This window comes from Kitasatospora sp. NPDC056651, assembly GCF_042792155.1.
Classification (GTDB): Bacteria; Actinomycetota; Actinomycetes; order Streptomycetales; family Streptomycetaceae; genus Kitasatospora.
In genome coordinates, this window is the sequence record NZ_JBHTWX010000001.1 from 131,988 (window position 1) to 245,099 (window position 113,112).

At 73.2% G+C, this 113,112-nt stretch carries 97 protein-coding genes and 1 riboswitch (1 of these 98 cut by a window edge); of the genes, 34 read left to right on the forward strand and 63 right to left on the reverse strand.

The window, feature by feature from the left end:
* Positions 1 to 155 precede the first annotated feature (155 nt).
* The 7 genes from ACFRAR_RS00505 to ACFRAR_RS00535 all read right to left on the reverse strand — a co-directional run bounded on the left by ACFRAR_RS00505 (position 156) and on the right by ACFRAR_RS00535 (position 8,055).
* A complete protein-coding gene (locus ACFRAR_RS00505) occupies positions 156 to 755 on the reverse strand; it encodes a hypothetical protein (RefSeq protein ID WP_380693013.1) in 600 nt (199 codons plus the stop codon).
* Between the two features lie 191 nt (positions 756 to 946).
* Positions 947 to 1,801, reverse strand: coding sequence for an exodeoxyribonuclease III (locus ACFRAR_RS00510; RefSeq protein ID WP_380693015.1), 855 nt, complete (start codon positions 1,799 to 1,801; stop codon positions 947 to 949).
* Positions 1,802 to 1,900: 99 nt separating this feature from the next.
* A complete protein-coding gene (ggt, locus tag ACFRAR_RS00515) occupies positions 1,901 to 3,700 on the reverse strand; it encodes a gamma-glutamyltransferase (protein WP_380693018.1) in 1,800 nt (599 codons plus the stop codon).
* Positions 3,701 to 3,984: 284 nt separating this feature from the next.
* Entirely contained in the window at positions 3,985 to 5,091 is a 1,107-nt protein-coding gene (locus ACFRAR_RS00520; protein WP_380693020.1) for an ROK family glucokinase, read from the reverse strand.
* A complete protein-coding gene (locus ACFRAR_RS00525; RefSeq protein ID WP_380693023.1) occupies positions 5,088 to 5,996 on the reverse strand; it encodes an ATP-binding cassette domain-containing protein in 909 nt (302 codons plus the stop codon). The genes ACFRAR_RS00520 and ACFRAR_RS00525 overlap by 4 nt, the downstream gene beginning before the upstream one ends.
* The gene (locus ACFRAR_RS00530; protein ID WP_380693025.1) at positions 5,993 to 7,039 is read right to left on the reverse strand and encodes an ABC transporter permease; all 1,047 of its coding nucleotides are present in this window, start codon (positions 7,037 to 7,039) and stop codon (positions 5,993 to 5,995) included. Before ACFRAR_RS00530 ends, ACFRAR_RS00525 begins: the two co-directional genes overlap by 4 nt.
* Entirely contained in the window at positions 7,036 to 8,055 is a 1,020-nt protein-coding gene (locus tag ACFRAR_RS00535; protein ID WP_380693028.1) for a substrate-binding domain-containing protein, read from the reverse strand. The genes ACFRAR_RS00530 and ACFRAR_RS00535 overlap by 4 nt, the downstream gene beginning before the upstream one ends.
* Positions 8,056 to 8,363: 308 nt before the next feature.
* Here ACFRAR_RS00535 and ACFRAR_RS00540 point away from each other — a divergent pair, with 308 nt between their 5' ends.
* Positions 8,364 to 9,488: an alpha/beta hydrolase gene (locus tag ACFRAR_RS00540; RefSeq protein WP_380693030.1), complete on the forward strand. Its 1,125-nt coding sequence runs from the start codon at positions 8,364 to 8,366 to the stop codon at positions 9,486 to 9,488.
* Positions 9,489 to 9,646: 158 nt separating this feature from the next.
* Here the strand turns inward: ACFRAR_RS00540 and ACFRAR_RS00545 are convergent, their stop codons facing one another.
* Positions 9,647 to 11,266 carry a helix-turn-helix domain-containing protein gene (locus ACFRAR_RS00545; protein WP_380693032.1) on the reverse strand — a complete coding sequence of 540 codons (1,620 nt, stop codon included), beginning with the start codon at positions 11,264 to 11,266 and terminating at the stop codon, positions 9,647 to 9,649.
* A 296-nt stretch (positions 11,267 to 11,562) separates the two neighbouring features.
* Here ACFRAR_RS00545 and ACFRAR_RS00550 point away from each other — a divergent pair, with 296 nt between their 5' ends.
* From ACFRAR_RS00550 to ACFRAR_RS00565, 4 genes are all read left to right on the forward strand, one after another.
* Positions 11,563 to 12,450 carry an FAD binding domain-containing protein gene (locus ACFRAR_RS00550; protein ID WP_380693034.1) on the forward strand — a complete coding sequence of 296 codons (888 nt, stop codon included), beginning with the start codon at positions 11,563 to 11,565 and terminating at the stop codon, positions 12,448 to 12,450.
* Complete coding sequence (locus tag ACFRAR_RS00555; RefSeq protein WP_380693036.1) at positions 12,447 to 12,983, forward strand: (2Fe-2S)-binding protein; 537 nt, start codon at positions 12,447 to 12,449, stop codon at positions 12,981 to 12,983. Before ACFRAR_RS00550 ends, ACFRAR_RS00555 begins: the two co-directional genes overlap by 4 nt.
* Positions 12,980 to 15,346, forward strand: coding sequence for a xanthine dehydrogenase subunit D (pucD, locus tag ACFRAR_RS00560; protein WP_380693039.1), 2,367 nt, complete (start codon positions 12,980 to 12,982; stop codon positions 15,344 to 15,346). The genes ACFRAR_RS00555 and pucD overlap by 4 nt, the downstream gene beginning before the upstream one ends.
* A gap of 185 nt (positions 15,347 to 15,531) precedes the next feature.
* Positions 15,532 to 16,785: an XdhC family protein gene (locus ACFRAR_RS00565; RefSeq protein WP_380693041.1), complete on the forward strand. Its 1,254-nt coding sequence runs from the start codon at positions 15,532 to 15,534 to the stop codon at positions 16,783 to 16,785.
* Positions 16,786 to 16,817: 32 nt separating this feature from the next.
* Here the strand turns inward: ACFRAR_RS00565 and ACFRAR_RS00570 are convergent, their stop codons facing one another.
* The 12 genes from ACFRAR_RS00570 to ACFRAR_RS00625 form a co-directional block, all read right to left on the reverse strand.
* On the reverse strand, positions 16,818 to 17,432 hold the full coding sequence (locus ACFRAR_RS00570) for a LysE family translocator (RefSeq protein ID WP_380693043.1): 615 nt from the start codon (positions 17,430 to 17,432) through the stop codon (positions 16,818 to 16,820).
* A 101-nt stretch (positions 17,433 to 17,533) separates the two neighbouring features.
* Entirely contained in the window at positions 17,534 to 19,330 is a 1,797-nt protein-coding gene (locus ACFRAR_RS00575; RefSeq protein WP_380693045.1) for an SDR family oxidoreductase, read from the reverse strand.
* Entirely contained in the window at positions 19,327 to 20,262 is a 936-nt protein-coding gene (locus tag ACFRAR_RS00580; RefSeq protein WP_380693048.1) for a M24 family metallopeptidase, read from the reverse strand. Before ACFRAR_RS00580 ends, ACFRAR_RS00575 begins: the two co-directional genes overlap by 4 nt.
* A gap of 13 nt (positions 20,263 to 20,275) precedes the next feature.
* Entirely contained in the window at positions 20,276 to 21,367 is a 1,092-nt protein-coding gene (locus ACFRAR_RS00585) for a PDR/VanB family oxidoreductase (protein WP_380693050.1), read from the reverse strand.
* A 164-nt stretch (positions 21,368 to 21,531) separates the two neighbouring features.
* Positions 21,532 to 22,464 carry a metal-dependent hydrolase gene (locus tag ACFRAR_RS00590; protein ID WP_380693052.1) on the reverse strand — a complete coding sequence of 311 codons (933 nt, stop codon included), beginning with the start codon at positions 22,462 to 22,464 and terminating at the stop codon, positions 21,532 to 21,534.
* A 230-nt stretch (positions 22,465 to 22,694) separates the two neighbouring features.
* The gene (locus ACFRAR_RS00595; protein WP_380693055.1) at positions 22,695 to 23,474 is read right to left on the reverse strand and encodes an IclR family transcriptional regulator; all 780 of its coding nucleotides are present in this window, start codon (positions 23,472 to 23,474) and stop codon (positions 22,695 to 22,697) included.
* Positions 23,475 to 23,667: 193 nt separating this feature from the next.
* Positions 23,668 to 25,128 (reverse strand): catalase, encoded by a 1,461-nt coding sequence (locus tag ACFRAR_RS00600; protein ID WP_380693057.1) that lies wholly within the window; start codon positions 25,126 to 25,128, stop codon positions 23,668 to 23,670.
* Between the two features lie 112 nt (positions 25,129 to 25,240).
* Positions 25,241 to 26,446 carry an allantoicase gene (gene alc / locus ACFRAR_RS00605; RefSeq protein ID WP_380693058.1) on the reverse strand — a complete coding sequence of 402 codons (1,206 nt, stop codon included), beginning with the start codon at positions 26,444 to 26,446 and terminating at the stop codon, positions 25,241 to 25,243.
* Positions 26,447 to 26,514: 68 nt separating this feature from the next.
* The gene (gene allB, locus ACFRAR_RS00610) at positions 26,515 to 27,921 is read right to left on the reverse strand and encodes an allantoinase AllB (RefSeq protein WP_380693059.1); all 1,407 of its coding nucleotides are present in this window, start codon (positions 27,919 to 27,921) and stop codon (positions 26,515 to 26,517) included.
* 204 nt (positions 27,922 to 28,125) lie between these two features.
* Positions 28,126 to 29,268 (reverse strand): glycerate kinase, encoded by a 1,143-nt coding sequence (locus tag ACFRAR_RS00615; RefSeq protein ID WP_380693060.1) that lies wholly within the window; start codon positions 29,266 to 29,268, stop codon positions 28,126 to 28,128.
* A gap of 360 nt (positions 29,269 to 29,628) precedes the next feature.
* The gene (locus ACFRAR_RS00620; RefSeq protein WP_380693062.1) at positions 29,629 to 30,516 is read right to left on the reverse strand and encodes a 2-hydroxy-3-oxopropionate reductase; all 888 of its coding nucleotides are present in this window, start codon (positions 30,514 to 30,516) and stop codon (positions 29,629 to 29,631) included.
* A gap of 189 nt (positions 30,517 to 30,705) precedes the next feature.
* Entirely contained in the window at positions 30,706 to 31,551 is an 846-nt protein-coding gene (locus tag ACFRAR_RS00625; RefSeq protein ID WP_380693064.1) for a TIM barrel protein, read from the reverse strand.
* 204 nt (positions 31,552 to 31,755) lie between these two features.
* Between ACFRAR_RS00625 and ACFRAR_RS00630 the strand changes: the two genes are divergently transcribed.
* The 7 genes from ACFRAR_RS00630 (at position 31,756) to ACFRAR_RS00660 (ending at position 37,834) form a co-directional block, all read left to right on the forward strand.
* Positions 31,756 to 32,010: a thiamine-binding protein gene (locus ACFRAR_RS00630; protein ID WP_380693066.1), complete on the forward strand. Its 255-nt coding sequence runs from the start codon at positions 31,756 to 31,758 to the stop codon at positions 32,008 to 32,010.
* Positions 32,007 to 32,387, forward strand: a complete 381-nt coding sequence (locus ACFRAR_RS00635) for a helix-turn-helix domain-containing protein (RefSeq protein WP_380693069.1) — start codon at positions 32,007 to 32,009, stop codon at positions 32,385 to 32,387. The genes ACFRAR_RS00630 and ACFRAR_RS00635 overlap by 4 nt, the downstream gene beginning before the upstream one ends.
* A gap of 246 nt (positions 32,388 to 32,633) precedes the next feature.
* Positions 32,634 to 33,137 (forward strand): 2-oxo-4-hydroxy-4-carboxy-5-ureidoimidazoline decarboxylase, encoded by a 504-nt coding sequence (gene uraD / locus ACFRAR_RS00640; RefSeq protein WP_380693071.1) that lies wholly within the window; start codon positions 32,634 to 32,636, stop codon positions 33,135 to 33,137.
* Positions 33,138 to 33,253: 116 nt separating this feature from the next.
* Positions 33,254 to 33,589: a hydroxyisourate hydrolase gene (gene uraH / locus ACFRAR_RS00645; protein ID WP_380693074.1), complete on the forward strand. Its 336-nt coding sequence runs from the start codon at positions 33,254 to 33,256 to the stop codon at positions 33,587 to 33,589.
* A 31-nt stretch (positions 33,590 to 33,620) separates the two neighbouring features.
* A complete protein-coding gene (gene pucL, locus ACFRAR_RS00650) occupies positions 33,621 to 34,541 on the forward strand; it encodes a factor-independent urate hydroxylase (RefSeq protein ID WP_380693076.1) in 921 nt (306 codons plus the stop codon).
* A 352-nt stretch (positions 34,542 to 34,893) separates the two neighbouring features.
* The gene (locus ACFRAR_RS00655) at positions 34,894 to 36,378 is read left to right on the forward strand and encodes a nucleobase:cation symporter-2 family protein (RefSeq protein WP_380693078.1); all 1,485 of its coding nucleotides are present in this window, start codon (positions 34,894 to 34,896) and stop codon (positions 36,376 to 36,378) included.
* Positions 36,379 to 36,448: 70 nt separating this feature from the next.
* Positions 36,449 to 37,834 (forward strand): 8-oxoguanine deaminase, encoded by a 1,386-nt coding sequence (locus ACFRAR_RS00660; protein WP_380693080.1) that lies wholly within the window; start codon positions 36,449 to 36,451, stop codon positions 37,832 to 37,834.
* A 356-nt stretch (positions 37,835 to 38,190) separates the two neighbouring features.
* Here the strand turns inward: ACFRAR_RS00660 and ACFRAR_RS00665 are convergent, their stop codons facing one another.
* On the reverse strand, positions 38,191 to 39,447 hold the full coding sequence (locus ACFRAR_RS00665) for an MFS transporter (RefSeq protein ID WP_380693082.1): 1,257 nt from the start codon (positions 39,445 to 39,447) through the stop codon (positions 38,191 to 38,193).
* A gap of 55 nt (positions 39,448 to 39,502) precedes the next feature.
* Here ACFRAR_RS00665 and ACFRAR_RS00670 point away from each other — a divergent pair, with 55 nt between their 5' ends.
* A complete protein-coding gene (locus tag ACFRAR_RS00670; protein WP_380693084.1) occupies positions 39,503 to 40,528 on the forward strand; it encodes a helix-turn-helix domain-containing protein in 1,026 nt (341 codons plus the stop codon).
* Between the two features lie 105 nt (positions 40,529 to 40,633).
* Here the strand turns inward: ACFRAR_RS00670 and ACFRAR_RS00675 are convergent, their stop codons facing one another.
* Positions 40,634 to 41,020: a gamma-glutamylcyclotransferase gene (locus ACFRAR_RS00675; RefSeq protein ID WP_380693086.1), complete on the reverse strand. Its 387-nt coding sequence runs from the start codon at positions 41,018 to 41,020 to the stop codon at positions 40,634 to 40,636.
* 130 nt (positions 41,021 to 41,150) lie between these two features.
* Positions 41,151 to 42,803, reverse strand: a complete 1,653-nt coding sequence (gene aceB, locus ACFRAR_RS00680) for a malate synthase A (protein ID WP_380693088.1) — start codon at positions 42,801 to 42,803, stop codon at positions 41,151 to 41,153.
* Positions 42,804 to 43,006: 203 nt separating this feature from the next.
* On the opposite strand from aceB, the gene ACFRAR_RS00685 reads away from it, so the two are divergent.
* Positions 43,007 to 43,804: an IclR family transcriptional regulator gene (locus ACFRAR_RS00685; protein WP_380693090.1), complete on the forward strand. Its 798-nt coding sequence runs from the start codon at positions 43,007 to 43,009 to the stop codon at positions 43,802 to 43,804.
* A gap of 174 nt (positions 43,805 to 43,978) precedes the next feature.
* Positions 43,979 to 44,764 (forward strand): hypothetical protein, encoded by a 786-nt coding sequence (locus ACFRAR_RS00690; RefSeq protein ID WP_380693092.1) that lies wholly within the window; start codon positions 43,979 to 43,981, stop codon positions 44,762 to 44,764.
* 99 nt (positions 44,765 to 44,863) lie between these two features.
* Here ACFRAR_RS00690 and ACFRAR_RS00695 read toward each other — a convergent pair whose 3' ends face one another.
* Together ACFRAR_RS00695 and ACFRAR_RS00700 are read right to left on the reverse strand one after the other, a co-directional pair.
* The gene (locus tag ACFRAR_RS00695) at positions 44,864 to 45,436 is read right to left on the reverse strand and encodes a hypothetical protein (RefSeq protein WP_380693094.1); all 573 of its coding nucleotides are present in this window, start codon (positions 45,434 to 45,436) and stop codon (positions 44,864 to 44,866) included.
* A 1-nt stretch (position 45,437) separates the two neighbouring features.
* Positions 45,438 to 45,583: riboswitch (cyclic di-AMP (ydaO/yuaA leader) on the reverse strand.
* Between the two features lie 385 nt (positions 45,584 to 45,968).
* Positions 45,969 to 47,378: an esterase/lipase family protein gene (locus ACFRAR_RS00700; protein ID WP_380693096.1), complete on the reverse strand. Its 1,410-nt coding sequence runs from the start codon at positions 47,376 to 47,378 to the stop codon at positions 45,969 to 45,971.
* A 210-nt stretch (positions 47,379 to 47,588) separates the two neighbouring features.
* Here ACFRAR_RS00700 and ACFRAR_RS00705 point away from each other — a divergent pair, with 210 nt between their 5' ends.
* Positions 47,589 to 47,918, forward strand: coding sequence for a MoaF N-terminal domain-containing protein (locus ACFRAR_RS00705; protein ID WP_380693098.1), 330 nt, complete (start codon positions 47,589 to 47,591; stop codon positions 47,916 to 47,918).
* A gap of 70 nt (positions 47,919 to 47,988) precedes the next feature.
* On the opposite strand, the gene ACFRAR_RS00710 is transcribed toward ACFRAR_RS00705, so the two are convergent.
* Together ACFRAR_RS00710 and ACFRAR_RS00715 are read right to left on the reverse strand one after the other, a co-directional pair.
* Positions 47,989 to 49,131, reverse strand: coding sequence for an alpha/beta hydrolase (locus ACFRAR_RS00710; protein ID WP_380693100.1), 1,143 nt, complete (start codon positions 49,129 to 49,131; stop codon positions 47,989 to 47,991).
* 296 nt (positions 49,132 to 49,427) lie between these two features.
* Positions 49,428 to 50,048, reverse strand: a complete 621-nt coding sequence (locus tag ACFRAR_RS00715; protein ID WP_380693102.1) for a TetR family transcriptional regulator — start codon at positions 50,046 to 50,048, stop codon at positions 49,428 to 49,430.
* 137 nt (positions 50,049 to 50,185) lie between these two features.
* Here ACFRAR_RS00715 and ACFRAR_RS00720 point away from each other — a divergent pair, with 137 nt between their 5' ends.
* Positions 50,186 to 50,950, forward strand: coding sequence for an SDR family NAD(P)-dependent oxidoreductase (locus tag ACFRAR_RS00720; protein WP_380693104.1), 765 nt, complete (start codon positions 50,186 to 50,188; stop codon positions 50,948 to 50,950).
* Between the two features lie 126 nt (positions 50,951 to 51,076).
* On the opposite strand, the gene ACFRAR_RS00725 is transcribed toward ACFRAR_RS00720, so the two are convergent.
* The 6 genes from ACFRAR_RS00725 to ACFRAR_RS00750 form a co-directional block, all read right to left on the reverse strand.
* Positions 51,077 to 51,568, reverse strand: a complete 492-nt coding sequence (locus tag ACFRAR_RS00725; protein WP_380693106.1) for a GNAT family N-acetyltransferase — start codon at positions 51,566 to 51,568, stop codon at positions 51,077 to 51,079.
* A 79-nt stretch (positions 51,569 to 51,647) separates the two neighbouring features.
* The gene (locus ACFRAR_RS00730; RefSeq protein ID WP_380693108.1) at positions 51,648 to 52,622 is read right to left on the reverse strand and encodes a phosphotriesterase; all 975 of its coding nucleotides are present in this window, start codon (positions 52,620 to 52,622) and stop codon (positions 51,648 to 51,650) included.
* A complete protein-coding gene (locus ACFRAR_RS00735; RefSeq protein ID WP_380693110.1) occupies positions 52,619 to 53,185 on the reverse strand; it encodes a carboxymuconolactone decarboxylase family protein in 567 nt (188 codons plus the stop codon). The genes ACFRAR_RS00730 and ACFRAR_RS00735 overlap by 4 nt, the downstream gene beginning before the upstream one ends.
* Positions 53,182 to 53,805, reverse strand: a complete 624-nt coding sequence (locus tag ACFRAR_RS00740; RefSeq protein WP_380693112.1) for a DUF4865 family protein — start codon at positions 53,803 to 53,805, stop codon at positions 53,182 to 53,184. Before ACFRAR_RS00740 ends, ACFRAR_RS00735 begins: the two co-directional genes overlap by 4 nt.
* 37 nt (positions 53,806 to 53,842) lie before the next feature.
* Positions 53,843 to 54,409, reverse strand: a complete 567-nt coding sequence (locus tag ACFRAR_RS00745; RefSeq protein WP_380693114.1) for a TetR/AcrR family transcriptional regulator — start codon at positions 54,407 to 54,409, stop codon at positions 53,843 to 53,845.
* Between the two features lie 318 nt (positions 54,410 to 54,727).
* Positions 54,728 to 55,747 carry an LLM class flavin-dependent oxidoreductase gene (locus tag ACFRAR_RS00750; RefSeq protein ID WP_380693116.1) on the reverse strand — a complete coding sequence of 340 codons (1,020 nt, stop codon included), beginning with the start codon at positions 55,745 to 55,747 and terminating at the stop codon, positions 54,728 to 54,730.
* A gap of 500 nt (positions 55,748 to 56,247) precedes the next feature.
* On the opposite strand from ACFRAR_RS00750, the gene ACFRAR_RS00755 reads away from it, so the two are divergent.
* A complete protein-coding gene (locus tag ACFRAR_RS00755) occupies positions 56,248 to 57,240 on the forward strand; it encodes an aldo/keto reductase (protein WP_380693119.1) in 993 nt (330 codons plus the stop codon).
* Positions 57,241 to 57,462: 222 nt separating this feature from the next.
* On the opposite strand, the gene ACFRAR_RS00760 is transcribed toward ACFRAR_RS00755, so the two are convergent.
* From ACFRAR_RS00760 to ACFRAR_RS00785, 6 genes are all read right to left on the reverse strand, one after another.
* Positions 57,463 to 58,539: an LLM class flavin-dependent oxidoreductase gene (locus tag ACFRAR_RS00760; protein ID WP_380693121.1), complete on the reverse strand. Its 1,077-nt coding sequence runs from the start codon at positions 58,537 to 58,539 to the stop codon at positions 57,463 to 57,465.
* Positions 58,540 to 58,542: 3 nt separating this feature from the next.
* Positions 58,543 to 59,448: an ABC transporter substrate-binding protein gene (locus tag ACFRAR_RS00765; RefSeq protein ID WP_380693123.1), complete on the reverse strand. Its 906-nt coding sequence runs from the start codon at positions 59,446 to 59,448 to the stop codon at positions 58,543 to 58,545.
* 170 nt (positions 59,449 to 59,618) lie between these two features.
* The gene (locus ACFRAR_RS00770) at positions 59,619 to 60,365 is read right to left on the reverse strand and encodes an ABC transporter ATP-binding protein (RefSeq protein ID WP_380693125.1); all 747 of its coding nucleotides are present in this window, start codon (positions 60,363 to 60,365) and stop codon (positions 59,619 to 59,621) included.
* Positions 60,362 to 61,228 (reverse strand): ABC transporter permease, encoded by an 867-nt coding sequence (locus ACFRAR_RS00775; RefSeq protein ID WP_380693127.1) that lies wholly within the window; start codon positions 61,226 to 61,228, stop codon positions 60,362 to 60,364. The genes ACFRAR_RS00770 and ACFRAR_RS00775 overlap by 4 nt, the downstream gene beginning before the upstream one ends.
* The gene (locus ACFRAR_RS00780; protein WP_380693129.1) at positions 61,225 to 62,253 is read right to left on the reverse strand and encodes an ABC transporter substrate-binding protein; all 1,029 of its coding nucleotides are present in this window, start codon (positions 62,251 to 62,253) and stop codon (positions 61,225 to 61,227) included. The genes ACFRAR_RS00775 and ACFRAR_RS00780 overlap by 4 nt, the downstream gene beginning before the upstream one ends.
* Before the next feature lie 77 nt (positions 62,254 to 62,330).
* Positions 62,331 to 63,443: an ABC transporter substrate-binding protein gene (locus ACFRAR_RS00785; RefSeq protein ID WP_380693131.1), complete on the reverse strand. Its 1,113-nt coding sequence runs from the start codon at positions 63,441 to 63,443 to the stop codon at positions 62,331 to 62,333.
* A gap of 469 nt (positions 63,444 to 63,912) precedes the next feature.
* Between ACFRAR_RS00785 and ACFRAR_RS00790 the strand changes: the two genes are divergently transcribed.
* On the forward strand, positions 63,913 to 64,695 hold the full coding sequence (locus ACFRAR_RS00790) for an IclR family transcriptional regulator (RefSeq protein WP_380693133.1): 783 nt from the start codon (positions 63,913 to 63,915) through the stop codon (positions 64,693 to 64,695).
* Positions 64,696 to 64,920: 225 nt separating this feature from the next.
* On the opposite strand, the gene ACFRAR_RS00795 is transcribed toward ACFRAR_RS00790, so the two are convergent.
* The 6 genes from ACFRAR_RS00795 to ACFRAR_RS00820 all read right to left on the reverse strand — a co-directional run bounded on the left by ACFRAR_RS00795 (position 64,921) and on the right by ACFRAR_RS00820 (position 71,842).
* Complete coding sequence (locus tag ACFRAR_RS00795) at positions 64,921 to 65,523, reverse strand: winged helix-turn-helix domain-containing protein (RefSeq protein WP_380693135.1); 603 nt, start codon at positions 65,521 to 65,523, stop codon at positions 64,921 to 64,923.
* Positions 65,524 to 66,340: 817 nt separating this feature from the next.
* The gene (locus tag ACFRAR_RS00800) at positions 66,341 to 66,541 is read right to left on the reverse strand and encodes a hypothetical protein (protein ID WP_380693138.1); all 201 of its coding nucleotides are present in this window, start codon (positions 66,539 to 66,541) and stop codon (positions 66,341 to 66,343) included.
* A 532-nt stretch (positions 66,542 to 67,073) separates the two neighbouring features.
* A complete protein-coding gene (locus ACFRAR_RS00805) occupies positions 67,074 to 67,625 on the reverse strand; it encodes an ATP/GTP-binding protein (RefSeq protein WP_380693474.1) in 552 nt (183 codons plus the stop codon).
* Between the two features lie 139 nt (positions 67,626 to 67,764).
* A complete protein-coding gene (locus ACFRAR_RS00810; protein WP_380693140.1) occupies positions 67,765 to 68,346 on the reverse strand; it encodes a DUF742 domain-containing protein in 582 nt (193 codons plus the stop codon).
* 8 nt (positions 68,347 to 68,354) lie between these two features.
* Positions 68,355 to 68,774, reverse strand: coding sequence for a roadblock/LC7 domain-containing protein (locus ACFRAR_RS00815; RefSeq protein WP_380693142.1), 420 nt, complete (start codon positions 68,772 to 68,774; stop codon positions 68,355 to 68,357).
* Complete coding sequence (locus tag ACFRAR_RS00820; protein WP_380693144.1) at positions 68,771 to 71,842, reverse strand: nitrate- and nitrite sensing domain-containing protein; 3,072 nt, start codon at positions 71,840 to 71,842, stop codon at positions 68,771 to 68,773. The genes ACFRAR_RS00815 and ACFRAR_RS00820 overlap by 4 nt, the downstream gene beginning before the upstream one ends.
* A gap of 539 nt (positions 71,843 to 72,381) precedes the next feature.
* On the opposite strand from ACFRAR_RS00820, the gene ACFRAR_RS00825 reads away from it, so the two are divergent.
* The 3 genes from ACFRAR_RS00825 (at position 72,382) to ACFRAR_RS00835 (ending at position 77,011) form a co-directional block, all read left to right on the forward strand.
* A complete protein-coding gene (locus tag ACFRAR_RS00825; RefSeq protein ID WP_380693147.1) occupies positions 72,382 to 74,208 on the forward strand; it encodes an AMP-dependent synthetase/ligase in 1,827 nt (608 codons plus the stop codon).
* Positions 74,209 to 74,385: 177 nt separating this feature from the next.
* The gene (locus ACFRAR_RS00830) at positions 74,386 to 75,495 is read left to right on the forward strand and encodes a polysaccharide deacetylase family protein (protein WP_380693476.1); all 1,110 of its coding nucleotides are present in this window, start codon (positions 74,386 to 74,388) and stop codon (positions 75,493 to 75,495) included.
* Positions 75,496 to 76,066: 571 nt separating this feature from the next.
* Positions 76,067 to 77,011 carry a nitroreductase/quinone reductase family protein gene (locus tag ACFRAR_RS00835; protein WP_380693149.1) on the forward strand — a complete coding sequence of 315 codons (945 nt, stop codon included), beginning with the start codon at positions 76,067 to 76,069 and terminating at the stop codon, positions 77,009 to 77,011.
* A gap of 89 nt (positions 77,012 to 77,100) precedes the next feature.
* On the opposite strand, the gene ACFRAR_RS00840 is transcribed toward ACFRAR_RS00835, so the two are convergent.
* The 3 genes from ACFRAR_RS00840 to ACFRAR_RS00850 all read right to left on the reverse strand — a co-directional run bounded on the left by ACFRAR_RS00840 (position 77,101) and on the right by ACFRAR_RS00850 (position 80,369).
* Positions 77,101 to 77,898 carry an SGNH/GDSL hydrolase family protein gene (locus ACFRAR_RS00840; protein WP_380693151.1) on the reverse strand — a complete coding sequence of 266 codons (798 nt, stop codon included), beginning with the start codon at positions 77,896 to 77,898 and terminating at the stop codon, positions 77,101 to 77,103.
* A gap of 578 nt (positions 77,899 to 78,476) precedes the next feature.
* The gene (locus ACFRAR_RS00845; protein WP_380693154.1) at positions 78,477 to 79,133 is read right to left on the reverse strand and encodes an NUDIX domain-containing protein; all 657 of its coding nucleotides are present in this window, start codon (positions 79,131 to 79,133) and stop codon (positions 78,477 to 78,479) included.
* A 306-nt stretch (positions 79,134 to 79,439) separates the two neighbouring features.
* Positions 79,440 to 80,369 carry a hypothetical protein gene (locus ACFRAR_RS00850; protein ID WP_380693156.1) on the reverse strand — a complete coding sequence of 310 codons (930 nt, stop codon included), beginning with the start codon at positions 80,367 to 80,369 and terminating at the stop codon, positions 79,440 to 79,442.
* A gap of 696 nt (positions 80,370 to 81,065) precedes the next feature.
* Here ACFRAR_RS00850 and ACFRAR_RS00855 point away from each other — a divergent pair.
* The gene (locus tag ACFRAR_RS00855) at positions 81,066 to 82,235 is read left to right on the forward strand and encodes an exonuclease SbcCD subunit D (RefSeq protein WP_380693158.1); all 1,170 of its coding nucleotides are present in this window, start codon (positions 81,066 to 81,068) and stop codon (positions 82,233 to 82,235) included.
* Positions 82,232 to 85,270, forward strand: coding sequence for an AAA family ATPase (locus ACFRAR_RS00860; protein WP_380693160.1), 3,039 nt, complete (start codon positions 82,232 to 82,234; stop codon positions 85,268 to 85,270). Before ACFRAR_RS00855 ends, ACFRAR_RS00860 begins: the two co-directional genes overlap by 4 nt.
* Before the next feature lie 51 nt (positions 85,271 to 85,321).
* Here ACFRAR_RS00860 and ACFRAR_RS00865 read toward each other — a convergent pair whose 3' ends face one another.
* Positions 85,322 to 85,540, reverse strand: coding sequence for a hypothetical protein (locus ACFRAR_RS00865; RefSeq protein ID WP_380693162.1), 219 nt, complete (start codon positions 85,538 to 85,540; stop codon positions 85,322 to 85,324).
* Positions 85,541 to 85,755: 215 nt separating this feature from the next.
* On the opposite strand from ACFRAR_RS00865, the gene ACFRAR_RS00870 reads away from it, so the two are divergent.
* The gene (locus ACFRAR_RS00870; protein ID WP_380693164.1) at positions 85,756 to 86,310 is read left to right on the forward strand and encodes a DUF1990 family protein; all 555 of its coding nucleotides are present in this window, start codon (positions 85,756 to 85,758) and stop codon (positions 86,308 to 86,310) included.
* 50 nt (positions 86,311 to 86,360) lie between these two features.
* Here ACFRAR_RS00870 and ACFRAR_RS00875 read toward each other — a convergent pair whose 3' ends face one another.
* Both ACFRAR_RS00875 and ACFRAR_RS00880 read right to left on the reverse strand, forming a co-directional pair.
* Positions 86,361 to 86,822 carry a YjbQ family protein gene (locus ACFRAR_RS00875; RefSeq protein WP_380693166.1) on the reverse strand — a complete coding sequence of 154 codons (462 nt, stop codon included), beginning with the start codon at positions 86,820 to 86,822 and terminating at the stop codon, positions 86,361 to 86,363.
* Positions 86,823 to 87,128: 306 nt separating this feature from the next.
* Positions 87,129 to 87,395: a hypothetical protein gene (locus ACFRAR_RS00880; protein ID WP_049650625.1), complete on the reverse strand. Its 267-nt coding sequence runs from the start codon at positions 87,393 to 87,395 to the stop codon at positions 87,129 to 87,131.
* A gap of 789 nt (positions 87,396 to 88,184) precedes the next feature.
* On the opposite strand from ACFRAR_RS00880, the gene ACFRAR_RS00885 reads away from it, so the two are divergent.
* Entirely contained in the window at positions 88,185 to 90,497 is a 2,313-nt protein-coding gene (locus tag ACFRAR_RS00885; protein ID WP_380693168.1) for a CDP-glycerol glycerophosphotransferase family protein, read from the forward strand.
* Positions 90,498 to 90,590: 93 nt separating this feature from the next.
* Here ACFRAR_RS00885 and ACFRAR_RS00890 read toward each other — a convergent pair whose 3' ends face one another.
* Complete coding sequence (locus ACFRAR_RS00890) at positions 90,591 to 90,806, reverse strand: EF-hand domain-containing protein (RefSeq protein ID WP_380693170.1); 216 nt, start codon at positions 90,804 to 90,806, stop codon at positions 90,591 to 90,593.
* A 174-nt stretch (positions 90,807 to 90,980) separates the two neighbouring features.
* Between ACFRAR_RS00890 and ACFRAR_RS00895 the strand changes: the two genes are divergently transcribed.
* Positions 90,981 to 91,649, forward strand: a complete 669-nt coding sequence (locus ACFRAR_RS00895; RefSeq protein WP_380693172.1) for a lysophospholipid acyltransferase family protein — start codon at positions 90,981 to 90,983, stop codon at positions 91,647 to 91,649.
* A gap of 4 nt (positions 91,650 to 91,653) precedes the next feature.
* On the opposite strand, the gene ACFRAR_RS00900 is transcribed toward ACFRAR_RS00895, so the two are convergent.
* Positions 91,654 to 93,615, reverse strand: a complete 1,962-nt coding sequence (locus ACFRAR_RS00900; protein WP_380693175.1) for an ABC transporter transmembrane domain-containing protein — start codon at positions 93,613 to 93,615, stop codon at positions 91,654 to 91,656.
* Positions 93,616 to 93,966: 351 nt separating this feature from the next.
* Positions 93,967 to 94,740 carry an SDR family NAD(P)-dependent oxidoreductase gene (locus ACFRAR_RS00905; RefSeq protein ID WP_380693177.1) on the reverse strand — a complete coding sequence of 258 codons (774 nt, stop codon included), beginning with the start codon at positions 94,738 to 94,740 and terminating at the stop codon, positions 93,967 to 93,969.
* A 155-nt stretch (positions 94,741 to 94,895) separates the two neighbouring features.
* On the opposite strand from ACFRAR_RS00905, the gene ACFRAR_RS00910 reads away from it, so the two are divergent.
* From ACFRAR_RS00910 to ACFRAR_RS00925, 4 genes are all read left to right on the forward strand, one after another.
* The gene (locus ACFRAR_RS00910; protein WP_380693179.1) at positions 94,896 to 95,099 is read left to right on the forward strand and encodes a hypothetical protein; all 204 of its coding nucleotides are present in this window, start codon (positions 94,896 to 94,898) and stop codon (positions 95,097 to 95,099) included.
* Positions 95,100 to 95,163: 64 nt separating this feature from the next.
* Positions 95,164 to 95,871 (forward strand): hypothetical protein, encoded by a 708-nt coding sequence (locus ACFRAR_RS00915; protein WP_380693182.1) that lies wholly within the window; start codon positions 95,164 to 95,166, stop codon positions 95,869 to 95,871.
* Positions 95,868 to 96,806 carry a DUF6895 family protein gene (locus ACFRAR_RS00920; RefSeq protein WP_380693184.1) on the forward strand — a complete coding sequence of 313 codons (939 nt, stop codon included), beginning with the start codon at positions 95,868 to 95,870 and terminating at the stop codon, positions 96,804 to 96,806. Before ACFRAR_RS00915 ends, ACFRAR_RS00920 begins: the two co-directional genes overlap by 4 nt.
* The gene (locus ACFRAR_RS00925) at positions 96,803 to 97,927 is read left to right on the forward strand and encodes a serine hydrolase domain-containing protein (RefSeq protein ID WP_380693186.1); all 1,125 of its coding nucleotides are present in this window, start codon (positions 96,803 to 96,805) and stop codon (positions 97,925 to 97,927) included. The genes ACFRAR_RS00920 and ACFRAR_RS00925 overlap by 4 nt, the downstream gene beginning before the upstream one ends.
* Positions 97,928 to 97,990: 63 nt before the next feature.
* Here ACFRAR_RS00925 and ACFRAR_RS00930 read toward each other — a convergent pair whose 3' ends face one another.
* Positions 97,991 to 98,653 carry a LysE family translocator gene (locus ACFRAR_RS00930; protein WP_380693188.1) on the reverse strand — a complete coding sequence of 221 codons (663 nt, stop codon included), beginning with the start codon at positions 98,651 to 98,653 and terminating at the stop codon, positions 97,991 to 97,993.
* A gap of 143 nt (positions 98,654 to 98,796) precedes the next feature.
* On the opposite strand from ACFRAR_RS00930, the gene ACFRAR_RS00935 reads away from it, so the two are divergent.
* On the forward strand, positions 98,797 to 100,161 hold the full coding sequence (locus ACFRAR_RS00935; RefSeq protein WP_380693190.1) for a PLP-dependent aminotransferase family protein: 1,365 nt from the start codon (positions 98,797 to 98,799) through the stop codon (positions 100,159 to 100,161).
* Between the two features lie 51 nt (positions 100,162 to 100,212).
* Here the strand turns inward: ACFRAR_RS00935 and ACFRAR_RS00940 are convergent, their stop codons facing one another.
* From ACFRAR_RS00940 to ACFRAR_RS00950, 3 genes are read right to left on the reverse strand one after another with little or no spacing between them, the layout of a single operon-like run.
* Entirely contained in the window at positions 100,213 to 101,142 is a 930-nt protein-coding gene (locus tag ACFRAR_RS00940; RefSeq protein ID WP_380693192.1) for an SDR family oxidoreductase, read from the reverse strand.
* Complete coding sequence (locus tag ACFRAR_RS00945; RefSeq protein WP_380693194.1) at positions 101,139 to 102,125, reverse strand: alpha/beta fold hydrolase; 987 nt, start codon at positions 102,123 to 102,125, stop codon at positions 101,139 to 101,141. Before ACFRAR_RS00945 ends, ACFRAR_RS00940 begins: the two co-directional genes overlap by 4 nt.
* Positions 102,122 to 103,711 (reverse strand): flavin-containing monooxygenase, encoded by a 1,590-nt coding sequence (locus ACFRAR_RS00950; protein ID WP_380693196.1) that lies wholly within the window; start codon positions 103,709 to 103,711, stop codon positions 102,122 to 102,124. Before ACFRAR_RS00950 ends, ACFRAR_RS00945 begins: the two co-directional genes overlap by 4 nt.
* A gap of 199 nt (positions 103,712 to 103,910) precedes the next feature.
* On the opposite strand from ACFRAR_RS00950, the gene ACFRAR_RS00955 reads away from it, so the two are divergent.
* Positions 103,911 to 104,699 (forward strand): MerR family transcriptional regulator, encoded by a 789-nt coding sequence (locus ACFRAR_RS00955; protein ID WP_380693198.1) that lies wholly within the window; start codon positions 103,911 to 103,913, stop codon positions 104,697 to 104,699.
* A 59-nt stretch (positions 104,700 to 104,758) separates the two neighbouring features.
* Entirely contained in the window at positions 104,759 to 105,736 is a 978-nt protein-coding gene (locus ACFRAR_RS00960; protein ID WP_380693200.1) for an ABC transporter substrate-binding protein, read from the forward strand.
* 136 nt (positions 105,737 to 105,872) lie between these two features.
* Here ACFRAR_RS00960 and ACFRAR_RS00965 read toward each other — a convergent pair whose 3' ends face one another.
* The 5 genes from ACFRAR_RS00965 to ACFRAR_RS00985 all read right to left on the reverse strand — a co-directional run.
* Positions 105,873 to 106,862: a CPBP family intramembrane glutamic endopeptidase gene (locus ACFRAR_RS00965; RefSeq protein WP_380693203.1), complete on the reverse strand. Its 990-nt coding sequence runs from the start codon at positions 106,860 to 106,862 to the stop codon at positions 105,873 to 105,875.
* 596 nt (positions 106,863 to 107,458) lie between these two features.
* Positions 107,459 to 109,099 carry a M4 family metallopeptidase gene (locus ACFRAR_RS00970; protein ID WP_380693205.1) on the reverse strand — a complete coding sequence of 547 codons (1,641 nt, stop codon included), beginning with the start codon at positions 109,097 to 109,099 and terminating at the stop codon, positions 107,459 to 107,461.
* A 558-nt stretch (positions 109,100 to 109,657) separates the two neighbouring features.
* Positions 109,658 to 110,317, reverse strand: coding sequence for a GNAT family N-acetyltransferase (locus ACFRAR_RS00975; protein WP_380693207.1), 660 nt, complete (start codon positions 110,315 to 110,317; stop codon positions 109,658 to 109,660).
* 108 nt (positions 110,318 to 110,425) lie between these two features.
* Positions 110,426 to 112,459: a serine/threonine-protein kinase gene (locus tag ACFRAR_RS00980; protein WP_380693209.1), complete on the reverse strand. Its 2,034-nt coding sequence runs from the start codon at positions 112,457 to 112,459 to the stop codon at positions 110,426 to 110,428.
* A gap of 113 nt (positions 112,460 to 112,572) precedes the next feature.
* Positions 112,573 to 113,112, reverse strand: the 3' portion of a protein-coding gene (locus tag ACFRAR_RS00985) for an alpha/beta fold hydrolase (protein ID WP_380693211.1). 417 nt of this gene lie beyond the right edge of the window; 540 of the gene's 957 nt are visible here — the last part of the coding sequence; its start codon lies beyond the right edge, outside the window; the stop codon is at positions 112,573 to 112,575.

Genomic DNA, 113,112 nt, shown 5'->3' on the forward strand with positions numbered 1-113,112 from the left:
CTTCCGCCTGGCCCATGTCCCGGCGGCCGGCGCCCCCCCGGCGCCCGGGGGGGGCGGGGGGCCGCCCGGCGCGGCGCCGCCCCGCCCCCCCCCCCGCGCCCCCGGGCCGGGGGGGGCCGGCCGCCCGCCACGGCCGGCGCACGCGGGCCGGGCCGTCAGGCGCCGCGCCTGCGCAGCAGCCAGAAGCCGCCGATACCGCCCGCGACCAGGGCGAAACCGCCGGCCAGCTCCGCCGGGTCCGCCGTGACCGAGCCGCCGAGACCGGTCTCCACGGAACCGTGCGGGACGGCCTGCTGACCGCCGGCGCCGGACTGCCCGAGTGAGCCGGCCCACTCCCCCGCGGCCTGGCCCCAGCCGCCGAGGCCCTTGTCCGGGCCCCGGTCGGGGGCGGTGGCGGTGGCGGTGGTGACGGTGACGCTGGTGGTGAAGGCACCGCCGTCCGGGCAGGTGCCGTCGACCTTGCTGTCCCCGGCGTGCTGGCCGGCCAGCCGGGCGGAGCCGCTGTGTTTGCCGTCGGGGCCCAGGGTGAGGGTCGCCGGGCCTCCGTCGAAGGCGGCGGAATGGGCGGTGATGGTCTTGGCGTCGGGCTTGTCCGACTTCTCGCAGGAGACCGTGACCGTCACGGTCTGGCCCGGTGCGGCCTTCGACGGGCTGACCGAGGCCGCGCCGTCCCTGGCGGATGCGAGGGGGGCCGTCAGGCCGGTCAGCGCCGTCGCGCCGATCAGAGCGGCGGCGGCCGTACGCGTGGGGCGCATGCCGGAACCTCCGGGATTCTCGGGCGCGGCCGGGGACTCCCATGTCCACTGGTCGATCAACCACACCCGGTCACTCACCGAAGGTAGGCAGCCGTTCACCGCTCGGCCAGTGCTCACGGCCGTTCGGGTTACCGCCCGCCACGGCGCGTGACTCGGGTGCGGGGCTCGGGTGCGTGCCTCAGGTGCGTGACTCAGAGGTCGAGGTCCACCACGACCGGGGCGTGGTCCGAGGTGCCCTTGCCCTTGCGGGCCTCGCGGTCCACGTAGCTGTCGGTGACGGCGTCGGCGAAGGCCTTGTTGGCGTAGGTGAGGTCGATCCGCATGCCCCGGTTCTTGGGGAAGGCCAGCTGGCGGTAGTCCCAGTAGGTGTAGGGGCGGTCGTACTTCAGCGGGCGGGGCACCACGTCCTGGAGGCCGATCTCGCCGAGGGCCGTCAGCGCGGCGCGCTCGACCGGGGTCACGTGGGTGAGGCCCTCGAAGGCGGCGGGGTCGAAGACGTCCTCGTCGGTCGGGGCGATGTTGAAGTCCCCGAGGACGGCGAACGGGCGGGGGCCGGCGGCGTCCTCGGTGGCGGCCTCGCGCAGCGCCTCCAGCCACTCCAGCTTGTACCGGTAGTGCGCGTGGTCGACCTCGCGCCCGTTGGGCACGTAGACCGACCAGACCCGGACCGGGCCGCAGGTGGCCGCGATGGCGCGGGGCTCGACCTCGGGCAGCAGGGCGCCGTCGGCGAGGTAGCCGGGCTGGCCGGGCAGACCGCGCTCGACGTCGTCCAGGCCGAGCCGGGAGACGATCGCGACGCCGTTCCAGCGGCCGTTGCCGTGCGCGGCCGTCTCGTAGCCGAGCTCGCGCACCGCCTCGTACGGGAAGGCGTCGGCCGCGCACTTGAGCTCCTGGAGGCAGAGCACGTCGGGCTTGGCGCTCTCCAGCCACTCCAGGAGCTTGGGCAGCCGGGCGGTGACGGAGTTGATGTTCCAGGTGGCGATGCGGACGGTCACGGCGGGCGGCCTTCCCGGTGGTTCGGTGCGGACGGGCGTACGGACGGACATGCGGACGGGGTGGGCCGCCCCGGTTGAGGCGGACCCACCCCGAACATACCGCCCGGCACCGACAGACCGGCCCGGTCAGCGCGTGGATCAGCGCGTGGATCAGCGCGTGGAGCGGACCACCGCGGCCGAGCCGCCGCCGCGCCGCACCGGTTCCGCGGCGGCCACCCAGCGCCCGTCCGGCAGCCGTTCCACCCCGGTGGCGGCGCCGATCTCGCCGCCGTTGACGAAGCTGTGGCCGAGGCCCTCCAACGCGGACCGCTCGGGCAGCGCCAGGAAGGCGGGCTCGGCCTGGCTGGCGGCGGTGTTGCGCTGACTGACGCGCGGCGCGGCGATGGCCTGCTCCAGGCTCAGGCCCCGGTCGAGCCGCCCCAGCAGCACCTGAAGGGTGGTGGTGATGATGGTCGCGCCGCCGGGGCTGCCGGTCGCGAGCAGCGGCTCGCCGTCGCGCAGCACGATCGTCGGGGACATCGAGGAGCGCGGCCGCTTGCCCGGCCCCGGCAGGTTGGGGTCGGGGACGCCCGGGGCCAGCGGGGTGAAGTCGAAGTCGGTCAGCTCGTTGTTGAGCAGGAAGCCCCGACCGGGGACGGTGATGCCGCTACCGCCGGTCTGCTCGATGGAGAGGGTGTAGGAGACGATGTCGCCCCAGCGGTCGGCGACCGTCAGGTGGGTGGTGTTGGGGCCCTCGTACGGCTCGGCGACGGCCTGACCGGTGTCGGCGCAGCCGGCCGGGTGGCGCGGGTCGCCGGGGGCGAGCGGGCTGGTGAGCGCATGGTCCGGACTGATCAGGCAGGCCCGGGAGGCGGCGTAGCGCTCGGACAGCAGCTGCTTGGTGGGGACGTCGCCGAAGGCCGGGTCGCCGACCCAGCGGTTGCGGTCGGCGAAGGCGATCCGGGAGGCCTCCAGGAAGTGGTGGTAGTACTGGGTGCTGCTGTACGCCGAGACGTCGCCGCCGTCCTCCAGGATGTTGAGCGCCTCACCGACGGTGGTGCCGCCGGAGCTGGAGGGGGCCATCGCGTAGACGTCGTACGCGCCGTGGGAGACGTGGGTGGGCGCCTGGTCGCGGACCCGGTAGGCGGCGAGGTCGGCGGTGTCGACCTTGCCGGGGCGGGCGTTGCGGCCGGAGGCGGGGTCGACCGGCGGGTGCTGCACGGTGTTGGCGATGTCCTCGGCCAACTCGCCCTGGTAGAAGGCCTTCACGCCGTCCTTGGCGAGCAGCCGGTAGGTGGCGGCGAGGTCGGGGTTGCGCACCACGCTGCCGACCTCGGGGGGCTTGCCGTTCGGCAGGTAGATCCGGGCGGTGGCCGGGAAGTCCTTGAACCGGGCGTAGTTGTCGGCGGTCTGGTTGCGGAAGGTGTCGTCCACGACGAAGCCCTGGTCGGCGATCCGCTCGGCCGGTTCGAGGCTCTGGGCGAGCGAGCGGGTTCCCCACCGGCGCAGCGCGGCGTCCCAGGTGGCGGCGGTGCCGGGGACCCCGACGGACAGGCCGCTGGTGACGGCGTCGGCGAAGGCCATCGGCTTGCCGTCCTCCAGGAACAGGCCGGTGCCGGCGGTGCGGCCGGCCGTCTCGCGGCCGTCGATGGTGTGCACCCGGCCGGTCGCGTGGTCGTAGTAGACGAAGTACCCACCGCCGCCGATGCCCGAGGAGTACGGCTCGGTGACTCCGAGGGCCGCGGCGGTGGCGACGGCCGCGTCCACCGCGTTGCCGCCGTTGCGCAGGACCTCGATCCCGGCGGCGGTGGCGTCGGCGTCGACGGTGGCCACCGCCCCGCCCCAGCCCACCGCCTCCGGCACCTTCGGCGGCGGGGCCGCGGCGCCGGCGGCCGCGGCCGGTCCGACACTGGACCAGACCAGTGCGGTGGCGAGCATCAGTGGTGGTGCGAGGCGGGTCAGAGCCCTCATCCGAGTCCTCCTGAGTCGGCGTCAACTCAGTTGTTCCACAGCCAGGATGATCCGACAACCACACCGCGCCGCTACCAATCGGTAGTTGACGGGCCGGAGGGGACGGGGATCGGAGGGAGTGGGGACTCGGCGGGTGGTACCCGCCCCGGAAGAGGAACGACTGACGGCTGACAGTCGACAGATTTCAGCGAACAGATAACGAAATCTGTTCGCTGAAAGTTGTCAGCTGTCAGCTGTCAGCCGTCAGTCGTTGGCCCGCCCCGCCCCGCCCCCACTACAGCGAGCTACAGCGAGCTGCGCTCCACCCGCCGCCGCTTGATGGTGCGGAAGCGCCGCGCCACCTGGCGGGCGAGGTCGGCCGCACCGACCAGACCCGCCTCGTTGCCGAGGGCCGCGTGCACGATGGCGGCCTCCGGGCGGAAGCCGCGCCCGGTGAGGGTGCGGCGGAAGGTGTCCCGGGCCGGTCCGAGCAGCAGGTCGCCCGCCTCGGAGACCCCGCCGCCGATCACGAAGCGGCCCGGGTCCAGCGCGGCGGCCAGGTTGGCGATGCCGACGCCGAGCCACGTGCCGACTTCGTAGAGCAGCTCGGTGGCGGTCGGGTCGCCGTCCTGGGCGGCCTCGGTGACCAGCGGTCCGGTGATGCCCTCGACCGTGCCGCCCGCCCGGGCCAGCAGCGGCTGCACCACCGGGGACTCCTCGGCGACCAGCTCGCGCGCGTCGCGCACCAGCGCGTTGCCGGAGGAGTACTGCTCCCAGCAGCCCCGGTTGCCGCAGGGGCACCGGTGGCCGCCGGGCAGCACCTGCATGTGCCCGAACTCGCCCGCCAGCCCGTACTTGCCGCGGTCCACGTAGCCGTCGCGGACCACCGCGCCGCCGATGCCGGTGCCCAGCGTGAGCATCACCATGTGGTCCTCGCCGCGCCCGGCGCCGAAGCGCCACTCCGCCCAGGCGGCCGCGTTGGCGTCGTTCTCCACGATCACCGGGAAGCGCAGCCGCTCGCTGAGCGCCTCCTGGAGCGGCTCGTTGCGCCAGTTGAGGTGCGGGGCGAACAGCACCCGGGAGCGGTCCGCGTCCACCCAGCCGGCCGCGCCGATGCCGACGGCGTGGACGTCGTGCCGGTCGGCGAGCTGGAGCACCAGCTCGACGATGACGTCCTCGACCACCTTGGCGCTCTTGCTCTTGTGCGGGGTGTCGGTGCGCAGCTTCTCCAGCACCTTGCCCTCGCCGTCCACCACCCCGGCGACCACCTTGGTGCCGCCGATGTCGACGCCGATGGTGGGCAGCCGCAGTATCCCCGCGGGCAGGGCACGGCGGCGGCGCTCGGCGCGCGGGCCGAGGCCGAGCAGCGTGGGCAGGACGGGCGGCCGGGTGCTGCCTTGGGAGCCGGTCACGGTCGCGGACGCTCCTCACGGGGTTCGGAATCGCTGGGGACAGTGTCACCGGGGGCGGAGTCACCGGGACCGGTGTCGCGGACGCCGGGAAGAGCGGGCCGGGCCAGCTCGTGCGAGAGCTCGGCGAGGTCGGAGCCGCCGGCCATCTCGGTGGTGAGCTGTTCCAGGCTGATCTCGGCACGCGGGTGGCTGCCCGCCATCCGCCCCCGCTTGAGCAGGGTGAAGTGGTCGCCGACCAGGTAGGCGTGGTGCGGGTTGTGGGTGATCAGCACGACCCCGAGCCCGGCGTCGCGGGCGGCGGTGACGTACTTGAGCACCACCCCGGACTGCTTGACGCCGAGCGCGGCGGTGGGCTCGTCCAGGATCAGCACCTTGGCGCCGAAGTGCACCGCGCGGGCGATCGCCACGCACTGGCGCTGCCCGCCGGAGAGGGTGCCGATCGGCCGGTCGACGTCGTACAGGTCGATGCCCATCCTGGCGAGCGCCTCGCGGGTGGTGGCGCGCATGCCCTCGGCGTCCAGCCGCAGGCCGCCCCAGCGGCGCATGCCCTGCTCGGAGCCGAGGAAGAAGTTGCGCCAGACCGGCATCAGTGGGACGACCGCGAGGTCCTGGTAGACGGTGGCGATGCCGCGGTCCAGGGCCTGGCGCGGGGAGTCGAGGCGGACTTCCTCGCCGCCCACCGTGTAGCGGCCCTCGTCGTGCCGGTGCAACCCCGAGATGATCTTGATCAGGGTGGACTTGCCGGCCCCGTTGTCGCCGAGCACGCAGCTGATCTCGCCGGCCCGCAGGGTCAGCGAGACGTCCTGCAGCGCCCGGACGGTGCCGTAGCTCTTGCCGACGCCGTCCAGGGACAGCAGTTCGTCCCCCGCGGAGGCCGTCGGGAGCGTCGAAAGGTCCGTGCTCATCGCGGCCCCCGTTCGGCCCGGCGCTTGACGTAGGCGTTCAGCAGCGCGGCCAGCAGCAGCATCGCGCCGAGGAAGAACTTGAACCAGTCCGGGTTCCACTGGGCGTAGATGATCCCCTTGCTGACCATGCCGAAGATCAGCGCGCCGAGCGCCGAGCCGACCACCGAGCCGTAGCCGCCGGTGATCAGGCAGCCGCCGATGACCGCGGCGACGATGTAGATCAGCTCGTTGCCGACGCCCTCGCCGGACTGCACGGTGTCGAAGGAGAACAGCAGGTGCTGGCCGAGCACCCAGGCACCGAAGCCGACGCCCAGGTAGAGCACGGTCTTGGTCCGGGCGACCGGCACGCCGACCGCGCGGGCCGCGTCCGCGTCGCCGCCGACGGCGAAGATCCAGTTGCCGAAGCGGGTGCGCAGCAGCACCCAGCTGCCGACCAGCAGCAGGCCCAGCCACCACCAGACGGTGGCCTTGATCGCCAGCCCGCCGATGTTCACCTCGGAGGCGAACAGCCAGCGGCAGGACGCGAAGCCCTGCATGTCGGCGATCGACTTGGTGGAGACGGTGCCGGAGATCGCCTTGGTGACGCCCAGGTTGGCACCGGTCAGCATCAGGAAGGTGCCGAGCGTGACGATGAAGCTGGGCAGCTTGGTGCGGCCGAGCATCCAGCCGTTGAACCAGCCGATGGCCAGCGTGGTCGCGAGCGAGACCAGCACACCGACCCAGGTCACCGAGGTGAACTGGTACGAGACCATCGAGGAGGTCAGCGCGGCGGTGGTGACCAGCACGCCGGCCGACAGGTCGAACTCGCCGCCGATCATCAGCAGCGAGACCGGCACCGCCATGATCCCGATGGTGGAGGCCGCGTACAGCACGGTGCCCAGCGAGGAGACCCGCAGGAACGGTTCGGCGACGACGGCGAAGACCAGGAAGACCGCGACGGCGGCGATCAGCGAGCCCAGCTCGGGGCGGGCGAGCAGCCGCCGCACCGCCGCCGGGCGCCCGTCGGCGAGACCGTCGTGGGCCAGGAGATCGGAGGTGCTCACCTGGTCCCCCTGGCCACGTACTCGGCGAGCGCGTCGGCGTCGTTCTTGGTCAGGATCTGCGGGCCGGTCTCGACGGGCCGGCCGCCGCCGAGCATGTTCAGGTTGTACCTGTACAGCCAGATCAGGTCGACGCCGGTGTAGCCCTGGAGGTAGGGCTGCTGGTCGACGGCGAAGCCGACGCTGCCGGACTTGAGCCCGGACACCACCTGGGTGCCCAGGTCGAAGGTGTCCAGCTCCACGTTGCGGTGGGCGTCCTGGATGGCCTGGAGTCCGGTGGCGGCCATCGGACCGGAGAGGGTGAGCACGGTGTCGATGGCCGGGTCGGCCTGGAGCTTGGCGGAGATCGCGGCACGGGCGTCGGGCATGTCGACGCCGTTGACGTAGAGCACCTGGAAGGCGCCGCCGGACTTGGCCTGGGCGCCGGAGCAGCGCTGCTCCTGGCCGACGTTGCCCTGCTCGTGGATCACGCAGAGCACGCTCTTGCGGCCGCGCGAGGCCAGCTCGGCGCCGGCCGCCTGGCCGGCGGTGGCCTCGTCCTGGCCGACGTGGGTGAGCGCGCCGAACTTCTGCGAGTACTCCTGACCGGAGTTGACGGTGATCACGGGGATGCCGGCGGCCTTGGCCTTGCCGAGGACGTCGGCCATGGCGTCGCCCTTGGCGAGGGTGACCAGCAGGCCGTCGACCTTCTGGTCGATGGCGGCCTGGACGAGCTGGACCTGGTTCTGGGTCTGCGCGTCGTTGGAGTACAGGAAGGTGATGTTGTCCTTGGCGGCGGCCTGCTCGGCGCCCTTGCGAACAGTGTCCCAGAAGGCGTCGCCGGCTCCGGCGTGGGTCACCATGGCGACCTTCCAGCGCGGAGTGGTGACGGCGCTGCCGCCGGTGGCCGCGGCCTTGGCGCGGGCCTCCTCGGCGCGTCTGCCTCCGGTACTGCTGCAACCGGCCGCGGTGACCGCTACGGCCAGGACGGCGCAGACGGGCCAGAAGCGGCGGGACGGACGAAAGCGGGTGATGCTCATCCCCATAGTCTCCCTGCCCGGGCCGTGCGGGCTCGCACCGCCTCGCCCGGCGGCGCGAACGGCCTGGGAGGTAAGGTGCCCCGGGGGACCCTTCCTGGTAGTTCGCTGGACACCCGCTTCGGACCGTGCGTGTCCGGGTGGCAGACTAGGCGCCGCTCCGAAGGAGGTTCATCACGAGAACGTGATGTTCCTCTCAGGTTCCGCACAGATTCGGACGGCAACCGATCATCGGTTCACCACGTCTGATGCCATTGACGTGCGTTCGGGCGAGTGGGCCCCGGGCGACGTGCGACCCGATACGAGAATCGATGGAACTGACAGGTACGCCATTCTTCCTCCTCACCGTCATCCTGGTGCCGGTGTCCATCACGGTGGCGCTGCTGTTCTGGGGAAGGGTCGGCGGCCCGCAGCCGGTGCGGTACCTCACCCGGATCGTCATGATCATGTTCTGCCAGGTCACGGCCGTCCTGATGGTCTTCGTGATGGTCAACAACGCCAACCTGATCTACGGCAACTGGGACGACCTGCTCGGCACCGGTGACCACGTCCGCGCGGTTCCCGTGGTGGCGCCGGTCGACCCGGCCGCCGCCCCGGGCCAGAGCGCCGACGCCGCCAAGGAACCGCCGAAGGTCAAGCAGAGCTTCGGCGGCGTGAACGACCCACTGGTCCCGAACGACGTGCTGAAGACCGACCTCAAGGGCCAGGTGTCCGGGGTCGACGGCGAGGTGCTGGTCTGGCTGCCGCCGCAGTACAACGACCCGGCGTTCAAGGACAAGAAGTTCCCCGTGGTCGAGCTGATCCCGGGCTTCCCGGGCTCCTCGTCCACCTGGTACGGCACCCTCAAGGTCTCCGACCAGCTCAAGCCGCTGATGCAGCAGGGCAAGGTCGCCCCGTTCATCCTGGTCTCGCCCCGGACGAAGCTGCTGAACCAGGACGCGGGCTGCACCGACATCGCCGGCAAGGTCAACGCCGACGCCTGGGTCAGCCGCGACGTCCCGCAGATGGTGCTGGACAACTTCCGCGCCGACCCCTCCCCGGACCGCTGGGCGATCGCCGGCTACTCGGCCGGCGCGCACTGCGCGGCCAAGCTGTCGCTGGCCCACCCCAACCGCTACCGGGCCGCCATCGCGATGTCCGGCTACAACGACCCGGCCCAGGAGCCGGACTCGCTGGTCGGCAAGGACCCGAAGCTGCGCGAGGCCAACAACCCGGTCAACATCCTGAAGGCCGCCCAGCAGCCGCCGAAGGTCGCCCTGCTGATCAGCGGCTCCAAGGGCGACGGCTACGAGGACGGCGAGGCGATCCGCGCCGCGGCCAAGGCCCCGACCACCGTCCAGGTCGAGGAGGGCACCGGCCCGCACACCACCGAGCAGTGGAAGAAGATGGTCCCGAGCGCCTTCCAGTGGCTGACCTCGGTCATCCCGGCGCAGTAGTCGGCAGGCCGGCCTGCCGCAGCGAACCGTAGGAGAAGGGCCCGTCGCGACGCTCGTCGCGGCGGGCCCTTCCGCATCGCGGGGGTCGCGGGTCGTGGGGGGCGGGTCGCGGAAGCCGCGGGGGGGCGCGGCAGGGCGTAGCTGTCGCGGGCCCGCCGTCAGGCCAGTTCCAGCGCCAGGTAGAAGTCCACCCGGTCCTCCAGCCGGGAGAGGTCACGCCCGGTCAGCTCCTCGATCCGGCCGATCCGGTACCGCAGGGTGTTCACGTGGACGTGCAGCTGCGCGGCGCAGCGGGTCCAGGAGCCGTCCGAGCGCAGGAAGGCCTCCAGGGTGCGGACCAGGTCCGCCTGGTGCTCGATGTCGTACGCGATGACCTTGTCCAGCAGCCGGCCGCGGAAGGCGCGGCGCACCTCGTCCGGGACGGCGGCCAGCAGCAGCACGTGCGAGGCGAGTTCCTCGGGGCCCGCGACGCAGACCCGGCCGATCCGGGAGGCGGCGATCCGTCCGGCGTGCCGGGCCTCTTCCAGGGCGCCGCGCAGGCCGCCGGGCCCGGCGGCCGGGGCGGAGACGCCGAGGGTGATCCGGCCCTCCGGGCCGAGCCCGGCCTCCAGCGGGGCGAGCAGGTCGCGCAGGATGTCGGCGGGCACCGCACCGTCCGGTGCCGGCAGCACCACCACGGCGCCGGTGCCCGCCCCGGCGACCAGGGCGCGGTCGGTGGTGCCGCCGAGCGCCTCCTCCAGGACGGCCCGTACGGTGCCCTCCGGCAGGCCGGTGCCCTCGGCGTTGAGCACCAGCCAGGGTCCCTCCGCCGCCGGGGAGCCGGACTCGGGGCCCTCGTAGCCGGCGGCCATCGCGGTGGAGGCGTACAGGGTGCGGCCGATCTCGGCCGGGTCGGCGTCGCGGCGCAGCAGGGCGAGCACCTCGTCGGCGAGCCGGCGGCGCAGCCGGCGGCCCTCGTCGCGGCGGTGGCGTTCGGCGGCGACCAGCCGGGCCAGGTTCTCGGCGAGCTGCCGGCGCTTGGCGGTCCACTCGGTGACGTCACCGGCCACCGCGAGCACCCAGTCCGCCAGCAGCGCACCGGTCCGCGGGGCGTCCTGCGGGACGTCCTGCTCGGCGGAGGCCGGGGCGGGCAGCAGCGAGTAGGCGCCGGCGGCCAGCCGGACCCGGTGCGGGGGGCGGCGGCGCTGGCGCTGGGCGGCGAGGTGGGCGCGCACCAGCTGGTCGCGGTCCTCGGCGGAGAGCCGGTCCGCGGGGCCGGCGATCACCGTGCCGGTCGGGGTGAGCACCCAGCAGTCCAGGTCGAGGTCGCCGCCGAGCAGGTCCAGCACGGCGTCGAGTCCCCCGGCGCCGGCCGCCGAGACCAGCAGACGGTGCCGGTCGACCAGGGCGGAGAGGTCGGCGGCGCGGTCCGCGGAGACCTGGCGGCCGATGAACTCGGCGACGGTGCCGAAGGCGATGTCGTCGGGGACGGCGAGCAGCGGCATCCGGTGCCGGCGGCAGGCCTCGACCAGGTCCTCGGGCACCGGTCCGACCTCGGCCTCACCGGCCGCCAGGGCCACCGCCCCGCCGGCCGCCAGGGTGCGCACGAAACGCTCGGAGTCGGCCGGGACGGTGCGCCAGAGCATGCCGGTGAGCACCAGTTCGCCGCCGTGCAGGTAGCGGCCCGGGTCCTGGAGGTCCGTCGTCATCACGCCGCTGATCTGCCGGTCCAGCTCTTCCTCGGCCGCGAGCAGGCGCAGTCGCGGGGCGCCGGGGGCGAGCAGGTCACGGACGCGCATCCGCGGACTCCTTAACGGGGCTTGGGGGGAGGGGCGAAGGGGTAACGATAGGGCCTGGCCGAAGCGGAGTGTGCCCGGGCCGTGGCCCGCGCACCACGGCCGGATTACGGTCGAAGGTGGCACCCGGCGGACACCTGGGCTGCGGGACTCTCCTCCTTAGAGGAACGTACAGGATGCCGGGCAGGCTCACCGCCGGGGCTTCATGCCATCGGTGACTGCCAGTGGGCCCGGTCGCGGCGGTTCACTGGCGACACGCCGCCGGACCTCGGGCGGCGACCACGTGAGGAGGCATCCGCATGGAGTTCCTTCGGCCCGCCACCTGGGAGGAGGCACTCGCGGCGAAGGCCGAGCACCCGACCGCGCTGCCCGTCGCGGGTGGCACGGACGTCATGGTCGAGCTGAACTTCGACGTGCGCCGGCCGTCCGCGCTCCTCGACCTGAACCGGGTCGACGAGCTCGCCGAATGGTCGGACGACGGCGGAGTCGTACGGCTCGGCGCCGCCGTCCCGTACGCCCGGATCATCGCGGAGCTGTCCGGTCCGCTGCCCGGGCTGGCGCTGGCCTCCCGCACCGTCGGCTCGCCGCAGATCCGCAACCGCGGCACCGTCGGCGGCAACCTCGGCGCGGCCTCCCCGGCCGGTGACGCCCACCCCGCGCTGCTGGCGGCCGGGCGGGACGTGTTCGTGGAGGCGGCCTCGGTGCGCGGCACCCGGCTGATCCCGATCGACGAGTTCTACGTCGGGGTGAAGCGCAACCTCCTGGCGGCCGACGAGCTGATCCGCTCGGTGCGCGTCCCGGTGGCGGACGGCCCGCAGCAGTTCTCGAAGATCGGCACCCGCAACGCCATGGTGATCGCGGTCTGCGCGTTCGGCTTCGCCCTGCACCCGGGCAGCGCGACCGTCGGCACCGGTATCGGCTCGGCCGCGCCCACCCCGCGCCGCGCCGCCGCGGCCGAGGAGTACCTCCAGGGCGTGCTCGCCGGGCGCGGCCTGTGGGAGTCCGGCGAGCCGCTGGACGCCGAGGTGGTGCGGCGCTTCGGCGAGCTGGTGCGGGACGCGGCCTCGCCGATCGACGACGTCCGGGGCACCGCCGACTACCGTCGGCACGCGCTCGCCGTGATGGCCCGCCGCACCCTCGCCTGGACCTGGAACGACTACCGCGAGCAGATCAGGAGCGCGGCATGAGGGTCACGTTCACCGCCAACGGCAAACCGGTCGAGGCCGACGACGTGTGGGAGGGCGAGAGCCTGCTGTACGTGCTGCGCGAGCGGCTCGGCCTGCCGGGCTCGAAGAACGCCTGCGAGCAGGGCGAGTGCGGCTCCTGCACCGTCTACCTGGACGGCGTCCCGGTCTGCGCCTGCCTGGTCGCGGCCGGCCAGGCGCAGGGCCGCGAGGTGCGCACGGTCGAGGGTCTGGGCGGGCGGGACGGCGAACTCGGCCTGGTCCAGCAGGCGTTCGTCGACGCCGGGGCCGTCCAGTGCGGCTTCTGCACGCCCGGCCTGCTGGTGCAGACCGACGCGCTGCTGGCGGACGACCCGCGGCCGAGCGACGAGGACATCCGCGAGGCGCTGTCCGGCAACCTGTGCCGCTGCACCGGGTACGAGAAGATCATGGAGGCCGTACGGCTGGCCTCGGCCCGCAGGAGCGCGGGGACGGGAACGGGGTCGGAAGCGGGGACCGGGACGGGAACAGGGACCGGAACGGGGGCCGGGGAATGAACGCGCGGACCATCCAGGGGCAGAAGAACCTCCAGAAGATCAACCAGGCCTCCAAGGACGGCATCGGCGGCTCGCCGCTGCGCCCGGACGGCCACCTGAAGGTCCGCGGCGAGTTCGCCTACTCCTCCGACCTGTGGCACGAGGACATGCTCTGGGGCACCGCGCTGCGCTCGCCGCACCCCCGGGCGAACATCCTCTCGGTGGACGTCTCCGAAGCGCTCAAGCTGCCCGGGGTGTACGCGGTGCTGACGCACGAGGACATCCCCGGCACGAAGTACTACGGCCTGGAGGTCCAGGACCAGCCGGCCCTCGCCGTCGACAAGGTCCGCTACCACGGGGAGCCGATCGCGCTGGTCGCCGCCGACCACCCGGAGACGGCCCGCCGCGCGGTGGAGCGGATCGCGGTCGAGTACGAGGTGCTCACCCCGATCGTCACCGAGGAGCAGTGCCTCGACCCGGGGACGTACGGCTACGTGCACGAGCCGCACGAGTACAAGTCCCACGCCCACGGCAACATCTGCCACGAGCAGCGTCTGGTGGCCGGCCTCGGGGTGACCGACGAGGTGCGGGCGATGGCGGACGTCGTCGTCAGCGGCGACTACGAGGTCGGCATGCAGGACCAGGCCTTCCTCGGCCCGGAGTCCGGCCTCGCGGTGCCCGCCGAGGACGGCGGCGTCGACCTCTACATCGCCACCCAGTGGCTGCACGCCGACCGCCGGCAGATGGCGCCGGTGCTCGGCCTGCCGGAGGAGAAGGTCCGGCTCACCCTGGCGGGCGTCGGCGGCGCGTTCGGCGGCCGCGAGGACCTGTCGATGCAGATCCACGCCTGCCTGCTGGCCCTGCGCACCGGCAGGCCGGTCAAGATCGTCTACTCCCGGGACGAGTCCTTCTTCGGCCACGTGCACCGCCACCCGGCACGGATGCACTACGAACACGGCGCCACCCGGGACGGCAAGCTGGTCTTCTCCGACTGCCGGATCGTGCTGGACGGCGGCGCGTACGCCTCCACCTCCCCCGCCGTGGCCGGCAACGCGGCCTCGCTCGGGAACGGCCCGTACGTGGTCCCGAACGTCCGGATGCACACCCTGGCGCTCTACAGCAACAACCCGTCCTGCGGGGCGATGCGCGGCTTCGGCGCGGTGCAGGCGGCGTTCGGCTACGAGTCGCAGATGGACAAGCTGGCCGCCGAACTGGGCATGGACCCGGTGGAGTTGAGGCAGCTCAACGCGATGTCCCAGGGCGACCTGATGCCCACCGGACAGCCGGTCGACGCACCCGCGCCGGTGGCCGAACTGCTGCGGCGGGCCAAGGAGATGCCGCTGCCGCCGCCGCTGGACACCCGGCGCCCGGACGTGCGCCGGCTGCCCGGCGGACTGTCCAACACCTCGCACGGCGAGGGGATCGTGCGCGGCGTCGGCTACTCGGTCGGCATCAAGAACGTCGGCTTCTCCGAGGGCTTCGACGACTACTCCACCGCGCGGGTGCGGCTGGAGGCGATCGGCGGCGAGCCGGTCGCCCTGGTGCACACCGCGGCGGCCGAGGTCGGCCAGGGCGGCGTCACCGTGCACGCCCAGATCGCCCGCACCGAGCTGGGCGTCGAGCAGGTCACCATCCAGCCGGCCGACACCGGGGTGGGGTCGGCCGGTTCGACCTCCGCCTCGCGCCAGACGTACATGACCGGCGGCGCGGTGAAGCTCGCCGCCGAGGCCGTGCGCGGCGAACTGCTCGACCGGGGCCGCCGGCGCTACGGCTGGACCCACGACGACCTGGCGCTGGCCGGCGGCGCGGTGGTCTCGAAGAGCGCCGGCGTGCTGGTCCCCATCGTGGACCTGCTCGGCGACGAGGCCGTCGAGGCCACCCGCGAGTACCGCCACCGGCCCACCCAGCCGTTCGACAAGGAGACCGGCCAGGGCTTCGGCCACGTCCAGTACAGCTTCTGCGCCAACCGCGCGGTGGTGGACGTGGACGTGGAACTGGGCCTGGTCAAGGTGGTCGAGCTCAGCGCCGTCCAGGACGTCGGCAGGGCGCTCAACCCGCTCTCCGTGGTCGGCCAGATCCAGGGCGGCTGCGCCCAGGCGCTGGGCCTCGCGGTGATGGAGGAGATCATCCTGCGGGACGGCGAGGTGCGCAACGCCTCCTTCACCGACTACCTGATCCCCACCATCCTGGACACCCCGCCGATCCCGGTGGAACTGCTCGAACTGCCCGACCCCAACGCGCCGTACGGGCTGCGCGGGGCGGGCGAGGCGCCGACCGTCTCGGCGACGCCGTCCATCGTGGCCGCCATCCGCGACGCCACCGGGCTGGCGCTCCACCGGATCCCGGTCCGGCCGGAGCACCTGACCACCGAACGGCCGGGCTGAGCAAGGGTTCGGGCATAGGTGCGGCGGGTCCAGGTTCCGGTTCGGGTTCGGGTTCGGGACTGCGCTGGGGCGCCACCGCCGCCGTGCGGGATCGTTTCCCGTACGGCGGCGCTTGCCGTACGGTGCCGTTTCCCGTACGGCGGTGTCTCCCGCTACTGTCGAAACCGTGTAAGGAGCCTCTCCCCATGCAGGACATCGCCGAGCAGCTGCTGGCCTGGCACGCGTCCGGGCGCTCCTTCGCCGTGGCCACCGTGGTCGGCGTCAGCGGCAGCGCGCCGCGCGATCCCGGCGCGGCACTGGCCGTGGACGCGGACGGCGAGGCGGTCGGCAGCGTCTCCGGCGGGTGCGTCGAGGGGGCCGTGTACGAGCTGTGCCGGGCGGCGATCGCGAGCGGCGAACCGGTGCTGGAGCGCTTCGGGTACAGCGACGAGGACGCCTTCGCGGTGGGGCTGACCTGCGGCGGCGTCCTGGACGTCTTCGTCCAGCCGGTGGTGCCGGGGGCCGACGCCGGGCTGGACGCCGGGATCGCGCACATCGCGGCCGGCACGCCGGTGGCGCTGGTCCGGGTGATCGACGGGCCGGGCGGGCTGCTCGGCGCCACCCTGGCGGTCACCGCCTCCGGTACCGTCGGCGCGCTCTCGCCGGCGCCCTCGACGGTCGGCGGACTGGAGCGGGCGCTCGTCGCCGAGGCCCGGGCGATGCTGGAGGCCGGGCGTACCGGCCGCCTCGTGCTCGGTCTGGACGGACGTCCCTGCGACGACCGGCGGCCGGGCACCGTCGGCTGCTTCGTCGAGTCGTACGTGCCCGCGCCGCGGATGCTGGTGTTCGGGGCGATCGACTTCGCCGCCGCGGTGGTGCGGATCGGCAGGTTCCTGGGCTACCGGGTGACCGTCTGCGACGCCCGGCCGGTCTTCGCCACCGTCCGTCGTTTCCCCGAAGCCGACGAGGTGGTGGTCGACTGGCCGCACCGCTACCTGGACTCCCAGCTCGGCCGGATCGACGGGCGCACCGTGGTGTGCGTGCTCACCCACGACGCCAAGTTCGACATCCCGCTGCTGGAACGCGCGCTGCGGCTGCCGGTCGGCTACGTCGGAGCGATGGGTTCGCGCCGCACCCACCGGGAGCGCGCGGCGCGGCTGCGCGAGGCCGGACTCGCCGAGGCCGAACTGGCCCGGCTGCGCTCCCCGATCGGCCTGGACCTCGGCTCCCGCACCCCGGAGGAGACGGCGGTCTCGGTCGCCGCCGAGATCATCGCCCACCGGCGCGGCGGCGGCTGCCTGCCGCTGAGCGCCTCGGACGGACCGATCCACCACGACGGACCGATCCAGCTGGACGGGGCGGTCCACCTTGACGGGGCGGTCCACCTTGACGGGGCGGGGAGCGGGAACGACGGACGTGAGGCGGCGGACGGCCCGGCGCCCCGCACCCACGCGGCCTGAGCCTGGGCTCGGACCGGGCCTGGGCCCTCGGGCTAGTTCGTCAGCGCCAGCTTCAGGCCGAAGCCCACCACGACCGTGCCGGTCACCCGGTCCATCAGCCGCCGGGCGGCCGGGCGGCGCAGCCAGCCGCGCAGCGCCTGGGCGAAGCCGACCAGGACCGTCGACCAGAGCACACCCTCGACGACGTGCACGCAGGTCAGCGCCACTCCGGCGGCGAAGTGCGGGGCACCGGCCGGGATGAACTGCGGCAGCACGGCCACGTAGAAGACCCCGACCTTGGGGTTCAGCAGATTGGTCAGCGTGCCCCGCCGCCAGCCCTGCGCGAACCCGCCCTCCTCCGGCTCCTCCTCGGCCGCCGCCCGGCCGCCCCGGTCACGCAGCATTCCGATGCCCATCCATACCAGGTACGCGGCGCCCGCCCAGCGCAGGATGTCGTACGCCACCTGCGAGGCGGTCAGCAGCGCCGTCACCCCGGCCGAGGTCAGCGTCCCCCAGATCAGCGTGCCGGTCTGGATCCCCAGCACGACCCCCCACGCCTGGCTGCGCCGCCCCAGCGCCGAGGTGCGCAGCACCAGAGCGGTGTCGAGTCCGGGCGTGAGCGTGAGCAGCCCCACGACGAGGGCGAAGGACCACAGAGCCGTTGTCATCTCCATGGACCTCGATGCTCTCACAGCCCCGAGGGGCTCCCGTCGGGCGGTCGGGGCGCACGGTGCTGCCCGGCCGGGTGATCTCGGGTGATCTCGGCTGGTCAGGTGACGTTGAGGCGGGCGGCGAGGCGCAGGAGGCCCGGGCTGAGGCGGGAGAGGAGGCGGGCGACCTTGGCCTCGGGGGTGACGGGGACGACGGGCTTGCCGGTGCGGGCGGCGGTGACGATCGCGGTGGCGACCCTCTCCGGGGGGAAGCCGCGACGGGCGTAGAGCCTGGCGGCGCGGGCCCGCTTGGCGGCCTGCTCGTCGGCGGTGCTGGCGGAGAAGGTGGAGGTGCGGGTGATGTTGGTGTTGACGATGCCGGGGCAGATGGTGGAGACGCCGATGCCGTGGCCGACGAACTCGGCACGCAGGCAGTCGGAGAGCATGAACACCGCGGCCTTGCTGGTGGCGTAGGCGGTGAGCGCCTTGGAGGGCAGGTAGGCGGCGGCCGAGGAGACGTTGACGATGTGACCGCCCTGGCCGCGGTCGGCCATCAGGGTGCCGAAGGCGCGGCAACCGTGGATCACGCCCCAGAGGTTGACGTCCAGGACACGCTGCCACTCCTTCTCGGTGGTCTGGAGGAACGTCCCGGAGTGGCCGATGCCCGCGTTGTTGACCATCACGTCGGGCACCCCGTGCTCGGCCGCGACGGTCTGCGCGAAGGCGTCCACCGCGGCTCCGTCGGAGACGTCCACCCGGTAGGCGTGCGCCTTCGGGCCGATCAACGAGGCGAGTTCGGCGGTGCGTTCGGCGGCTTCGAGGTCGAGGTCGCAGACCACCACCCGGGCGCCGTCCTCGGCGAAGGCGAGCGCGGTGGCCCGTCCGATGCCGCTGCCGCCGCCGGTGACCACGACCAGCCGGCCGTCGTCCTCGGCCGGCCGGGCCTGCCCCTCGTCGACGCGGGCGGTGAACTCGCGGACCAGTCCGGCCACGGTGGATCCCTTCTCCAGCAGCGCCGACCAGTGGCCGGCGCGCAGCGTCCTGCGGGTCAGCTTCGGTGCCCAGCGTTCCAGCCCCTCGGAGAGGTAGGTGCCGACGTACCGGTCCCGGGTGAGGGTGATCAGCTGGACCGGCACCTCGGTCGGCCGCTCGCGCGGACTGCCCAGGGTGGGGCGGAAGTTGGCCCGGTACAGCTCGATGCCGCGGACCGCGTCGCGGCGCAGGGTGGGCTGCGGGTGGTCGGCGCGCGGGGTGACGTGCTCCAGGTCGCGCAGCACCCGCGGCCAGGCGCGGGCGAGGCCGAGGCGCCAGATGCCGGGGGCGAGGTAGGGCAGGTGGAAGGCGGTGATGTACCAGGAGTGGAGGCCCTGGTGCAGCAGTTGGCCCAGGTGGCGCGGGGTGGGGCGGCGCAGCCGGTGGCGCAGCCAGTGGCCCATGTGGTCCAGGCTGGGGCCGGACAGGGTGGTGTACGAGGCGATCCGGCGTTCGGCGCCGGGCGCGGTGACGGCCTCCCAGGACTGGATCGAACCCCAGTCGTGGGCCAGCAGGTGCACCGGGCGGTCCGGACTGACCGCGTCGGCGACGGCGAACAGGTCCTCGGCGAGGTGCTCCAGGCGGTAGCCGTCCCGAGTCGCGGGGACTCCGGACTCCCCCGCGCCGCGCACGTCGTAGCGGACCACGTGGTGGTCGCGGGCGAGGTCGGCGGCGATGTCGTCCCAGACGGTGTGGGTGTCGGGGTAGCCGTGCACGAGGAGGACCGTGGGGGCGGCCGGGTCGCCCTGCTCGAAGACGGCGAGCGGGAGGGCGCCGGAGCGGACGGTCCGGCGGCGGACCTGTGGCGCCGTCGGGGGCGGCGTCACGGGCACCGTCTCGGCCGCCGTCTCGGGCGACTTCTCGGGCTTCGACGGGCGCTTCATCGGGTGGCCTCCAGCGTGGTCGGCGTGACGGCGGTCGGCGTGACGGTGGTCGGCGTGACGGCGATCGGGGCGGCGGCGGTCCGCTCGGTGGTCCGCTCCGTGCCGGCGCTCCAGCGGCGGACATGCGGCAGGTCGTCGTCGAGCCAGTAGGCGTCGTCCTCGGTGACCACCAGCAGCTCCTCGAACTTGATGCCCACGCCCCGGAAACCGATGTGCGGCTCGACCGCCCACAGGCCCGGCGTGGGCGCGTGCCGGGACGATCGGCCGTCCGCCCAGAGCGGTGAACGGCCGTGCAGCCGCTCGGAGACGAGCTCGCGGCCGAGGGTCTGGAGGGTGCGCACGCCGAAGCCGAACACGTTCACCCCGGCCGGGCCGCGCGCCGTGTTGCGGGTCACCTGGTGGCCGATCACCCGGCCCGGGTAGACCTGGTGGCGGTTGTCGTAGCCGTGCGCGGCGATCTGCGCGTCCACCGCCGCGTACACCTCGGAGAGCGGTTTGCGGGCCCGCACCTCGTCGAGGATCAGCTTCCGGTAGACCTCCAGGTCGGCGGCCAGCCGGTCCCAGACGCGGTTCTCGCCGACCTTGCCGCCGTAGCCGATGTCGGCGGTGTAGCCGTCCACGACGGGCGCGCAGTCCAGCACGTACGGCATGCCCTCCTCCAGACGGCGGTTGCCGGCGAAGAACTGGAGCGGGGTGTGGAAGTGCCGGAAGGCCGTCCGGTCGCCGAACCAGGCGAAGGGGACGTGGAAGAAGTCCTGCACCCCGGCGGCGACCAGGCGGCGGCGCAGCTCGGCGGTGGCCTGCCGCTCGGTGACGCCGGGTTCGATCCAGGCGGCGACCTGTTCGGCGCAGTGGTAGGCGAGCTGCTGAATCTCCCGGAAGCGGTCGAGGTCGTGCTCGGTGTAGCGGAAGGCGGGGGTCGCGGTCGCCATGACGGGGCTCCTTCTACTGGAGGTCGAGCACGAGGGTCTCGCCCTCGGCGGCCCGGGAGACGCAGGGCAGCAGAGCGCCCGCGGCACGCTGCTCGGGGGTGAGGCGGCGGTCCCGGTGGTCGGGCGAACCGGCCAGCACGCGGACCTCGCAGGTGCCGCAGAAGCCCTGGTGGCAGGAGTACGGGAGGTCCGGGCGGGCCTCGCGCAGCACGTCCAGGGCGGAGCGGTCGGCGGGGACGTCGAGGGTCGGGCCGTCGGCACCGAGGCGGACGGCGAACGGCTCGCCGTCGGTGACCGGGGCGGCGCCGAAGCGCTCGAAGTGCAGGGAGGCGGCCGGGGATTCGTCCAGGGCGCGCTGCACGGCGGTCAGCATGGGGGCCGGGCCGCAGCAGTACACGGCGGCTCCGCGTGAGGCGTGGGCGAGCAGCTCCGCGCCGGTGGGGACGCCGCCGTGCTCGTCGTCGGTGCGCAGCACCACCCGGCGCGGGTCGAGGGCCCGCAGTTCGTCCGTGTACGGGAGGGTGTCGGCGCTGCGGCCGACGTGGACCAGGCGCCAGTCCAGGCCGTGGCGCTGCGCCTCGCGGGCCATCGGGAGCAGCGGGGTGATGCCGATGCCTCCGGCCAGCAGGAGGACGGTGGGTTCGGCGCAGAAGGCGAAGCCGTTGCGCGGGCGGCGGGCGGTGAGCCGGGTGCCGGGGTGCAGGGCGTCGTGGACCTCGACGGACCCGCCGCCGCCCTCGGGCAGCCGGCGGACGGCGATGCGGTAGGTGGTGCGGTCCGCCGGGTCGCCGCTGAGGGAGTAGTGGCGCTCGCGGCCGGAGGGCAGGGCGAGGCGCAGGTGGGCGCCGGGCTGCCAGCCGGGCAGCGGGCCGCCGGAGGGGTCGGCGAAGCTCAACTCGACGACGTCGGCCGCGAGTCGGCGGCGCTCGGTGACGACCAGCTGGAGCGGCGGGGTGGGGCGGCTGAGCGGGCGCCGGGGGTTGCGGCGCAGCAGCGGGCCGCCGAGGGCCGGGGAGTAGCGGTCGGCGAAGGCGGTGACGAAGCGCATGAAGCCGTCGGCGCGGGGGCGGCCGTAGAGGTCGGGGGGTGGGGTGAGCAGGTCCATCCGGCGGGGTCCTTGGGCGTCGGGGGGGCGTCGGGGGGAGCGGGAGGAGCGGGGGCGCGGGAGGAGCGGGGGCGCGGGAGGGTCTCAGCCTTCGGCGGACGGCTTTCAGATGACAGATTTCAGCGAACAGATAACGTTTTCTGTTCGCTGAAATCTGTCAGCCGTCACCCGCCACCCCTCACCCCGCGCCCCGCCGCCGCACGGGCGGCCGGGGAGGTGGCGAGGTAGCCCAGCGCCTGGCTGGAGGAGCCCTCCTGCGTCGGGTGGTAGCCCGGCCGCAGGTAACGCAGCCCGGAGCGGACCGACCTGACCGGATCCGGCAGCAGTCCGCGCTTGGAGATCCGGCCCGCCTCCCGCCAGGTCGGCTTGAGCCGCCCCTCCAGGGTCGGGTCGGCGGCGAGCAGGAAGCGGGCCCCGCGCACCCAGAGGTGGACCAGCAGCGGCCCGGATATCGCCATCCCGCGCACCCTGCGCAGGTAGCCCGGGTCCAGGTGGACCATCAGGTCGTAGGCGACGCTGCGGTGCTCGACCTCCTCCGCACCGTGCCAGCGCAGCAGGTCCAGCATCGTCGGGTCGGCCTCGGCCCGGTCCAGCCCCGGGGAGTTGAGGATCCAGTTGCCGAGGAACGCGGTGAAGTGCTCGATCGCCGCGACGAAGGCGACCCGCTCGATGATGTTCTCCCGCTGCCGGGCCGGCGTCAGCCCGGGCTTGTCGCCGAGGACCCGGCGGAACAGCCAGGAGACCTGCCGGACGTACGGCCGCGGGTCGAGCCCCTGGCCGAGCAGGTGCTCCAGGACCTCCTGGTGCGCCTCCGCGTGGATGGCCTCCTGCCCGATGAACCCGAGGACCTCCTCGCGCAGTTGCTCGTCCCGGATGAGCGGCAGCGCCTCCTTGAAGACCTTGACGAACCACCGCTCCCCCTCGGGCAGCAGCAGGTGCAGCACGTTGATCACGTGGGTGGCCATCGGCTCGTCCGGGATCCAGTGCAGCGGCAGCCGGGCCCAGTCGAAGCGGACGTCCCGGGGCTCCAGGACGAGACCGTCGTGCACGCGCTCGGCGGGGACGGCGAGGGCGGGGACGGGGGTGGAACGGGACATGGCGGACCCTCCTGACCTGGGAGCGGCGGCTCGACTCAGGGAAACGTACTCGCGGGTAGCCGCGGGGACAAGGGTTTCGGCGAGTCTTATCGACATCGAGTCTAATAAGTGACGCCTGCCGCGCGACGGCCCGACGAACACCGGTTCGGACCACGAGTCCGGTCCACCGGAGAACCCGAGGGCCCCGCCGGACGGCACGCGTCCGACGGGGCCCTCCGACCGGGCGGCGCTCAGACCGCCATCGCCAGCATCAGCGGCGCCGCCCGGGCCGCCAGCAGTTCGGCGGCGGCCTTCAGCCTGTGGATGTTGTCCACCGGCATCGAGGTGGCCAGGCAGCCGACCGTGCTGCCCGCCGTGATCGGCACCGCCGCGCACACCGTGCCCAGCGCGTACTCCTGGATGTCCAGCACCGGCACCGTGGCCGGCTGCCGCTCCAGCCGGTGCATCAGCTGGTCGGCGTCGGTGACGGTGCGGGAGGTGAGCCGGGCGACCGGGTGCCGGGAGAGGTGGTCCCGGCGGGCGTCCGAGTCCAGCTGGCCGAGCAGGCACTTGCCGATCGCGCTGGCGTGCGCGGTGGCCCGGAAGTCCACCCACTCCTGCACCGCCGGCGCGTGGTCGGCGGCCGCGACCGCCTCCACCGTCAACTCGCCGTCGTGGTAGCGGCTGAAGTACACCGCGGCACCCAACTCGTCCCGGAGTTCCACGAGTTTGCGGTTGAGCCGGGCCTTCACCATCTGTTCCCGGTTGTGCTGGCCGAGCAGGGCGAAGGTGCCGCCCAGCAGCCAACCGCCGTCCTGGCACTGGAGGTAGCCCTCGACCTCCAGGATCTCGGCGAGTCGCCGTACGGTGGGCAGCCCGAGCGAGGTCTCCCGGGCGAGGGCCACCAGGGTGGCACCGTCGGGGAGGCGGTCGACCGCCTCCAACAGTCTGAGGGCGTGCTGGAGGGAGGTGAACGGGCCCGTCGGACCCTGGTCCAGTGCGGCGTGACGACCCGGGACTGGTGTCGACATGTCGTCCCCTTCCGATGTCCCCCACGGAGCGACCGCGGGCAGGCACCAGCCTATCGACCCCGCGGCCCCGGCGACTGCCGTCCGTGCATATCCGAGGACGTTCCGTACAGCGGCCGCCGTCCGGCCAGGGCGAACGCCGCGGCGGGCCCGCTCCCCGGACACGCGGGGAACGGGCCCGTCGTACGGGGAGCCGTCAGTTCTCCTCGCCCGCCCGGAGCTTGGCGACGGCGGCGGCCAGCCGGGCGCCGTACTGCTCGTCCGCGGCGTGGAAGTGCGCGAGGTTCTTCTCCACGATGTCGTCGCGCGAGACCTGCGCCAGGAAGCCCGCGATGTTGTCGATCAGCCGGGTCTTCTCCCCCGCCGACATCAGCCGGTACAGCTCGCCGGCCTGGAAGAAGTCGTCATCCTTGGTGTGCGCCGGCGTGGTGTGGGTGCCGGTGTGGCCGCTGATCTCGACCGGCGCGGCGAGCGCCTCGTCGGTCTGGGCCGGGCCGCCGAACGAGTTGGGCTCGTAGTTCTTGCCGCGACCGGCGCTGTTGGCCGCCATCAGCCCGTCCCGGCCGTAGTTGTTCGCCTCGGTGGCGCGCGGGGCGTTGACCGGCAGCTGGGTGTGGTTGACGCCGAGGCGGTAGCGCTGGGCGTCCGCGTAGGCGAACAGCCGACCCTGGAGCATCTTGTCCGGGGACGGCCCGATGCCGGGCACGAAGTTGTTCGGCGAGAACGCGGCCTGCTCGACCTCGGCGAAGACGTTCTCCGGGTTCCGGTTGAGCACCAGGCGGCCGACCTTGACCAGCGGGTAGTCGGCGTGCGGCCACACCTTGGTGAGGTCGAAGGGGTTGAAGCGGTAGTCCGCGGCCTCGGCGACCGGCATCAGCTGGACGTGGAGGGTCCAGGACGGGAACACCCCGCGCTCGACGGCCTGGTGGAGGTCGCGCTGGTGCGAGTCGGCGTCGCCACCGACCACCTCGGCGGCCTGGCCGGCGTCCAGGCAACGGATGCCCTGGTTGGTCTTGAAGTGGTACTTCACCCAGTAGGCGTCACCGTCGGCGTTGACCCACTGGTAGGTGTGCGAGCCGTAGCCGTTCATGTGCCGGTACGAGGCCGGGATGCCGCGGTCGCCGAACAGCCAGGTGATCTGGTGGGTCGAGGCCGGCGAGTGGGCCCAGAAGTCCCAGACGTTGTCCGCCTCCTGCACGCCGGTGTACGGGTCGCGCTTCTGCGAGTGGATGAAGTCGGGGAACTTGACCGGGTCCTTGATGAAGAACACCGGGGTGTTGTTGCCGACGAGGTCGTAGTTGCCCTCCTCGGTGTAGAACTTCAGCGCGAAACCGCGCGGGTCGCGCACCGCGTCGGCCGCGCCCAGGTTGCCGGCCACGGTCGAGAAGCGCAGGAAGACCTCGGTGCGCTTGCCGACCTCGGAGAGGAAGCCCGCCCGGGTGTACCGCGAGACCTCGTCGGTGACCTCGAAGTAGCCGTACGCGCCGGAACCACGGGCGTGCACGACGCGCTCCGGGATGCGCTCGCGGTTGAACCGGGCCAGCTTCTCCAGCAGTTGCTGGTCCTGGATCAGCAGCGGGCCGTACGCGCCGGCCGACGCCGAGTTCTGGTTGTCGGCGATCGGGGCGCCGGACTCCGTGGTCAGGATCTTGGGCATGGAGGGTCCTTCAGGTGTCGATAAGGCGGTGCCTGGAGAAGGTGGTGACGAATCGTCATATCGACCGGGAGGCAACGGCGGGGGGCACGGAACTCCGGTCGCTGACGATACGTCAGTCGGCGAGCAGCTTCCGCACGACGGTCACGGCCGGGGCCTCGGACGGCTGACCGGCCAGCGGGCGGGCGGCGGTCAGTGCGGCGGCCTCGTCCGCGGCGAGACCCGCGCCGGTGAGGGCCGCGCCGGCCTCGGCGGCCGGAAGGGCATCGAACCAGCGCAGCGCGAGGGCGGCGAGGCCGTCCTCGGTGAGGCGGCCGGTGAGCCGCAGACGGGCCAGCCCGCCGTCGGGGTAGACGTTGATCCGCACATGGGTCACCGGGCGGCCGGCGGCGAGCCGGAAACGGTGCCGGGTGTCGGGCTGGAGCCTTGTGCGGGGCAGGAGTTCGAACCACTCGCCGTCGGCCGGGTCGGCCCCGGTCGAGGCGTCGAAGCCGAGCAGGTCGGCCCAGCCGGGGGCATTGCCGACGAAGTAGGACGTGTCCACCTCGACGGCCAGCACCTCACCGCCCCCGGCCAGGGCGATCCGCACCCAGTCGTTGGCCTTGTCGCGCCGACGCCGGGTCTCCCAGCCGTCGCCCATGACGGAGGCGCGACCGGGAGCGTTCAGGTTGTGCGGGGAGGAGAAGTAACGGTCGGACGCCGCCTCCGCCACGCCGCCGAACTCCTGGGCGGCCAGGTCGAACGTGAGGCCGGCCAGGTCGCGCGGGTCGGGCAGCACCTCGCCGTGCACCCGCAGCCGGGCGACGCCGCCGTCCGGGAAGATGTTGAGCCGCACGTGGGTGTAGCGGGTGCCGTCCGCGACGGCGAACTCGTGGGCGGTGTCGCCCTTCAGCGGGGTGCGCGGCACGACCGTGGTCCAGTCGGCGTCCCGGAGTTCCTCGGGCGACGGGTGGCCGGGGACGGACACGGCCTCGACCGAGGCGGACTCCGGGTAGTTGCCGGTGAAGTGGGCGGTGTCCACGACCACGCCGCGGATCACCCCGGCGGCGCCGAGCCGGACGACCGCCCAGTCGTGGTCCTCGTCGGTGGGGTGCGGCCGGTCGGCGGAGACCCCGCGGCGACGCTTGGACTCCCAGCCGTCCATGATCTGGCCCTTGTGCCCGAAGGTGTGCGGCCGGAACTCGGCGGGCTTGGCGACCAGCAGGTTCTCCGCGTCCGCGAAGGTGTCCTCGTTGGTGGCGACGACGCCCGCGCCGAGCAGTCGGGAAGCCAGGTCGACCAGTTCGGTGAAGGGAGCACTCGGGGTGTCGGCAGTGGTCACGGACTCTCCTTGGGGCGCGATCGGACGGGCGGTGGTGTGGAGGGTGGCGGAGTGGGGACGGTCGCGGGCTAGGGGGCAGTGGTCGCCTGGGTGGCGGCGGCCTTGGCGGTGGCGCCCCGGGTGGCGGGCCGGGTGAGCTGCCGGCCGAAGGGCCGGGCCGCGGGGTCCACCTCGCGGCCACGCAGCCAGGTGCCGCGCACCGCGCCGGTGAGGGTCCGGCCCGCGTAGGGCGTCACCGGGTTGCGGTGGTGCAGTCCACTCGCCCGGACGGCGAACTCACCCTCGGGGTCGAAGGCGACCAGGTCCGCGTCGTGGCCGGCGGCGATGGCGCCCTTGGTGCCGGCGAGGCCGACCAGTCGGGCCGGGCCCTCCGACATCCAGCGCACCACGTCGGCGAGGGTGTGGCCGCGCCGGCGGGCCTCGGTCCAGACGGCCGGCAGGCCCAGCTGGAGCGAGGCGATGCCGCCCCAGGCGGCCGCGAAGTCGCCGCTGCCGCCGTACTCGGGCAACAGCTTGAGGTCGGGGGTGGACGGCGAGTGGTCGGAGACGACGGCGGTGAACTCGCCGTTCGCCAGGGCCTCCCAGAGTGCGTCCCGGTTGGACTCGTCGCGGATCGGCGGACAGCACTTGAAGGCGGTGTCGCCGTCCGGCACCTGCTCGGCCGCGAGGGTCAGGTAGTGCGGACAGGTCTCGGCGGTCACCCGCACTCCGTCGGCGCGGGCCTGCCGCAGCAGTGGCAGCACGGCGGCCGAGGACACGTGCAGGATGTGCACCCTGGCACCGGTGCGGCGGGCCGCGTCGAGGAGCCGGGCGACGGCCGCGGTCTCCGCGCCGGCGGGCCTGGAGGCCAGGAAGTCCCGGTAGTGGACGCCGGGTTGCTGCGGGGCGGCGGCGAGCACGGCCGGGTCCTCGGCGTGGATGATCGCCAGCGCCCCGATCCGGGCCTGCTCGGCCAGCGCGGCCTCCAGGTCGGCGGCCCCGACGTGCGGGAACTCGTCCACCCCGGAGGGGGCGAGGAAGCTCTTGAAGCCGAACACGCCTTCCTGGTACAGCGGTTCGAGGTCCGCGACGTTGCCGGGGACGGCGCCGCCCCAGAAGCCGAGGTCGACCCAGGCCTGGCCCTCGGCGGCCCTCCGCTTGACCCCCAGCCCCGCCGCCGTGATGGTGGGCGGGATCGAGTTGAGCGGCATGTCGATGATCGTGGTGACGCCGCCGGCCGCGGCCGCCCGGGTGGCGGTGGCGAAGCCCTCCCACTCGGTGCGGCCGGGTTCGTTGACGTGCACGTGGGTGTCGACCAGGCCGGGCAGCAGGGCGGTGTCACCGAGGTCGGTGAGCTCGCCCGGGCCCGCCGTGAGCGAGCCGTGCGGGGCGGTCCGGGCGATCTTCCCGTCCTGGATCAGCACATCCGCGGGGCGCTCGCCGTCGGGCAGGACCACCCGTCGGGAGCGGATCACCGTCGGCCGGCTGAAAGGCATGGGGACCTCCGGAACCTGGGAGTTGAGGATGGTTCGAGGGCGCTGCGGGGGGCTGCGGGGGCACATCGGAGATGCGGCGAGGGTCGCTTCGCAGGCCGCTTCCGGGGCCGGCTTCTCGGGCCGTGGAACGCGGGCGGTGGTGAGCGGTTGCCGGGAGCCTAGGCCCGCCTTCAACAAAACGTCAATGGATGGAATCGGCCGGGCTCAGCACCGCAGCAGCCGGCCGGCCAGCCGCTCCCCCGCGAGTTCGGCCAGCTCGGCGGCCCTGGTGATGCTGTCCCCCGGCAGCTCGGCCAGGTCGGTCAGGGCGATCGCGGCGGCGAAGCCGGCGGCCCGCCACTCGGGTTCGGAGAGCTCCAGCCGACCCGCCACCGCGGCGACCCGGACCCCCGCCCGGGCGGCCGCCGCGGCGACCCCGGCGGGGGCCTTGCCGTGGAGCGTCTGCGCGTCCAGGCAACCCTCGCCGGTCACCACGAGGCACGCCCCGCGCACGGCCCCGTCGAAGCCCAGCAGGTCGAGCAGCAGCTCGATGCCGGGCCGCATGGTGGCGCCGAGCAGGGCCAGGGCGGCGAAGCCCACCCCGCCCGCGGCGCCGGCGCCGGGAGCCTCCCGGACGTCCCGACCGGTGGTCTCGGCGACCAGGTCGGCGAACCGGGTCAGTCCCTCCTCCAGGACCGTCAGGTCCCCGTCGTCGGCGCCCTTCTGCGGGCCGTAGACGGCGGCGGCGCCGCGCGGCCCGAGCAGCGGATTGTCCACGTCGCAGGCCACCACGACCTCGACACCGCCCAGCGCCCCGGTGAGCGGTCCGAGGTCGATCTCCGCGAGCCGGCGCAACGCCGCTCCGCCTGGGGGGAGTTCGGCGCCGTCGGCGTCCCGGAGCCGTACCCCGAGCGCCTGCAGCATTCCGGCGCCACCGTCCGTGCAGGCGCTGCCGCCGAGGCCCAGCACGATCCGCTTGGCCCCGAGCTCGACCGCCGCGGCGATCAGCTGGCCGACCCCGTGGGAGCCGGCCGCCAGCGGGGCGGTCCGGCCACCGGGCAGCCGGGCCAGGCCCGAGGCCTGCGCCAGTTCGACCACCGCGGTGTCGTCCCGGACGGCGAGCGCGGCGTCCACCGGCAGCCCGGTCGGGCCGGCCACCTTGGCCGGGACCCGGCTGAAGCCGGCCGCCAGCGCGGCGGCCAGGGTGCCCTCGCCGCCGTCGGCGACGGGCAGTTCGCGCACCTCGGTACCGGGCGCGGCTCGCCTGATGCCCGCGGCGATCCGGGCCGCCGCCTCGGCGCCCTCCAGGGTGCCCTTGAACTTGTCGGGGGCGACGACCACATGGCCCTGGTGGGGGATGGGGGGCATGGCGCGTCCTCGCTTCCGTACGGGTCCGGCGGCGGTCCGCCGATGTGCGTCCAGCATGTGCCCAGTGGTCCGGGGGTGCGACCCCCTCCCCGCCGTTCCCTCGTCCCGCTTCCGACGTACGAGAGCTCCCCTCGGCGGGGAGGAGGCCGGGCGACGCGTACCGGGCACGACCGAAGTGCCCCCTGGGGACGTACGCGTCACCGGCTTGGATCGACCGGCGGGCGGGCGGATGAGCCCCGGCGCGCCCGCCGGTCGGGTCCTGCCTCCTGGCGGCGCGGGCACGACCGGATGAGGTACACGCCGCCAGGAGGAGTTCGGGCCGGGGGCTCCGCGCGGGAGCCCCCGGGAGTGGCGCCCGGACTACCCGACCTCGCGCCCGGAGAGCCGCTCGACGCCACGCAGGAGCGCCGAGTGGTCGAGCGGGCCGTCGCCGTTGGCCCGGGCGGAGGCGACCAGCTGGGCCACCACCGCGCCGACCGGCAGCGCGGCGCCCACGGCACGGGCGGCGTCGGTGACGATGCCCATGTCCTTGTGGTGGAGGTCGATCCGGAAGCCCGGCGCGAACTCGCGGTCGAGCATGTTCGCCTTCTTGCGGTTGAGCACGGTGGAGCCGGCCAGGCCGCCGCCGAGCACGTCCAGTGCGGCCGCGAGGTCGACTCCGGCGTTCTCCAGGAACACCACGGCCTCGGCGAGCACCTGGATGTGGACCGCGACGATCAGCTGGTTGGCGGCCTTGACGGTCTGGCCGGCACCGGCCGGGCCGACGTGGACGACCGTGGTGCCCAGCGCGTCGAACAGCGGCTCCGCCTCGGCGAAGTCCTCGGCGCCGCCGCCGACCATGATCGACAGCACCGCCTCGACGGCGCCCGCCTCGCCGCCGGAGACCGGGGCGTCCAGGGTGCGGATGCCCTTCTCCCGGGCGGCGGCCGCGACCTTGATCGAGGTCTGCGGGGTGATCGAGGACATGTCGATCACCAGGGTGCCGGGCTCGGCGTGCTCCAGCACGCCGCCCTCGCCCAGGACGACCTGCTCGACCTGCGGATCGGCCGGGACCATGGTGATGACGACCTCGGCGTCCCGCACCGCCTCCGCGATGCTGCCGGCTCCGTACCCGCCGGCCGCGACCAGGGCGTCGATCGGCGGCCGGGTGAGGTTGAAACCGGTGACGTGGTGACCGGCCTTGACCAGGTTGGCGGCCATCGGGCCGCCCATGATGCCGAGGCCGATGAAAGCGATCTTGCGACTCATCGCGTCGAGTTCCTTACGTGTGCGGGTGGGGGGTCTGACGGGTCCGCGGCGCACGGCCCCACGGCCGGTTGAGCGGCCGGGCTGCTCGCCGGGCCGCTCGGCCCGCCGTGGCGCCCAGTCGGCCTTGGTGCTCGGCCCGTTGGTGCCCGGACGACCTTGGTGCTCAGCCGGCCCTGGTGCCCGATCGCGCTACTTGGCGGCACGCAGCTCGCGCGGCAGCCACCCGAAGCTGTCGGCGCTGACGCCGGTGGAGGGGCGGTACTCCAGGCCGATCGAGCCCGCGTAGCCGGCGGCGGTGAGCCGGGCGAACAGGTCCTCGAAGTCCAGCTCGCCGGTGCCGGGCTCGTTGCGGCCCGGGTTGTCGGCGATCTGCACGTGGCCGATGCGGTCGGCGTGGGTGTCGATGACCGCCGCCAGGTCCTCACCGTTCCTGGCCAGGTGGTAGAGGTCGCAGAGGAACCTGGCGTTCCCCAGGCCGGTGGCGGCGTTGACCCGGTCGACCACCTCGACCGCGGCGGCGGCCGTGACCAGCGGGTAGTCCGGCGACTCGGCCCCGTTCAGGGCCTCGATCAGCAGGACGGCGCCGATCCCGTGCGCGGCCCGGGCGGCGAGCACCAGGTGCTCCAGGGCGAGCGCGTCCTGCTCGGCCGGCTCGACGCCCTCGACCCGGTTGCCGTACAGCGCGTTGAGCGCGGTGGCGCCGAGCGAGGCGGCGAGTTCCGCGGCGACCGGGACGTTGGCGCGGAAGCGGTCCCGTTCGGACGGCAGCGAGACCGTCCCGCGGGCACCCTTGCTCAGGTCGTCCAGGAAGTTGAGGCCGGTCAGCCGGACCCCGGCATCCGTGAACGCCTTGCGCAGCGCGTCCAGTTCGGCCTGCGAGGGGTCGTGCTGCTCACCGAAGGGCCACCACAGTTCGGCCGCCGTGAAGCCCGCCGCGGCGGCCGCGGCGGGGCGCTCCAGGAGCGGCAGCTCACCGAACAGGATCGACAGGTTGACCGTGAAGTCGTGCTTGGCAGCCGCTGTCACGCCACTCACCTCTCAGCTCTCTTCCACCATCCACAACTTCCACGATCCGGAAGAGGGATTCTGTGTGGTGGAAGCATCTCCGGCCCGTCGAGCGAGTGTCAAGGGAGTCGCAACATTTTGTTGAAGCCCCGTCGGGAGCACGCCACCCGGGACCGAACCGTTCGATCACCCGGCCCCTGCCCGGCCCCACCCCCCGCTCGCTACAGTGACCTCGTGCGATTGATGGTGGAGTTCACGACAGAACCGTTCGAACTGGACACGTTTCCGGAGCACGCCGCGGCGGCCCGTACGGTCGTCGACGAGGCCGGCCTCGCCGTGTCGGTCGGCCCGTTCGGCACCAGCGCCGAGGGCGGGGCCGAGCAGGTCCTCACGGCGGTGACCAAGCTGCTCAGGGAGACCCTGGACGCCGGGGCGACCCGGATCTCGGTCCAGGTCAGCGTGCTGGGAGAGGAGGCCGGTACGCCGTGACCGAGAACGTGGAACACCCGCTCGCCGCGGCGGTGAAGCCGCTGCTGGCCGCGGTCGGCGCGACTCCCGTCCCGCTGGACGAGGCGAAGCCCGACGACGTGGTCCTGGAGTGGGAGGGCACCCCCGCCCTGGCCGTCCGACTGCCGCACCTGAGCAGCGCGCTGGACCGGATGCTGGCCGAGATGACCCGCCAGTTCGACGGCCGCCCGCTGACCGAACTCGACCGGCTGGAGAAACAGCGGGTGGTCGCCCTGCTGGAGGAGCGCGGCGCCTTCACCGTCCGCCACGGGGTGGAGACGGTCGCCTCGGCCCTGGGCGTCAGCCGCTTCACCGTGTACAACTACCTGAACCGCCAGGACGGCTCGAAGTCGTCCTGACGCTTCGGCACGGCGCCTTCCGTGGCGCACACGGCCCCCGCCCAGGGGCTTCCGAACGGGTGACCCCGCCGGCGCGGCAGGACTGGATCGGCCTGCGGCGGGGGACACTTGGCGAATCGCACACGAAAGGGCCCGACATCACGGCCCGGTTCAAAACGTAACCACCAACCGTTCAACAAAGTGTTGACGACCGGGTGGGGTCGATCTAGCTTTTCCGGGTGGCACCACTCTTCAGGAGGTCCACTCGTGACCAACCACCCCCACACCCTCGACGCCCTGGCCGCGGCCGACGCCACACAGTTGGCGAAGATCCTGCTGGAGGTCTGCTCCAGCCCCCGCTGGGCCGCCACGGTCGCGGAATCCGGCCCCTGGCCCGACCGTGAGGCCCTGCTCGCCGCCAACGCGGCGGCCATGGCGGCACTGACGGCCGAGGACCTGCGCGACGCGATGGCCGGCCACGCCCGGATCGGCAAGCCCATGGCGGGCGACGCCACCTCCGAGCGCGAACAGGCCGGAATCCACGGCGTGGACCGGGCGGTCCTCGACGAGCTGCGCGAGGCCAACGCCGCCTACGAGGCCAAGTTCGGCCACGTGTTCCTGATCTGTGCGACCGGCCGCACCGCGGTCGGCATGCTCGCCGCCCTGCGCGAGCGTCACCCCCACGACGCCGCCACCGAGGCGGAGATCGTCCGCGGGGAACTGCGCGAGATCAACGACATCCGCCTCAACCGCCTGATCGACGCCTCCTGACCCACCCCGTCTTCTTCTGACATCACGTCAGCTCTTTCACGCGACTCCACCCGGGCGAATCCTCCCGGTTGAGCTGACGCATCATCACTTCTGCCATCGGTAAGGTCACTTCACCCATGACTGGCATCTCCACCCACGTGCTCGACACCAGCCTCGGCCGCCCGGCCGAGAGAGTTCCGGTCGAGCTCGCACTGCACACCGAGGGTGGCTGGCAGGTGCTCGGCACCTCCGCCACGGACTCCGACGGCCGGGTCAAGGACCTGCCGGCCGTGGAGGCGGGCTCGGTCGTCCGGCTGCTCTTCGACACCGGCGCGTACCACGAGCTCCGGTCCGACGGGCCGCCGTTCTTCCCCGAGGTCTCGATCGTCTTCACGGTCGCGCCCGAACAGCACCACTACCACGTGCCGTTGCTGCTCAACCCGTTCGGATACTCGGTCTACCGCGGAAGTTAGTGGACCGACCTTGAAACCTAGGAGCCACGTCATGGCCCACGTGCTCGGTCAGAACCAGTACGGCAAGGCGGAGAACCGCATCGTCCGGATCAACCGCGACTCCACCCGACACGAGATCAAGGACCTGAACGTCTCGGTCTCACTCCGGGGCGAGTTCGAGGACGTCCACCTCACCGGGTCCAACGCCAACTGCCTCCCCACCGACACCACCAAGAACACCGTCTACGCCTTCGCCAAGGAGTACGGCATCGAGTCGGCCGAAGCCTTCGGCATCCTCCTGGCCCGCCACTTCGTCGACGACACCGAGCGCGGCGTGGTGCACGGCGCCCGGATCCGGATCGAGGAGTACTCCTGGGACCGGATCAGGACGCCCGACAGCTCGGCCCGCTTCATCGGCTCGGAGGAGGTCGGCCACTCCTTCGTCCGCAGCGGCCAGGAGGTCCGCACCAGCGAGATCGTCTACGACGGCGAGTCCGTCCAGGTGATCTCCGGCCTCAAGGACCTGGTCGTCATGAACTCCACCAACTCGGAGTTCTGGGGCTACATCAAGGACGGCTACACCACCCTCCAGGAGGCGTACGACCGCATCCTCGCCACCCAGGTCACCGCCCGCTGGAAGTTCGGCTACAGCGGGAAGGACGGCGAGTCCCAGCCCCACTGGAACCGCTCCTACGCCCAGGTGAAGCGCCACCTGCTGGAGGCGTTCGCCGAGACCTACTCCTACTCGCTGCAGCAGACCCTGCACGCGATGGGCACCCGGGTCCTCAACAACCGCACCGAGGTGGACGAGGTCCGCCTCGAACTGCCCAACAAGCACCACTTCCTGGTCGACCTGGAGCCGTTCGGCCTCGAGAACGAGAACGAGGTCTACTTCGCCGCGGACCGCATGTACGGCCTGATCGAGGGCACCGTGCACCGTGACGGCGTCATCCCCGTCATCCCGGTCGCCTGACCTCCCCCACCGCGTGGACACCGCCCGGTATCGCCGCCCCCTCCGGCCCTCGCGGGCCGGCGGAGTCCGGGCGGACCACTCCAGTCGCTCCACTTGATCTGCTTGATCTGCTTGATCTGCTTGATCTGCTTGATCCACACGCTGAACCCGTACCAGCGGTTCCACCCGCACCAATCATTTCTCCACCCCCACCCACCGGAGTTCGTGTCTGCCTCGCGGCGGCCGGCCCGGGGCACTGGAGAGCCCGGCCGAGGGGCCCTTGCACCGCCGTCCCGCCCTCGGCCACACCGGCACCAACCGCACTCCAGCGCCACGGGCGCGCCGGGAGCCACGGGCACAAGAGGGGCTCGACATGGCACCCAGCAACACCAGCAGTACAGACGGCGGTTCCACCCCAGCAAGAGCGCACGGACCGGACGGCGCGTCAGCCCAGCTCCCCGGTGAGCCGTCCGGCTCCGGAACCCACCCCGTGGACGAGTTGCTGCCCCCGGCGAAGCTGATCTCCACCGGGCTCCAGCACGTCGCCGCGATGTACGCGGGAGTCGTCGCACCCCCGCTCATCGTCGGCGCAGGCGTTGGACTCTCCCCCGCCGAACTCGCCCTGCTCATCTCGGCCAGCCTGTTCACCGCCGGACTGGCCACCCTCCTCCAGACCCTCGGCATCTGGAAGATCGGCGCCCGCCTGCCGTTCGTGAACGGCGTCTCCTTCGCCGGGGTCGCGCCCATGATCGCCATCGCGAAGGAGCACGGACCGAAGGACGCCCTCCCGGTGATCTTCGGAGCGGTGATCGTCGCGGGGCTCCTGTGCTTCGTCGCGGCGCCGTACTTCTGCAAACTCATCCGGTTCTTCCCCCCGGTCGTCCAGGGCACCGTGATCACCCTCATCGGGGTGTCCCTGCTCCCGGTGGCGGTCAACTGGGCGCGCGGCGGCTCGCCGAGCGCCCCCGGGTACGGCTCCATGCGGGCCATCGGCCTCGCCGCGATCACCCTCGTCGCGGTGGTGCTCTGCAACCGGCTGCTGCGCGGCTTCTGGCAGCGGCTGTCCCTGCTCATCGGCCTGGCGTTCGGCACCCTGATCGCCTTCCCGCTGGGGCTGGCCGACTTCGGCGCGGTCAAGAGCGCGAGCGTCTTCTCGCTGCCCTCCCCCTTCCACTTCGGCGCGCCCGTGTTCGACGCCGCCGCGATCGTCTCGATGTGCATCGTCATGGTGGTCTCGATGACCGAGTCCACCGCCGACATGCTCGCCCTCGGCAAGATCGTCGACCGCGAGGCCGACGAGCCCACCCTCGCCGCCGGCCTGCGGGCCGACGGCCTGGCCACCGCGCTCAGCCCCGTCTTCAACGGCTTCGCGGCCAGCGCCTTCGCCCAGAACATCGGGCTGGTGGCGCTGACGAGGATCCGCAGCCGCTTCGTGGTCGCGACGGGCGGCGTCATCCTGGTCCTGCTCGGGCTGTTCCCCGTGCTGGGCTCGGTCGTCTCGCTGGTGCCGCAGCCCGTGCTCGGCGGCGCCGGGATCGTGCTCTTCGGCACGGTCGCGGCGAGCGGCATCCGCACCCTCGCGGAGGCCGGAATGGAGTCCAGCTCGAACACCATCCTGGTGTCGGTCTCGCTCGGGGTCGGCATCATCCCGATCGCCGTACCGACGTTCTACGACTCCTTCCCGGAGGCCGTCCGGACCCTGATGCACTCGGGGATCTCGGCCGGCTGCGTGACGGCCGTCCTGCTCAACCTGCTCTTCCACCATGTCGGGGCCGGCCGCCGGGCCGGATCCGGCCCGGATTCCGGTGCGCCGGCGCCGACGACTCCCCAGATCCCGACAGCGGCGACACCGTCCTGACCGGTACGGCGAAGGGGCGCGTGCCACTGGCCGCGCGCCCCTCCCGGCCCTTCCCCAGAGGAGGCACACCATGGCAGTCCAGCCCCCGCCCGCCGACCGGCGGATCGTGATCGAGAACGTCGCGATCGCCACGGTGGACACCGACGACACCGAGTACGCCCGCGGCCACGTGGTCGTCCTCGGCAACACCATCGAGGCGGTGGGCGACGGCCCCGCCCCGGCGGGACTGGCCGGCGTGGTACGCCGGATCGACGGCGAGGGCCACCTGGCCACCCCCGGGCTGGTCAACACCCACCACCACTTCTACCAGTGGATCACCCGCGGTCTGGCTCAGGACGACATCCTGTTCGACTGGCTGGTCGCCCTCTACCCGACCTGGGCGCGGATCGACGAACGGCTCGTCCACACCGCCAGCCAGGGCTCCGCCGCGGCGCTGCTCAAGTCCGGCTGCACCACCGCATCCGACCACCACTACGTCTTCCCGAAGGGCGGCGGCGACATCCTCGGGGCCTCCATCGAGGCGGTCCGGGAGCTCGGTCTGCGCTTCACCGCGCTGCGCGGCTCGATGGACCGCTCCGAGAAGGACGGCGGCCTGCCGCCGGACCACGCGGTCGAGGAGCCGGACGACATCCTGGCCGCCTCCGAGGCCGCCGTCGACCGCTACCACGACTCCTCCTTCGGCTCGATGCTGCACATCGCCCTCGCGCCCTGCTCACCCTTCTCGGTCTCCACCGACCTGCTCCGCCGGTCCGCCGAACTCGCCCGCCGCAAGGGCGTCCGGCTGCACACCCACGGCTCGGAGACGGCGGAGGAGGAACGGTTCTGCCAGGAGCTGTTCGGCATGGGCCCGACCGACTACTTCGAGTCGGTGGGCTGGCTCGGCGAGGACGTCTGGATGGCGCACTGCGTCCACATGAACGACTCCGACATCGCCAAGTTCGCCGAGACCGGAACCGGCGTCGCCCACTGCCCGTCCTCCAACGCCCGGCTGGCGGCCGGCATCGCCCGGGTGCCCGACATGCTCCGGGCGGGCGTCCCGATCGGGCTCGGGGTCGACGGCACCGCCTCCAACGAGTCCGGTGAGTTGGGAACGGAGCTGCGCAACGCGCTGCTGATCAACCGGCTGCACGGCTCGCCCGGCGCGCTGACCGGGCGGCAGGCGCTGCGGCTGGGCACCATGGGCGGTGCCCGGGTGCTCGGCAGGCAGGACGAGATCGGCTCGATCGAGGTGGGCAAGCTCGCCGACCTGGCGCTGTGGAAGATCGACGGGGTCATGCACTCCTCCATCGCCGACCCCGTCGCCGCGCTCACCTTCGGCGCGCTGCCGCCGCTCGCGGCGCTGTTCGTCAACGGCAACGCGGTGGTCGAGCAGGGGCGGTTGACCACGGTCGACGAGGACCGGATCGCGCGCGACTGTGCCCGGGCCGCCCGGGAGCTGGCGGGGCGCCGGGGCTGATGGGCTGATGACCTGATGGATTGGTGGCGTGACGGATTGGTGGCGTGACGGGGCTGACGGCCGGACGGACCGGTGATCCGATGGCCGATCTGTGAACTCCGGGGCGCGCCCAGGGACGGCGCGCGGCCCGGGCTCCGCGCCTGCGGACGGCGGACGGCGGACGGATGGCGGGTAACAGATGTCAGCCGACAGATGACAACTTTCATCATCTGTCAGCTGACATCCGTTCGCCGTCCCCGGTGCGCGGACCGCGGCCCCGGACCCACGGCGAGGGCACGGGGCCGCGGCGAGGGCACGGGGCCGCGGCGAGAGCCCGGGGCCGCGGCGCGCCGCGGGGAACCCGCCGGAGCCGGGCCTCACCCGGCAGGGCTCCGCGAGGCCGGGAGCAGAGCGAGTCCGGCGAGGGTGAAGAGGACCGCGAGCACGAGCCAGCCGAGGGCACCGTGAGCGACGACGGTCAGGCTGATCACCAGTGGGCCGAGGACGTGCGCGGCGGCCTGGCCGCTCATGAAGACGCCCTGGTACTCGCCGTGCGACCGCGGATCGGCCAGGTCCAGGCTGAGCGTCCAGCCACCCGCCGAGGTCAGGAGCTCACCGAGGCTCTGGACCAGGGCGCCGGCCAGGAGCGTCGCCGTCGCCACGGCCGCCGGGCCGTACTGGGCCGCCGCGTAGACGAGGCAGGCCGCGGCGAGCAGCGCACCGCCCCGGGCACAGGCGCGCGCGGCCGTCGGGGCACTGTCCACACCGCGGCTCGCGCGGACCTGGAACAGCACCACCAGAAGACAGTTGACCACGTTGACGGCCGCGACCACGGCGGTCGGCGCATCCGTCGCCAGCACGATCCAGAGCGGTATCCCGACCGTGAGCACCGCCAGTTGAAGCTCCAGCACGGCGTGCAGAGCGGTGACCACCAGGTAGCGACGGTCCCGAAGTGCCTGTCGTCGCGGCGCCGCCGCCTCCGATGCCCGGATCCGCACCCCGGAATCCGACTCCGCCGGAAGGGGCAGACCCACCAACAGGGCCGACGCCCCCAGGAAGCTCGCCGCGTTCAGCGCCATCATCGTCACGTACCCGGCGTAGGTGTTCGCCTGGAGAGCGACAGCCGCGCCGGTGGATCCGATGACGAGCCCCGCGTTCATCACAGACCGCAGCAACGCCCTTGACCGGACCTGCCGTTCGGCGGGAAGGGCCCGCGCGATCAGCGCGCTGCGCACCGCCGCCGCGCCGCGCTCCAGCACCGTCGCCACGCACACCAGCACCACGTACGCGGCGAAGGAGCTCACGAACGCGTACCCGAGCACGGCCGCCGCCTCCAGCGGCCCGATCACCAGCAGCAGCCGCTTGCTGCCGACCCGGTCCGCGAGCCGGCCCATCGGCACCCCGGCGAACACCCCGCACACCCCGGCGGCGGTGAGGCCGAGCGCAACCCGGCCTGGCGTCAGCCCGACGGACCGGGTGAGGAACAGCACGCTCACCGTCACGAACAGGCCGTTGCCGACGGTGTTCACCAGGCTCATCAGCGCCAGCCTGCGCAGCAGCGGATCATCCGGGAGCAGGCGGCCGACGAGACCGGGGCGGGAGGCGGAGGGCGGACGCGCCGCGGCGAAAGTCATGGCAGCAGGACAGCGGTGTTCCGATCGCGGTGGAATTCTTTTACCGTTACGGTCAATGTTCGAGTTCCGATTGGGCGTTGACGACCTGGCCACCACCTGGTTCGGCTACTCCCCCTTGCAGGAAACGGTGTTGAGCCTGCGCGCCCGGATCCGGCCGGGCTGCTATCCGGAGCAGCAGCGGTGGGTGGCCGGATGGCGATCGGGCTACACGGCCCTGGACACCGCCCTGCTGGAGTCCCTGATCACCCCGCTGGGCTTCGTTCCCGACTTCCTGACGCCCCGCCCGCCGGTGCCCCGGCCGGACATCGCCACCGAGCTGGCCGGCCTGGCGGCCACCCCGCCCGAGGTCGCGCGAACGGACGTCCTGACCGCGTACCGCAGCGCCGGGAACACGCTTCCGCTGGTGTTGGCCGCGCTGGTCGACGATCCGCCGGCGCTCGTCGCCCGGGTGGCCGGGGCGCTGGAGGCGTACTGGACGCGCTGCCTCGCCCCCGCGTGGTGGCCCAGGGCGCGTTCGGTGCTGGAGGCGGACATCGCCTACCGGGGACGACGGCTCTCGGAGCACGGCGCCGAAGGGCTGTTCACCGACCTCGACGACCGGCTCTCCTGGCACGCCGGTGTCCTGCGGCTCACCGACCCGCACCCCGCCACCAAGGCGCTGGGGACCACCGTCGACGTCGCCGGGCGGGGGCTCGTGCTGATGCCGACGCTGTTCGCGCTCGGCGCGGTGACCGACCTCGTCCAGGGCGGGCCGCCGGTCATCACGTACCCGGCGCGGGGCAAGGCCACGATGGGCGAGGACACGGAGACCGGGCGGCGCCCGCCGGAGCGGGCGTCGGCGCTCGCGGGGCTGATCGGCGCGCCCCGGGCGAGGCTGCTCATCCTGCTGGAGACACCGGCGAGCACCACCGAGCTGGCCCACCGGCTCGGCGTCACCCCGGCGGCCGTCAGCCGCCACCTCGGCGCGCTCACGGCCGCGGGCCTGCTGGAGCGCACCCGGCACGGGCGCAGCGTCCTCTACCGGCGCAGTGTGCTGGGGGACGGCCTGACGGCGGGCGGGCGCGGGGCGGCGGGCGGGTGACAGAGAACAGACGACAGACGACAGATAACAGATAACGAAAGTTGTCAGCTGTCGGCCGTCCGCACACCCCCGCCCGCCCCCAACCACGCCGCCAGACGCCACCCCTCAGGCCGTACGCCCCAGCGTGGCCAGGTAGGCCCGCCAGCCGCCGTGGTGGGTGATCTCGCGGTGCACGCCGCGCTCGACCTCGCCGCGGGCCAGCAGCATCGACAGGCAGGCCGAGCCGTCCTCCAACTCGATCACTCCCAACTCCAGCTCACGCGGCTCACCGGGGAGGATGACGTCCCGCAGGCGCTCCAGGCTGATCTCGTACAGCTCGCCCTCGATCGAGGTGTCGGTGGCGGGGTCGCGCAACAGCCCCGGGCACACGTCGTCGATGGAGAAGAAGCGGTAGCCCGGAGCGGTGCGGGCCGACCCGATCAACGAGTCGGCGACCTTGGCGTGGAAGGGGCCGCCGGCCATCGCCTGGCCGTTGAAGAAGATGCGTGCCATGGTTCGACTCCTGTGCCGTGGAACGAGAGAGGACGTTCCGCGCGGCGGCGAGAGGACAGGTGGATTCGTCGCCGCACGGAACGCGATGGCGGACCCGCCGGAGCCCTTCGACCCGGCGGGTGGCATGGGCTCAGCCCAGCAGAGGAAGCGCCGGCAGGGTCAGGAAGTCCGCGAACTCCTCGGCCAGGGCGACCTGTTCGAAGAGCTGCGCGGCCTCGCGCCAGCGGCCCGCGCCGTAGGCGTCCTCGCCCAGCTCGGCGAGGAGTTCCGCCAGCTCCGTGGCGACCAGGGTGCGGACCAGCTCGGCGGTGGCCTTCTCACCGGTGTCCGACAGCACGACCCCGTTGTGGATCCACTGCCAGATCTGCGAGCGCGAGATCTCGGCGGTGGCGGCGTCTTCCATCATGTTGAAGATGCCGACCGCACCGATCCCGCGCAGCCACGCCTCGATGTAGCGGATGCCGACCTGGACGGCATTGTGCAGCCCCGCACGGGTGCAGCTGCCGCCGGCGCCGGCGATGTCGAGCAGCTGGGCGGCGGTCACCGGCTCGGACGGGCCGGGGTCGTCCTTCTGGTTCGGCCGTTCGCCGAGCACCGCGTCGAAGGAGGCCCGGGCGACCGGCACCAGGTCGGGGTGGGCGACCCAGGAGCCGTCGAAGCCGTGGCCGGCCTCGCGGTCCTTGTCCGCCTTGACCTTCTCCAGCGCGGCCGCGTTGACCTCGGGGTCGCGGCGGCTCGGGATGAACGCGGCCATCCCGCCGATCGCGTGGGCACCGCGCCGGTGGCAGGTCCGCACCAGCAGCCGGGTGTAGGCGGCCATGAAGGGCGAGGCCATGGTGACGCCGTTGCGGTCCGGCAGGACGTAGTGGGCGCCGGCGTCGCGGAAGTTCTTGACGATCGAGAACAGGTAGTCCCAGCGCCCGGCGTTGAGGCCCGCCGCGTGGTCGCGCAGCTCGTGGAGGATCTCGTCCATCTCGAACGCGGCGGTGATGGTCTCGATCAGCACGGTGGCCCGGACGGTGCCGTACGGAATGCCGAGTTCGGCCTGGGCGTGGGTGAACACGTCGTTCCACAGCCGGGCTTCGAGGTGGCTCTCGGTCTTCGGCAGGTAGAAGTACGGGCCGGAGTTGGGGTCCTCGGCGCCCTTGGCCAGCAGCCGGGCGGCGTTGTGGAAGAAGTAGAGGCCGAAGTCGACGAACGCGCCGGCCACCGGGGTGCCGTCGACCAGCAGGTGGTTCTCGTCCAGGTGCCAGCCGCGCGGGCGGACCACGACGGTGGCGAGTTCGGCGGCGGGCTTGAGGGCGTAGGCCTTGCCGGCCGCGCCGGTGAAGTCGATCCGGCCCTCGAAGGCGTCGATCAGGTTGACCTGGCCGCTGACCACGTTCTCCCAGGTCGGGGAGGTGGCGTCCTCGAAGTCCGCGAGCCAGACCTTCGCGCCGGAGTTGAGTGCGTTGATGACCATCTTGCGGTCGGTCGGACCGGTGATCTCGACCCGGCGGTCCTGGAGGGCGCGGGGCGCTTCGGCGACCTTCCAGTCCCCGGCCCGGACCTCGGCGGTCTCGGGGAGGAAGTCCAGCGTGCCGGTCGCGGCGATCTCGGCGCGGCGGGCCTTGCGCCTGGCCAGGAGGTCCTGCCGGCGGTCCTCGAAGGCTCGATGGAGCCCAGCCACGAAGGCGAGGGCCTCCGGAGTGAGCACCTCCTCCGCGCGGTGGACGCGGGGACCGGCGACAGTGACGGCCGGAGCGGCGGGGGAGGCGCCGACGGGCCCCTGATCTGCAGCCATGGGCAGGACACTCCTAAGACGGTTGAACCTGGCGAAGGGAGCTCCAGTGGGAACTTCCTCGGGGGAACTTCCACGATCCGGACCCGCCTACCGGCGAGTTCGATTCTGTAAGGTGGAGACTAGTTTCCGCGATACAGAATTTCAACGGTTTGTTGAAGAGATCGCCGGGACTCTGCTCCTCTCCGACAGCGAAGGGAACGCCGGTGGCCGCGACCCCCGACTCAGCACCGACGACAGGCGCCGACCGCCCGAGCGGCGGCGTGCAGTCCGTCGAGCGCGCCTTCCAACTCCTGGAGGCGCTGGCCGACTCCGGCGGCGTGGCCACGCTCAGTGAGCTCTCCATCAGTTCCGGCCTCCCGATGCCGACCATCCACCGGCTGGTTCGTACCCTCGTCCAGCAGGGCTATGTCCGCCAGGACACCGCGCGCCGCTACACCCTCGGCCCCCGACTGATCCGCCTCGGCGAGACGGCGGGCCGGCTGCTCGGCAGCTGGGCCCGCCCGTACCTGGCCGAGCTGATGGAGGCCACCGGCGAGACCGCCAATCTGGCGGTGCTGGAGGGCGGCGAGGTGGTGTACGTCGGCCAGGTGCAGTCCCGCCGCTCGATGCGGATGTTCACCGAGGTCGGCCGACGGGTGCAGCCGCACTGCACCGGCGTCGGCAAGGCGCTGCTCGCCCAGCTGCCCGAGGACGAGGCACGCACCGTGCTCGGCCCCAACCCGCTGCCCGCGCACACCGAGTACACCGTCACCGACCCGCAGGAGCTGATGCGCCAGCTCGCCGAGGCGCGCGAGCGCGGCTACGTGGTCGACGACCAGGAGCAGGAGATCGGCGTCCGCTGCATCGCGCTCGCCGTCCCGGGCGCACCGACGCCGACCGCGCTCTCCGTCTCCGGCCCGGAGGCCCGCATCCGCGCCCTGGAGGAACAGGCCGGCGCCGCCTCGCTGGTGCCGGTGATGCACCAGATCGCGGCCCGGCTGGGGCAGGTCCTCGCCCCCTGACGCCACGTCAACCGCCGTTGCCGGATGACGCGGCGCGCCGACGCGACCGCGTCATCCGTTCGGGCGGACGACGGGCGGGTTGCCACCCGGCTCCCGCGACGGCTCCGCCACCCTGGTGCGGACGCGGCCCGCGACGGCGCGGGCGGCCGGGACGCGAGGACAGGGTGAGCGGGGATGGAGCAGCAGGACCGGGACGTACGGGCCGGTGCGGCACGCGGTACCGCCGTACGGGGAAGCCACGGCCGGGAAGGCGACAGTCGGGGCGGTGGCACGCGGCGCGCCGCCGGAAGAGGCGGGGGCTTCGGCGGCGCCGGACTGGTCGCGGCCGTGGCGGCGGGGTGCGCGGTGACGGTGCTGGCCACCGACCCGTCCTGGGCTCTGCGGCGCCCCGATCCCCGGCCCGCGGTGGAGGTCGTCGCGCCGGGCGCGCCCGCGGCGTCCACCCTGCCCGCACCCGCGACGCCCGAGGCCACCACCCTTCCCGCCCTGGTGACCCCCGGGGTCTCCGAGGCCACCACGCTGCCGGCACCGGCCGCCGACCGACCGTCCCACTCCGACCTGGAGGTGGTCCGGTTCGACCCGGACGCGGCCGCCCCCGGCGGCACCACCACCGTCCGCGCCTTCGTCGGCAACCGCGGCCCGGGCACCACGGCCTCCCCGTTCACGGTCGTGGTCACCCTGCCCAAGGGGGTCACGCCCGAGGGCCCGTACTTCCCGTCCGACTGCCGGGTGCTCGGCCGCAACCGCGACCACGGCCGCGTCGTCCGCTGCTCGTTCGAGCCCGGGTTGCGGGAGGGACGCAGCGCGACCGCCCTCATCCCGGTCCGGCTCGACCCGGAACTCCCGGCGGGCACACTGAGCGGCGGCTCGGTCGAAGTGCACGGCGCGGACGACCCGGACGAGAGCAACAACCGGCAGCCGTTCGACATCACGGTCGTCGCGACGGCCGCCGGCTCCTGAACCGTGCGGTCCTGCCGGTGGGCGCTCACCGCCGAACGCCCGCCGGTGGACGGTACCGCCCCTCGCCCACCGAGGGGTCGGTTGTCAGGAGGTCGGTGATCAGCCGAGTCGGCTCGGGGTGGCCGGCCCGGCCGGGGTCCGCGTCGACGTCCCGGCGGCGGAGACCACCAGCTGCTGCGAGCCCAGGTCGTGCCAGGTGCCGTCGAGGTCCTGCCAGAAGCCGAACTGGGTGTACGTCCCGGTCGGCAGGGTGCGCGCGGCGCTGGTGAAGTCGAACCCCTCCGGGCAGATCCGCACGTCGGACGCGTGGCCGGGGAAGTCGAGGTTGTTCCCCCGGGCGTCGCGCACGCCCACGCCGACGGTCTTCGCGGTGACGCAGTCCGAGGAGTGCAGAGCGAGCGAGGCGGCCACGGCCTTGCCCGCGACCATGGCGGCGGGGACGAGCCGGTCCTGGGTGACGGTCGGCGCGGCGGCCGCGACGGCGGCGGTGGCAGTGGCCTGGGCACCGGTGGTGGACGGCACCCCGAGCAGGCCGGCGCCGCTGATGGCGAACGCCCCGGCGGCGGCGAGGGCCGCGTTGCGGCCGCGGTGGGACGGGCGGGCGTGGCGCGGTGCGCGACGGCGGCCGGGCACGAACGCGGGCCGGCGCGTGGGGCTGTCGGGCTTGGGCATGGGGTCACCTCGTCGACGCCTGCGAGGTGAGCTGTCGGGTTCGGGCTGAGGTTGCCCGGCCGCCCGGGGAGCGGCTTCACCCCTGGGCCCTCTCTTCCGGACCTTGCCGGGCCCGCGATGCCAGGCAAGATCCGACGAGTTCCGGCAAGATCCGGAAGAGAGGCCCAGCCGCGGCCCGCACGCGGGGCGTACGGACCGGGCGCTGACCTTGGTTCCCCCGCTCCCGTCCGCTGTGGTGCTCGGTGACCCGCCGACGGGTGGACGGGACTCGGCGTCCCGGCGACGGGGTCCGCGAGGGCGGACGACCGTTGCAGGCTAGGCGGGTCGTCCGTGAACGGACAACTCGGCCGGGCCGGTTGTCGCGCAGGTCACAGTGGTGTCGATCAACGACTCCGAGGGGCAGCCGAGTTGATCGACTTCCGGGAGCGGGATGGCGGGAGGAACCGGGGGGAGGCCGCCGACCAGGCCGACCGGGCCGACCGGGCCGATCAGGTGTGGCGTGGCCTGGTGTGGTCTGGCCTGTCAGGTCAGGTCAGCCGAGCCAGGCGTCGACCTGGCTCTCCGCCTCCGGCGCCCAGGCGAGCCTCATGTGGTTGAGGCCGCTGAGCAGCCGGGTACCGCCGACCGTCGCGATGCCGGTGGTGTCCAGCGCGCTCGCGGTGAACACCAGGCCGTCGCTCGGCCCGCGGTTCTCGTTGAGCACGCCCGGGATGTCGGCCGACCCGCCAGCCAGCAGGTAGGTGCGCACCGAGGCCGGGATGCCGGCCTGCCGGAGCGGCGCGATCAGCGAGCCCGCGTCGATCGCCGCCTGGATGCCCTGGCCGGAGGTGTAGAAGCCATGGCCGCCGTAGTAGGTGGTCCACCAGTCCTGGGCGGTGGAGTCCACTCCGTAGGTGCCGTCCCAGCGGGCGAGCAGTTGGCGTTGGCCCGGGTAGCAGTCGTAGCCGCCGCTCGGCAGGACGCCGAGGCAGGGCTGCGCGGTGTACGTGCCGTAGCAGGTCATGGAGAGGTGCGGGGACGGCGCGTTGGCGGTGCCGCCGCAGGCGGGCCAGGTGGCCAGGTCGAAGTCCCAGCCGTGCGCGTACACGTAGTCCAGCCCCCCGTTCGGCCCGCCGAGGGTGACCAGCCGGCGCACGTCACCCGCGTAGGACCTCCCCCAGGAGGGCTTCACCGAGGACACGTACGCCCGGGCGGCCACCTCACCCTTGCTCCACGCCACCACGTCGACCTGGGAGACCCCGAGCCGGTCCCGGATCAGCGCGACGGCGTCGCCGACGGCCTGCGCCTGGAGCAGGTTGTCTCCGTGCTTGTGGGCGAAGCCGATCGCGAAGACCCGGTGGCCGGTGCCGGCCAGGTACTGGGCGAGGCCGGTGGACGGGCAGCTCGCCGCACCACAGACGCCGCTCTCCCCCGGGTTCGCCCAGGCCCGGTCGGCGTTGTCGTTGGCGCCGTGGACCAACAGGACGGGGGTGGCCTTGCTGCCGGTGTCCCAGCCGGCGGCCGAGTAGAGCAGGAAGCGGGCAGAGGAGGGCCGGCCGGTGCCGAAGTACGTCCGGCGGGCGCCGTCCTGGTCGCCACGGCCGTCCGACGGGAACTGCTCGGTGCGGAAGCCGGAGGTGGTGTCGAGATAGCGCTCGACCTTGGCCCAGCCGTTGCCGGGGGCGGGGAAAGCGGCTTCCAGGGTGAGGGGGGCGGTGGTGGCGGTGCTCGCGACGGGACCGGTACTCGCGGTGGGGGCCGCGTGGGCGGCGGTGGGGGCGCCGAGGAAGGCAGCGGCCAGCAGCAGGAGCACGGCGGCGAGGGCGGTGGGGGTGCGCCTCGTCGGGGCGGGGTGGGTGGGGACGGCGTGGTGCCTGGGGGCCGAGTGTTGTGTGGGGGCGGCGTGTTGCGTGGGGGCGGCGTGTTGCGTGGGGGCGGCGTGTTGCGTGGGGGTGCGTCTCATGGCCGGACGGTAGGGCCGCTGGTGGGCCGTGCCCATGTGCCGGTCGCACATCCAGGCGGCCAGGCGGTGGCGAACCGTACCGTGGCGAGTACCTGACCGAGTGCGCCCGGTCGGATAAATTGGAAGTCTGACATCATCCGCAGTGCACAAGAACGGCGAGCCCGACCGGAGGCTCGCCACGACCTCACAGGAACGAGGACACGTCCCGCCATGACCGCGCCCCTGCCCGCCTTCGCCGGCCGAACCTACCTCTTCCGGGCCGACAACGGCGCGGCCTTCCGCAACGCCTATTCGGCCGACGGCACGCGGCTGCGCTGGGAGGGCCTCGGCGAGTCCGCGGGCCAGTGGGAGGACGTGCGGCTGCACGTCGCCGAGGTCGCGCCGGAGGTCTACTTCGTCAGCTGGACGGAGCAGAGCGGGATCACCGTCAGCCATGTGATGGACCTCGGCAAGCTGACCGTGCGGGCCTTCTGGACCTTCGAGGGCGAGGGTGGCCGGGTCGGCGAGCTGCACACCGGGACGCTGGAGCGGGTGGCCTGAGCGGCGGGACCGCCGCGCGGGAACCGAACGGGCCATCCGGCTTGTTCGGGCCGCTCGGAAGGGTTCCGACTCAGACTGCCTGACCTGGCACCTTGAGGTGCTGGGACAGCCACTCCAGCGAGGAGGGCAGCAGGGCGCTCCAGGTCTCGAAGTTGTGGCCGCCGTTCTCCAGCATGCTGTACGAGACCTTCATCGGGCTCTGCACGGCGTTGACGAAGGACTCGGTCTCCTGGCGGTAGCTGCCGTCGCCCTTCTTGGTGCCGGCCAGCAGCACGGACACCTTCGGCTGCGGCAGGTTCTGCAGCCGCCACATCAGGTTGGCCTCGTCGCGGCGCTGCTTGCTGCCGCCGAACAGGTCTCCCGTGGTCGGGTCGTCGGCGGCGTCGTAGTAGGCGGAGAGGGCGACGGCGGTCGGGAAGACGTCCGGGTGGCGCATGGCCAGCTTGAGCGCGCAGTAGCCGCCGGTCGAGTTGCCCATGAAGGCCCAGGCCTGCGGGTCGGTCGAGACCCTGAAGCTGGCCTCGATCGCCGAGGGCACGTCCTTGGTGAAGTAGGTGTCGGACTGCGGGCCGTTGGGGACGTCCTCGCACTCGGTGTCCTGCGGCAGCGCGGGCGAGGGACGCATCAGGACCATGACGGTCGGCTGCATCCGTCCCTCCTGGAGCAGTTTGAGCGCCGCCCCCGGGTAGTTGAAGCGGGTGATCAGGTTCTCGGCGATTCCTGGGAATCCGGTGCTGACGATCACGGCCGGGAACTGCTTCTGCGCGTACTCCGGCTGGAAGTACTGCGGGGGCAGGTAGACGTAGCCTTCAGTGGACAGGCGGCTGACCGCGCCGTCGATCCGGACCTTGCGGATCTCACCGGACTGGCTGGGCTCGCGGCCCATCGCGCCGCCGCCCTTGACCGCGGCCTGGCCTATCGTCTCCACCATCAGCCGGCCGGAGGCGTCCGCCTTGTTGTGGATCACCACCGGACCGGTGTCGCCGATACCCAGAAGGTCGCCCCAACTGCTGTAGAACGCGAAGTAGTTGTTCGCGACCAAGCCGAGCGCGGCGAGCACCGTGAGCTGGGTGGCGAGCAACGCGCCGATCCGGCCGAGCACCGCCTGCCAGGTCTTCCTCGCGAGTCTGGGCCACAACCAGACCGTGCCGCTCATCATCACGACCGCGATCAGTACGGTCAGCGCCAGCACTTTGTGGCTTGTCAGACCCATGTCCCGCTTGCTCCCACGCCTCGAACTCCAGCCCCCTTCGCTGGGGACATCCGAGGTGGTCACCCCGGTTCCCCCGCCGGGGCGCGAGGACCAACCCTAGCGCCAGCTGGGAGGAAGCTGATCGCGGCTGGGAGGTGACGGAGAACGGGGCGGACGGGTGACAACGTTCAGATAACAGATTTCGAAAGTTGTCATCTGAAATCTGTTAGCTGTTACCTGTCGACAGCCGACGGGCGGCAACCATCGGTCGGCCGCCGCCCGACCCGCCGCCCGACCCGCCGCCGGCGATTCCCGGCTCAGCCCACCCGCCCCCAGAGTCGCAGCCCCGCCGTGAGCTCGCGCATGCAGCGCGCGCCGAGGTCCTGCGGGGAGCCCGGTCCGGTGAGGGCGGCATCGGAGGAGGCCCACTGCTCCAGGGCCACCCGGATCGCCGCACTCGCCGCGGCGGCCGCGAGCCTGATCTCCACCGGATCGGTGCCGTCCGGGCAGCGCTCTGCGAGGGCGGTGCGCAGGCGCTCCTCCGAGTCGGCGTGGACGCGCTGCCAGGTGGCGCCCAGCTTCGGGTCGCGCAGCAGACCGCGGGCCCACCGCATCATCTCGGCCCGCGCCTCGTCGGCCGGAGTCAGCGAAGCAACTGCCGCGCGCTCCAGCGCGTCCCGCAGCGGGAGGTCCGCCGGACTCGCGACGAACAGTTCCACCCACTCCTGCCCGCCCGCCGCGAGCAGCGGGGCGACGGCGTCCTCCTTGACGGAGAAGTACCGGTAGAAGGTGCGCAGCGAGATGCCCGCGGCGAGCGCGATCTCCTCCGCGGTGGTCGCTTCCGCGCCGCGCTCGGCGAAGAGCGCGGCGGCGGCACGGGCGATGTCCAGCCGCGTGGCCTCGCGGCGGCGCTGGGTCAGGGTCGGGCGTCCGGTCACGGGCCCAGCCTACGCGGGCGGATGCCGCATAGGCACATCACGACGACATGGCACGAAAAGACTTTTTGGCACGACATGCCATCAAGGCGTACCGTGTCGTTCGAGGCCGAGAGGCCACGAACGAACGGAGTACCACCATGGAGCGCTTCAGCGGACGGAACGTCCTGATCACCGGCGGCGGCTCGGGCATCGGCCAGGCCACCGTGCACCGGATCCTCGCCGAGGGCGGGAAGGTCGTCGCCGTAGACGTCAACGAGGACGGTCTGAAGAAGACCCTGGACCGCGCCACCGCCGAGGGCACCGCGGACCGCCTGACCATCCAGGTCCTGGACATCTCGGACGAGGCGGCCGTCGTCGCGGGCGTCGCCGGGGCGATCGCCGGCCTGGGCGGCCTGGACGTGCTGATCAACGCGGCTGGCATCCTCCGCTCCGCGCACACCCACGAGACCACCCTGAAGTTCTGGAACAAGCTCCTCGCGGTGAACCTGACCGGCACCTTCCTGATGACCCGCGAGGCGCTCCCCGCGCTGCTCGCCGGCGGCAAGGGCGTGGTGGTCAACTTCAGCTCGACCTCCGCGAGCTTCGCCCACCCCTACATGGCCGCGTACGCCGCGACCAAGGGCGGCATCCAGTCCTTCACCCACGCCATCGCCTCGGAGTACTCGAAGCAGGGCCTGCGCGCGGTGAGCGTCGCGCCGGGCAGCATCGACAGCGGCATGACCCACAACCCGGGCCTGCCCGCCGACGCCGACTTCAGCCTGCTGGCCAAGCTCTCCCCCGCTCTCAGCCAGGGTTTCGCGGGCCCGGAGACGGTGGCCGGCGTGATCGCCATGCTCGCCTCCGACGACGGCGCCTTCGTCACCGGCACCGAGCTCCGCATCGACGGCGGCACCCACATGTGACGCGTCGGCCCGGTCGACCGCGGGGTCTGTGCCGTCCCCCGTGCGGCACAGGCCCCGCCCTGGTGCGTTCCCGGCGCGGAAGGCTCCCCGGCGCCGCCACGGCCAGGGCGCCGGGGACGGCGGCGGTCACCGCAGGGGCTTCGCCAGGAGGAGTTCGCGGGTGACGCCGTCGGCGAGCAGTTCTCCGGGCTCCGCGAGCGGGGCGAAGCCGTGACGCCGGTAGAGCGCGAGCGCCGCCTCGTTGTCGGGGAGCACGGCGAGGCGCAGCGTGGTGCCGCCGACCGCCCACGCCCAGCGTTCGACCTCCTCGACGAGACGGTCCGCGACACCTCGGCCGCGCGCCCGCGGCGCGACCCAGAGCGACCTCAACTCCGGTACGCCGTCCGGCGATCCGGGCACACAGCCGACGAGGCTGACCGGGGTGTCGTCCAGGAAGGCGGCGACGTGGTGGGCGTCCGGACGAAGCAGTCGGGCACGCCAGCGGTCCTCGCCTCCGCGGTGCCAGTCGGCGAGCCCTGCCTCGAAGGCGTCCGGCGCCTCGGACAGGGCGGCGAGGCGGAGGTCCCGCCAGAGCGGCCAGTCGTCGGCAGTGAGGGTTCGGAGCGTCAGTGCGGCCATGTCCGGCACCGTAGCGGGCGCACCCGACAGCCGTCAGTCCGTTCCCGGTACGGCGGGGCCGTCAGGCCGTGGAGGCGCTTCAGGGCGTGCGCCAGTCGGCGGCGAAGGCGGCGGCCGGGTTGGTGGTGAGGAGCAGCTCGGGCAGTTCGGGGCCGTAGCTGCGGGCGAGGCGCGGGGCGAGGTCGGTGAGCAGGCGGACCGGGCCGCCGGCCTCGCGGGCGGTTCGGGTGGTGGTGTCGGCCCCGAGGAGCAGCCGGTCGGCATGGCCCGCCTCGACCAGGTCGGCGATGACGTCGAAGGCCTGGTGGTCGGTGGGGTGCCCGGCCCGGGAGGGGCTGTCCAGGGCGAGGTGGACGCCTTCGGCCGCGAGGGCCCGGTGGGACGCCGGGTCGGGCAGCCGGGTGAGGTGGCCGAGGATGATCCGGTCGGGCCGGACGCCGTGCCGCCCGTGGAGCCGGCGCAGGACAGCCTGCGGATCGCCTACTGCTTCAAGGTGGACGGCGATCGGCGCGCCGGTGGCATGGTGCGCCTCCGCGGCCGCCGCCAGCACCCGACGGGTGTGCCGGCTCTCGGGCCCGGCGTCGGCCGCGACCTTGATCAGCCCGGCCCGGACGCCCTCGGGCGCGCCCGGCAGGCCGACGGTGAGCTCGGTGACGAAGCGATCGGCGAGGTCGGCGTACGGGTCGGTACACGGGTCCGGGTGCTCGAGCGGATCGGAGTGCCCTGCGAGGGGAGTGGAGGGCTCGGGGAAGCGACCCGGCGGATAGTGGGCCGCCTGGTGCGCGCCGGTCGCGGCGACGACGTGGACACCGGTCGTCCGGGAGAGGGCGGCGAGGGAGTCCGCGCCTCGGCCCAGGCCGAACGGGGTCCACTGGACGAGGGTCCGGCCACCGGCGGCGGCATAGGCGCGCAGGACGTCCTCGGCGGCGCGCGGGTCGTCCAGCTCCTGGCCGGGGAGCAGCGGGCTGCGGATGAACAGGTGGTCGTGGGAGTCCGTGACGCCGAGGTCGGCGGGGTCGCGGTCGCCGAGAACGGTGCGGACGGTGCGGGTCATGCCCCGGCCTCGGTGTCGGCGGCGGTGCCGGTGTTGCCGGCAGTGTCGGCGGTGTCGGTGGTGTCAGCCGTGTCGGCGGTGTCGGAGGGAGCGCCCGGCTCGGTGAACGCGGCGGTGGCGACGCGCAGGCCGGCCAGGGCCTTGGGGACGCCGACGTACGGGGCGAGATGGACGATCACCTCGACGATCTCCGACTCCGTCATGCCCATCCGTCGGCTGTACCGGACGTGGTCGGCGAGCTGGGGCTCGACGCCGCCGAGGGCGGTGAGGGCCGCGAGGTTGGCGATCTGGCGGTCGCGCAGGGCGAGGCCGGGGCGCTGGTAGCTGCCACCGAAGAGACTGGTGACGATCCAGTCGGGGAAGCCGGGGGCGAGGGCGTCGAGCCCGCCGAGGGTGGCGGCGGCGCCCGGCCCGGCGAGGTCGGCGAGCAGGGCGTAGCCGGCCGCGCGGTCGAAGGGGGCCCGGGCGAGGTCGGTGAGGCCGGGGGCGGGAACCGGCGGGGCTGAGACCATCGAGGCGGAGGTCATCGCGGCGGAGGCCATCGGGGCGGTCGGGCCTTTCACCAGTGTCGACCGGCCGGCAGCCGGTCGAGTTCGGGGCGGGACAGGTGCAGCACCCGGTACCGGACACCGGGCACTTCCTCCGGGGCCGGGCCGTGCCAGAGCGCGAAGCGGACCAGTTCCCAGCGGCTCGGGTCCACGGCCACGGCCGCGGTGTGCAGGCCCGGGTGCGCGGGAAGTCCGGCCAGTGCCCGCTCGACGGCCTCGGCCGGGTCGGCGGATTCCGGCAGCCGTACGGTCTCGCGGGTGGCGGTGGTCGGGGGCTCGGCCGGCTCCCCCGCTGCCGACTCCGCACCCGCGGCCTTCGTGCCTGCCGCCCCCGTACCGTGGGCCAGGCCCGCGCCGAGCCAGTGGTGAACGGTGGGGCGGCCGAAGTCGGCGCTCAGGCCGTGGAAGCCCGGACCCCAGAGGAAACCGTTCATGCCTTCCGCGGTGCGCCAGAGGTAGAAGGGCGCGTACTGGTTGACGGGCGAGCCCTGCCGTACGCGCTCGCGGACCAGGTAGGCCTTGAGGCCGAGGCCCGGGTGCGCGTCGAGCAGGTGGCCCTTTTCCGCGACGCGCTTGCGGATGATGCCCATGTCGTAGTCGGCGGGGAGGGTGATCTCGTACTGCATGGCGTGCACGGAGGGGCTCCTCGGGTTCGACGGGACGCGGTGCGGGTCAGGACGTGCGGTGTGCCGCGAGCAGTCCGAGGGCGCCGCGCACCACCTGGTCGAACGGCTCGGCGCTGTCGGCGGCGCGGGCCAGCACGTAGCCGCCCTGGACGACCGCCACCACGGCGGCGGCGGTGTCGGCGGGGTGGAGGCCGGGGGCGAACTCGCCGTCCCGCTGACCCTCGGTGATCAGTTCGGCGATCCGGCCGCGCAGCCAGTCGAAGGTCTCCTCGACCGGCGCGCGCAGGTGCGGGTCCGCGACCACGTCCGGGTCCTGGGCCATCCGGCCGATCCGGCAGCCGCGCAGCACGTCGCGGTCGCGCCGGAGGTAGGCGGCGATCCGGTCGTAGGCGGTGCCGGGGACGGCGAGATCGGCCTCGGCCACTCCCCGCATCTGCTCGGCGCTGCGGCGCAGGGCGGCGGCGGCGAGGTCCGGCTTTCCGGAGAAGTGGTGGTACATGCTGCCCTGGCCCACCCCGGAGCGCTGCTGGATGGCCTTGGGGCTGGTGCCGACATAGCCGCGCTCCCAGAGGAGGGCCTGGGTGCTCTCGATGAGGCGGTCCTGGGTGCTCATGCGAGCCACTGTACATACCAGTAGGTACAGAGAGCCAGTGCGGCTTCCACGCGAACCTTCAGCCGCCCTCTCCTCGCCGGCCGCAACGGCCGAGGGCCGTGCGCCGCCCCCCGGCGGCCACGGCCCCTCGACCGTTCGTCATCCCCCGCGCCGCCGAGCGGCATTCCGGCGCCCCCGGTGGCGCGCGTCACGTCACGGACGGTGGCGGGCGTCACGCCGCGTAGGGGGTGCACGGCGCACTGCGCGGGCGGGCGGCGACCCCGGGCGACCCCGGGCGACCGCAGAACGCCCCGGGCGACCGCCGACGACCACGGATGGCTACGGGAGCGCTCGACGGATCTCCGGGGCGACCTCGCCGGCGAACAGCTCCAACTGCTCCCGTTGCGCCCCCTCCGTGAGCGCGTCCACTCCGATGCCGACCACCTCGTTGCCGAAGGCCTCGTGATAGCGGTGGATCTTCTCGATCACCTGCTGCGGGCTCCCGACCAGCGCCGACCCGCGTTCCAGCGCGTCCTCCAGCGATGTGAACGGCGAGTTGTTGTGGCGGCCCGCGGCCGAGTCGAACAGGGCGTTCCAGTACGGACGGAAACCCTCGACGGCGTCCTGCGAGCGCTTGGCGACGTACAGTCCGCCGAAGCCCGCGCCGACCCGGGCAAGCTTCGGGTCGTGCCCGTAGTGCTCCCAGCGCTCGCGGTAGTGCTCGACCAGTTCCCGGTACTTCTCCAGCGGGTGGAAGGCGTTGGCGGAGAAGAGCGGGTCACCGTGGCGGGCGGCGAGGTCGGTGGACCGCGTACTGGTCGCACTGCCGTGCCACACCGGGATGGGGTCCTGGAGCGGGCGCGGCGAGACGGTGGCGTCCCGGAGCGCCGGGCGGGTCCAGCCCTCCCAGGTGACCTTCTCCTCACGCCAAAGCCTGCGCAGCAGAGCGTAGTTCTCGGCGAGCGCCTCCCACTGGCGATCCTCCGGGAGGCCGAACAGCCCGAAGTGGCGCGGGTCGTTGCCCTTGCCGATGATCAACTCAACGCGCCCAGCGGAGAGTTGGTCCAGCATCGCGTAGTCCTCGGCGACCCTGACCGGGTCGAGGATGCTGAGCACCGTCACGGTGGTGAACAGCCTGATGGTGGAGGTGCGGGCGGCGATGGCGCTCAACAGCACGGGCGGTGCCGGGGAGAGGAAGGGCTCGCCGTGCCGCTCCCCCACGCCGTAGCCGTCGTAACCGAGCCGCTCGGCGAGGACGGCCTGCTCGATGACGCTGTGGAGCTTCTGCTGCGGGGTGCGCAGGACGCCGGTGACCGGATCGGGCGCGTTGGCGACGAGGGACGAGACGGTGAACCGCACGGCGGTCTCCTTCGGGCTCTGGCGGGACACTGGCGAGGCTCTGCCGGAACCCGGGAAGGGCTCGGGAAGGGCTCGGGAAGGGCTCGGGAGGGACTCGGGAGGGACTCGGGAGGGACTCGGGAGGGGCTCGGTGAGCCGCGGGCGGGGCACCGGGAACCGGGACGGTGACCTGGCACTGCGACCTCGCGGACGGCACCGGGGGAATCCCTGACGGTCGACCGGCGGCCCGTTCGAACGGGCCGGTCGGGCGGCGGGCCGGGCGAGCGACGAACCGGTCCCGTGGCGGGCCGATCAGACGGGCGGCAGGTCGCGTGGCGGCGTCAGCGTTCGGTGCTGCGGTGGCGGCGACAACAACAGCGGGCTGCGGCGGCGGTCACGGTCCGGACTGCCATCTCGCCTCCCCCTTCGCCCTGCACGCACACGATTCCCCGCGAGCATAGGCACCGGTCGGGGACGGGGCAAGGGTGGATCCACCGGGCCCAACTGGCAGGATGTCCGGCATGACCTACCTCGCCGCGGGTGACCGCTACGACTCGATGACCTATCGGAAGGCCGGCCGCAGCGGAGTCCGGCTGCCCGCCATCTCGCTCGGTCTCTGGCACAACTTCGGCGACGCCCAGCCGCTGGAGGTGCAGCGGGCGGTGCTGCGCCGGGCCTTCGACCGGGGCGTCACCCACTTCGACCTGGCGAACAACTACGGCCCGCCCTACGGCAGCGCCGAGCGCAACTTCGGCTACCTGCTCGCCCAGGACTTCCGGCCGTACCGGGACGAGCTGTTCATCGCCAGCAAGGCCGGCTGGGACATGTGGCCCGGCCCGTACGGCAACGGCAGCAGCCGCAAGTACCTGCTGGCCAGCCTCGACCAGTCGCTGGAGCGGATGGGGCTGGACTACGTCGACGTCTTCTACTCGCACCGGTACGACCCGGAAACCCCGATCGAGGAGACGATGGGGGCCCTGGACCGCGCGGTGCGTTCGGGCAAGGCGCTGTACGCGGCGATCTCCAACTACCCGGCGGAGCAGCACCGGGAGGCGGCGGCCATCCTGCGCGAGCTGGGAACGCCGGTGCTGATGAACCAGTCGGCGTACTCGATCCTCAACCGGCACGTGGAGGACGCCGGCGTGCTGGACGCGGTGGGTGACACCGACACCAGTCTGATCTCCTACTCGCCGCTGGCCCAGGGGCTGTTGACCGACCGCTACCTGTCCGGCGAGGTTCCGGCGGGCTCGCGGATGTCGGTCGGGAAGTTCCTCACCGAGGAGACGCTGACCGGGGCGAAGCTGGAACAGCTGCGGGCGCTGAACAAGGTCGCCGAGGGGCGCGGGCAGACGCTGGCGCAGCTGGCGCTGTGCTGGGTGCTGCGGGACCCGCGGGTGGTCTCGGTGATCATCGGCGCGAGCAGTGTGGCCCAGCTGGACCAGAACCTCGACGCGCTGGCGGGTGGGCCGCTGACGGCGGAGGAGCTGGCGGAGATCGACCGACTGAGTCGCTGAGGGACGAGACGGGCGGCAGGCGGCCGGCCGCCGGGGACCGACAGGTGACAGATGACAGCTGACAGATTTCGAAATCTGTCAGCTGTCATCTGTTATCCGTTACCTGTTCCCTGTCATCCGCCCTCGAGCGGCCGACACCCGCCGTCCGGCGACCGTTGTCCGCGAGCGGCGTCCACCGACCGTTGTCCGCGAGCGACGTCCACCGACCGGCCTTTCGGCCACTCAGGGCCGCTTGATGCCCAGGGCGGGCAGAACCGTTTCTGCAACCCGGTGGGCCTCCTCCAGCAGTGGATTGCCGGACAGGATGAAGGTGTCGACGCCCAGCGCCTCGAACTCCTGCAAGCGCTCGATCACCTGGGCGGTCGAGCCCACCACCGCCGTTCCCGGCCCGGGCCGGAACAGGCTCATCCCGGGCCAGAGGTTCGGGTAGGTCTCCAGCTCCCGGGCCCGTGCCGGCACCTTGCCGCCGTGCTGGCGGAACTGCCGCTGCCAGCCGACACCGTCCTCACCCTTCGCCTCGCCCAGCTGCCGCGCGTAGGTGGCCTCGCTGGTGACGTCCAGCAGCCGGTCGGCGGCCGCCCACGCCTCGTCCTCGGTGTCGCGGACGATCAGGTGCAGCCGCAGCCCGATCCTCAGGGTCCGACCGTGGGCGGCGGCGCGCTCGCGGACCAGGTCCAGCTTCTCCTTCAGCAGGTTCGGCGGCTCACCCCAGGTCAGGTAGACGTCCACGTGCTGGGCCGCCATCTCGATGCCGGCCGCCGAGCTGCCCCCGAACCAGAGCGGGATGCCGCCGGATTGCACCGGAGTGAGCTCGCGCAGGCTCGCGCCCGCGTTCTTCAGCTCGTAGAACTCGCCCTTGTGGTCGAAGACTTCGCCCGCAGTCAGCCGCTTGACGATCGACCAGTACTCGGCGCTGAGCCGGTAGCGGTCGTCGTGCTCGACGTCCAGACCGTACTCGCGCAGCTGCGCGGTCGATCCGTTCACCACGTTGAAGCGCAGCCGGCCGCCGTGCAGGTGGTCGAAGCTGAGCGCCATCTTGGCCAGCAGGGTGGGCGAGACCAGCCCCGGGTGGACGGCCAGCAGCGGCTTGAACGCCGGGGTGGTGGCGGCCGCCAGCGCGCTGCCGAGCGTCCAGACGTCGTACAGGTCGGTTGCGAGCAGCGCACCGGTGTAGCCCAAACGCTCGACACTGCCCGCCAGTTGCTGCAGGTAGCGGAGGTCGACCGGTCGGCGTCCGGCCGGTTCCCAGGGATAGTGGCCTTCGCGCGGGATGAGGTACCAGAGGACTTCGGAGGCCACGGCTCAGACCGCCTTCGCGAGCGCGGCGGCCACCGGGGCCTCCAGTGCCGGGAGGTGGGCGTCGGCGACGGTCAGCGGCCGGTCGATGAAGCCCACACCGTGGAAGATGTCCGCCGCCTCCTGCTGCTCGGCGACGAACCCGGCCGTGGCGGGCTCCAGTTGCCAGGGCAGCGCGACCAGCGCGGACTGCCAGTCCGCCGCCGTGCCACCCAGCTCCTCGGCGGCGATCGCGGCGGCCTCGGCCGGGTGGGCGGCCACCCAGGCGTCCGCCCGGCGCAGCGCGGCGGCGATCGCGGCGACCACCTCGGGACGCTCGGTCGCGAAGTCCCGGCGGGTGAAGAACACCGAGCGGTCGGTGATGACGTCACCGGTGCGGATCAGTTCACGGAACTCCCCGCCGCTGCGGGCGGCGGCGAGTTCGGCACCCTGGGCGATCCAGCCGGCGATCTCACCGTCGCGCAACCGCTGGGCCTGGTCCTCGCCCCCCGCAGGACGCGCCGGGGTGACGTCGTCGCCGTACGAAAGCCCCTGGGCGTGCAGAGCCTTGGCGAGCAGGTGGGTCTGCCAGGAGCCGACGGCGAGGACGACGGTGGTGCCCTTGAGGTCCGCGACCGTCCGCACCGGGCCGGACTCCAGGACCAACAGTGCGCCGTGGTCCGGGCGAGGCGCGGACACCGCCGCGTAGACCAGGTCGTGACCGGCCGCCTGGGCAGTGATCGGCGGAGTCGAACCGGTACCTCCGAGGTCGATGACGCCCTCGGCGAGCAGCGTGCCGGTGCGGGTGCCGTCGGCGTAGTGATGGAAGGCGCCGGTCTCGCCGAGCGGGGCCAGTTCCTCGTCCAGGTAGGGGAGTCGGGCGAGGTAGTAGAGCGAGGGGTTGCTGGCGTGGACGCCGAGGGTGACGGTCATCTGGTCAACTCCGGTGGTGGGAAGTCGGTTTGTCGGAAGTCTGGGAGGTCGGCCACGGACGGCCTGGGGCGGAATGAGGCGCGATGGGGCGGGGTGGGGCAGGGTGGGGCGGGCTGCGCGAGTGGAAGCCAGGAACGCCGGGAACATCGGGAACGCCGGGAACGCTCGGGTCAGTGGACGCCGAGATCAGCGAGCAGTCGGCGCCGCAGCTCGGCGAAGGCCGGGTCGGCCGGATCGCGCGGGCGATCGACGGTGACGGCTTCGTCCCGGGCGACCCGGCCGTCACGCAGCACCACGACCCGATCGGCGAGCCGTACGGCCTCGTCCACGTCATGGGTGACCAGAAGCACCGCCGGACGATGGCGGCGCACCAGGTCGCCGACCAGGTCCTGCATGCGCAGCCGGGTCAGCGCGTCCAGGGCCGCGAACGGTTCGTCGAGCAACAGGAGCTGCGGCTCCCGGACGAGCGCCCTGGCGAGTGCGACGCGCTGCGCCTCGCCACCCGAGAGGGTGGCCGGCCAGGCCTCGGCGTGCCGTTCCAGGCCGACCTCGGCGAGTGCCTTCAGCCCGGTCTCCCGGGTCGCGGCGCCACGCGGCAGGCCGACCGTGACGTTGGCCAGCACCCGCTTGGACGGCACCAGCCGGGGCTCCTGGAACACCACGGTACGGACCGGCGGGACGAGCACGGCCCCCTCGTCGGCCTGGTCGAGCGCACCGAGGATGCGCAGCAGCGTGGTCTTGCCGGTGCCGCTGGCGCCCAACAGGGCGACGAACTCGCCGCGGGCGATGGACAGGTCGACTCCGTCGAGCACGGCCCGGGTGCCGAACACCCGGCGCAGACCGCGCAGGTGGACGGCCGGGAGCGCCTCCCCGGAGGCCGGGGGCACGAGCGTGACGGTGGACGTTCCGTCGGTCATCGGGCCGCTCCCTGGACGGTCTGGCGCCACGGCATCAGCACGCGCTCCAGGACTCGGACGATGCCGTCGGCGGCGAGACCGAGCAGTCCGTAGATCAGGATGCAGACGGCGAGGACGTCGGTGCGCGAGTAGTTCTGCGCCTGAGCCATCAAGTAGCCGATTCCTTCAGTGGAGTTGATCTCCTCGGCGGCGATCAGTGCGATCACGCTGAGCGTCATCGACAAGCGCAGTCCGGACAGCAGTGAGGGCAGCGCACCGGGCAGCACGACGGTGCGCACGATCGCCCAGCGGCCGAGGCCGAAGCTGCGCATCGCCTCGACCAGTTTGCGGTCGGTGCTGCGGACCCCGCCCGAGGCGGACACGTACATCGGGAAGCTGGTGGCGACCCCGATCAGGGCGACCTTCGCGGTCTCGGTGATGCCGAACCAGACCATGAACAACGGGACCAGGGCCAGGAACGGGACGGTTCGCAGGACCTGGATCGCGGAGTCGAGCAACTCCTCGCCGAGGCGGGTGAATCCGGTGACCACGCCGAGCACCAGTCCGATGGTGGCGCCGAAGACCAGACCGAGCCCGGCTCGGGTGAGCGAGACGGACAGGGCGTCGGTCAGCTGACCGTTGCCCCACAACTCCCCTACCGCCCGAGCGACCTGGGCGGGTGAGGCGAGCACGTCCTCGGTGAGCGCGCCGGTGGCGGAGGCCAGTGCCCAGCCGCCGAGCAGGGCGAGCGGACCGATGGTGCGCAGGGTCACGGCGAGCGCGCGGGGGCGGGGCCGGTGCCGCCGGGTCTGCGGGGCGACCAAGCCGGCCTCCCTCGCGGCCCGGGCTTCGTCGGGCGTGAACTTCGCTGCCGTGGTGGTCACTTGGCGCCGTCCCCGAGCTTGTTGATGTCGATCAGGTACGGCTTGACGTCCACCAGCTGCTTGGTGACCTTCTGGTCGGCGAAGAACTGGGCGACCGTCCCGAAACGGGCGGTGTCGGCGTCGGAGATGGCGTCGGCCGGGGTGCCCTGCCGGCTGACGTTCACCGCGACGTCCTTCTCGGCGGGGGTGACGGCGGTCGGGCCCGCGTCGGTGAAGACGTTGAGGTAGGCGGCCGGGTCGGCCTTCTCCTTCTGACCGCTCTCCCGCAGGTAGGCGTAGAACGCCTTGACCACCTCGGGGTGCTTGTCGGCGAAGCCGTTGCGCACGGCCCAGACGGCGTAGTTGTCGGAGCCCACCTCCTGGCCGGTGACCAGGAAGTGTGCGCCGGCGTTGGCGATGGCGGGCGTCGAGAAGGTGTTCCAGGTCGCCCAGGCGTCCACCTGGCCGGAGTTGAAGACGCCGGAGGTCTGGTCGGCGCGCAGGTAGACCCGCTCCACCTTGTCGGCCGGGACCCCGTTCTTCGCCAGCGCCTTGAGCAACAGGTACTCACTGGTGCCGCCCTGGGAGACGGCGACCTTCCGGCCGACGAGGTCCTGGACGGACTTGATGGGCGAGTCGTTCTTCACCAGGATGCCCTCGCCGACGCCGTCGGGCGCGGTCTGGGCGAACAGCTTGAAGCCGGGCTTCTGGGAGAGCGCGGCGACGGCCGAGGTGATCGAGCCCAGGGCGACGTCCAGCTGGTCGGCCGAGAGGGCCTGGGCGGCGGGGGCGAAGGGACCGGCGCTGCCGGTCCAGGCGACCTTGGTGTGGACGGCGGCCAGGGCGCGGTCCAGCGAACCGTCCTTCTTGCCGCGGGCGAGGAATCCGTTGTTGCCCGGGTCGGGCAGGCGGAGCACCACGTCGGCCTTGCCGCCGGCCCCGCCGTCGGCGGAGGCCTTGGCCCCGTCGGCTGACGAGCCGCAGGCGGCCAGGGCGGTGGAGGCGAGCAGCGCGGTGGCGGCGAGGGCGAGGCGGGGGGTCTTCACGGGGTCTCCAAGCGAGTGACAGATGACAGCTGACAACTAACAGCTGACAACTTTCGAAATCTGTTATCTGAAGGCTGTCAGCCGAAATCTGCGATGCGAACGGCACCGCCACCGGCACGGAGGTCGCTCCCACCGCCCCCACCGGCGGCACCGGCACCAGCGGCACCCGCGTCGGCCGCCCGCCGCACCCGCAGCAGCTCGTGTGCCGCACGGAGCGGCTCCGGGTCGGCCCACGCCTGGACGTCCACGGGCGCGGCAAGGAAGCCCTGTTCCCCAAGGAATCGTTCCTGCAGCCCCAGCAGCTCCAGCCGCTCCGCCGAGAGGTCCAGGTGCAGGGTGCGGTGGCTGCCCGGCGCGTAGGCCCCGGCGACGCCCTCGGCTCCGGCGCCGGTCTCGGCCCGCAGGATCCGGGCCACCTCCGCCGGGTGCTCCGCCGCCCAGTCGGCCGCCTCCAGCAGCACGGCGAGGAAGCGGGCGACCAGCTCGGGCTGCTCGTCCAGCAGCCGCTGGTGGACGGTGATCGGCCGCGGGGTGCCGTTGTTCACCCGGGCCCGGCGGTCCGGCGCCGCATCCAGCTCCACGGCCACCTCCGCCCCGATCCGGCGGGCCGCCTCGACGGCGAGCGCCCCCTTCACGTACACCGCGTCCACCGTGCCGTCCCGCAGCGCGTCCAGCTCGGCGGACCACTGCCCACCGCCCGGGATGCCGGGGACGTCCACCGGTTCGGCGTCCGCCAGAGTGAGACCGGCGAGCCCGAGGGCGCCGCGGAACCCGGCCAGGGCCATGGCCCGCCAGAAGTCGATGCCGATGCCATGACGTGGGATGGCGAGCCGCAGCCCGCGCAGCTGACCGGGCTCGGTGATGCCGCTGCCGGCCCGGACCAGGACGACCTGGCGCTCCTCGATCCAGGTGAGACCGACCAGCCTGGTCGCCTCGCCCCTCGAACGGGCCCACAGCGCGGGGACGTTGCCGCCCTCCCGGAAGAGTCCGGTCAGCGCGTGGGTGTAGTGGTGGTCCGCGGCCACCTCGGGCGGGACGTCCTGGAGCGAGCGGACCGCGATGCCGTCCGGGGCGAACTCCCTGGCGAGCCGGCCCTGGTCGGCGGCGATGCCGGTCGCGGTGGGCACCGGGCAGCGGGTGTACCAGAGGTTCTCGGGAAGCGCGGCGGCGCCTTGGGTGCGACTGGACAACGGAGTTGGTCCTCCACGGGGACTCCGACCACGGCCGGAGGAGCTTCGGGGGCTTGGGGAAGTTCGGGAAAGAGCTTGAGAAGTCCGCGACCGATCGCCACACGACGACTCATGAAGCCTGGCGCACACGGAAGTTGTGCACCAGGATGCGGCCTAGGGCAGGCGGTGCGGGAGGATTCGGTCAGCGACAACACGCACGGAGGGAAAGACACCGGCAGGACGTCACGGTGCTTCTCCTTCCATGAGGTCGGGACAGGCGCCGCCTTGGCCGAGTGGCCGTCCGACGCGATGCAAGGAGCGTTCCACGGCAGGTGAGCCGGAGGCAAGCGTTTGCCACATGGTGGGATCAGTTGTTCATCAACGCCACGCTATTGCAACGTCGTCGACACAAACCCGCAGCACCGGCTGCCCTACGCTGAGACCGCCTCCGGCCGTCCGGTCGGAGTTCCGAACCGAAACGCGAGGTGCCATGGCCGAGGCCGCCACCGCCGTCCAGAGTCCGCCGGCCGGTGCGCAGGCCGTCCAGCGCGCGCTCGGACTGCTGCACTGCTTCCACGACAACGGCCCCGACCTGAGCGCCTCGGACCTGGCCCGCCGGATGGGACTGTCCGTCTCCACCGCGCACCGGCTGGCCCGCACGCTGGTCAGCGCCGGGTTCCTGGAGCAGGACGAACAGACCGCCCGCTACCGGCTCGGTCCGGCCGTCGCCGAGCTCGGCCAACTCAGCTTCCACCAGCGCGGCCTGCACCTCGCCGCGCCCGAGCTGGAGCTGTTATCCCGGCGCACCAAGGCGACCGCCGACCTGGCGATCCGCAGCGGGGCGCACGCGGTGATCCTGGTCGGCGGATCGGTCCGCCCGGACACCGGGCTGGGCCTGCGCCGCCCGCTGCACTCCACGGCACTCGGCAAGGTCCTGCTGGCCTGGCCCCGCCCGGGTGAGGCGGCACTGCCGGCGCTCGGCCCGCTCCCCTCCTTCACCGCCCGGACCATCACCGAACCAGCCGTTCTGAAGGAAGAGTTGGCCAAGGTCCGGGAGGCCGGATTCGCGCTCAACGACGGTGAGTCGGCCGCCGGGGTCCGGACGGTGTCCGTGCCCGTACTGGACGGCGCGGGGCAGGCGCGGTTCGCCCTGGCGGTCCGCTCGACACCGGCGCACCTCACCGACGCACGGCTCGACTGGTTCCTCGGCCACGCCCGCACCTGCGCGGACGCCCTCGCCGTCCTCCTGTTGCCGCCGGATCAACGGCCCTGACCGCCCGGACGGCCGGACGTTCCCGACGGCCCGCGCGTCCCCGACGGCCCTGACGACTCAGGGGCCCAGGCATCCCCGACAGCCCCGGCGTCCCTGACGTCCCCGACGACGGCCCGGCGCGGCGCGCGACGACGGCCCAGCGCGACACGCGCCGAAGCAGCGGGCCGCCGCCCGGGCGAGGGACAGGCGGCCCGCTGCTTCGGCCTACAGGTGGCGTCCGGCCCGTCAGACCGTCGCCGGAGTGTACTTGTAGCCCACCCGACGGACCGTCACGATGGTGTCCCGGTAGGCCGGTCCGAGCTTGCGGCGCAGCCGGGCGACGTGGACGTCGACCGTCCGACCGTCCCCGACGTGGCCGTAGCCCCAGACCGCGGAGACCAGGTGGTCCCGGGTGTGCACCCGCTGCGGGTGCTCGGTCAGGTGGGCGAGCAGCTCGAACTCGAGGTAGGTGAGGTCGAGCAGCCGTCCGTCGACATAGGCGTTGCGTCGCTCGGTGTCGACGGCGATGCCGCGTCCGGCCGGGCGGACCGGACGGACGCCGGCCACGTTCTGGGCGCCGGGCCCGCCCGTCGACGGCTGTGCCCCGGAGACCGGCGGAGCCCCGACGGCGGAGCCGGTCGCGGTGACCGGAACCCCGGGCAGGCCGGCGGGCCCCGCGACGGGGCTGTCGGTCGGCACCAGCACCAGGTACCCGACCATCGGACTGCCGTTCAGGCCGCCGAACTGCGTGCCGTACTGGGCGAGCAGGCCCTGCGGCAGCACGCCCTGAGGCAGGGCGGCGACGACGGCCGCCCCGTCCGGCAGCGCGGCGAGCAACGCCTGGGGCACCTGCGGGACGGCAGCGCCCGGCTGCGGGACGGTGGGCGCGGGACGGGCCGGACCGGCGTGGGCCGGGCCCGCGTGGCCCGCACCGGCGTAGGCCTGACCGGTGTAGGCCGGACCGACATGAGGCGGACGGGCATGAGGCGCACGCGCTCCCGCTCCGTGCCACCGGTCGGACACCGGGGCCGGGGGAACGGACGGTCCCGCGGCCCCGGACGCGCCGGGACCGACCGGCACGGCGACGGGGACGGAGGAGACCGGCGGGACGGAGCGGACCGCGCGCAGGTGCGGGGTCGCGGTGGGCAGGGGAAGGGTGGCCGTGGAAGAAGAAGACATGGTGTGCCGCTCATTTCGCGCGTGACGGACGGGGTGGAGTCGTCTGCGCGTCGACCGGGCGTACTGCCTGGGCTGGGCCGGATCGAACCGGGTCAGCGGGCGGAGAGCCGGGACGCGCTGGGCGAGCCGGGACACGTCTGATCGAACAGGTGCGGCTGCCGGGACGTCCAGAACGGTTCGAGGTCGAGGCGACCCCGTCGGCTGTCCACGGCGCGGCTCCCGCACCGGTTCCACCGTCCGGTCCGTCCGTCCGCGCGCATCGCGGGGGCCGTCCCGGTCGTTCGAGTACGGCCGACGATGCCGGGGGCGGTGCTGGGGCAGACGATGTTCACTGGTGGTCTCTCCGCTGGGCGGGTCCGGTTGGTCGGCCGCGGGCACGCCGGACGGGCGGTCCGCTACGGCCTGGTCGACGGGATTCGGCGGTGCGTCGGACGCCGGGCCGGATGGGCCGGGAGCGCCGGGGGACGTACCGGGAAGGACAGGCCGGTCAGCGACAACACGCGCTACAGATCAGCGCGTGGTCGATGTAGCGGCGGACGGTGAGCGCCGGACCGGCGGCACCGGGTATGGCGGCACCGGACGCGGTGCCACCGAACATGAAGGCGCCGACCATCGAGGAACCGGCCATCCGGGCGCCGGCGATCGGGAAGCCGGGAACGGCAGTGATGATGCGTCGTCCGACGGTCATTCCGCTGCCCTCCCCCTTCGTTCCCCAATGCGGCGCGTACCGCTACCGGCACCCGCCGACGATGCCTCGCCGGTTCGTCGAAGGCCGTCCGCCGGTCGGCAACGCCCGTGTGAACGGGGCATTTCCGGCGCTCCCGACGGCATGGCCGGGCGGCCTTCGTCCACAGAGCCTTCCACGGCGGGGCCGGTCTAGGCAACCTTCCGTGCGGCGACTGTCCGGCATGCGGACGTTCGGATGAGACGCTGGAAGGAAAAGGCAGCTCGGCGCACCAGTCGGGCTGCCCGGACGGGTCAAGACCGGGTCGAGATCGAATCGGAGTCGGATCGGGGTGGATCGGGTCGGATCAGGATGGATCAGGATGGATCGGGGGGATCGGGGGGGCAACCGCCGTGACCCGCGGCGCTCTCGCCGAGGCGACCTCGCGCGAACCCGCCCGGCCGAAACGGCATCCCCCGAGCCGGCCCAGGACACGGCGGCCCAGGGCAAGATGGCCCGGGACACGGCGGCCTGGGGCGAGGCGACCGAGCCACTCTCAGGCCCCGGCCGGGGCTGCGCGGTTCCGTCGGGCGGCGGCGTGCTCGACCAACGCCACGAGCAGGTCCTTGCCGTCCTGTCGCAACCGCGCGTCGCACAGCAGCACCGGGATCTCCGGACCGAGGTCGAGCGCCTCGCGGACCTCGTCCGGCGCGAACCGCTCGGTGCCGTCGAAGCAGTTCACCGCGACCACGAACGGGATGCCGCGCTGCTCGAAGAAGTCGACCGACGGGAAGCAGTCGGCCAGCCGCCGGGTGTCCGCGAGGACCAGCGCGCCGAGCGCGCCCCGCGCCAACTCGTCCCAGACGAACCAGAACCGGTCCTGCCCCGGGGTGCCGAACAGGTAGAGGGCGAGGCCCGGGCGCAGGTCGATCCGGCCGAAGTCCATCGCGACGGTGGTGGTGCGCTTGGCCTCCACCCCCGAGGTGTCGTCCACCGGGCGGCCCAGCTCGCTGAGCTCCTCCTCGGTGCGCAGCGGCCGGATCTCACTGACCGAGCCGACCAGGGTGGTCTTGCCCGCGCCGAAGCCGCCCGCGACCAGGATCTTCACCGCGACGGCCGGACCGCCGCGCCAGCGCGGGTCGTTGGCGTTCGCATCGTGGACGGCGCCGTGGGCCGCGCTGTGGGCCGCGGCACGGATCTCGGTGCCGTCCCGGTGCGGACCGGTACCGTCGGAGCGGGGGTGGGGGTCAGAGCGCACGGAGTCCATTGATCACGTCTCGCAGCAGGCGCTCGTCCGGCAGCTCGGCGAGCGGAACGGGTCGGGTGACGCTGATCAGGTCGGCGTCGTAGAGGTCGCCGAGCAGCACCCGGACCACGCTGACCGGCAGGTCGGTGTAGGAGCCGAGCTCGGCGACGGAGAGCGGCTCCCGGCGGCACAGGGCGAGCAGCGTCTGGTGCTCCGGGTCGAGGACGTGCGCGGGCACGGCCCCCGCGACCGGCCCGGGCTCGACGGCGGTGATCAGTGAGATCAGGTCGAACAGCCCCTCCTCGACCGGCCGGGTGCGGCCGCGGGTCATCGAGTAGAGCCGCACCACCGGACCGGCCTCGTCGTCGAACCAGCGGTCGTCGACCGGGGTGCGCGGCCGGAACAGGTCGACGTCGGGCCCGTCCGGGTCCGCCTGCCCGTCCTCGGCCGGCTCCGCAGGGCCCGGCGGAGCGTCGGCGCCCGACGGCCCACCGGTCGCGGACGGCCCCGCCGTGCCCACCGGCACCTGGGGGCCGTCCGACGCCCGCGGGCCGTCCGGCACATCCGCGTTCGGATCCGCCATCGGACCGCTCATCTCACCGGCAAGGCGGTTTCGGTGCGCGGTTCGGCGGCCATGTGCTCGCCGACCCGCTTGACCAGCAGCGCCATCTCGTAGGCGATCTGGCCGATGTCCGCCTCGGCCTCGCTGAGCACGGCCAGGCAACTGCCGTCGCCGGCGGCCGTGATGAACAGGAAGGCCTCGTCCAGTTCCACCATGGTCTGCCGGACGCCGCCGACCTTGAAGTGCCCTCCGGCACCCTTCGCCAGGCTGTGGAACCCGGCGGCGACGGCTGCCAGGTGCTCGGCGTCCTCGCGGTCGAGGTCGCGGGAGGCACCGGTGGCCAGGCCGTCGTTGGAGAGGATCACCGCGTGCCGCAGGGCCGCGACGCGCCCCACCAGGTCGTCCAGGAGCCAGTTGAGGTCTCCGGGCGACTGCATCGACGTGGTCATGAATCAGTTCCTTCCGCTGGTGCGGGTGGTGCGGGTGGTGCGGGTACAACAGGTGGTTCCGGTACGACCGGTGGCACGGGCGCACCGGGCGCCCGGAGGCCGGTGACCGACCCCGTCGGCACGGGCGGTCCAGGCGGCAGCCGACGGACGAGCGGTGCCCGGCCGGTGTCCCGGGGCCCGGGCAGCGCCGCCGGGGCCGGCGCCGGGCTGATCGCCTTGCGGGACCGGTCCGGCGGCTGCCAGGCCGGGACGGCGGTGGGCCGCCCGTTTCCCTGCCCGGCACGATCGTCCGGCGTGCCGGGACGATCCGTCAACGGAGCCCCGCGTCCCCGGGTGAAGCCGCGCTGGAACGAGGCGAAGGTGGCTCTGGCCTCCTCGGGCGAGCGCTCGCGGACCTCCCGGGCCTCCCCGTTTCCGGTCCCGCCCGCGGCCGTCCAGCCCCTGGCCCCGCCATCGGCCCGGCCATCGGCTCCGCCCTCGGCACGCAACCGTTCCTTCATCTGATCGGTGAGCTGCTCCCTGAGCTGCGGGGCCAGGTTCGCCTGCCGGACCCGCCGGGGCAGACCGCCCGCCGTCCGGGGCACGGCATCCACGGGCGCCGCCTCGGTCGCCTCGGTCGGAGCAGTCGGTGCGGCCGGAACGGCCCGTACGGCCTGAGCGGTCGGCACGGAGGCCTGGGCAGCACCCGCCGGGCCGGCCTCGGACGCGGCGACCGCCGCCTCGGCCGCCGCCACCGCGACGTCCTCCCGCCGGTGGCGCCCCGTCCCCGGCGCGTCCTCGGTGTCCGCCGACGGTGCGGGGACCAGGACCGGCCCGCCCTTGGCCCGCGAGGCCCGGCGCGGCAGCCCGCCCGCCGTACGGCCCGGCTCCATCACGGAGGGCCGCGGCCCGCCCGTCGTCCCCCGGTGCCCGCCTCCGTCTCCAGCCCCAGCCCCTGCCCCTGCCCCTGTCGCCGTCCCTGCGGCCGCACCGACACGGGCGCCGGTGCTGGTACCGGCGTAACCGGCGTGACCGGCGTGACCGGCGTGACCGGCGTGACCGGAACGAGCCGCGGCAGCCGAGGCGCCGGGAGCGCTCCCCGGCGCGGGCACCGAGACCAGGTCCCGCTGCCCTCGCCGCCCGCCCGACGCCGCCGGTCGCGGTGCGGCCGCGCCCGGCTCCGGCAGCCCGTCCGGCGCCTCGGCGAGCAGTTCGCGCGGGATCAGCACCACCGCCGTCGTCCCTCCGTACGGGGACGGCCGCAGGTGCACCCGGATGCCGTGCCGCCGGGCCAGCCGGCTGACCACGAACAGGCCCAGCCGGTCGGTGTCGGCGAGGTCGAACTCCTGCTCCACGGCGAGGCGTTCGTTGATCTCGGCGAGCAGTTGCTCGCTCAGCCCGAGGCCGCGGTCGTCGATCTCCAGTGCGAATCCGTGCGCCACCACCTCGCCCTGGACGGTGACCTGGGTGGTCGGCGGGGAGAACACCGCCGCGTTCTCGACGAGTTCGGCGACCAGGTGGGTGACATCCGCCACGGCGCTGCCGAGCAGGCCGGTGCCGGGGAACGGCCGGACGATCACCCGGGCGTAGTCCTCGACCTCGCCGACCGCCGCCCGGACCACGTCCACCATCCGGACCGGCTTGCGCCAGGCGCGCCCGGGCGAGCCGCCGGCCAGGATGATCAGACCCTCGGCATGGCGGCGCATGCGGGTGGTGAGGTGGTCGACCTTGAAGAGGTCCTCCAGCTCCGCCGGGTCCTCGGTGCGGCGCTCCATCGTGTCGAGCAGGGTGAGCTGGCGGTGCAGCAGCACCTGGCTGCGCCGGGCCAGGTTGACGAACACCGCCGAGACCCCGCGCCGCAGTTCGGCCTGTTCGACGGCGGCCTCGACGGCGGCTCGCTGCACCGCGTTGAAGGCCTGGCCGACCTGGCCGATCTCGGCATGGCCGAAGTGCAGTTCGGGCGCCTCGGCGGCCACGTCCACCGGCTCGCCGCGGCGCAGCCGCAGCATGACGGACGGCAGCCGGGTGCCGGCCAGCTCGTCGGCCGCGTTGCGCAGGCCGATCAGCTCGCGGGCCAGGCCCCGGCCGATCCGGAACGAGATCATGATCGACAGCACGACCGCGACCAGGCCGACCGCACCGGCGATGCCGCCGCGCCAGAGCATCCCCATCGCGGTGGAGCGCGCGCGCTCGTCCAGCCCGGCGGAGATCCGGGTGTTGATCGAGGCCAGGTCCCCCAGCGCGCGGTCGGCGGTCTCCCGCCAGGAGTCGCTGTTGAGCGCCTGGACCACCCGGTCGGGGCCGCCGGCGCCGATGAAGTCCGCCTCGGCCCGGGCGAGCGCGCCCCAGGCCTCGCCGCCGCGCAGCGCGACGTAGTCGGACTGGTCGGCGGGTTCGAGTTCCGCGACGTACACGGTGAACAGCGCCTGCTGGTTGTGCAGGGCGTCCAGCGCGACCTGGTACTGCTCGGCGGTGGGCTTGGCCACGCCGGTGCGCAGGCCCTCCATCGCCGCGTCCTCCTGCGCCAGGTACTCGCGGGCGCGCACCAGCTCGATCAGGATGGTGCCCTGGCGCGGGAGTTGGCCGCTCTGCCGGGCGACGTAGGCGGAGCGGAACCCGAACACGGGCTTGACCAGGTCGCTGTACTGGCCGAGCGCGAACTCCCAGTTCAGCGCGGAGCGGCCGACCTGGGCGCGCAGCGGTCCGAGCTGGTCGGCGGCGGCGACGATCTGCACGAAGCGGCCGCGCTGGGGGGCGGAGAGCTTGGTGCTGCTGCTGTCCTTCTTCTGCCGCAGCACGTCCAGGCTGCGATCGGTGGCGGCCTTGGCCCGCTCGTAGTCCTCCCTGGCGGCCGGCGAGCGCGGGTCGGCCAGCCGCTGGACGGCGGCGCGGCGCTCGTTCTGCAGGTCGCCGGTGTACTGGTCGACCGGGCCCGCGAACTCCTTGTACGTCCGGGTGATCCCGAGCTGGTTCCAGACGTCCCCGGTGGTGGCGATCGTCGCGTACGCCCACAGGGCGGTGAGCGCGACGATGGGCACCAGGAGCAGCGCGATGATCTTCGCGCGGATCGAGCTGCTGCGCAGACGCATGGAGTCCTCGTTCGGGAAGGTGCCAGGCGCGGACGGGGAGCGGCGCGGACGGGGAGCGGCGGGGCCGGTGAACGGGCGGGTCGGGACAGGATCGTCGTGGGGTCGGGGAGGAGTCGGAGCGGGGTCGGGGAGGAGTCCGGGAAGGGTCCGGGAAGGGCTCCCGGCCGCAGGTCTGCGAGACTCTACTACGCCCTGACCACTCGTTCGAGGGGCGAACCAGTCCACTTGCCGGTCTCGCCCCGCACGCGCCGGAAACCGGTCGCCCCCGCCTCCGCTTCGCGCCCGTATCACCCTGGATGCGCGGCATGCCCGCTTGGCCCGGAATCCCCGCACATTCCCTGGGGTCCCGCGCCCTTCCCGGTTCCGCCGCGGTTCGCCCCCGACACCTTCCCGGGGCCGTCCGCACCTCCCCGTCCACGACACCACCGGTGGCGACCCGTGCCGATCTCGTCGTGTCACCGACACAACCCTGGGCAGTGACGGAGTGATCCGATAGTTTCGGCCCACCTCGTACCGCCGTCACCGAACTGGGGAGGACCGTGCGCGAGTTCACCACCCCCGCCCCGGCCGTGCCCGAGGACGCCGGAGGACTCGCCGACTCCCTGTACGACACCGCCGAGCGCACCCCCGACCTGGTCCAGCTGTCCCGGCGGACCGAGGACGGGCAGTGGCGGGACGTCACCGCCCGGCGGTTCCGGGACCAGGTGCTCGCCCTCGCCAAGGGCCTGCTCACCCACGGCGTGCGCTACGGCGACCGGGTCGCCCTGATGTCCCGCACCCGCTACGAGTGGACGCTGTTCGACTACGCACTCTGGTCGATCGGCGCGATCACCGTCCCGGTCTACCCCACGGCCGCCGCCGAACAGGTGCGCTGGATCCTCGCCGAGACCCAGGCGGTGGCCTGCCTGGTCGAGGACGAGGACGCCGCGATGACGGTCGGAGCGGTGTGCGACGCACTGCCCGACCTCACCGGCATCTGGCAGCTGGACCGCGACTGCGTCACCACGATCACCGAGGACGGCCACGGCGTGCCCGACTCCCTGGTGCACCGCCAGCGCCTGGGCGTCACCGCCGGGAACGTCGCCACGGTCGTCTACACCTCGGGCACCACCGGCCGCCCCAAGGGCTGCCTGATCACCCACGCCAACCTGGCCGCCGAGGCCGACGCCCTGCTCGCCGGCTGGGGCGAGGTCCTGCGCGACACCGGCGGAGGCCGGCCCGCCACCCTGCTGTTCCTGCCGCTCGCGCACGTCTACGGACGGGCGGTGCAGGTGGCGGCGGTCCGCGGCGGCTTCCGGATCGGGCACATCCCCGAGGTCTCCACCGACGCGCTGCTGCCCGCCCTGGAGACCTTCCGCCCGACGTTCCTGCACGCCGTGCCGTACGTCTTCGAGAAGATCTTCCAGCAGGCCCGGCGGGCCGCCGAGGACGCCGGGCGCGGCGAACTCTTCGAGCAGGCCCGGCAGGTGGCCGTGGAGTGGGCCGCCGCCCGGGAGCAGAAGGCCTTCGGCCGCGGCCCGGGCCCGGGTGCGGCCCTGCGGCTGCGCCACCTCGCCTACGAGCGGACCGTCTACCCGAAGCTGCGGGCGGTGCTCGGCGGCCGGGTGCGCAGCGTGATGTGCGGTGGCTCCACACTGCGGCGCGAGCTGGGCCTGTTCTTCACCGGCGCCGGCCTCCAGCTGTACGAGGGCTACGGGCTGACCGAGACCACCGGCGCGATCACCGGTAACCCGGCGGGACGGCAGAAGCTCGGCACGGTCGGGCGACCGGTGCCGGGCGCCTCGGTCGCGATCGCCGACGACGGCGAGGTCTGGGTGCGCGGCGGCTCGGTCTTCGGCGGCTACCTCAACCATCCGCGCTGCACCGCCGAGTCGCTGGTCGACGGCTGGTTCGCGACCGGCGACCTGGGCAGGCTGGACGAGGACGGCTACCTCGGCATCACCGGCCGCAAGAAGGACCTGATCGTCACCAGCAGCGGCAAGAACCTGGCCCCGGCCGCCCTGGAGGAGCGGGTCGAGGCGCACCCGCTGGTCTCCCAGTGCCTGGTGGTGGGCGACGACCGGCCGTACGTGGCCGCACTGGTCACGCTCGACCCGGCGGCGCTGTCGCACTGGCTGAAGACCCGCGGACGGGAGCAGGCGGACCCGTGGACGGTGCTCGCGGACGAGGCGCTGCACACGGAGATCCAGCGTGCGGTCGCGGCCGCCAACACGGCGGTCTCGCGGGCCGAGTCGATCCGAGCGTTCCGGCTGCTGCCACGGGAGTTCAGCCAGGAACAGGGGCTGCTGACCCCCTCGCTCAAGCTGCGCCGGACGGCGATCGCCGAGCACTACGCGGCGGACATCGAGGAGCTGTACCTGTCCTGAACCCGGCCCTCCCGACGGGTCCCTGACGTACTGTCTTGTCCCTTGCGTCCCAGGCGTGATGGAGCCGGGTTCATCCGCCGTTCCCTTGACGACCCCAATGGTCTAGTCCATCGTTGCGATTCCCGCTCACGCCCTCCCCACGGGCGTGCCCCCACCTGCTGGAGTCCTCACGTGTCGATGTCCACGCGCCTGTCCGCGCTGGCCGCCTCGGTCGCGCTGCTCACCGGTCTCGCCGTGCCGGCGGCCTCCGCCGACGCTCCCCCGACCGTCAACCTCGCCACCAACCCCGGCTTCGAACTGCCCTCCCCCGACCTCGCCGACTGGGGCAGCATCCCCGGCTGGAACTGCACCGGAGGCCCGGCCGAAGCGGCCGTCACCACCACCGCCGCGCACAGCGGCACCTCCGCGCTCACCGTCACCCCGGCGGCCGACGACTCCACCGGCGAGTGCGCGCAGACCGTCGCGGTCCAGCCCGGCACCACCTACACGGCCTCTGCGTGGGTGCGCGGCTCCTACGTCTACCTGGGCGCCACCGGCACCGGCAAGGACGTCGCACCCGCCTGGACGGAGTCCACCGGCGGCGGCTGGCAGCGGCTGACCACCCGGTTCACCACCGGCCCGAACGCGCGCAGCATCCGGCTGTACGTCCACGGCTGGTACCAGCAGGGCCCGTTCTCGGTGGACGACGTCCGGGTGGACGGCCCCGCACCCGCCCCGGCGGTGGCGGCCGGCTCCGTCCCCACCAGCGACAAGGTCGTCTTCTTCACCGTGGACGACGGCTGGCAACGCACCCCCGAGGCGGAGAAGTTCATCGCCGACCACCGGTTGCCGATCACCGCCTTCCCGCTGCCGATGCCGGCCGCCACCGACCCGGCCTTCTTCAAGCGGGTCACGGCCGTTCCCGGCTCCTCGGTGCAGGACCACAGCGTCTCCCACACCGACCTCAGCACGCTCCCGCTGGACCGGCAGCAGGTCGAGATCTGCGACGCCCGTGACTCGCTGACCCGGCTCTTCGGCACCGCGCCGACGGTCTTCCGCCCGCCGTTCTTCTCCTCGAACGCCGACACCCTGCAAGCCGCCGCCAACTGTGGCATCCGCACCGTGCTCACCGCCGACGCGGACTTCAGCTGGGGCGCCTCCAACATCTGGCACCCGGGCCCGCTGCAGCCGGGCGACGTCGTGCTGATGCACTGGACCGACACCCTCGCCACCGACCTCCAGCGCGCCCTGGCCGCCGCCGACGCCGCCGGGCTCAAGCCGGCCGGGCTGGCCGACTATCTGCGCTGAGCGGCTGCCGGCGCCGACCGGCTGCGCGCCCCGACCGACGCGCTGCGCTGACCGGCCGGCTGCACTGACCGGCCCCGGAACAGACCGCCCGACGCGCCGCCGCCTCCGCAGGGAGCGGCGGCGCGTCGCCGTTCGGCGCGGCGGCCGGACGGCGTTCGGTGCGACCGCCGGATGCCGTCCGGTGCGGCCACCGGACGGAGATCGCGTTCGTTGACAGCGCGGCCGCGGCCTGGCTCTAATGGGGCCGTGCAGCGCGGCGTCGGCCACAGAGCAGTGGGCCGGCCGACAGCCGAGCGAGCACCCTGCCGAAGGGACGACGCGCGATGAGCACTCTCTCCGCTGCCCTGATCTGACGCCCGGCGGCCACCGCGGTTCCCGCGTGCGCGAGGTGCGCCCCGCGACGCCCGTCCTCCGACCGGCGTGCCGCGTCCAGAGTCCCGTGATCCGGGTGCCACGTGCCGCGTGCCGCGTGCCGTGACCGGCGTCGCCGGATGCGAGACCGGTCGCAGCACCAGCACCGAAATCGCGTGTGGCCGCGTTCCCCTTTCCCCTTGGAGACTTCACCGCACACATGCCCATGTCCTTCAACCTGTACGTCATCGAGGAGTTCCGCGCCAACGGCGGGCGGGTCGGCGGCCCGTTCGAGGGCGGCGACCTGCTGTTGCTGACCACCACCGGGGCACGCTCCGGGCGGCCGCACACCGTGCCGCTCGGGTACGTCCGGGCGCAGGGGCTGCTCCTGGTCGTCGCCTCGGCCGCCGGAGCGCCCGAACACCCCCAGTGGTACCGCAATCTCCTCGCCCACCCGGTGGCCCGGGTCGAGCTCGGCTCCGAGTCCTTCGACACCATCGCCGTACCCGCCGAAGGCACCCGCCGGGAGCGGCTGTTCGCCGCCGTCGTCCGGCAGGCTCCGGGCTACGGCGACTACCAGGAACGGACCGGCCGGAAGCTGCCGGTCGTCGTCCTGGAACGACCCGAACGACCCGAGCCGCCCGGACTGCCCCCGGACGGCCCGGCGCCCGCGGTGCGCAGCCTCGCCGACAAGTTGCTGGAGGCGCATACCTGGCTGCGCGCCCAGCTGCGCCACGTCCGGGCGGAGACGCACGCCCACGTCCCCGGCCGACCGATAGCGCTCGGGTTCCAACTGCGGCAGCACTGCCTGGCCTTCTGCGACGGGCTGACGCACCACCACACCGGCGAGGACACCGCGATCTTCCCCGCCCTGGCACGCAGCCACCCGGAGCTGTCCGACGTCCTGGCACGGCTCGGTGAGCAGCACCGGGCGATCGGGCGGATCAAGGCGGAACTGGTGGCACTGACGGCCGGAGTCGCGACCGCCGAACCGGCGCGACTCCGGGCGGAGCTGGACCGGATGTCCGCCGAGCTGGAGGCCCACCTCGACTTCGAGGAGACGGAACTGCTGCCGGTGCTCGCCGGCATCCCCTTCCCGCCGACCGGGCCGGTTCCGCCGGCCAGGCCCGGTCCGCCGACGGGGCCGGTTCCGACCGGGAGCTGAAACGGCGTTGCCGCCGCCCCCGCCCGAGGTACGGGAGGGGGCGGCGGCGCGGACGCGTCCCGGGCCGGGGCGGCCCGTGGCGGCGGTCCTTACTTCGACGAGAACACCGGGAGGTAGCCGCCGGACTGGCCGGCCGCCTTCGGGTGGTAGCTCTCGCCGACCGGGATGGTGGTGCTGTTCAGCCAGGTGGTCAGCGAGCCGCAGATCTCGTGCTCGGCGAAGATGCTGCGGACGTCGCCGAAGGCGAAGCCGGCGTTGGCGGCACGCTTCGCGAGGACGCCGTCCAGCGTGTCGGCGGCACCGTTGATGGCGGAGCGCTTGGTGTCGCTGATGCCGAAGATGCAGCTGCCGCCGATCTTGTAGATGTGCGGGTAGCCCATCACGACGACGTGAGCGTTCGGGGACTTGGACTTGATCGCCGAGTACACCTTGTCCAGCTGACCGGGCAGGGTGGTGTTGGCGTAGTTCTTGGCCGTGTTGACGGCGTTGATGCAGTCGGTGTCCGAGCCGAGGACACAGGTCTGCATGGTGTCGGCGAAGCCCGCGTCGTTGCCGCCGACCGAGATGCTGACCAGCGTGGTACTGGCGTCCAGGGCGGAGATCTGGCTGTTCAGGATGTCGCCGGTCTTGGCGCCCGAACAGGCGACGAACTTGAACGAGGACGGCGAGTGCGCGTTCTTCCAGAGGTACGCGTACGCGTTGGTGCTGCGCTTGCAGTCGCCGCTGTCGCTCAGGTAGCTGCCGGCACCGACGCCGGAGGAGTACGAGTCGCCGAGGGCCACGTAGTTGACGCCGGCGGCGTTCGCGGAGGAGGCGGCGAAGAGCGTCGTCATGGTGAGGCCTGCGGCGACGACGGCAATGGACAGGGCACGGGCAGGGCGGAACATCGCATCTCCAGTGGGGTGGCGTGGCGAGGGTCACAGAAGTGATACCAGGCGGTAGCCAAACCCGGAAGCGGTCATGCCAAGGATATTGACGAGCCGTCTGATAGCTCGGAGATGAACTGCCACTGACATTCCGTGATTTCGCGCAGGTCAGCAGGGGTGCACGGTGACGCGCGTAGCGCACCGCACGCAGAGCAGAAACTTGCGGAAATTCTGTGCAAGGTAAGCGGGCGGTCGCCACCCGGCCATCGCCAGGTCAGATTCGAATCGACCGTCAGCGGGTGTCAGCAGGTGCAGGGGGGGCTGATGGCACGCCTCATGACGCGTCAGGAGGTGGGGGCGGAAAGAGACATCAGCGCCATGGTCGGAATTCACCACCACGGCCGACGGGACCGCACGGAAGTGCCGACGGGCCACCGCGTCGGCGCACCGCCACGACCCGTCAGGGCAGCGCGTCAAAGCAGCACGTCGGGGCGGCGCGCACGGACGGCGCGCACGGACGGCGCGCACGGACGGCGCGCACGGACGGCAGGCCTGTCAGCCGACCGGAACGCCGACCTGGGGTGCGGCGACGCGCGAGTTCAGCCCCGGGCGCCGGAGCGGCCGCCACCGGGGTACGTGCCGCCCGAGTACACGGCGCCGGGGAAGACCGCGCAGCCCTCGACCGGCAGCTCCTCGATCGCCTCGTTCGCGGCCGCGGGCACACCGAGCCAGTGGGCGGCGGTGGCGACCGCCGCCCGGGCCTGGCGCAGCCCGGGCGTGCCCCAGCCGAGCAACTCGACGGCGAGGCCCGGCGCGACCAGCAGCCGCCGGTAGTGCCGGCCCGAAGCCGGGTCGGCCGCACTCGGCCCGACGGCCCGCAACGCCGCCGCCATCCGGACCCGCGCGCACTCGTGCCCACCGTTCGCCGAACCGACCCGGTCGTACAGGTAGCCGAGGTAGTACGGCCGGCCGATCACGGCCTGGGCCTCCTCGGCCGCCTCCCGGGCCAGGGCGGCAGCCGGGTCGCCACCGTCCTCCGGCTCCAGGGAGCCGCCGGGCAGCGAGCAGATGCCGTCCCGGGGGTTCACCAGTGTCAGCACCCGCCCGTCCGGTGCGAACAGCCACCCCCAGGACTGCTTGACCGGCAGCCCCTCCGGCACCTGTTCGCCCGGCCGCCACGGCCAGCCCGCCGTGGGGCGCCGCCGCACCTTCCCGAGCAGCTCCGCGACCTCCGCGCTGTACTCGATCGGGCTCATGCTCTCGCCCCGCGACGCTCGGCGGGGGCACTTGCCCGCGCACACCCCCTGGCACCGAGCTCGCTCCGCTCGCTCATCCGTCCCCCTCTCGCTGTCGGGCTTCGCCGGACCGGCGGTGCGCGGGGAGGACCTGCAGGGCACGGCACGGAGCGGAGCGGCCGGAGCGGCGGCGTGGGGCACCGCACGCTCCTGCTGTTGATCTTCTCCGAATCTTCCCCGAACAGGCGGTCGATGAACAGTCCCCAGCGCCGCATGGTGGATGCGGGGCCGGTGAGCGCGGTGCCCCGAGGGCGGTGGACGCCCCGATCACCCCAACGGCCCACCCCCTCCCACGGGGTCGGCGAAGCCGGGCAGCGGGAACCCCGGCCGAGGGTCCACCCCGGGCGGGAAGGGCAGCCCCCGAGCGGCGTCGTCGGCCAGCTCGTCGAACACCTCGTGCGCGGACATCGGCCGCAGCCGCCCGCCGGTCAGCGCCCAACCGCGCACCGGCGGCCGGGGCGGCCGGGCGTCGGCGGCCGACGAGCCGGGCGGAGTGCCGACCGGCTCCGCCCCGCCGTCGGCCCGGTCCGACCGCGCGGGCTGCCCGCCCACGGCCGGATCGCCGTGCAGCAGCAGGGCTCCCTCCCCACCCGAGGCCACCCCCGCCGCGAGCGTCACACAGAACGCCTCGGTGTCCCGCCCGGCGGGCTGCAGCCGCCCGTCCTCCACGCAGACGTCCACCGCCGAGGTGAGCTCCTCCCCGTCCTCGGGGCCGTGGCAGCGCAGCGTCAACAGGTGACACCCGTCCCCCGCCCCCTCGGCCAACGCCAGGTAGACCGACGTCACGTACCGCATCACGGCCGCCATCCGGAACTGCCCGTCCGGGTCCTGGCCGACCGCGTCCAACAGAGCCGCACAGGCCACGGACATCCGCAGCCGCGCCCGGTGGTCGTCCAGCAGCACCGGCGCCAACTCGGCCAGCCGCTCCCCCGCGTAGACGAACGGCTCACCGGCCAGCTCCGGATCTCCCGCGTAGGCGACCCGCGCGGCGGCCATCCGGGGATCGAGGCCGAGCGCCTCGCAGTAGTCCTCGAAGTCGCCCGCCTCCAGGACCCGCAGGTGCACTTCCAGCCCCTGCCGGTGCAGGGCCGTCAGCTGCTCCTCCGCCCGCCGCAGGTAGGCCTGGTGCCCGAGCCCGCCGAACAGCCCGTACCGCGCGAGCCCGGCGAAGTCCACGGGATCGACCGCCAGTGCCACCGCCACCGGCTGGGGCGGGGGCGCACCTCCGAGCCGCCCGCCGCGCCCGGCCCGCGCGCCCCCTCCCGCACGCGCGCCCGGCGGTCGCCCGCCCCCGGGCGGCGCCGCCCCTCCGGGACCGCCGGCCGACTCCCCACCGACACCGCCACCCGGCCTCCGCCCGGCCAGCAGCAGCACCCGCCGGCGCCCGTGCGACGGCCGACCTGCCGCAGCTCCCAGCACCTCGCACACCAACTCCCGCACAGCAGTCATGGCTCCTCCTTCTCGTTCTCCCGACACGGATCGCGCCGACCGCCCCGGCTGGGAACCGGCCGACGTCGAGGAACATACACAGAGCCACTGACAATTCACCCTTGGTAATCGAGCACCTCGGCGCCATCCCTGAGGCGGCCGCGGCGCATCGACCCCGGGCACCACCGGGGCCCGCGACCGGGGGCGGGGCGCGCGCGTGGTGCGCGGTGCGCGGTGCGTGGTGCGCGGTGCGCGGTGCGCGGTGCGCGGTGCGTGGTGCGTGGTGCGCAGCCGACAGGTAACAGGTGACAGATAACAGATTTCGAAATCTGTCAGCTGTCAGCTGTTACCTGTCAGCCGTCGATGCCACCCACCACTCACCCCCACCACCTCCGAGCCCCCCGGGCCCCGTGGGTCCACCGGGCCGGGCGGGATTGTCGGTGCCGCGGGTTAAGGTCGGGAACCATGCGACTGCTGCATACCTCCGACTGGCACCTCGGGCGTTCGTTCCACCGCGAGAGCCTGCACGACGCCCAGCGCGCCTTCCTGGACCACCTGGTGGACGTGGTCCGGTCCGAGGGCGTGGACGCCGTACTGGTCGCGGGGGACGTCTACGACCGGGCGCTGCCCGGGCTGGAGGCGGTCGCGATGTTCGACGACGTGCTGCACCGCCTGGCCGACCTCGGGGTGCCGACGGTCTTCATCAGCGGCAACCACGACTCGGCCCGCCGCCTCGGGGTCGGGGCGGGGCTGATCGGCCGGGCCGGGATCCACCTGCGGACCGACCCCGGTGAGTGCGCCGAGCCCGTCCTGCTGGCGGACGAGCACGGCCCGGTGGCGGTGTACGGGCTGCCGTACCTGGAGCCGACACTGGTGCGCGAGCGGTTCGGGCTGGCCAGGGGCGGGCACGCCGCCGTGCTCGGCGCGGCGATGGACCAGGTCCGGGCGGACTTGGCGGCGCGCCCCGCCGGCACCCGGGCGGTGGTGCTGGCGCACGCCTTCGTCACCGGCGGCGCACCGAGCGACAGTGAGCGGGACATCGCGGTCGGCGGCGTCGCCTCGGTGCCCGCCTCCGTCTTCGACGGGGTGCACTACGCCGCGCTCGGCCACCTGCACGGCTGCCAGACGCTCGCCCCGCACCTGCGCTACAGCGGGTCCCCGCTCGCCTACTCCTTCTCCGAGGTGAACCAGCGCAAGACCATGTGGCTGGTCGACCTGGCGGCCGACGGCGCGGTGACGGCCGAGCGGGTGCCCTGCCCCGAACCTCGCCGGCTGGCCACCCTGCGCGACACCCTCGACGCTCTGCTCACCGACGAGAGGTACACCGAGCACGAGCGGTCCTGGGTGCAGGCCACGCTCACCGACGCGGCCCGGCCGAGCGAGCCGATGGAAAGGCTGCGGCGCCGCTTCCCGCACACCCTCCAGCTGCTGTTCGACCCCGAGCCGAGCGAGGCAGAGCCCTCGCAGTCGTACGCGGCGCGGGTCAGCGGCCGCGCGGACCTGGAGATCGCCGAGGGCTTCCTGCGGCACGTCCGCCCCGGTGCCGAGCCGCGGCCGGACGAGCTCGGCTGGCTGCGCGAGGGCTTCGAGCGGGTCCGGGAGACCACCGACCGGAAGGCGGACCTGCCCCGATGAGGCTGCACCGGCTCACCGTCACCGCCTTCGGCCCGTTCGCGGGCAGCGAGACGGTGGACTTCGACGCGCTCGCCGCCGGTGGGCTGTTCCTGCTGCGCGGCGCGACGGGCGCGGGCAAGAGCAGCGTGCTGGACGCAGTGTGCTTCGCCCTCTACGCCGAGACGCCGGGCGCGCGCCGGGCCAACCGGCTGCGCAGTGACCACGCCGACCCGAAGCGGCTGACCTCGATCGAGCTGGAGCTGACCCTCGGCGGCCGACGGCTCCAGATCACCCGGCTGCCGGAGCAGCGCCGTCCGAAGAAGGTCGGCACCGGCACCACCGTCGAACGGGCCCAGACCCTGCTGCGCGAATGGGTCGCCGACGCGGGCGACGGCACGCCCGGCTGGCGGGGGCTCAGCAAGTCGCACCAGGAAGCCGGGGAGGAGATCCACCGGCTGATCGGCATGAACCGGGAGCAGTTCTGCCAGGTGGTGCTCCTGCCGCAGGGCGACTTCGCCCGCTTCCTCAAGGCCGACTCGGAGGAGCGCGGCAAGCTGCTGCGGCGGCTGTTCGACACCGAGCGGTTCCAGCACGTGGAGGCCTGGCTGGCCGAGCAGCGCCGCGGTCAGGAGACCGCCGTCCAGTCCGGCCGACGCCGACTGCGGGACCTCGTCAGCAAGGCCGAGCAGGCGGCCGGTCCGGGCGCCGAGCCCGCCGGGGACTGGATGCCGGCCGAGGAGGACGACACCGCGCCGGCCGCCGGAGTGCTCGGCTGGGCGGCGGTCCTGCGCAGCGACGCGGCCGAGCGGCTCACCGTCGCCGAGGCCGCCCTCGCGAGCGCCGAGGCGGCCCAGCGGACCTCCCAGGAACACCGGGCGGCCGCCGAGGAGTTGGCCGGTCGCCAGCGCCGGCACCGGGAGGCCCGGGACCGAGCCGAGCGACTGGCCGGCTTCGAGGCCGCCGCGGCCGCGGACCGGCGGCGACTGGCCGCCGCGCAGGACGCCGTCGGCGTGGAGTCCGCGCTGAGGTTGCGGGAGAGCGCCACCGAAGCGCTCCGGCGCTCCCGACAGGCTGAACTCCGGTACCGCGAGGCACTGTCCGGCACCGGCGACGAGGGGCGGGGGCTCGCCGGAGCGGACGCCGCCGGGCTGGCCGAGGCCGAGCTGCGGCTGCGGGCCGAGGTGGTTCGACTGGAGGCGGTCCGGGCGGAGGAACGGCGCTGCGCGGAACTCGCCCGCGAGCAGCGGTTCCTGACGGACGAACAGCGCAGCGTCGAGGAGCGGGCCGAGGAGGCCGAGGACTGGCTGGCCGAGTTCGAGGGCGAGTTGGGCCGGCTTGAGCAGCAGCACGCCGAGGCCCGGGCGGCGACCGACCAGGTCGAGCAACTGGACGAGCGGCGAACCGAGTTGGCGTTCCGCCTGAGTGCGGCCCGGGAGCGTGACGGACTGCGCGCCGAGATCGCCACGGCCGAGCCGCGGGTCGCCGACCTGCGGACCATCGCACTGGACGCCCGCGAGTACAGCCTGGACCTGCGGGACCGGCGGCTGCACGGCATGGCCGCCGAGCTGGCGGAGCAGCTGCGCGCGGGTGAGGCCTGCCGGGTCTGCGGCTCGCCCGAGCACCCGGCGCCCGCCGAGGCCGCTCCCGACAGCCGGGTCGGAGCCGAGGACGAGGAGCGGGCGCGCCGGGCCCAGGCCGACGCCGAGCGGGTCTGGTCCGAGGCCGAGCAGGCACTCACCGCGCTGCGGGTGCGCGAGGCCACCGCTGCCGGCGCGGCCGGTCCGGACGCTGCGGATGCGCTCACCCAGCTGCTCTCCGCCCTGGAGCGCGAGCACCACGAGGCGCGGCACGCGGCGGAGGCGCTCGGCCGGGTCGAGCGGGAGATCGCCCGACTGTCGCAGGACCGCGCCCGCCGGGTCGAGGAGCTGCGCGAGGCCAAGGAGCGCGCCGCCGTCCTCTCCGACCGGCTGCTGGCACTGAGCGCCGAGCGGCGGACACTGGCCGGCCGGGTGGCCGCCGCCCGGGGCGAGGCGGCCTCGGTGGCCGACCGGGCCGCTGCCCTCGCCCGGCTCACCGAAGCGGTCGCCGCCACGGCCACCGCCGCCCGGGCCCGCGCGGATGCCTCCGCCCGGCTCGACGGGACCGAGGAGGAGCTGCGCGAGGCCGCTGCCACCGCGGGCTTCCCGGACTCCGCGGCGGCACTGGCGGTGCTGCTGCCACGCGAGGAGCGCGAGCGGCTGGAAGCCCGGCTGGAGCGGCACCGCGCCGAGACCTCCGCCGTCCGCCGTGAGCTGGCGCTGCCGGAACTGGCCGAGGCCGCGGACCGTCCCCCGGCGGACCTGCCCGCCGTCGCGGCCGCGCTCGGTGCCGCCACCGAGCGGCTCGGCCGGGCGCACGCCGACCACGCCGCCGCCCGCGAACGCTGCGGGGCACTGGCCGTGATCGGGCGGCAGCTGACCGGGCTGGCCGACGAGCTGGCCCCGGCGCTGGACAAGTACGGGCGGATCAACCGGCTCGCCGCACTCGCGGCCGGCACCTCCACCGAGAACCGGCTGCGGATGCGCCTGGAGTCGTACGTCCTGGCGGCCCGGCTGGAGCAGGTCGCGGCGGCGGCCAGCGACCGGCTGGTCCGGATGTCGGGAGGCCGCTACACCCTGATTCACAGCGACGACCGGGGCACCGGCACCAAGCGGTCGGGCCTGGCCCTGCGGGTGGTCGACGCCTGGACGGGCACCGAGCGGGACACCGCCACCCTCTCCGGGGGGGAGAGCTTCTTCGCCTCGCTCTCGCTCGCCCTGGGTCTGGCCGACGTGGTCACCGACGAGGCGGGCGGCATGCCGCTGGACACCCTCTTCATCGACGAGGGCTTCGGCACCCTCGACGAGCAGTCCCTGGAGGAGGTGATGGACGTCCTGGACGGTCTGCGCGAACGCGACCGCGCGGTCGGCATCGTCAGCCACGTCGCCGACTTGCGCAGCCGCATCCCGGCCCAGCTGCTGGTCCGCAAGGGCCGACACGGCTCGACCCTGGCACTGGCCGGGCGGGAGGACGCGTAGCGCCGTCCCGCCGGGTCCGCCGTGGGGCCGGCCGGAGGCTCAGCCCCGGGATCAGCCGGAGCAGGCGATCCGCTGTGCCTGCTGCCAGGCGCACACCGGGCAGAGGGTGCTGCCCTGGTGGTAGGCGGGCAGTTCCGTAGGCTCGCCGCACAGCACGCAGTCGGCGCGCGGCCCGGTCGCCTCCGGGTCGTACCGCAGTGCGGCTTCCGCTCCGCGGTCGGGCGAGAGTTCGCAGACGACCGCTTCCTCGTTCGTACCGGTGTCGCTCATGCCGCCTTCCTACTCCGCTGCTCCGCCCCACCGCAACCTGCTCCCGGGCCAGGGCGAGGGGCGGGGGCGAGACCGACGGACGGACGGACGGCAAACAGATTTCAGAAAACGTTCGCTGAAATCTGTCATCTGAAACCTGTCGACTGAAAGCCGCCCGCCGAACCCCGACCACCCCACCACCCGCCCGTCCCCACCCGGCGACTACCGTGACCGGCATGGTCACCGACCCGCACCGACGCCTACTCGCCGCCCGCGCCACCGCCCCGTCGTACCCCGAGGTGGGAGCCACCCGGGACGGGGGCGGGCGGCTGCCGGACGGCTACGCGCACCTGCGACGGCGGGTCCACCTGGGGCACGGGCCGGAGGTGCTGGAGCGAGCCGGGCGGTACGTGCTCGGCTGGGGCAGCCAGTTGGGCACCGGCTTCGCGGTGTACCCTCCCGGCCCGGCCCGGGAGGGTGAGACGGTGCTGCTGCGGCTGAACCTGTCGGGAAGCCGGTGGCCGCGACTGGTGATCCCCTGCCGGGTGGTGTGGGCGGTGGACGAGCCGGGCCGGATCGGATTCGGGTACGGAACCCTCCCCGGACACCCGGAGTGCGGCGAGGAGGCGTTCCTGGTGTCGATGGACACCGACGGCCAGGTGTGGTTCGAGGTCACCGCGTTCTCCCGGCTGTCCGCCTGGTACGCCAGGCTGGGCCGGCCGGTGGCACTGCTCTGCCAGCACCTGGCGATCGAGCGCTACCTCGCCGCGGTGGCCGCGCACGTCCGCTGAGCCCGCCCGTCGGCCGTCCGCAGCCGGCGTCAGCCGCCAACCGCCCGCCCTCAGCCGAGGAAGGACAGCCGGACCGTCCGACGCAGGTTGTCCCCGTTGGTGTCGACCAGCACCACCGACTGCCAGACGCCGAGCGCCAGTTGACCGCCGAGCACCGGCAGGGTGGCGTGTGGGGCGACCAGGCCGGGCACCACGTGGTCCCGGCCGTGGCCGGGGCTGCCGTGCCGGTGGCGCCAGCGGTCGTCAGCCGGGAGCAGGTCGCGTAGGACGGCGAGGAAGTCGTCGTCGCTGCCGGAGCCGGTCTCCAGCACGGCGATCCCCGCGGTGGCGTGCGGGACGAAGATGTTGAGCAGGCCGTCGCGCCCGGCGGCCCGTTCGTCGAGGAACGCGGCGCAGCGGTCCGTGATGTCGAGCGCGACCTCACGACTGCCGGTGGTGATCTCGAAGGTGCCGCTCTGGAAGGTGCTGGTCAGGAGCGGGCCGGTCTGGGTGGAGTGGTTGTTGTCCGCCATGGCGCCATCCTGTCCCAGGCCAGGGGGCCGGGCGTACTCCCTGAGCGACTCGCCGCGCCGGGCGGCCGGACTCGCGTAGAGTGAAAGGTTCAGACCACAGCACCCTGAGCGACCCGGGAGCCCACCCGCACACCGCCTCACGACCGCCCGCGCACCGCCCTGGGCACCAACCGCGCACCGCCCTGCCATCGCCGAACACCACCCGAACACACCGAAGACCCGGCGGACCGAACGGTCCACCGGGTCGGTTCCCGACCGCGCGACGGGGAGGGACCCGTACCGCGTCGGCCGTGCCCGCCGGCTGTACTAGCCGCGCCCGCCGAAGAGGCTCCGCCGCAGCCGGCGCAGCGGCGTCAGCAGCGAGATCCTGGTGTGGCGACGTCGGGTCGTCGGGGCCTCGGCGCCGCGCGGCGTGAGTTCCCTTATCAACCCGAGCGCCTCGGCGGTGTCGACCGCCGGGAGTGCGGGCGCGCCGAGCACGGCCAGGTGTCGGTCGATCCGGCGGCCGGTCGTGCCGACACCGCACTGGATCGCCGGCACGCGGGGCCGAGTCCGCACTTGCATGTGTTCCATCAGTTTTCCCACCCCTACGAGGCGCCAGGGCCGTGAGGCGAAGACTATCCGTGACGGACGGCCTTCGCGCAACCGTCCTTGGTCTTGTGCCACCGTATCGTGCGACGTCAACTGACGAAGCACCAGGGGCTGCCCGGCCGGTCACGACTAGGCATCAATGATGGTGCACGACCGGCCGTTCGTCACCGGGTCCGCGAAATATCCCTTCCACACCCCGCGCATCCGCCTCCCGTATAGGGGACAGCCGCCACATCGACAAAGCGACCACCGGACGCCCCGAAGCCACCCGAAGCGCCACCCACAGCGCCACTCGCGGAGCCGCTCACGGAGCCGCTCACGGAGTCACTCACAGGGCCTTGCGCACTGCCAACGCCCGACTTCAGGAAGTGAACACAATCGAGGGATTGACTCCCGCCAATCATCCAAGCAATATCTGATGCACACGTCCGCACCCACACCCGCACTCGGGCGAGTGTTCGAGTGGTGAAGGGCGACGCGAGAAGAACTCCGGCTCCCGCGAGCCACTGCCCGGCCGCCTCGACGCTGCGGCGGCCAGGCTCGCGCGGTGCCCGGACCGGCGGTCGGCCGTAGAGGGTCGGCCGGGCCGCCACCTGACTGCCGGTGCCGCCCCGCGAGGGGCCCGGCACCGGCGGTTCCGGTCCCCTCGGGCCCCTCCGAGGGCCTCGCGGCCCCGGTATCGCCGCCCCGGAGCCCCACACCACCGCCCTGGAGGCTCCACGGCGGGCGTCCGCGCAGGTCGCGCCCGGTGGATCGGTAGACTCGGCCAGCGTGTCCCTCCTCCTCAGCATCGTGCTCCCGGTCCACGGCGTGGAGCGGTACCTCCCGCGCTGCCTCGACTCGATCCTCGGCGACACCCCCGCCGCGGAGACCCGTTTCGAGGTGATCGCGGTCGACGACCTCTCCCCCGACGGCTCCGGCGCGATCCTGGACGCCTACGCGGCCCGCGACAGCCGGCTGCGGGTGCTGCACCTCACCGAGAACCAGGGCCTCGGCGGCGCCCGCACCGCCGCCCTGCCGCTGGCCCGCGGCGAGTACGTCTGGTTCGTGGACAGCGACGACTGGGTGCCCGAGCGGACGGTCAGCACGCTGCTGGACGAGCTGACCCAGGAGCGTCGCCGGGAGACTCCCGCCGACGTGCTGATCACCGACTTCACCCACGTCTATCCGGACGGCGACACCGAGCCCAACCCGTGGCGCCACGTGCTGACCGGCTCCCCGCTGGTCGAGGGCTGCACGCTGGCCGAGCACCCGGCGCTGTTCCAGACCGTGATGTCGGTGTGGAACAAGCTGTTCCGCCGCGCCTTCCTGGACGGCCTCGGCGTCTCCTTCGGCCGTGGCTACTACGAGGACATCTCGGTCACCTACCCGGCGCTACTGGCCGCCGGACGGCTGCGCTACCTCGACCGCCCCTGCTACTTCTACCGGCGCGGCCGGGACGGCGCGATCACCGCCACCGCCTCCCCCAAGCACGCCGACGTGTTCGCCCAGTACGACGCGATCTTCGCCTTCCTGGACCGCCCCGAGGACGCCGACCGCCCCGAAGCCGCCGCTCGCCCCGAGGACACCGACCGCCCCCGAAGCGCCGACCGCCCCGGCCGGCCCGTCCCGGACTCGCTGCGCACCCTGGTCTTCGACCGGACCGTCCGCCAGGCGCTCAACGTCTACGACACCCCCGGGCTGGTCCCCACCGACCTGCGCAAGGACTTCTTCCGGAAGATCGCCCGGCACTTCGACCGGCACCGCCCGGCCGATTACCGCTTCCCCGGCGGGGTGCGCGGCGTGCAGTACCGGCTGGCCGCCCGCGGTGCCCGGATCGCGTACGCGGAGCTGCGCCGCACCGGCCGACTGCCGCGCGAACTCAAGCGCGGGGCAAGGGCGGTGGCGCCCGCCGTGAAGAAGGGGGTGCGCAGCGGCGCCCGGTTCACCGCGTACAACGCGTTCCGCCGGCTGCCGCTGGACGAGAACCTCGCGGTCTACGCCGCCTACTGGCACCGGGGTTACGCGTGCAGTCCCGCCGCGATCTACGAGAAGGCGAAGGAACTCGCCCCGCGGATCCGGGGGGTGTGGGTGGTGGAGAACCGCACCCAGGCCGCCGCGCTGCCGCCCGGGGTGCCGTACGTGATCGTCAACACCCCCGCCTACCTCAAGGCGATGGGGACCGCCAAGTACTTCGTCAACAACGTCAACTTCCCCCGCACGATGACGAAGCGCCCGGGCACGGTGCACGTCCAGACCCAGCACGGCACGCCGCTCAAGGCGATGGGCATGGACCTGCGCGAGCACCCGGCGGCGGCCGAGGGGATGGACTTCGACCAGCTCCAGGAGGCCGTCGACCGCTGGGACTTCCTGGTCTCCCCCAACCCGCACACCAGCGAGCACTTCGCCCGCGCCTTCCCCGGCCGCTACGAGATGCTGGACACCGGATACCCGCGCAACGACCGTCTGGCGAACGCCACTTCGGACGAGCTCCGGGCGATGCGCGAACGGTTCGGGCTGCGCCCGGGCACCCGGGCGGTGCTGTACGCGCCGACCCACCGGGGCAGCAAGGGCGGCTACGTCCCGCTGCTCGACGTGGCCGCGCTGGCCCGGGAGTTGGGACCGGACTTCACGCTGTTGGTGCGCACCCACTACTTCCACACCGGCGGTCCGGGCGACCTGACGGGGGCCGGTACGGATTCGGCGGGGATCGTCGACGTCTCGGAGCACCCGACGGTCGAGGACCTCTACCTGGCGGCGGACGCGCTGGTGACGGACTACTCGTCGATGATGTTCGACTACGCGGTGCTGGACCGGCCGGTGGTGATCTTCGCCCCGGACTGGGAGGAGTACAAGCGGGAGCGCGGCGTCTACTTCGACCTGTTCGCCCAGCCGCCGGGGGCGGTCACCCGGGACGCGGCCGAACTGGCGCGGGCGCTGCTGGCGGGCGACCCGGAGTCGGCGGCGCGGGCGCGGTTCCGGGCGAGGTTCTGCGTCTGGGACGACGGCGGGGCGGCGGAGCGGGTGGTGCGCCGGGTGTTCCCGGTGGAGAAGCCGGTGGAGGCGCGGGTGGAGAACCCGGCGGAGAACCCTGTGGAGAAGTAGGAGAAGTAGCGGAGGAGGACCCCGACGGCGGCCGCGAGGCTCCGGACGGGCCGGTGCCGCCGCCATGGCGGTCCCGGCTCCGTCGGCTCGGGTTCAGCGCTGGCGGGCAGCCCGGAACTCCTCGAAGGTCAGGACGCCGTCGTGGTCGGTGTCCATGCTGTGGATCAGTGCCTCGGCCATCGAGAGGGTGACGTCGTGGTCGCCCATCTCGTTGGCGGCCAGGGCGTACTCGGCCGCGCTGATCCGGCCGTCGCCGTCCTTGTCGAAGCGGTCGAAAAAGGCCTTGATCGCCTCAGTGGTCTCCATCATGCCCTCCTGCGTACTGCGGGGTGGTGCCCGGATCGGACGGCCGTACCCTACCCCGGCCGTGGCGCGCGCCACGGTCTCCCGGAGTGGACGGGTTCGGGGGTCGGTGTCGTAGTCTGCGGATCTGATCGCAGGCCCGGGCTCCTCCCGGGCGGCCGTTCGCCCAGGGAGGGAATCGTGCTCGACCTCGCCACCAAGTTGGTGCTGAAACCGGTCTCGCGGGGGATCTGGCGGCCGGCCATCGAGGGAATCGAGAACGTGCCCCGCAAGGGCGGGGTGATCCTGGCCAGCAACCACCTGTCCTTCATCGACAGCGTGGTGATCCCGCTGACCGCACCGCGCCGGGTCCACTTCCTCGCCAAGGCCGAGTACTTCACCGGCACCGGGCTCAAGGGCCGGCTCTCCAAGGGCTTCTTCGAGGCGATCGGTGCGGTGCCGGTCGAGCGCGGCACCTACCGTTCCGCTCAGGCCTCACTGGAGTCGGCGCTGGAGATCCTGGAGGACGGCAAGGCCTTCGGCATCTATCCCGAGGGCACCCGTTCCCTGGACGGACGGCTCTACCGGGGCAAGACGGGCGTCGCCTGGCTCGCGCTGACCGCGGGCGTGCCGGTGGTTCCGGTGGCGTTGGAGGGCCCGGAGCAGATCCTGCCGGTGGGCAAGCGGGTACCGCGGCTGAAGAAGGTGACCGTCCGCTTCGGCGAGCCGCTGCAGTTCGACGAGCTGCACGGGCAGGCCCGCTCGCTGAAGGCCCGCCGACAGGTGACCGACGAGGTGATGGCCGCCATCCAGCGGCTGTCCGGCCAGGAGGTCGCGGAGAGCTACAACGAGGTCCCGAAGGCGGCCTGACCCCTCACGCCGGCTGCCGTACGACCGCCGCCGCCTCCGCCGCTTCCGACCCGCCCGGTGCCTCCGGCACTCCTGGCACGTCCGGTGTGTCCGGCACGTCCGAAACCTCTGGCGCGTCCGAAACCTGCCGCGACTCCGGCGACTCCGGCGGCGCCAGCGATTCCGCGGCCTCCGGCGCCTCCCGGCGCAGCAGCGCCGCGTACCGGCCGTCCAGCGCCACCAGCTCCTCGTGGCTGCCGAGTTCGACCACCTCGCCGCGGTCCAGGACGGCGATCTGGTCGGCGGCGCGGACGGTGGAGAGCCGGTGCGCGATGGTGATGGTGGTACGGCCGGCGGCCAGGGTGTCCACGGCCTGCTGGACGGCGCGTTCGGTGCGGTTGTCGAGTGCGCTGGTGGCCTCGTCGAGGATGAGCACCGGCGGGTTGCGCAGGATCGTCCGGGCGAGCGCGAGGCGCTGCTTCTCGCCACCGGAGAAGCGGTAGCCGCGCTCGCCGACCAGGGTGTCGTAACCGTCCGGGAGAGCGGCGATGGTGTCGTGGACCTGGGCGGCCCGGGCGGCCTCGACCAGTTCGGCGTCGCTCGCGCCGGGCTTGGCGAAGCGCAGGTTCTCGGCGACCGAAGCGTGGAAGAGGTAGGTCTCCTGGGAGACCACGCCGACCGCGCGGGCCAGGGTGTCGAAGGAGAGCTCGCGCACGTCCACGCCGTCCAGGGTGACCCGTCCGCCGGTGACGTCGTACAGCCGGGGCACGAGGTAGCTGAGGGTGGTCTTGCCCGAGCCGGTCTCGCCGACCACGGCCAGCGAGCTCCCGGCCGGGACTTCGAGGTCGAGGCCGGACAGGGTCGGGCGCTCCTGCGCGGGGTCGTAGCGGAAGTCGACCGCCTCGAAGCGGACCTCGCCCCGGATGTCGGCCAGGGCGACCGGGTCGGCCGGCTCGTCGATCTCCACCGGCAGGTCGAGGTACTCGAATATGCGCTGGAAGAGCGCGAGCGAGGTCTGCACGTCCACGCCGGTGGAGAGCAGGCTGACGGTCGGGCGGAAGAGGCCCTGCTGGAGGGTCACGAAGGCGACCAGGGTGCCGACCGAGACGATCGGCGCGCCGGCGGCGGAGGTCAGCCCGGCCGCCCAGTAGATCAGCGCGGGCATCGCGGCCATCACGATCTGGATGGTGTTCATCCGCCAGCGCCCGGCCATGCTGGCCCGCACCTCCAGGTCGGCGAGCTGGTCGGACTGCTCGGTGAACTCGCGGGCGAGCGAACCGGCGCGGCCCATCGTGCGGCCGAGCAGGATGCCGCTGACCGAGAGCGACTCCTGAACCGCCGAACTCATCACGGCGAGCTGCTTCTGCCGCTCGGTGGTGATCTTCTTGCGCTCCTGGCCGACCCGCCGGCTGATCCAGACGAACAGCGGGAGCAGCACCAGCGAGACGACGGTCAGCCGCCAGTCGAGCGCGACCATGGCGACGACGGAGGCGATCACCGCGGTCAGGTTGGAGACCAGGCTGGTCGCGGTGGAGGTCACCGTGGACTGCATGCCGCCGATGTCGTTGGCGATCCGGGACTGCACCTCACCGGTGCGGGTGCGGGTGAAGAAGGCCAGCGACTGCCGCTGGAGGTGGCCGTAGACGGCGGTGCGCAGGTCGTGCATCACGCGCTGGCCGACGGTGGTGGAGATCAGCGTCTGGAGGACGTTGAAGACGCTGTTCACCACGGCGGTGAGGATCATGCCGAGCGCCAGCAGGCTGAGCAGCCCGGTGCGGCCCTGCGGGATGGCGGTGTCCAGGACGGCCTTGAGCAGGAACGGCGAGACGACCGAGACCACGGCGGACGCGGCGACCAGCAGGCCGACGGTGGTCAGGCGGCCCGAGTACGGGCGGAAGAGCGCGAGGATGCGGCGCCACTGGGCCGGCGGGCGGGGCTCGCCCTCGGCGCGTTCGGGCGGGGTCCAGTCGATGGCGGTGGGCCTCAAGGGCGGGCCTCCCTGGCTGGGACGGTGGGGCGGACGGGCGGGCGGACGGTGGGGTGACCGGTGAGAGGGCCGGCGGAACGGCCGGCGGAATGGCCGGCGGAATGGCCGGGCCGGCCGGGGTCAGCATAGCGAGGGTAGCTCATAGTTAGACAAGCTAATAGTGAGGGTTACTCTATTCCTCGAACCGCCGCCCGACCGCTCCCGCGACTCCCCGTGGACGGCCGGGCGACCGACCGTGCCCGGCTCGCGCCCGGCCCGACTCCTCCCGACCCGGCCCGACGCGCCCCAACCCAACCCGACCCGACCCGACCCGACCCCTCCGAGCCGACCCCGACGCGCCCGCCCCTGCCGTCAGTTCGCCCGGTAGGTGCGCGCCGCCTTCGAGGAGAGGCCGCCCAGCCCGCCGGAGGGCAGCACCCGGGCGAGGACCACGGCGACCTTGTACCGCTTGCTGGGCACGGAGACCGCCCGGCCGCGCGCCAGGTCGCGCAGCGCCTCGTCGACCACCCGCTCCGCGGAGAGCCAGGACCAGGACGGGATGTTGCCGGTGCCCATGCCGGCCCGCTGGTGGAACTCGGTCCGGGTGAAGCCCGGGCACAGCGCCATGACGCGCACACCCGTACCGACGAGATCGCGCATCACGCCCTGGCTGAAGCTGACCACCCAGGCCTTGCTCGCGCCGTACGTGCCACGCGGCACGAAGGCGGCCACCGAGGCCACATTGATGATGGCGCCCCGGCCGCGTTCCCGCATGCCGGGCAGGGCGGCCGTACTGAGCCGCAGGATCGCCTCGATGTGCACCTTCAGCATGTCCAGCTCGTCCTGGAGCGGGACGACCCCGAAGGCGCCCTTGTTTCCGAAGCCGGCGTTGTTGACCAGGAGATCCACCGGTCGGGCCGAGTCGGCGAGCCGGGCCTCCACGGCGCCGATGCCCTCGTCGGTCGCGAGGTCGGCGGTGAGCACCTCCGTCTCGACGCCGAACTTCGCGTGCAGGTCCGCGGCGGCGCGCTCCAGGCGCCCGGTGTCGCGGGCCACCAGGACGAGCCGGTAGCCGCCGCGGGCGAGCCGACGGGCGAACGCGGCTCCGATGCCGGCGGTCGCGCCGGTGATCAAGGCTGTGGTCATGCCCCAGACCGTACCCAACCCCCGCATCCGTGCCCACATCCACGGCAACGACCCAGTTCAGCGACTTGCGGATGCAGGTCCCTGGAGGTGCTCGTACTGTCGAACGGGGGCATCGCCCGACCGGGTGGTGAAATCCTTTCGAGGAGGCACATCTGATGCTTACTCAGTTCAGCACCGAAACCGCTTCGCCGTCGCACAGCGCGACACTCGAGGCCGAAACACTCGCGAGCCTGATGGTGGAGGACGAGGCCGTCGTGTCCGACGCGCCCACGTACCTGCCCGAGGCCGCCGGCGCGGTGCTCCTGGCCGCGCTGCTCCTGCTCTCGCCGAAGGGACCGAAGGAGAAGCCGACCCGGTAGGACGGCCCCTCCCTGTCGGGCCGTGTGCCCGTGACCAATCCTCCTGAAGGGGGACCCGATCACCATGCCAACCGCCGAGACCCCTCTCCGTGACGAGTTCGCCGCGGCGGTCGAGCGGGTGGCGGACCGGACCCTCGCCGTCCTCCGGGACGGCGAGGGCACGGCCGCACTCGCGGACCCCGACAGCACCGTGCCCCGCCCCCTGTTGGCCGCGGTACGGGTGCTGGGTGCGGACCTGTTCGCCCCTCAACTGCTCTCCGGCGCGGAGCCGGACAGCACCGGCGCCGCCCTGCTGGCCGAGGCGCGCGCGTCCTTCCCCGCGCCGGCGCCTTCCTCCGAGGAGGCCGCACTGGTCGTCAGCTGGCAGGACTGGGCGGCCGGGCGGCTGCTCGCCCGCACCCCGTACGGATCGGCCGGACCGACCCCCGCACCGCTGTCCGGCCCCGAAGTCGTCGGCTGGCAGGCCTGGTCGAAGCGGATGGCCCAGCTGTCCGCACTGGCGCTGCCCGCCCTGGACGGACCGATGCACGACGCGGCCCGCGCCAACACCCTGAACCTCGCCCGCGGCACCGTCCGCTGCATGCTCCGGCGCGACCCCACCACCGCCGTCCGGCTCGCCCGCTGGCTCGCCTGGTCCCATGCGGACGGCCGCCCGCTCCGGCTGGAGATCGAACCCGTCCTGGACCGGATCCGCCTGGCCGGCGACGGGACCTCCCGCTCCCTCCTCGAACTCGCCATTGCCCAGCGGCTGTTGAACGGGGTGACGAGATGACCGACACCGAGGTGCTCGCCACCGCCCAACAGCTCGGATCCCGGTCACTGTCCTGGCTGCACGCCGGCTACCAGCGCGGCTACAGCCGACTGGAGGACAGCACCATCGTCGACCTGGCCGACCCGGAGGACGTCTACAAACCGCTCTGCGAGGCCGCGTTGGCCTCCTCGCTGGTACTGCGCGACGGCGTCGCCGGCCCGCACGACACCCACCTCGCCCGGGAACTCCTCGAAGCCGCCTGGACCCAGCTGGGCGAGGGCGGCCTGCTGCTCGAACGGCAGTTGCGACACGTGACCCTCGTCGACCCACTGGAGACGTACGGCCACTTCGCCCGGGCCGGATACCGCCACGCCGCCATGGAGGAACTGCTCACCTCGATCGGCCGGCTCCGCGCCGTGCACGCCGTCGAGATCCAGGGCAGCCGCCACCTCGCACTCGCCAACGCCCGGCGGATCTCGGGCCTCGAACCCCAGCCGGACTGGCCCGCGCTGGCCCGGCACACCTGGCTCGGCGCCCTGCCCGAACCGTGGACCATCGCCTGGGTGATCGCGTACCAGGTCACCCACACCGTCTTCCACCTCACCGACTGGGGCGCCCGGCCGGAGTGCCTGCCCGAGCCGATGCGCGACTACCTGCGCGACTGGCTGCCCGTCTGGCTCGACATCTGGCTGGAGATCGAGCAGTGGGACCTCGCCGGCGAACTGCTCATCGTGGACTCGTGCATCGGCGAGCCGGTGACCGGACGAGCCGGGTGGGAGGCGCTGGCCGCGGCCCAGCAGGAGGACGGGATGATCAAGTGCGAGGGCTCCGCGCCCGAGAACGACGACCCGGAGGAGGACTTCCGCCAGCACTGCCACACCGCGGTGGTCGGGGTCGTGGCCGCCGATGTCGCGCTCTCGCGGGCGCTCGGCGGCACACCGGTGGCCGCCCCTTGAGCGGGCTGGACGCCGCTGTCACGGCGGTGGTGCGGGCGGCCCGGCCGCACGCCACCGCCGTGACGGTCGCCCTGGCCGACGGATCCCGGGCGGAGGTGCGCTGCTTCGGACGGGTCGGGCAGGGCCCTTCGGCACCGCCCTGCACGCCCGACACCGTCTTCGAACTCGGCTCCGTCAGCAAGACGTTCACCGCGCTGCTGTTCGCCAACCTGGCCGCGCGCGGCGAACTCGCCCTGGACGACCCTCTCGACGGGCGACTGCCACGCAACTGGCACACAGCACAGGTCCGTTCGGCGGAACCCATCCGACTGCTCCACCTGGCCACCCACACCTCCGGCCTGCCCCGCCTTCCCCCCGGTCTGCTCGCCACGGCCGCGCCGACCTGGTTCAGCAACCCGTACGAGACGTACCGCGACGAACAGTTGAGAGACGGACTGGCTCGAACCACCGTGCGCGGCAGGCCCGGCAGCCGGTTCCGCTACTCCAACTACGGAGCCGGACTGCTCGGCCGGGCACTCGCCGAGACGGGTGGACTCCCGTACGGGGAACTGCTCACCGAACGGGTCTGCGGACCACTCGGGCTGCGCGACACGACCTGCTCCCCGGACCAGCCGGGGCGGGCGACCGGGTACCGGCGCGGGCAGGCACTCCCGCCCTGGAGCATCCCCGGGCTGCCCGGAGCCGGTGGCGTCCGCTCCAGCGGGGCCGACCTCCTGCGCTACCTCCGGGCGCATCTCGATCGGGGCCGGGATCTCCATCGGGGCCGGGATCCCGACCGGGAACGGGATCCCGGTCAGGAACGGGATCCCGGTCAGGAACGGGATCCCGCTCGGGAACGCGCCGAGTTGGCGGTCGCACTGCGCGAGGTCCAACGCCCCCGGCTGCGGCTGCGGCACTCGGGTGACGAGCTCTGCCTGATCTGGAACCGCCGCCGCTCGGGCGAGCGCGACCTCTGCTTCCACAGCGGCGGCACCCGGGGATTCACCGCCTTCGCGGGATTCTCGCCGGACGGCTCGGCCGCCGTCGCGATCCTGGCCAACACCGCCCCGGCACTGGACGGCCGGTTCGTCCAGGCCGGGTACGAGTTGCTGCGGACCGCCGCTGGTGTCACACGGACTTGACGGCTGGGCGGCTGGACGGCTGAACCGAATTGACGGTTGCGCCCCTGGACCGCCGGACGGCGATCAGACGGCGACGGCCTTGGCGCGGTCGGCGGCGATGTGCACGGCGAGACCGGCGAGCACGGTGCCCATCACGTAGCGCTGGATCCGCAGCCAGCCGGGGCGGCGGTTGAGGAAGGCCGCGATGCTGCCCGCGCTCAGCGCGATCAGGCCGTTGACGGTGACCCCGATCGCGATCTGGACCAGTCCCAGCACCAGACTCTGCACGGCGATGTGGCCACGCTCGGGGGCCACGAACTGGGGCAGCAGCGAGATGTACATGATGGCGATCTTGGGGTTGAGCAGACAGGTCAGGAAGCCCATCGTGAACAGTCGGCGCGGTGGGTCCGGCGGCAGCTGCTGCGGGGCGAAGACCGCCTCACCGCCCGGCTTGACCGCCTTCCAGGCCAGCCAGAGCAGGTACCCGGCGCCGGCCAGCTTGATCGCGGTGTAGAGGACGGGTACCACCGAGAACACCGCGGCCACCCCCGCCGTCACCGCGACCAGGTAGACCAGGAAACCGGCCGCGACCCCGATCAGCGAGATCAGCCCTGCGCGGCGGCCCTGCGCGATCGAGCGCGAGACCAGGTAGATCATGTTCGGCCCGGGCGACAGCGCCATGCCCAGGGCCACGGCGGCGATCCCGAGCGCGGCGTGGAGGTCCACGGCGGATGTCAACACGTCCATGTGAGGAGGCTAGGACGGGCCGCCGGGTCGATGCAATGATGACTTTGCCCTCGGTGCAATGGCTGGTGCGCCGCCGGGTGAGCGCCACCGCGGAGGCGGAGTCCCGGACGGGACCCGCACGGCTCAGGGAGGACCGACCGCCGATGGACGACTACCGCCTGATCGCCGACCTGATCGCCGCCGATATCGCGGACGGGCGGCTGCGGCCCGGGCAGCAGCTGCCGACCCAGCGCGCGTTCGCCCGCAGCAGGGGCATCGCCGCCTCGACGGCTGGACGCGTCTACCGGGAGCTGGCCCGGCGCGGTCTGACCGTCGGGGAGGTCGGGCGCGGCACCTTCGTCCGGGCCGGGCGCGGGCCGGAGGGCGCCCGGGTGGCGCTCGCGGAACCGGCCGCCTCCCCGGTGGACCTGGAGCTCAACTACCCCGTCGTCCCGGGACAAGCCGAGCTGCTGACGGGTGGGCTGGCGCCGCTGCTGCGGCCGGACGCGCTCGGCGAGGCCCTGCGGCCGGTCGGCGCGGCCGGGACGGACGCGGCCCGGCGGGCGTTCGCGGGACTGGTCTCGGCCGGGGCCTGGGAGGTCGAGGCGGAGCGGCTGCTGTTCGCCGGCAACGGGCGGCAGGCCGTCGCCGGGGCGCTGTCCGCACTGGTGCCGCCCGGACAGCGGCTGGGCGTGGAGGAGCTGACCTATCCGGTGGTCATGGCGGTGGCGGAGCGGCTGGGCATCGTGCTGGTACCGCTGGCCGTGGACGGGCACGGGCTGCTGCCGGATGCGGTGGCGGCCGCCCACCGGGCCGCACCGCTGCGCGCGCTGTACGTCCAGCCGCGCCTACAGAACCCGCTCGGCGCGAGTCTGTCGGACGAGCGGGCGGCGGCGCTGGCGCAGGTGCTGCGGCGGCTCGACCTGCCGGTGGTCGAGGACGCCGTCTGGTCCTTCCTGCGGCCCGATCTGACGCCGCTCGCCGCGCTCGCCCCGGAGCGGACCGTACTCGTGGACAGTCTCTCCAAGCGGCTCGCCCCGGGGCTGACCACGGGTTTCGCGGTCGTCCCGGCGGCGCTGCGCGAGCGGGTGGCGGGGGCGCTGCGCTCGGGCGGCTGGACACCGAGCGGCTTCGCGGTGGAGGCGGCGGTGCGCTGGATCGGGGACGGCACGCTGGCCTCGGTGGAGGCGGCGAAGCGGGCCGACGCGGTGGCCCGGCAGCTGCTGGCGCGCGAGGTGCTGGCGGGACAGCGGCTGCGGTCCGATCCTGGCTCGTACTACCTGTGGTGGGAGCTGCCGGCGGGGTGGCGGGCGGAGGCCTTCGTGGCGGAGGCGGCACGCGCCGGGATCTCGGTCACCCCCGCGGCGGCCTTCGCCGTCGATCCCCGGCGCTCACCCTCCGCCGTCCGGGTCGGGCTCGGTTCGCCGCCGCTGCCGGTGCTGGCGCGGGCGCTGGAGATGCTGCGGGCGTTGGCGGCGGCGGGGCCGGGCGGGGGCGGGGTGGGCGGACGACCGACAGATGACAGCTGACAGATTTCGAAATCTGTCAGCTGTTATCTGTTATCTGTTGGTTGTCATCTGTCAGCTGTCGGCTGACGACCGCCGACTGCCCGCCGTCAGCCGCCCGCCCCCCCGGACCGCCGTGTCCGCCGCCCCTCCCGCGCCGACCGCTCGCAGACGGCTCGCGGCCGTGGCGGCCAGCTGCGGGGCGAGCCGCGCCACGTCCCGGGAGCCGACCACCGCGATCAGGCTCGGCAGCACCCAGCGGACCGGCTGCATCCCCCGCAACCAGGCCTGGGCGTAGACGTGGGCGGACCGGCGGGCGATCCCCGCCACGATCCGGTCCACCGCGGGCTCCAGCGGATACGTCTTGTTCGCCGGCCACGGCAGCCGGGAGCGCATCTGCTTGAGCACCGCGTCCTCGTCGGCCCCGCGCACCATGTCCGTGTCGGTCCAACTCAGGTACCCGACCCCGACCTTGACCCCGCGATAGGCCACCTCGGCGCGGATCGAGTGGGCGAACGCCTCCACCCCGGACTTGCTGGCGCAGTACGCACTCATCAGCGGCGCGGGGGTCAGCGCGGCGAGCGAGGCGATCTGGAGCAGGTAGCCGCGGCTCTCGGCGAGCGCCGGCAGGAAGGCCCGCGCGGTGGCCACACTGCCGAGCAGGTTGACCTCGATGACCCGGCTGAACGCCTTGTGGTCGCTCTCGGCCAGCGGCCCGCCGAGGGCGATCCCGGCGTTGGCGACGACGGTGTCGATCCGCCCGTAGTGCTCCTGGACCAGCCGGGCGGTGTCCTCGAGCGCGTCGAGGTCGGTGACGTCCACCTCCCAGCTGGTCGCGGACGGGCCGCACTGCGCCGCGACGGCCTTCAGCTCCTCCGGTTCCAACCCCAGCAGGGCCACCTTGGCCCCGCGCCGGGCGAGTTTGCGGGCCAGCGACGCACCGACGCCGCGCGCGGCCCCGGTCACCACGACGACCTGCGCGGACAACGGCGGGATGGCGTTCATGCGACAGCGGTCCTCTCATCGGCGGAAGCGGGAACAACGGCGGTAACGGCAGCGGGAACGGTGGAGGACGCCACCGCCAGGTACGCCGAGGCCATCCGGTGGATCTCGGTGGCGATCTCCACCGGACGCTCCAGCGGGGACATGTGGCCGACCCCTGGCAGCAGCAACAGTCCCTGCGGGTCCTGGAGTTCGGCGACGATCCGGTGGGAATGCACCGGCGGGGTCAGCCGGTCGCCGGTGCCGACCACCACCGCCGTCGGCGCGGCGAGCCGGGCGAGCCCGGCGTGGATGTCCAGCCGGTCGAGCACCGCGGCCCAGTTGGCGCGGACGGCGGTCGGGCAGGCGTGCACGATCCGGGCCATCGCCTCGACCTGGCCGTCGGGCGAAGCCGGGCCCATGGTCGCGTACCTGAGCGCCGCCCGGCTGACCGGCGAGACCGGCCCGAGCGGCATCCGGGAACGCAGCAGCTGCCGGTGCAGGAAGCGCCGCAGGCCCCGAGCGCGTACGACCGGCGGCAGGACGGTGAGTTCGGCCACCAACTCGCCCGGCCCGGTGGAGATCAGAACGGCGGCGGCGATGCGCTCGGCGACCTCGGGACGGCCACCGGCGGCCATGATGGTCATCCCGCCCATGCTGTGCCCGGCCAGCACCGCCCGCTCCCCCTCCGGGAGGGTCCGCGCGAGCACCGCGGAGAGGTCCTCGGCCAGTGCCCGGGTCGAGTAGCGGACCCGGCTCGGCGGGGCCTCACTGTGCCCGTGGCCGCGCTGGTCGTAGGCCACCACCCGGTAGCGGTCGGCCAGTTGACGGATCACGGGGGCCCAGAAGGCGATCGAGCAGGTCCACCCGTGCGCGAGCACCACGGTGGGCGCGCCGGGCTGACCGTGCACCTCGACGTGCAGCCTTACGCCGTCCGCCGACCGTACGGTCAACTCCTCCACCGGCACCGGCGGTTCGTACTCGGCGGGCAGTTGGACGGGGCTCATGCGGAGACCTCCTGGACAGTGCGGGCGACGGTCGGCGCGGTGCGCATGATCAGCTCGTACTCGCCGAGGTCGACCTTGCGGGTGGCCCGGCGGAACGAGGTGGTGGAACCGGGCCAGAGCACGGTGTTCTTGCCGCTCGGGTCGAGGTACCAGCTGCGGCAGCCACCGGTGGTCCAGACCGTGCGGTCCATCCGGTGCTGGAGTTCGAGGTTCCACTGCCGCTGGGCGCGCGCGGTCGGCTGCATCGCGGTGGCACCGATCGATCCGAGCGTGGTCAGCGCGTCGATCATGTAGTTCAGTTGGGACTCGATCATCAGGATCATCGAGCTGTTGCCGAGGCCGGTGTTGGGGCCGATGACGAAGAAGAGGTTCGGGAAGCCGTGCACGGTCGAACCGCGCAGCGCCTCCATGCCGTCCTTCCACTCCTCCGCCAGGCTCGTTCCGTCGACGCCGAACACCCGGGCGCCGATGGGCATGTCGGTGACGTGGAAGCCGGTGCCGAAGACGATGGCGTCCACCTCGTGCTCGCTGCCGTCGGCCGCGACCAGTGTGGAACCGCGCACCTCGCGCAGCCCGGAGGCGACGACCTCGCTGTTCGCCGCCGCGAGCGCCGGGTAGTAGGTGTTGCTGAGCAGGATGCGCTTGCAGCCGATCCGGTAGTCCGGAGTGAGCTTGGCGCGCAGCTCCGGATCCCGGACACCCTGGGCGAGGTGGCGTTCGGCGATCTGCTGGACCAGCCGAAGCAGCCCGGGGCGGCGGACGAACGCGTCCACCTGCAGCTCGCGCAGGGCGAAGAGGGCGCCGCGGCGGACCTTCGCGGTGACCGGCAGGCGGCCGTGCAGCCACTTCTCCAGCCGGCTGATCTCGCGGTCGCTGCGCGGCAGCACCCAGGCCGGGGTGCGCTGGAAGACCGTCAGCTTGCCGACCCGCGGCTGGATCGACGGGATGATCTGGGCGGCGGAGGCGCCGGTGCCGACCATCGCGACGCGCTTGCCCGCCAGCTCGAAGTCGTGGTCCCAGCGGGAGGAGTGGAAGACCTTCCCGGGGAAGCCGCTCAGCCCGGGGAGGTCGGGGATCTGCGGGTCGGCGAGCGGTCCGGCAGCGGAGACGACGGCGTCGGCGGTCCACTGCCCGGCCGAGGTGGTGATCCGCCAGTGGGTCTGTTCGCTGTCCCAACGAGCTTCCAGCACTTCGGTGTTGAAGCGCAGGTGGGGACGGAGACCGAAGACGGTGGCGACCTTCTCCAGGTAGGCGCGGATGTCCGGCTGGCCGGAGAAGCTGCGCGGCCAGTCCGGGTTGGGCGCGAAGGAGAAGGAGTAGAGGTGCGAGGGCACGTCGCAGGCACAGCCGGGGTAGCTGTTGTCGCGCCAGGTGCCGCCGACGGAGTCCGCGCGCTCCAGGACCACGAAGTCGGTGATCCCGGCGCGGCGCAGCCGGACCGCGGCGCCGAGGCCGCCGAAGCCGGAGCCGATCACCGCCACCCGGACGTGCGGGACGGTCTCCTGCGCAGCGGCGGTGCCGGACGCGGCGGACGCGTCGGTCACGGCGGACGCGTCGGAACGGGGGCGCTTGCTGCTGGATGCCATGCGGCAACCTCCTGAGGGTGGGGCGGTGATCGTCGCGCTCTCCCGGGGCCGTCCGCCCCGGAACCTCCCGGGGCTCGCCTCCGGGACCCTGCCAATCGCGCCAGTAATCACTGGCACGGTTGGAGGGTAGCCCGTGCTGACACCGGATGGAAGAAGCGCGACGGCTCCGGTTCGGGGAACCTTCCGAGCCGACGGTCCTATGCTGATCGCCGTGGACAAGGTCAGAGCTGCCGCGGGCGACAGAAAACGCGAGTACCGGGTGGAGGAACTGGCCGAGGCGGCCGGAATCACCACCCGCACCCTGCGCTTCTACCGTGAGCGCAAGCTGCTCCAGCCGCCCCGCAAGGAGGGGCGCATCGCCTGGTACGGCGAGGAGCACCTGGCCAGGCTGCGGATGATCGGCGAGCTGCTCGAACGCGGCCACACCCTGGGCGGAATCGCCGAGCTGATCGGCGCCGGCGAGAGCGGGCGGGATGTCGCCGGCCTGATCGGGCTGGAGGCCGCCATCGTCGCGCCGTGGTCGGACGAGACCCCGGTGCGCCTGGACTGGGACGAGCTGAAGACCGCCTTCGGCGACCAGCTCACCGAGGAGAACGTCGCCGAGTCCATCGCCCAGGGCTACATCGCCGTCGAGGAGGACGGCATCACCCACGTCAGCCGTCGGCTGATGGACGCCACCACCGAGCTGGTGGCGGAGGGGGTGCCGCTCTCGGCCGTCCTGGAGGCCAGCCGGCGCACCGGGGAGCACGTGGACGCGATCGCCGAGATCTTCATCGAGGTGGTCAGCGAGCACCTGCTCAGCGCGCTGGCCGCCGACATCCCGCTCCCGCCCGGCGAGGCGGCCCGGCTCACCGAACGCGTCATGCGGGTGCGGCCGCTGGCCCGTACGGTCGCGGACGCCCAGTTCACCCTCGCGATGGACCGGCGGGTGCACGCCGAGTACGAGGAACTGCTGCGCCAGCGACGGGAGAACGGCTCCGAGGCGTAACCGGGCGGCCGTGCGGGCAGGGATTCCCGCGCCCCGCCCGCACGTTGGAGGTACCGCCGATGCCCCGACCGCTCAGCCGCCGCGCCGCCCTCGCTCTCACCGCGGGACTCGTCCCGGGGCTCGCTCTCGTCGCGTGCGGGCACGACTCCCCCGCGCCGGAGGGCAGTTCGTCCGGTTCCGGTGGCACCCGGACGGTTCGGCACGCGCGCGGCGAGAGCACCGTGCCGACGCGGGCGAGCCGGGTGGTGGCACTGGACACCGACGCGCTGGACTCGGTGGTCACCCTCGGCCTCAGCCCGGTCGGCGCCACCACCGTCAGCGCGGGCGCCGCCTTCCCCGCGTACCTGCCCGCCGAGCGGCTGTCCGGGACCAAGCCGGTCGGGGCCATCGGCCAGCCGAGCCTGGAGACGATCGCGGCGCTGCGACCGGACCTCATCCTGGGCAACCAAGTCCGAGACGACAAACGGTACGACGAACTGTCGAAGATCGCGCCCACCGTGCTCTCCAGGACCACCGGGCCGGCCTGGAAGGAGAACGTCCGGCTGCACGCCGAGGCGCTGGGCCGCCAGGCCGAGGCCGAGGCGGTGGACGAGGCGTACCGGGCGAAACTGCGGGACCTGGTCACCGCACTCGGCGGGCCCACCAGAACGGCGGCCACCCGGGCCGAGATGGCCCGGTTCCTGGCGGGATCGCCGACCAGGCTCTACCTGAACGACACCTTCGTCGGCTCGTTGTTCAAGGAGATCGGGCTCGGCCGGCCCGCCAACCAGGACAAACCCGGTTTCTCCCTGGAGATCAGCCCGGAGCAGGTGGACCAGGCGGCAGCCGACGTCATCTTCTACTCGGTGTACGGGGACGCGGCCAAGTCCGACCAGGGGAAGATCACCGAAGGCGCGCTCTGGAAGGATCTGGACGCGGTACGGAGCGGGCGGGTGTACCGGGTGGACGACAACCTGTGGATGCTCGGCATCGGGTACACCGGGGCCGGGCTGATCCTGGACGAGATCCGCAAGGACCTGGTGCCGGCGGGCGGGTGACGGGGGACAGCGGACGACGTTCAGCTGACGGATTTCAGATAACAGATGTTGAAATCTGTCATCTGAAATCCGTCACCTGTCACCTGTCACCTGCCCTCTGTCACCCGCCGCTCCTCCCCCCGCCGCTCGCCGCTCGTCACTGCGGACCGTACCGACCCGGCCGCAGGCGTCCGGTGCACGCCAGGAAGGTCACGAACGCCCCGAGGACGATCCAGCCGGGCCAGCCCCCGAGCGACATGGTGAGCGGGTCCAGCTCGGCCTCCGGGTCGGCGAACTCGCGGACCATCGAGACGCTCATGCTGCTCGTGAAGGTGTGCGCCAGCACCGCCGGGACCACCGACCCCGAGCGCAGCCGCAGCCAGGTGAAGACCGGCAGGACGAGCACACAGCTCACCGTCAGCGCGGGCACCGCCAGGTACCAGGGCCGTCCCGGGTACTGGCCGCCCATCAGCAGCGTCGGCAGGTGCCAGAGCGCGAAGGCCGTACCGGTGAGCACGTACGCCCGGACCAGCCCCGACTTGCCGCCTCCGTTCGAGCCCCGACCCACCTCGCCGAGCCGCAGCAGCCTCGGGAAGAGGAATCCCTGCCAGCCGACCTCCTCCCCGAAGAACAGCGGCAGCGAGAGCACCATCCCGATCACACCCTGGACCGCCCACGTGCCGACCCGCCCCGCGTCCAGCGAGCCGAACCCCGCGAACGGGTAGCTGCCCAGCAATGAGCCGAGCACCAGTGTCGCCGCCGTCAGCCCGCCGAGCACCCCGAGCGGAAGCAGACAGGCCCGAAGCGCGCGGCCCCGTGGCCGGGGCCAGCGCAGCGCGAGCGCCTCCCGCACCCCGCCGGCCCCGCCCCCGTCCCGGCCTCCGCCCCCACGCCCGCCACGCCCGCCACGCCCGCCACGCTCGACGAAGCGGACGACCAACAGCGCCGCCAGCGCCGGGGCCAACATCGCTGCCCCGATGCAGAGTTGCTCCAGGTCACCGGTCTCCTCCCGGGCATCGGCCCGCCGGTAGCCGGCGGCGAGCAGTGGCGCCATGGCCGCCCACATCCCGGCATAGGCGAGCACCAGGTAGACCAGCAGCGCACGTCGTCGGACGGCGTTCGGCGGAGTTTGCTTCAGTAACGTCATGCCGGGGACGCTACGGAAACGGCGAACGCCTCCGGAAGCACGTGCGCTGCCGCTCGGAGGAGCTGTCCGCTGCCACCCCGATGGTCGAGTTTTCTGGGTGTACGGAGGCCTTCCGGATGTGCTGGTCCCCGTCCATTCCACGCCGCCCACCGCACCCGCGGTCCCGGCACGATTCCGCCCGGGCGCGGAGCGGGCCCGCCCGGGCGCAACAGCCGGCCGCCTCCTGCCGGCATGACCTCACCTCATGAGCTGCACGACCAACGAAATTGACGTATCGTCAGGCAGCACGGCAGCAGGGGCGACGGTGGTCCGCTCACCGTCGCCCCGCCGCGTTCCCCGCCGGCCCGGCACCCACGGCCCGGCGGGGGCCTCGATCTGGCGTTTCCCGGGCCGGAACCCGATCGGTCCAGGCTCCGGTCCGACTCGGTTCCGGGTTCGACTCAAGCCCGATGTCCCGGCTCGAACCCGAAGTCTCGGCTCAAGTCCGAGGTCTCATCGGAACCTTCGGAACCACCTGGACTACCCGAACTGCCCGGACTACCTGAACCGTTAGGGCTCCCTGAACCGTCCAGGAAGCCCGGGAAGCCGGCGCCGGCTCAGTTGACGTTGACCGCCGTCCAGGTGGCGGCGACCGCGTTGTACTCCGCGCTGCCCGAGCCGTACAGGTCCGCAGCCGCGCTGAGGGTGCCCGCCCGGGCGCCCGCGTAGTCGGTGGTGGAGGTGAAGTAGGTGGTCAGCGCGCGGTACCAGATCTGCGCCGCCTTGTCCCGGCCGATGCCCGCGAGCGTGGAGTTGTCGTACGTCGGGCTGTTGTAGCTGAACCCGTTGATCGTCTTCGCGCCGCTGCCCTCGGACAGCAGGTAGAAGAAGTGGTTCGCCACCCCGGACGAGTAGTGGACGTCCAGGTTGCCGACGTTCGCGTCCCAGTAGTCCGCCGAACCGCCGTCCTTGCTCGGCTGGTCCATGTAGCGCAGCGGGCTGCCGTCGCCGCGCAGGTTGATCAGCTCGCCGATCCAGTAGTTCGGCGGGTTGGAGGGCAGGTTGGCGTACCACTCGACCATCGTGCCCATGATGTCCGAGGTGGCCTCGTTGAGGCCGCCGGACTCGCCCGCGTAGTTGAGGTTGGCGGTCGCGGCGGTGACGCCGTGGCTCATCTCGTGGCCGGCCACGTCGATCTCGGTGAGCGGGGCGGTGTTGTTGGCGCCGTCGCCGTACGACATGCAGAAGCAGCTGTCGTCCCAGAAGGCGTTGACGTAGTTGGAGCCGTAGTGCACCCGGCTCAGCGCGCCGACGCCGTCGTTGCGGATGCCACTGCGACCGAAGGTGCTCTTGTAGAAGTCCCAGGTGGTGGCGGCCCCGAACTGGGCGTCCACGGCGGCGGATTCGCGGTTGTTGACGGTGCCGTCGCCGAAGCTGTCGCTGGTGTTGGCGAACACCGAACCGCTTCCGCTGGTGCCGTTGTTGAGGTCGCTGGTGGACTGGCCGCCGCGGGTCGCGTCGTTCAGCTGGTACTGCGAGCCGCTCTGGGTGGTGGTCAGCGGGACCTGGCCGACGAAGACGCCGTTGCCCGTGCCGGTGGCGGTCTCGATCGTCTCGTGCGTGGCGAGGACCCGGCCGTCGGCGGCGTCGGTGACCAGGATCTGGCGGCTCGGGGTGCCGTCGGCGCGCACGCCCTCGACCGTGGTGCGGTACGCCAGGCGCGGGTTGCCGTCGGTGGCCCAGACCACCAGCTCGGCCCGGCCGGCCGGCTGGACCTGGGTGAGCGGCGACTCGTCGGCGTCGGTGGTCACGCCGACGGTGGCCTTGACCGTCCCGGTGACCTGCGCGGCGGCCTGGGCAGCGGCGATCTTCGGGGTCGTGCTCGGCAGCGCGATCCGCGCGGCGACGGCCTTGTCGACCGACTTCACCGACCCGTCGGCCTTCTGGTGGACGACCAGGTCGCCGCCGATCACCGGCAGGCCCGCGTAGGTGCGCTCGAAGCGCAGGTGACGGGTGCCGTCCTTGTCCACCACCGCGTCCTTGGCGACGAGTTGTTCCTTGTCGCCGAGCTTGAGCGCCTTGGCGAGCGGGCCGGCCTGACCCGCCGCGAGCTTGAGCACGGCCGCGTGCTGCTGGGCGGACTGGGCCTGCAACGAGGAGGGGGCGGGAGCGGCCTGGGCGGCGGTGCTCGCCTGGATCACACCGGTCAACAGGGCCGTGGCCGAAAGTACGGCGACGGCCGCGAGCTTACGCTTCACGTACGAGTCCTTCCGGGAAACCGCGTCTGGGCGGCGCGGTCGCACCGCGTCCCGGGGAGCCGGGTCGGCACCGTGGGGCGGGACGGGCGCTGACGTGCTGGAACCCCGTGCGGTCGAGCGGCTCGCCACCGAGGGGTGGGGGTGGGGGCTACCGCTGGGGGGTGATCAGAAGCATGACAATCCAGCAGGTGAATTGACAGGCCTGCTTCAGCGATTGGCCAGGTCCCGCCATTGGGTAAAGAGCCTCCAATCGACGGGCGAACCAGGACAATCCGCCGCATCCCGCCAAGGACTCCCGACCGACCGACGGCCGACCGCCTGCGTCGACGGGCGCGCGCCCGTCGACCATCGGTACGACGAGCGGAGCCCGAGGCCGTCCGACCCTCGATCGACTTTTACATGTGTGTAGATGACTCCATACGCGCCCTTGACGTCCGGGTGGCGAGGTTCCGCCACCCGGACCCCGTTGCCGGCCGGCAAGGTGTCTGCTAGTCAACCGCCCGACGCCGTCGCCGCAGCCACGCCGCAGCGCAGCCAGACGGCTGCGCGGCCACGCGGCTACACCGCGCGCGACTTCGCGGATCGCGGCTCCGCGAGCCGCCGCTCCAGGCCCGCCCGGCAGGACGGCCACTCCCTGTCCGTGACCGAGAAGATCGCCGAGTCCCGCAGCTTCCCGTCCTCCCCCGACACCCGGGACGGAGCCGAGTTCCGCAGCACGCCCTCGAACGTCGCCCCGGACTTCGCGATCGCCGCCCTCGAACGGCCGTTGCGGGCATCGGTCTTGAGGTCGACCCGGCCGACCCGCCACACCTCGAAGGCGTGCCGGTAGAGCAGGTACTTGGCCTCGGTGTTCAGCCCGCTCCCCTGCGCCGAGGCCGCGAGCCAGGTGAACCCGACCTCGATCGCGAACAGCGACCCGTCGTCGGGCCGGCGGCGCGGGTCACAGAAGGACGTCGCCCCGACCACTCGGCCGGACGCCCGGTCCACCTGTGCGTACGGGACGAGCAACCCCGCCTCCCGGCGCGCGAGTTGGACTCCGACGTAGTCGCCCACCCGGTCCGCCGAGGGCACCCAGGTGTATGTGTAGCCGCTGCGGTCCTCCTCCGCGGCGGCCGCGAGACCGTCCGCGTGCCCATGCCCCAACGGCTCCAGCCGGACGAGCCCTCCCTCCAGCAAAGGGCCTTCGAGCAACAGCGGTGCGGTGGCCTCGGAGTCCACGGATCCCCCTTCACGACAACGGTGGTGATCCCGCCAGCCTCCCAGGCCGACGACCCGCCGCGCCGCCGCATTCCACCCCTCGGATGCCCTACGCCCACTCGGCCCCGATCACTGGAGCCGCCACTCCTGGGCGGTGTTGCCGGGGGTGCAGGCGACCATGGTGACCGCGACACCGGACCCGTTGTTGGTCATGCAGGACTGGTTCTGGTAGTCGCCGAGTGTGTACGAGCCGGACGAACCTCCGGTCCTGACAGTCCAGTTGGTCAGGAAGCTGAACCCACCGCTCAGGACGACCTTCCCGTCCATCGTCTGGACCATCTGCGGGCCGCCGTTGTTGCAGGCGTTGAAGAGGATCCACATGCCGGGATTGGTCGAGCGCACCCAGCCGTACTGCGCGTGACCGCCGACCACGATCGGGTTGTCGCCGTTCAGGTTGTCGTCGCGCATACCGATCGCGCGGCCGTCCTTCACGCTGACGACGGTGCTCCAGCTGGTCCCGCCGCAGGAGGGCGGTCGACCCGGGTTCTGCTGGGCGCCGGCGGTACCGCCACCGGTCGGCTGGGCCGGGGGCTGCGGGTTCTGGTTGGCGGGCGGGTTGGCCGGGTTGGCCGGATTGGCCGGGTTTCCGCCGCCGGGCTGGTTCGCCTGCCCGGCCGACGACCCGCCGCCGGCCGCGCCCGCGCCACCGGTCCGGCTGCCGCCAGCACCGCCGGCTCCCTGGCCGCCGGCTCCCTGACCTGAGGCGCCCTGGCCCGCGACCGGGACCTGCGGCTGGTTCTGGGCGGGACCGGGCGTCGGCTGGTCCGCGCCCGGGGTGGCCGCCGATGTGTCGGTCGGCGCCGGGGCAGCGGTCGCGGTACCGGTCGCGGGCGTCGGGGCGGCTGCGCCCGGGTTCGCGGGTGCGGTGACCACCACGGTCGGCTGGGCGGCGGGCGGCGAGGCCGCGTCGGAGCCGCCGGGTGCGCGGTCGACCAGCAGGACGGTCGCCGTGCCCATCGAGATGACGACCGGAATGACGATCGGCACCAGCAGGGTGCGCCGCGACCGCCGACGGCCGGGGTCGGTCGGCGCCTGCGCCTCCACCCGCCCGACCTCGTCCGGGACCGGGACCGGGACCGGGGCGCTACCCGCGACGGGCGCCACCACGGCACCGCCCTCGGCCGGTCCCGTCACCGCGCCCTTCGGAGGCCCCGCAACGGCGCCGCCCGTGCCCGCCGCCTCGGCGCCCGGCCCGAGCCGGATGGTCCGGCTGTCGGCCGACCCGGACCGCGCCGCCGCCCGTTCGCCTCCACCGCCGCCCTCCCCCACGAGCGCCGCGAGCGCCGCACGCGCCGCCGCCGCCATCTCGGCGGCGTTTGCGTACCGCTCCTCGGGCTTCTTGGCGAGCGCCCGGGCGACCAGTTCCCGCACCGGCGCCGGGAAGGTCTCCGGCAGCGCCGGCACCGGCTGGTTGACGTGCTTGAGCGCGATCTGGAGCGGCCCGTCACCGGAGTACGGCGGCTCGCCGACCAGCAGCTCGTAGCAGACCACACCGATCGAGTAGAGGTCGGTGGCCGGCCCGAGGCTCGCGCCCTCGGCCTGCTCCGGGGACATGTAGAGCGCGGTGCCGATGATCGCGAACGGGGCGGTGAGCTTGGTGCTGGCGAGGGCCCGGGCGATCCCGAAGTCGGTGATGGCCACCCGGCCGTCGGCCCGCACCATCAGGTTGGACGGCTTGACGTCCCGGTGCACGATCTCCCGCTGGTGCGCGATGTGCAGCGCGTCCAGGGCACCCGCCGCCAGCTCGAGGGTCCGCTCGATGCCCATCGGGCCGGTGTCCTTGAGTACCCGGTCCAGCGGACGGCCGTCGATCAGCTCCATGACGATGTAGGCGCACCGCTCCTCGCCCTCCCCGCCGCTCTCGCCGTAGTCGTGGACGCCCACCACGCCGGGGTGGTCGACCGCGGCGACCAGCCGGGCCTCACGGCGGAAGCGCTGGGCGGAGGTGTCGTCCTCCAGCAGCTCCGAGCGCAGGATCTTGACCGCGACCTGCCGCGCCAGCACGGTGTCCTCGGCCCTCCAGACCGACCCCATCGCGCCGCCGCCGATCTTCTCGACCAGCTCGTACCGCCCGCCGAGCACGGTGCCCGCGCCGCCGTTCATACCCCTGCTCCCCCTGTGTCGTGACCCGCCCCGACGGGTCGTCGGCACACAGTGTGCCAGAGCGTGTCACAGCGTCAGCAGTCGGAATTCAACAAGGAACTGATCGCTTGTCGTCAGTTCTCCAGACAGCTTCGGACTTGGTCCACGCAATCCCCGACAGCCTCGGTGACGGCCTGCGGCCGGTCGGCCTGGATGGCGTGACCGGCGCCGCGCACCAGGCGGTGCGTGCCCCGGACGGCACCGTCCGCGACGGCCGCCTGCATCGCCGTCCAGCGCGAGCGCATCCCCCGGGGCAGCCCGTCGGTCGCGCTCAGGACCACCAGCGGCACCTCCGGCGGCCTCGCGGCGGAGCGGCTCCGCCGGACCTCCCGGACGACGGAGGCCGTCATCCGCTGCTCGGCGAGAATGGTCCGGCGCTGGTGCCGGTGCGCGACCTCGGCCGCCTCCGCCCGTCCCAGCGGCTCCACCGGCCAGACCGTCGGCTCCGTCGGCTGCGGCTCCTTCGACGCCTGAGCCGCCCGAGCCGCCCGGTACAGCCAGATCCGGTTCAGCACGGACTCCGCGACCCGGATGGACCGTGGCTGGAACTCCTCGTGCGCCGGGTCCACCAGCACCAGCCCGGCCACCAGCTCCGGCCGCAGCCAGGTGAGGAG

Bases quoted from the DNA above. Each gene is read 5' to 3' on its own strand.
- ACFRAR_RS00620 (WP_380693062.1), bottom strand. From the start codon at position 30,516: ATGAGTCGCAAGATCGCTTTCATCGGCCTCGGCATCATGGGCGGCCCG.
- ACFRAR_RS00890 (WP_380693170.1), bottom strand. From the start codon at position 90,806: ATGATGGAGACCACTGAGGCGATCAAGGCCTTTTTCGACCGCTTCGAC.
- ACFRAR_RS00950 (WP_380693196.1), bottom strand. From the start codon at position 103,711: ATGGCATCCAGCAGCAAGCGCCCCCGTTCCGACGCGTCCGCCGTGACC.
- ACFRAR_RS00820 (WP_380693144.1), bottom strand. From the start codon at position 71,842: ATGCGTCTGCGCAGCAGCTCGATCCGCGCGAAGATCATCGCGCTGCTC.
- ACFRAR_RS00690 (WP_380693092.1), top strand. From the start codon at position 43,979: ATGGAGCAGCAGGACCGGGACGTACGGGCCGGTGCGGCACGCGGTACC.
- ACFRAR_RS00980 (WP_380693209.1), bottom strand. From the start codon at position 112,459: ATGAACGGCGGCGCGGGCACCGTGCTCGGCGGGCGGTACGAGCTGGTC.
- ACFRAR_RS00575 (WP_380693045.1), bottom strand. From the start codon at position 19,330: ATGAAGCGCCCGTCGAAGCCCGAGAAGTCGCCCGAGACGGCGGCCGAG.
- ACFRAR_RS00730 (WP_380693108.1), bottom strand. From the start codon at position 52,622: ATGACCCGCACCGTCCGCACCGTTCTCGGCGACCGCGACCCCGCCGAC.
- ACFRAR_RS00600 (WP_380693057.1), bottom strand. From the start codon at position 25,128: ATGCCCAAGATCCTGACCACGGAGTCCGGCGCCCCGATCGCCGACAAC.
- allB (WP_380693059.1), bottom strand. From the start codon at position 27,921: ATGCCTTTCAGCCGGCCGACGGTGATCCGCTCCCGACGGGTGGTCCTG.
- ggt (WP_380693018.1), bottom strand. From the start codon at position 3,700: ATGAGGGCTCTGACCCGCCTCGCACCACCACTGATGCTCGCCACCGCA.
- ACFRAR_RS00545 (WP_380693032.1), bottom strand. From the start codon at position 11,266: ATGCGCGTCCGTGACCTGCTCGCCCCCGGCGCCCCGCGACTGCGCCTG.
- ACFRAR_RS00580 (WP_380693048.1), bottom strand. From the start codon at position 20,262: ATGGCGACCGCGACCCCCGCCTTCCGCTACACCGAGCACGACCTCGAC.
- ACFRAR_RS00930 (WP_380693188.1), bottom strand. From the start codon at position 98,653: ATGGACGTGTTGACATCCGCCGTGGACCTCCACGCCGCGCTCGGGATC.
- ACFRAR_RS00830 (WP_380693476.1), top strand. From the start codon at position 74,386: ATGTCCACGCGCCTGTCCGCGCTGGCCGCCTCGGTCGCGCTGCTCACC.
- ACFRAR_RS00540 (WP_380693030.1), top strand. From the start codon at position 8,364: ATGGAACTGACAGGTACGCCATTCTTCCTCCTCACCGTCATCCTGGTG.
- ACFRAR_RS00875 (WP_380693166.1), bottom strand. From the start codon at position 86,822: ATGGCGGACAACAACCACTCCACCCAGACCGGCCCGCTCCTGACCAGC.
- ACFRAR_RS00550 (WP_380693034.1), top strand. From the start codon at position 11,563: ATGGAGTTCCTTCGGCCCGCCACCTGGGAGGAGGCACTCGCGGCGAAG.
- ACFRAR_RS00675 (WP_380693086.1), bottom strand. From the start codon at position 41,020: ATGGCACGCATCTTCTTCAACGGCCAGGCGATGGCCGGCGGCCCCTTC.
- ACFRAR_RS00860 (WP_380693160.1), top strand. From the start codon at position 82,232: ATGAGGCTGCACCGGCTCACCGTCACCGCCTTCGGCCCGTTCGCGGGC.
- ACFRAR_RS00615 (WP_380693060.1), bottom strand. From the start codon at position 29,268: ATGCCCCCCATCCCCCACCAGGGCCATGTGGTCGTCGCCCCCGACAAG.
- ACFRAR_RS00955 (WP_380693198.1), top strand. From the start codon at position 103,911: ATGCTGATCGCCGTGGACAAGGTCAGAGCTGCCGCGGGCGACAGAAAA.
- ACFRAR_RS00585 (WP_380693050.1), bottom strand. From the start codon at position 21,367: ATGGACCTGCTCACCCCACCCCCCGACCTCTACGGCCGCCCCCGCGCC.
- ACFRAR_RS00835 (WP_380693149.1), top strand. From the start codon at position 76,067: ATGCCCATGTCCTTCAACCTGTACGTCATCGAGGAGTTCCGCGCCAAC.
- ACFRAR_RS00845 (WP_380693154.1), bottom strand. From the start codon at position 79,133: ATGAGCCCGATCGAGTACAGCGCGGAGGTCGCGGAGCTGCTCGGGAAG.
- ACFRAR_RS00790 (WP_380693133.1), top strand. From the start codon at position 63,913: ATGGCCGAGGCCGCCACCGCCGTCCAGAGTCCGCCGGCCGGTGCGCAG.
- ACFRAR_RS00815 (WP_380693142.1), bottom strand. From the start codon at position 68,774: ATGACCACGTCGATGCAGTCGCCCGGAGACCTCAACTGGCTCCTGGAC.
- ACFRAR_RS00810 (WP_380693140.1), bottom strand. From the start codon at position 68,346: ATGGCGGATCCGAACGCGGATGTGCCGGACGGCCCGCGGGCGTCGGAC.
- ACFRAR_RS00800 (WP_380693138.1), bottom strand. From the start codon at position 66,541: ATGACCGTCGGACGACGCATCATCACTGCCGTTCCCGGCTTCCCGATC.
- ACFRAR_RS00695 (WP_380693094.1), bottom strand. From the start codon at position 45,436: ATGCCCAAGCCCGACAGCCCCACGCGCCGGCCCGCGTTCGTGCCCGGC.
- ACFRAR_RS00725 (WP_380693106.1), bottom strand. From the start codon at position 51,568: ATGGCCGCACTGACGCTCCGAACCCTCACTGCCGACGACTGGCCGCTC.
- ACFRAR_RS00935 (WP_380693190.1), top strand. From the start codon at position 98,797: ATGGACGACTACCGCCTGATCGCCGACCTGATCGCCGCCGATATCGCG.
- uraH (WP_380693074.1), top strand. From the start codon at position 33,254: ATGACTGGCATCTCCACCCACGTGCTCGACACCAGCCTCGGCCGCCCG.
- ACFRAR_RS00920 (WP_380693184.1), top strand. From the start codon at position 95,868: ATGACCGACACCGAGGTGCTCGCCACCGCCCAACAGCTCGGATCCCGG.
- ACFRAR_RS00510 (WP_380693015.1), bottom strand. From the start codon at position 1,801: ATGTCCGTCCGTACGCCCGTCCGCACCGAACCACCGGGAAGGCCGCCC.
- ACFRAR_RS00870 (WP_380693164.1), top strand. From the start codon at position 85,756: ATGGTCACCGACCCGCACCGACGCCTACTCGCCGCCCGCGCCACCGCC.
- ACFRAR_RS00745 (WP_380693114.1), bottom strand. From the start codon at position 54,409: ATGAGCACCCAGGACCGCCTCATCGAGAGCACCCAGGCCCTCCTCTGG.
- ACFRAR_RS00665 (WP_380693082.1), bottom strand. From the start codon at position 39,447: ATGACTTTCGCCGCGGCGCGTCCGCCCTCCGCCTCCCGCCCCGGTCTC.
- ACFRAR_RS00555 (WP_380693036.1), top strand. From the start codon at position 12,447: ATGAGGGTCACGTTCACCGCCAACGGCAAACCGGTCGAGGCCGACGAC.
- ACFRAR_RS00720 (WP_380693104.1), top strand. From the start codon at position 50,186: ATGGAGCGCTTCAGCGGACGGAACGTCCTGATCACCGGCGGCGGCTCG.
- aceB (WP_380693088.1), bottom strand. From the start codon at position 42,803: ATGGCTGCAGATCAGGGGCCCGTCGGCGCCTCCCCCGCCGCTCCGGCC.
- ACFRAR_RS00960 (WP_380693200.1), top strand. From the start codon at position 104,759: ATGCCCCGACCGCTCAGCCGCCGCGCCGCCCTCGCTCTCACCGCGGGA.
- ACFRAR_RS00565 (WP_380693041.1), top strand. From the start codon at position 15,532: ATGCAGGACATCGCCGAGCAGCTGCTGGCCTGGCACGCGTCCGGGCGC.
- ACFRAR_RS00840 (WP_380693151.1), bottom strand. From the start codon at position 77,898: ATGTTCCGCCCTGCCCGTGCCCTGTCCATTGCCGTCGTCGCCGCAGGC.
- ACFRAR_RS00535 (WP_380693028.1), bottom strand. From the start codon at position 8,055: ATGAGCATCACCCGCTTTCGTCCGTCCCGCCGCTTCTGGCCCGTCTGC.
- ACFRAR_RS00965 (WP_380693203.1), bottom strand. From the start codon at position 106,862: ATGACGTTACTGAAGCAAACTCCGCCGAACGCCGTCCGACGACGTGCG.
- ACFRAR_RS00880 (WP_049650625.1), bottom strand. From the start codon at position 87,395: ATGGAACACATGCAAGTGCGGACTCGGCCCCGCGTGCCGGCGATCCAG.
- ACFRAR_RS00945 (WP_380693194.1), bottom strand. From the start codon at position 102,125: ATGAGCCCCGTCCAACTGCCCGCCGAGTACGAACCGCCGGTGCCGGTG.
- ACFRAR_RS00855 (WP_380693158.1), top strand. From the start codon at position 81,066: ATGCGACTGCTGCATACCTCCGACTGGCACCTCGGGCGTTCGTTCCAC.
- pucL (WP_380693076.1), top strand. From the start codon at position 33,621: ATGGCCCACGTGCTCGGTCAGAACCAGTACGGCAAGGCGGAGAACCGC.
- ACFRAR_RS00915 (WP_380693182.1), top strand. From the start codon at position 95,164: ATGCCAACCGCCGAGACCCCTCTCCGTGACGAGTTCGCCGCGGCGGTC.
- ACFRAR_RS00765 (WP_380693123.1), bottom strand. From the start codon at position 59,448: ATGACCGTCACCCTCGGCGTCCACGCCAGCAACCCCTCGCTCTACTAC.
- ACFRAR_RS00670 (WP_380693084.1), top strand. From the start codon at position 39,503: ATGTTCGAGTTCCGATTGGGCGTTGACGACCTGGCCACCACCTGGTTC.
- ACFRAR_RS00865 (WP_380693162.1), bottom strand. From the start codon at position 85,540: ATGAGCGACACCGGTACGAACGAGGAAGCGGTCGTCTGCGAACTCTCG.
- ACFRAR_RS00940 (WP_380693192.1), bottom strand. From the start codon at position 101,142: ATGAACGCCATCCCGCCGTTGTCCGCGCAGGTCGTCGTGGTGACCGGG.
- ACFRAR_RS00525 (WP_380693023.1), bottom strand. From the start codon at position 5,996: ATGAGCACGGACCTTTCGACGCTCCCGACGGCCTCCGCGGGGGACGAA.
- ACFRAR_RS00660 (WP_380693080.1), top strand. From the start codon at position 36,449: ATGGCAGTCCAGCCCCCGCCCGCCGACCGGCGGATCGTGATCGAGAAC.
- ACFRAR_RS00910 (WP_380693179.1), top strand. From the start codon at position 94,896: ATGCTTACTCAGTTCAGCACCGAAACCGCTTCGCCGTCGCACAGCGCG.
- ACFRAR_RS00905 (WP_380693177.1), bottom strand. From the start codon at position 94,740: ATGACCACAGCCTTGATCACCGGCGCGACCGCCGGCATCGGAGCCGCG.
- ACFRAR_RS00705 (WP_380693098.1), top strand. From the start codon at position 47,589: ATGACCGCGCCCCTGCCCGCCTTCGCCGGCCGAACCTACCTCTTCCGG.
- ACFRAR_RS00655 (WP_380693078.1), top strand. From the start codon at position 34,894: ATGGCACCCAGCAACACCAGCAGTACAGACGGCGGTTCCACCCCAGCA.
- ACFRAR_RS00700 (WP_380693096.1), bottom strand. From the start codon at position 47,378: ATGAGACGCACCCCCACGCAACACGCCGCCCCCACGCAACACGCCGCC.
- ACFRAR_RS00505 (WP_380693013.1), bottom strand. From the start codon at position 755: ATGCGCCCCACGCGTACGGCCGCCGCCGCTCTGATCGGCGCGACGGCG.
- ACFRAR_RS00595 (WP_380693055.1), bottom strand. From the start codon at position 23,474: ATGTCGACACCAGTCCCGGGTCGTCACGCCGCACTGGACCAGGGTCCG.
- ACFRAR_RS00590 (WP_380693052.1), bottom strand. From the start codon at position 22,464: ATGTCCCGTTCCACCCCCGTCCCCGCCCTCGCCGTCCCCGCCGAGCGC.
- pucD (WP_380693039.1), top strand. From the start codon at position 12,980: ATGAACGCGCGGACCATCCAGGGGCAGAAGAACCTCCAGAAGATCAAC.
- ACFRAR_RS00710 (WP_380693100.1), bottom strand. From the start codon at position 49,131: ATGGGTCTGACAAGCCACAAAGTGCTGGCGCTGACCGTACTGATCGCG.
- ACFRAR_RS00770 (WP_380693125.1), bottom strand. From the start codon at position 60,365: ATGACCGACGGAACGTCCACCGTCACGCTCGTGCCCCCGGCCTCCGGG.
- ACFRAR_RS00755 (WP_380693119.1), top strand. From the start codon at position 56,248: ATGACCTACCTCGCCGCGGGTGACCGCTACGACTCGATGACCTATCGG.
- ACFRAR_RS00570 (WP_380693043.1), bottom strand. From the start codon at position 17,432: ATGACAACGGCTCTGTGGTCCTTCGCCCTCGTCGTGGGGCTGCTCACG.